Origin of the sequence: uncultured Tateyamaria sp. (assembly GCF_947494755.1) — a bacterium.
Lineage (GTDB): Bacteria > Pseudomonadota > Alphaproteobacteria > Rhodobacterales > Rhodobacteraceae > Tateyamaria.
This window is the reverse complement of the sequence record NZ_CANLVZ010000001.1, coordinates 395,491-507,386: the sequence shown is the minus strand read 5'-3', so window position 1 is coordinate 507,386 and position 111,896 is coordinate 395,491. Positions and strand designations below refer to the sequence as shown.

Sequence of the window (111,896 nt, the reverse complement as noted above, 5' to 3'; positions counted from 1 at the left end):
GCACCCACCATGCCGCCAGAATGGCCCCGAAGAAGCCCAGCCACAAAGTTGAGCGAACAAGATGCGGCATGCGTCCTCCCAAACCGTGCTGCGACTCAATGCTTGCCAGATTAAATGTCAGACATTAAAATGCCAGACAATTAAAAAGTGACCAAATGAAAATTGACCCTGATAGCAGCGCCGACTTTTCCGCCCAGATTGCGAAGGCGATCCGGGACGCGATTGTCGCTGGCGATCTGATGGTGGATCAGCGCCTGCCGAGCGAGGCGGAACTGGCAGAACAATTCGATGTCTCCCGCCCCACCGTGCGCGAGGCGCTCAAGCGGCTGGCGGCCCAATCCCTGATCCGCACGCAACGTGGGGCCACGGGTGGCGCCTTCGTGAACCGGCTGCGGTTCGAGGATGCCTATGCGCAGGCCGTGACCACCTCGACGCTGCTTTTGTCAATGAACGCGGTCAGCTTTGATGTGGCCTGTGAGGCGCGCTATGCGCTCGAACGGGCCTGTGCGCCCCTGTCGGCCGCGCGGCGCACGCCGGATCATCTGGCCACCATGCGCGCCGAAATCACCCGCCAGTCCGAACCCGGGCTGAGTGACGAGGCATTTTGCGCCTCTGACGTCACCTTTCACCGCGCGCTGGTAGATGCGGCAGGCAACCCGATGCTCAGCTATCAACTTGCCGGTGCGGTCGAGGCGATGCAGCCGCTGATGAACATGATCACCTTCACCGCCCGCTCGCGCGAGCGCATCGTGATGATGCATCAGAACATGGTCGCAACCCTTGAGGCGCGCGATGCCTTGGGCACCGAAGCGGCCCTTGCTGCGCTCGAAAGTTATACCCGCGATCTGGGCCACACCGTTGTGGCCGAACGCACAAACCGCAAAGACAGGACCAAGGAGAAGACCGCCTGACCCCTCTCACATAAGGTCAATTAAGACAGGCAGGGGCCGGGCACAGTGCAACATACGTCAGGGAGGACGCTATGAATTTGAGACCAGACCCCACATTTCACCCCTCGCCCAAAATGGCGATGGAAGCCCCGGTTGAGACGCTCGCATTTACGCTGATGCTCAGCCCTGATGGCACCAAGCCCGACGGGCTGGCCGTCGTCGATGTTGACCCGAAATCAGACAGTTATGGGCAGATCGTGCACGAGCTCTACGTGCCCAACCTTGGCGATGAGTTTCACCATTTCGGCTGGAACGCCTGTTCGTCGTCCCTCTCGCCCCTGACCGGCCATGCCTTTCTGGAACGCCGCTACCTGATCATTCCGGGCATTCGCTCGTCCCGCATCTACATCATCGACGTCAAAGACCCCCGCGACGCCAAGATCCACAAGATCATCGAACCCGAGGAGTTGATGGCCAAGACGGGCTATTCCCGCCCCCACACGATCCATTGCGGCCCCGAGGGCATCTATGTCTCGACCCTTGGCGGGGGCGGCGCGGATGGCACTGACGGCCCTCCGGGCATTTTCATCATGGATTGTCAGACATTTGAAATCCAGGGCCGCTACGAGATGGATCGCGGCATTCAGGACAAGCATTACGATTTCTGGTGGAACCTGCCGCGTGACTACATGGTGAGTTCGGAATGGGGTCTGCCCCCGCAGTTCGAGAATGGGGTCGTGCCCGAGGACTTGCTGTCCAACAAATACGGCCACACCATCCATTTCTGGGATCTGCGCGCGCGCAAGGTGGTGAAATCGCTGGATCTGGGCGAAAATCACCAGATGGCGCTGGAGATCCGCCCGGCCCACGATCCGGTGAAGGAATACGGCTTTTGCGGTGTGGTGGTGGACACCACCAACCTGCAGGGCGCGATCTTTACCTGGTGGCGCGATGAGGCTGGCGAATGGCAGGCCAAGAAAACCATCACCATCGACCCTGTCCCTGCGGATGCAGACGACCTGCCAGAGCTGCTGAAGGGATTTGGTGCGGTGCCGCCGCTTGTGACAGATATCGACCTCAGCTTGGACGACAAATACCTCTATGTCGCTTGTTGGGGTCTGGGCGAGATGCACCAGTATGACGTCAGCGACCCGATGAACCCTGTTCTGGCGGGTAAGGTCGAAATCGGCGGGATCGTGGCCAAGCACAAGCACCCCAATGGCGAGGATTTCGGCTATGGCCCGCAGATGGTCGAGATCAGCCGCGATGGTAAGCGCGTCTACTGGACCAACTCGCTTTATTCCACATGGGACGATCAGTTCTATCCTGGAGATCGGGGCGCGGCGATGGTCATGGCGCATGTGGGTGAAAATGGCGGGCTGACGCTGGACAAAAAGTTCTGGACAAAATTCCCTGAAGGCTACCGCAGTCACCAGATCCGGCTTGAGGGTGGGGACTGTTCGACTGACAGCTTCTGCTATCCGTCTGTTTAGATGGACATGACAACTGCGGCGGGCCTCTGGCTCGCCGTAATCCTTTCGGGGCTCTATCACGGGCTGAATCCCGGCATGGGCTGGCCGCTGGCTGTCTCCTCTGCGCTGTTCGAGCGGCGGCGCGCAGCCCTTTGGCCCGCGCTCGGCGCACTGTCCGCAGGGCATTTCGCGGCGATGCTGGGCATCCTGCTGCCCTTTTCGATGATGACCCTGCTGATCGACTACGAGCGGGAAATCCGTCTCGGGGCCGGGATCATCGTCATAGGTATGGGTGTCTTCCTCGCCATCACCCGCCGCCATCCAAGGTTTCTCGCGCGCATCCCGCCCCATCGCCTCGCGCTGTGGTCCTTCCTCGTCGCCCTCGCGCACGGTGCCGCCCTGATGCTGGTGCCTATCTATCTGGGCCTCTGCGCCATCGAGGAACTGGACGCAGGTCACCGCGCCGCCTCGGCCCTGATGGCCACCACGGCCCTCGCCCTTGGCGTGGCCGTGCTGCACACCGCCGCCATGATGGGATCAGGTGGGGCCATGGCCTATGCCACCCACCGCTGGTTGGGCCTGCAATTCCTCTCCCGCAGCTGGTTCGACCTTGAACTCGTCTGGACGCTCAGCCTGATCGTGGTCGGTGGGCTGGGCCTCTGGATGGCGCTATAGCGTTCAAATAGGCATTGACGCTGCGCAACCAGACCGAGAGGGTGGGCCAACCGACGCAACCCGAAATGAGGCTCATGCTCCGCCTGATCGACGCCACAGTTGGCAAATGGGTGCGCCACACGCTGTTCATCCTGATCCGCAGCTACTACGCGCTGTTTTACAACGTCAGTTGTTCGGGCAAGCACCTGCTGCAAACCGACCACGGCACGCTGATCCTTGCCACCCACGTGAGCCGCCATGACGGGCCCCTCATTTCGGCAATCCTGTATTCGACCAAGCGGATCCGCCCGACAGTCCATTACGACGAATATTACCACTGGATGCAGTGGCTGCCGATGTGGATCGGGTCTGCCATTCCAATGAGTTCGCCTAAATCCTGGCCCGATGAGCGGCGTGCGGCGCGAAAACAACAGACCTTGCGGGTGATCCACCGCGTGCTGGACAACGGCAACTGCGTGCTGCTGTTTCCTGCGGGCATGGCCCGGCGCCAACCGCAAGAAATCATCGCGCCGGGGCTGTCAGGGTTGCATGACATATTGCGCAGCAAGCCCGACACACCCGTCGTCCTGCTGCGGCTTGACGGGTTGGGGCAGTTCCAGCGCGCCACCCATGATCTGTTCTGGAGCTTTCTGGGGCGCACAAAGGGGCGCCGCCATGTCAGCGTCGCCATCACCCCGCTGACCGATCTGGACCCGGATCTCCCCCTGCCCGCCTTCAACGCGCGGCTCGAAGAGTTGCTGAACACGCCTATCACGGATGATCTGTGAGGCGCGCTTGTCAAAGAGCGGCGCGGGCTCTACCTGCGTGGCATGACTGACACGCTCAACATCATCGCCTGCCTGCTAACCATCGGCTTCGGGCTGTTCGGATTTCTCGCGCCGCGCTACACCGCCGGTGCGCTCGATCTGACCACAACCCACAGCACCATGGGGCTGAGCGAGCTGCGCGCAAGCGTCGGCGGCTTGTTCGTGGTGGCCGGGCTTGGGGCGCTGTGGCTTGATCATCCCTTGGGCTATGGCATGATCGGCTTTGCCTTTGCCGGAGCGGCTTTGGGTCGGGCTGTGTCGCTGGCGCTCGACAAGCCGCCATTTGCCAAAGTGATGCTGTTTGGTGGGATCGAGGCGGCGCTGGCCGCTTGGTTCATCGCCGCCAATCTTTGAACCAATTCCAAGGTTGCGCGTTGGGCGGTGAAATGCACCTCGCCCGGAGCGCCCGCCCATGGACTGGATCACTCTCATCAACTACGCGCTTGTGGTGCTCACTATCGGCTTTGGCGCACTGGGCTGGCTCGCGCCGCGCTACACGATGGACACGGTGGACCTCAAGGATGGCGGCTCGACCATGGGCCGATCCGAAGTGCGGGCAGCATCGGGGGCGCTGTTTGTGGTCGCCGGGATCGGGGCACTGATCCTGCACACACCGGCGGCGTTTGCCACGATCGGCTTCATCTGGGCTGGCGGAGGGCTGGGGCGGTTAACCTCGCTGATCCTGGACGGCCAAACCCGGCTCAAATGGATTTTCTTTGCCAGTGAAGTGGCTGTGGCCGCTGTTGCCCTTGCTATCAATATCGGTGGGCAGGTTGTGATGACTGCCGCCTACTCATCTCTTTAGGGCAGTATATCGTTTATATGCAGATGTTTATGCGCCAATTCTTATGTATAACATGAACTGAGAGCTGTCGCTCCGAAAAAGTCACCAGCAGATTGCAACCGGCACCCCATGCGCCTATATTGCGATTGTCCTTCGGGACTATGGACATAAACGCGCTCGTAATAAGCGGATCGGACCCGGGGGCGGTACCCGGCGACTCCACCAAACATCCCTTCATTTGGGGGACCATGGGGTCGAAATAGGATCGACGGACGTCTAAAGGGGTTTGCTTTGTCTCGGCTGTCTGCCACCGTTACCGGCGAAACTTGTACAATTGCAAATGACAATCGTGCTCCAATGGCAGTCGCAGCGTAAGCTGTTACTAACATTGAAACTTAAGTCCTTGCGCCTAGCAGCGTAAGGCGGGGTTCGCAGGCACCTGGCAACAGAAGCCTGCACTTTTCCACCCCCCTTCAGAGGTTGTTAAGACCGCCTTGCTACATCCGAAGTCCATTGGATGGTCGCGGAAGGGCGTCACATGCCGCAAAAGCTCGAAACGCTACAAACCTATTTTGAGGATATCTGGGTCAAGGGCGATCTGACAGCAATCCCGCGGGTGATGGCGCCGGATGCGCGCACGCGGGGGATTATGGGCGATATGCCCTTTGATGCGGATGACTTCACCGAATTGGTCAGCATGGTGCGGGAATTGCTGGGTCCGATTCAGGTGTCCTACCCGATTGTGGTGGAGCAGGATGACTGGCTGTCTGCGTTGGTCGAAATCAAGAGCCAGTCCGCCGAAACCGGCGCGCCCGTCCATGTGTTCAACCAGATCATAGCCCGGTTTGAGGGCGGGCAAATGGTGCAGATCAACAGCGGTGTGGATTCCCTGTCGCTGTTTGAACAACTTGGCCTCCTGCCTGAGGATGCGATGGCCATCATGCTCAGCGGAAATCGCCTCAATTGACCTTGTCCGAGCCATATCAACGCGGTGCAACACGGGCTAAGAAAACGTCCGAGATCCTGCGCGCCTTTTATACCGAGATATGGGAAAAGGCCCAATTTGATCGAATCGACGACTATTTTGCGCCCGCCTCGACGCAGTCCATACTTGTCGCGGACCGGGCCGTTGATGTGAGCGAGGTGCGCGAGTGGATGCTGATCCTCAACCGGCTCGTTCGCGATATCAAGGTGCGGTTCATCCACGCCATCGACAGCGGTGATTGGGCCTCGGCCTTTCTCGAGGTTTCATGCACATCGCGCACGGATGGCAAAGCTGTGGTCGTCTATCAACAGATCATGTCACGCCAAGCCGACGGCGTGCTGGTCGAAAGCTATCCCCAGTTCGATATGCTGCGCTTTTTCGAACAGCTTGGCCAATTGCCAGCCGATGTCTATCCCTTGCTGATGGGCGGCAATCGCCTCACCTGAAGGCTTGACGCCGCGCGGTCGCCACAATACCCATTGCCCATGGGGCCAATCGCGACTGCCCCATCAGGCCGCAGGAACGCCTTGGCCCAAATGTCGCATCTTTTGTTATGCTCAAAGGATGCTCCATTGGACCAGACCCTCACGATTTCCGCTGATGATGTGATGCGCACGCTTGCCACACCACAAGCCCCTACCCTGATTGACGTTTGTATTCCCGAAGATATCGCCGCCGATCCGTGGCGGGTGCCAGGCGCGCGCCATGTCTCGCATCTTGACATTCAGGACTGGGCCGGCTGCAGACCGGCACCGGGACCAGTGGTTGTGATCTGCCAAAAGGGGTTGAAACTCAGCCATGGGGCGGCGGCGCTGCTGCGCGCCCAAGGGATCGCGGCGCGCGCTCTTGAAGGTGGCAACCAGAATTGGGCGGCCCGCGACCTGCCCCGCATCGCGCTGAACGCGCACCCCGAAATTGACGCTCCATGGGTGTTGCCCGCCAACTCAAACGCCGCGACCGTGGCCGCTTGGGTCATCTACCGCTGGTTTGATGCTGCCGCCACCGTGATGTGGGTCCCGTCCGCCATGTGCGACGAGGTCGCGATGCGCTTTGGTGCAACCGCGCCCAGCCTTACCTCGCTGGCCGCGTTTTGCACGCGCTTCGGCCTTGATCATCCCTCGTTATCGGCATTCCTGACTGAAATAGATAAGGGAACGCCCGGTTGGTTGCCCTTGCTGAAAGCCGCAGGAGCGCAATGCGACCGGCCCGAAACCGCATGCGCCGCCGCCTTGCCCATTCTTGACACTGCATGGGCCGCGCACCTCACTGCGTTGCGCGAGGTGACATAATGCAGCCCGATTGGACCCACATGACCCGCGTGTTTGGCCGGATCGGCTTGCTGTCGTTTGGCGGCCCCGCTGCTCAGATCGCGTTGATGCACGACGCCCTTGTCAGCCGCGAAAAGTGGCTGACTGAGGCGGAGTATCTGCGCGCCCTGTCGCTGTGCATGTTGTTGCCTGGCCCCGAAGCGATGCAGCTGGCCACCTATGCGGGCTGGCGGCTGCGCGGCGTGGCGGGCGGACTGCTCGCCGGTTTGCTGTTTGTCATGCCCGGAGCCTGCGTGATATTTGGCCTTGCCATCGGATACGTCCATTTCGGCAATCTGCCTTTGGTGCAGGCCGCATTTCTGGGGGTCAAAGCTGCGGTGATCGTGGTGGTGCTGCAAGCACTGCTACGCCTTGGCACAAAGGCGTTGAAGGGGGCCGCTGCGTGGATGTTGGCCGGGCTTGCTTTCATTGCCCTCTTTGCCTTCGGGGTGCCGTTTCCCCTCATCGTGATTGCAGCCGGGCTGTTTGGATCTCTCTCAACCCCGCCTCAGACCCCGGCCGTGCCCGGTGCCCCCGCACGCACCAACACGCCCCGGATAATTGCGACTTGGGGGGCGATCTGGGCCAGCCCCGTGGCGCTGCTATGGATCGCGGATCAAGCCTTTCTGCTTGAGGTCGCGCTGTTCTTCTCCAAGCTGGCGGTGGTCACCTTTGGCGGGGCCTATGCGGTGCTCGCCTATATGACCCAAACGGTGGTGCAGGAGTTCGGCTGGATCAGCACCGGGCAGATGATCGACGCTCTGGGGCTCGCTGAAACCACGCCGGGCCCGCTGATCCTAGTGACGCAATTTGTGGCCCTGCTGGCAGGCTATGCGCAGGGCGGTCTTGGCATGGCGGTTATCGCGGGGGGCGTGGCGCTGTGGGTCACCTTCACGCCGTGTTTCTTGTGGATTTTCGCGGCGGGCCCATACCTCGACCAGATCGCGGCGCGCCCTCGGCTGGCGGCGGCCCTGGCGGCCATCACGGCGGCCGTGGTCGGCGTTATTTTGAACCTGTCGGTCTGGTTTGCGTTGCACGTGCTGTTTGGCGAGGTGGCGACCATGCCCGGGCTCGCGTTGCCGATCCCAGATATTGACACGCTCAACTTTTGGGCATTGATCCTGACGGGTCTCGCAGGCGTCCTGATGCTGGGCGCGAGGCTGCCTTTGCTGTTGGTTCTGGCGCTTATGGCGGTGCTTGGTTGCGCGATATCGCTGAACGGGCTCACTTAATCCGCCTCATTGCGCGCGCCCCTCTTTTCACGGCGATAAATTGGGATATGGTGGAGATGTAACCCATGAGGAGCGCCATGAGCCGGAGCATAGATTACGGCAACCTGATGCATGAGGCCATGCGCGGTCTCATTCGCAAGGTATTGCTCGACGTGGCAGACAATGGGCTGCCCGGCTCGCACCACTTTTTCATCACCTTTGACACCAGCCACCCGGATGCCGAACTGGCGGACTGGCTGAGTGATCGCTACCCCGGCGAAATGACGGTCGTGATGCAGCACTGGTATGATAAGCTGGACGTGGGTGTCGAAGGGTTTGCCGTGACGCTGAACTTCGGGGATGCGCCAGAGCCGCTTTATATCCCTTACGACGCGATCAAGACCTTTGTGGACCCATCGGTGGAATTCGGGCTGCGCTTTGAATCGCAGGACGAGGACGGCGACGATGCCGCTGTCACCACACCGCCCGAGATCATGCCAAGCCATGCGACATCCGCCCCAAAGGACGTGGATGCCGACACCAAGGACACGGAAACGGGCAAGGACGCCGAAGTCGTCTCTCTCGACAGTTTCCGCAAGTAACTTCTAGCTTTTGGTCAGAAACGTCTCGACCGCGCGTTGAATGGCCCCATCCCGAATGGTCTGAAAGCGCAATTGCAAGCCGCCCTCGGCCAGCGTCCGGTCATATTGTTGCAGGCTATAGCCCCCATCCGCGCCGACAAACAGCGAATACACCGTCAAGGTTTGCCCCGAAACGCGCGCCCAGACATAGGGTTCGCCTTTCATCGGATCAAGCTGCACCTCATGCCCGAACACGTTCTTCTTTTGCGCGGCGGCATAGACAGCTTCGCGGTCGCTCGGGACAAAATCGATGGTATAGGATTTTTCTTTGGTGCTTCCGTCAGGGCGATAGGTCACGGAGGTCCATTGCACCTGAAATCCGGCCTTTGTGCCCGAAATCACGACGCTCATGTCGCGCGGAATTTTACTGCCATCCAGCGCGGTCACTTCGGCCGAGCCTGCATAGCTGCCGTAAAACGCGTCCAACTCCGCCCTAGCCTGCCCTGCCAGCAAGAGCAGCGCGACGCTCAGCGCCATCAAGGCCCCGATCATCGGGCGCAAGACCGGCCATGTGGCGGTGCGGGTGGTGTTCATGGGCTGATTTCCTTGGTTGCGCGCATCTTTCTAGGCTCAATATAGGTACTCAATCGTTAACTTACACGTGTTTTGCATCACATCCATGTGCCCGCATTGCAGCAACCCCGCGCTGCGCTTGTTTACGCCGCGTAGCCTCGGTACATGCTAGAGGCGACAACATATACCAGCAAGGAGCCGCCCATGGCCGAGACCCGCACCGAATCCGACAGCTTTGGACCGCTTGAGGTTCCGGCCGACAAATACTGGGGCGCCCAAACCCAACGTTCGATCATGAACTTTCCGATTGGCTGGGAAAAACAGCCCCTGCCCATCGTGCGCGCCCTTGGGGTGATCAAGAAAGCCTGCGCGATGCAGAACAAGGCTCAGGGCACGCTGGAGGCGCGCCTTGCGGACGCCATCATCGAAGCGGCGGGCGAAGTGGTCGCAGGCAAGTTCGACGACAACTTTCCGCTTGTGGTATGGCAGACCGGGTCCGGCACCCAGTCGAATATGAACGCCAATGAAGTCATCGCAAACCGTGCCATCGAAATTCTGGGCGGCGTGATCGGATCGAAAGACCCCGTCCACCCCAACGATCACTGCAACATGGGCCAGTCCTCCAACGACACCTTCCCGACGGCCATGCACATATCGACCGCGATGACGGCACGCGATGTGCTGTTGCCGGGGCTCGAAAAGCTGCACGCCGCGCTGCAGTCCAAGGTCGAGGCCTTTGACGGCATCATCAAGATCGGCCGCACGCACACGCAGGACGCCACCCCCCTGACGCTCAGTCAGGAATTTTCCGGCTACACCCATCAGGTCGCAATGGGCATCCAGCGCGTGAAGGACGCGCTTGGCCGCATTTACGAGCTGGCCCAGGGTGGCACGGCTGTGGGCACGGGCCTCAACACCCAAGTGGGCTGGGCCGAGGCGGTTGCGGCCCATATGGCCGACATCACCGACCTGCCCTTTGTCACGGCACCCAACAAGTTCGAGGCGCTGGCCGCCCACGACGCTATGGTCGAAATATCAGGCGCACTGAAGACGGTTGCTGCGTCGCTGTTCAAGATCGCCAATGACATCCGCCTGCTTGGATCAGGCCCGCGCTGTGGTCTGGGCGAGTTGGTGTTGCCCGAGAACGAACCCGGCTCGTCCATCATGCCGGGCAAGGTCAACCCGACCCAATGCGAGGCGTTGACCCAGGTTTGCGCGCACGTGATGGGCAATGACGCGGCTGTCGGCTTTGCGGGTTCACAAGGGCATTTCGAGTTGAACGTCTACAAGCCCATGATGGCCTATAACGTGCTGCAATCCATGCAATTGTTAGGCGATGCGGCCTCGGCCTTTACCGACAATCTGGTGGACGGGCTGCAAGCGGACGAGGTGCGTATCGACAAGCTGATGCGTGAATCCCTGATGCTGGTCACGGCCCTTGCGCCCGAAATCGGCTATGACAACGCCACCAAGGTCGCCAAGACCGCGCACAAGAACGGCACCACCCTGCTGGAAGAGGCGATTGCCCTCGGCTTTGTGGATGAGGAAACGTTCAACCGCGTGGTGCGCCCCGAAAACATGATTGGACCCACGTGAGCCGCCCATGAGCGATCAGCCCGTCAACCTGAACAAAATCCGCAAGGCCCGCGCCCGCACGACCGCAAAGGCGCAGGCGGACGCGAATGCGGTGCGGTTCGGGCTGACCAAAGATCAGAAAATGCGCGCCAAAGGCGAAAACTCCCGCGTGACGCGCATTTTCGACGGTAAAGCCCTGCAAACGCCCCCGAACGGATCAGATGATGGCATTGAATAGCCATAATAGGCGGCCATGTTTGGCGCTGATTACGACGAGCAGGTGTCTTTATGGACCACGAGATTGATTATGCCGCACGACGTCGCGCCCGGGCATTGCGGCGCGCCCGGCGCTACATTCATGCCAATACAGGGGCTTTGGCGCGCCTGTTGAACACCTATGAACGGATTGGGGCGCTGGATCCGGCGCGTCGCTTCTGGGCTGAGCATTGAGCACACGGCCCCAAAAGCACTCATTGACCCTCAAAGGGCACCGCACCAGCGTATCACTGGAACCTGAATTCTGGACAGCGTTCCGCGACATTGCCGCCGCACAATCCATTCCAATCAACGTATTGGCCAGCGACATTGATGCATCACGTGAAGCTGATGTCGGCCTCGCCTCGGCGATCCGGGTCTATGTGCTTGCGTGGTACAAGGACCGTTCAGGCGATTGACGCCCGATAGATCTGGTCGATATTGCTGCCAAGGGCGGCGCGGAATCCGTCTTCGTCCATATCCCGCTGCAACCCTTCGGTCAGGGCACGGCTGAAACTTGCGATCATCTTGTGGTTCTGCGCGAGCCGTGCGCTGGCGTCCTGCGTGGAATAACCGCCCGACAGGGCGACCACGCGCATCACACGCGGATGATCCGCCAGCGCATCATATAGACCCGGTTGTTCAGGCAGCGTGAGTTTCAGCATGATGTTTTGCCCGTCGCCAAGCTGTTCCGTGTGGCGCATCAGGGCATCGGCCAGCAGCGCCTCGGCCTCGGCTTTGGTGGCGGACTTGATATTCACCTCGGGCTCGATGATCGGCACCATGCCCGCCTCAATCACCGCATGGGCCACCTCGAACTGGTTGGCGACGATGGCATCAACGCCCGCCGCATTGGCACCATGCACGACCGAGCGTTCCTTGGTCCCGTAGACCCCCATTTCCCTGGCAGCGGCCAGTGTGTCCGCCAGCCCCGGAATAGGTTTCAGCACCTGAACATCGTCGCGTTCTTCCATCAGTCCCTTGTCGATCTTGAGGAAGGGCACGACGCCGCGCTTGTCCCACAGATAGGATGGCACCGCCTGCCCCTCGATCTGTTCTCCAAGAGTCTTTTCAAACAGGATCGTGCCGATGACCTTTTGGCTGGTAAAGTCTGGGGCCGTCATGATCCGCGCCCGCATCCGCTGGATTTCAGCGAACATCGCCTCTTCGCTGTCGTACTCGGCCGCGTCCACCCCGTAGAGCGCCAGCGCCTTTGGCGTCGAGCCACCCGACTGGTCCAAAGCCGCGATAAAGCCAGCCCCGTTTTCCATCTGGTCGCGCATTTTCGCAAAATCGGGCATGGTCGTCTCCGGCGTCAAGTTTCTGATATATCAGAACTAACCCATTCGGACCGCGCGGGTAATCCCGCCGAACCCATGTTAGCGCTGCCGTTTGCGCAAATTCAGCCATATGCCGTCCTGCGCCCGCACCGTAAGGTGTGCCACAGGCACTGGAACACGCTCAGGCACCACCGTAACTTCGGTATCACGCAGCAATCTCGCGAGAATCAGCGGCCCCTCGACCATGGCAAAGCCCGCGCCCGTACACACCCGTGCCCCTGCGGAAAACGGGATGAAGGCGTCGCGCTGACAGGTCTTACCGTTCTCGGTATGCCAGCGGGCGGGGTCGAAATCGTCAGGCCTGTCCCAAAGTCGGGTGTGTCGGTGCAGGTGCCAGGGGCTGAGCACCAACTGACTGCCTTTGCGCACATCCCGGTCGCGGAACCGTTCCGGGCACGTCGCCTCGCGCACCATCATCGGCACGGGCGGGTAGAGGCGCAGAGTCTCGCGGAACACCTCGCGGGTGACCGGCAGTTTCGACATGACGCCGAAATCGCAGTCCTGGAGCGCCTGTGCCTCACTTGCAACCTTCGCCTGCCAATCGGGATAGAGCGCCAGCAGATAGAGCGCCCAGGCCAAGGCCGACGCGCTCGTCTCGTGCCCCGCGAGGAAGAAGATCGCGACCTGATCCACCATTTCCTCGGCCGAGAACGTGTCGCCGGTTTCGGGGTCCGCAGTCGTCATGATCTTGGTCGCCAGGTCATCCGGTGCTGTCCCTTGCGCGATCTCGTCTGCCCGCTGCGCAACCAGTTGCGTGATCAGCGCCCTGATCCGCGCCGCACTGGCCCGCGTGTCACGACGAAACAGGCGCGGCATCCATCTTGGCAGCGGCACGAAGGCCGCAAGGTTCAGGATCGGCTGGCTGCGCTGATAGGCCCGGAATTCGTGAAACACCGCACTGGCCAGCTCATTCTCGATCGGAATAGAAAACAGCGTGCGAAAGATCACATCGGCGGCGGCATGGCTGGTCTGTTCCTCGATCTCCGTGACCCCATCGGGCAATCGCGCGGCGGCGGCTTCTGAGGCGGCCCACATTGCCGGAAATGTCTCGCGCAGCCGCCCGCCCTCGAACGCCGGGTCGATGATGCGCCGCTGCCGCTTCCATGTTTCGCCATTGGTCAGGAACACCGAGTTACCGAGCAGCGGGCGCAACCCCTCGCCGATCCGGTCCGATTTCGGGAAATCGTCGGGACGATCCTTCAGCACGGTCTTCACAAGATCGGGCTGGTTCATCAGATAGCTGCGAAAGAACGGTGTGCGAAATTCGGCCATCCACGCGCGATAGAGCCGCGCGGGCTGCGCCGACAGGATGTCGCGGCGAAAGAGCTGCATATAGCGCCACAGCGACACGCGGTCCGGGCGGCTGGCGGGCTTGGGCGGGATCATGCGGCGACGGAGGTGTATTTGGACACGGCGTGGTCGATCCGCGACTTTGACGCCGGGCGATCCGCATAGCGCGCACCAAGCGTCAGCGGACCCGCCGTGATCTGGAAATAGTCATAGTCTTTGGGTCGATCGAAGGCGCACATGTATTGGAAATGCAACCGGAAGAACCGCCAGCGCAGCGCCTTCCACCGTTCAGGGCTGAGGGTCTGGGTAAAGGCGGCGGAAAAGACCAGCGGCCAGCGTTTGTCTGCCGGGGCCACGCCCGAGACTGCCACCGGATCGCATAGCGCGAAGGCGCAGCCATCGCCGGGTGCTGTCACGTCCACCCAAGTCAGCTCGTCCCGGCGCGACAGGTATTGCAGGTCGGCACGCAGCCGGTGCGCGGCGGGCAGGAAGGACACCATAGGCACCACCTGCCCAAGCGACAGGAACCCCAATGCGGGCCCGTCAGGCGCGACCTTTCTGGCGCGGATCAGATCGGCGAGGATCGACACCGCCAGATGCGCGCCCGAGGAGTGGCCAACCACCAGCACCTCGTCTGCGTCCGTGTTCAGGGCGGCGGCAATGCTGTTCTGAAACTCCGACATCCGCGCCTCGAGCGCGGGCGGGTTTGCCCCGCGCGAGGCGGCGGAATAGGCGTAGTCGTGCATCAGGTAGTAGGCGAAAAACTTGCCGTCCTTGGCCTTGAACCAGCGCAGCAGTGCCACGAATACGACCGCTCCCCCAGCCACACCAACCCATGCGCCCATGGTCCCTGTCAGGGCCCCAAGTCGCGCCACCAACGACCATATCACGACGGCCAACAGCAATTGCCCCAGCAACATCGCCACCGGATAAAGGGCTGCCAACACCGGCCCCTTGCGCAGGCGCATTAGCCGCCACAGCGCACCGGTGGTGATGTAAATCCATGCGGTGCGCAGCAGTTGCAGATACGTCCCGGGGATCGAGGCGTCCATGCTGTCGCGCACGATGTCTGACCAGACCAGCACTTCGATATCGGCATGGGTGTCGGTCCCGTCGATGCACGTATCCACCTGCCAGCCATAGTGACCGCTGCCCGCCCCCGGTTTCAGCGCAAGCTTGTAGCCAGAAACCTTGGCCTGCGCGGCCCCCTCGCGACGGTACAACTCACGGTAGCGGCGGGGATGAATCGGGTCATAACCGGGGATGTAGAACACCCGGCGACGGCTCACTTTGGGGGGATGCGAACTGCTCATGACTGCACCTGATTTTGGCGCACTCTAGCGGGTTTCTTGGGCCAAAGTAAGGCGTTGCACCTAGCCCAGAGTGGCCAATGCCGGGAATTGCTCGAGCAGCCAGAAGGAGAAGCGCGTGAACAGACCGAACAGCATCGCCGCCCCCACCAGCAACAACAGCCCGCCCATGACCCGCTCGATCAGCACCATGTGGCGCTTGAGGCGGTTCATCAGGCCCATCGCCCGGCTCATGAACATGGCCGCCAGCAGGAAGGGAATGCCAAGCCCAAGCGCGTAAATGCCCAGCAAAACCGTGCCGCGCGTGACGGATGCCTCAGAGGCGGCCAGCGTTAGGATCGCGCCCAATTGCGGGCCGATGCAGGGCGTCCAGCCAAAGGCAAAGGCCAGCCCGAGGATGTAGGCCCCAAAGGCCGATCCACCCCGGTCGCCTGCATCCATACGCGCCTCGCGGTCCAGAAACGGGATGCGAAAGACACCCAGAAAGTGCAGGCCAAAGATCATGATGACGGCCCCCGAAATCTGGGCGAAAAGCACCTGATTTTGCAGGAAATATTGCGCAAAGACCGACGCAGTGAACCCAAGGATCAGAAAAACGGTCGACAGGCCGAGCACAAAGAACAGGGCCGTAATGGTCACGCGATTGCGCTGCGTGCGGTCATCAGACATCTCACCCACGCTCAGGCCGGACATATAGGCCAGGTAGGGCGGCACAATCGGCAGCACACAGGGGCTGAGAAAGCTCAGTATGCCTGCAAGCAGCGCCACGCTCATCGCGGGGATCAGACTTGCGTCGATGATATCAATTCCGAACATAATCTCGCACCTAACCTGTGCAGGGTCGCAGGTCACGTGGTATTCGGTCACATGTCTGTGGACAGGCTGAAACATCGCGCCTATCTGAGAAGCATGGATGATCCACACACCCTTGATGCAACCGGGCTGCTGTGCCCCCTGCCCGTCCTCAAGGCGCGCAAGCGGCTGATGGCGCTGGCTTCGGGTGAGGCATTGACGATGCAGGCCGATGATCCGGCGGCTGTGGTGGACGTGCCGCATTTCTGTGCAGAGGCGGGGCACATATTGGTGTCCAGCGATCTTGAGGGCCCAGTACAGACCTACGTGATCCGAAAAAAGTAAGGGCGCGCCGGTCAGGCACGCCCTCTTATCTGCTTATCCGGTTGGCTTATTTGCCAAGCGACCACCAGCCGCGTTTCTTTGGCTTGGGTGGCTCTTCGGGGGCCGCGGGTTCGGCGGCCACGGGTTCGGGCGTGGGTGCCGGTGCTTGTGCAACCGGCTCTGCCGCAGCCACTTCCGGCTCTGGTGCGGGTTCGGCCTTGGTCTCCGCCTCTGCCTCGGGGGCTGCCGCTTTCTTGCGCGAGCGGCGGGGTTTCGGCTTGGGGGCCTCTTCCTCAGCCGTTTCTGGCGCGGCCTCGGGTGCCGCTTCAGGTTCAGCGGCAGGCGGGTCCTCTTTGGCGGTCTCAGGCGCTGCTGTCGTAGATTTGCGACGGGTGCGCTTGGGCGTCTTCCTTACCTCTGCATCGCCGTCGGTTGCTTCGACCGACTCAGCGGCAACTTCGGATGCGGACTCTGGCTCGGTGCCCTCATTGGCGTCACCTTCGGCGTTCTGATCCTCACCATTCTGCTCATCCCCGGAGGACTTGCCACGACCACGACGCCGCCGACGCCGACGGCGCTTGGGCTTGCCTTCGCCGTCTTCGCCATTGTGATGGGCACCGTTCGAGTCCGATTTGGTCGAGGACGCCTCGGGCGCTTCGCTGGCGTCCACATCTGTGTCCGCTTCATCCTCGTCAATCTGATCCATCAGCGAAGTGTCGACAGACACCACATGGGCCGCCGCAGGTTTCACAACCCGCGTTGCAGTCTTGAACTTTTCGACCGTGAAGTCGGGGCTGACCAGATGCGGTTCCCCCTCGATCCGGACCGACAGACCGTAGCGCGCTTCGATCTGGGCGATATGTTCGCGTTTCTGATTCATCAGGAAGTTGGCGATGCCGACAGGGCATTTGACCAGCACCTCGCGCGAGCGGCGGCGCGTCCCTTCTTCCTCGATCTGGCGCAGGATCGACAGGGCCAGATTGTCGTCCGAGCGGATCAGACCGGTGCCGTGACAGGCTGCGCAAGGCTGCGTTGTCGCCTCGATCATGCCCGGGCGCAGGCGCTGGCGCGACATCTCCATCAGACCAAAGCCCGAGATGCGGCCCACCTGAATACGCGCGCGGTCGGTTTTCAGCTTGTCCTTCATCCGCTTTTCAACGGCGGTGTTGTTGCGGCGTTCGTCCATGTCGATGAAGTCGATGACGATCAACCCTGCAAGGTCGCGCAGCCGCAACTGACGTGCGACTTCTTCGGCAGCCTCGAGGTTGGTCTTGAGGGCGGTTTCCTCAATCGAGCCTTCCTTGGTGGAGCGGCCGGAGTTCACGTCGATGGCCACAAGGGCCTCGGTGATGCCGATCACGATATAGCCGCCCGATTTCAACTGGACGGTCGGGTTGAACATACCACCCAAATACGTTTCGACCTGATAGCGCGCGAAAAGCGGCAGCGTTTCCTCATAGCGTTTCACGTTTTTGGCGTGAGACGGCATGATCATCTTCATGAAGTCCTTGGCGGTGCGATAGCCCCGCTCGCCTTCGACGAACACCTCGTCGATCTCGCGGTTATAAAGGTCGCGGATCGAGCGTTTGATCAGATCGCCCTCTTCGTAGATCTTGGCGGGCGCAATGGATTTCAGCGTCAGCTCGCGGATCTGTTCCCAGAGGCGTTGCAGGTATTCGTAGTCGCGCTTGATTTCTGCCTTGGTGCGTTGGGCCCCGGCGGTGCGCACGATCAGGCCCGCGCCTTGGGGCACGTCAATCTCGTTGGCGATTTCCTTGAGCTTTTTGCGATCCGCCGCATTGGTGATCTTGCGAGAAATGCCGCCCCCGCGTGCGGTGTTGGGCATCAGCACGCAGTAGCGCCCGGCCAGAGACAGATACGTGGTCAGGGCCGCACCCTTGTTGCCGCGTTCTTCTTTCACAACCTGCACGAGCAGGATCTGGCGGACCTTGACGACCTCCTGGATCTTGTAGCGTTTGGGGCGCGGTTTGCGCACCGGGCGGATGTCGTCGCTGTCGTCCTCGTCGGCGACCGACTCGATGCTGTCATCCTTTGATGTGGCATCGGACGCCTTGGGATCGTCATCATCGTCCGCGGCGTGATCATCATCGTCGGCCTCGTCCGCTGCGGGTGTTTCCACGGGCGTCTCGGCAACAGTTTCCATGGGCGATGCAGCCTCGTCCTCGGGCACGTCGTCCTCAAGGTCGATGGTCTCCATCCCCTCCACGTCCGTCGAGGTGGTGGGATCGTCGTTCTTCGCCTTAGACGCTTTGGAGCGGCGCGAGCGTTTGGGTTTGGGCTTTTCCTCGGCCTCGTCGCGGGCGCGCTGCGCTTCGACATAGGCGCGCTCTTCTTCCATCAGCGCCTCGCGGTCGGCGACAGGGATCTGATAGTAGTCGGGGTGAATTTCGGAAAACGCGAGGAAGCCGTGGCGGTTGCCACCATAGTCCACAAAGGCCGCCTGAAGCGAAGGTTCGACCCGTGTTACTTTTGCGAGATAGATGTTGCCGGCAAGCTGGCGTTTGTTTTCGGATTCAAAGTCAAACTCCTCGACCTTGTTTCCGTCCACCACCACGACGCGGGTCTCTTCCGCGTGGGTGGCATCGATAAGCATTTTCTTAGGCATAAAAGTCCATTGCACCCGCAACTTAGCCGGTCGCCCGGGGGCGCCAGCGTTGATTGGGGGTGTCTTGTTAAAGCGATCTGCGACACGCGGCAGGCCTGACCCAAGGGGCCTTCTGCTGGGGTTTTTAATGTCCTCACGCGCGTCATCGCGGTTCTTCTCCGACACGACTCGCCCCTTGGGGCGGCGTATCCGTTCATAAGCTGCGCCAGGCTTTCACCTGCGTCAGCATCTCGTGGCCTCTTGCGAGACCCAATCGGTCTGTCGAACATTTCGGGGGGTTATGCCGCCCTGCAGGTCCATACAGCGAAACTCAAACACTGGAGCGACGCGAATGCGCGTCGGTGCCCCATACCCCTAGATAAGAGGAATGGTGATACAAATACAATGACCAAATGCGAGAACAGGCACGCACCCCGTCGACCCGCCTCTCCTGCGTCTCAAGGAGGGACGAATGACACTGCAATCCTATCGCCAGACACGGAGGGCAGATCATGCTAGGTGGATGCTATTGCGGCGCGCTGCGCTATGAGGTGCCGGGCGCGCCGTTGATGTCAGCACAGTGCCATTGCCGCGCCTGCCAGTAGTTCAGTGGCGGGGGTCCGAACTATTACATGCTGCTGCCCGCAGACGGGCTGACCTACACGCGCGGCACCCTCAAACACTTCACCCGCCCGAACCTCGAAGGTGCGGTCACGCGCGGGTTTTGCGCCGATTGCGGCACGCATATCGAAACGCGCCGCCCCGACATGCCCTATATCATCCTGAAGGCGGGCACCTTGGATACGCCCGCAGATTTCGGTCAGCCCTCCATGGCGATCTACACCTGCGACACCCAACCCTTCCATCTGATCCCCGAAGGCCTGCCCACGCATCAAGGGTTGCCACCACGCCGGTGAGCAGGTGGGCCTTCACCTGCTGCGCGCAATCGTCAGGAGGCGACTGCGTTTGTCTGATCTTTTGGCAGGACGCCGAAAAGAGCAACCGCCTCCCACACTGTCGAGGCGACCTGCTGGCCAAGGTCGGGCAAGGGTGCATGTGCAGGGCGGACATCGGGCACCTGCACTGCGCGCCAGCCTGCCTGTGTTGCCGCCGTGATGCCCGGATCGCTGTCTTCAAAGGCGGCGCAGCGCGCCGGATCAAGCCCCAGAGCAGCAGCGGTTTCGCGATACGGTGCCGGGTCTGGCTTGTTTGCGGACACCTGATCCCCACCCGTCACCACCTCGAAATGGGCCAATAGACCGGCCTGCTGCAAGTGGCGACGCGCCGGTGCCTCGTGGGTTGAGGTAACGACAGCCATGCGATGCCCGGCTGACGCCAATGCTGCCAGTGTGGCACGCACAGTCCGTTTGAGGGCCACGCCGTCAGTGAGTGCTGCGGCGACATTGGCGTGCCACTTGCCGTTGAAAGCCGCCGCCAGATCGCCATCTCCGAGAAAGTCGGTCAGCAAGCCCAATGCCCGCGCCCCGCTGGTGCCTAGACATCGTTTCAAAGAACGCTTGCACCTCCTGCTCATCCAGACCCGTTGGTGTCAGCAGGGCGACGGCTTCGCGCAGGTACACCCGTTCAGTGTCGAGCAGCAGACCGTCCATATCGAACAGAAATGCGTCTGGAGGGGTCATGCCCGCGCCCCGATTTTCGTTGATCTCAGGGCGCGTTTTTGCACGAACGAGGTCCATGCGAAAGCTGTACTGCCATCACATCATCTAACGCATTCAAACAGAGATCAGAGGTAGTCCGACCGCTGCAACCCGTATTTCGCCATCTTCTCGTTTAGCGTCCGGCGCGGCAGGCACAACTCGTCCATGACCGAGGCGATAGAGCCCTTGTGGCGCCGCATTGTGTTGTCGATCAGCATCCGCTCGAACGCCTCGACGTACTCTTTCAGCGGCTTGCCCTCGGTCGTCATCACCGGCTGCATTTCTTCGTGATCGTTCATCAGCAGGGATGCAATGGACCCTGTGCCGCGCCGCGATTGCAGCACAGCCCGCTCCGCGATGTTGATCAACTGGCGCACGTTGCCCGGCCACGGGGCCTGCAACAGTTGAGCCGCCTCTTGGGCCGACACCTTGGGCGCGTCGCAGCCATATTCATCGGCAAACTGATCGCCAAGGCGCGTGAACAACGTCAGGATATCTTCGCCGCGCTGGCGCAAGGGCGGTACGGTGATCTTGAGCGCGGCCAAACGATAAAACAGATCGGGGCGCAGCGCGTCCTCGCAGGTCTTGCCCGCCTCCTGCATGTTGCAGATACCCACGATGCGGGTTTCGGCGGGGGTGCCCTGTTCGTTGATGACGGACAGCAGGCGCGCCTGCAGGCCCTCGCTCAGTGCTTCGATATCTTCAAGCACCAAGGTGCCCCCCCGCGCCTCTTCGATGGCGGGCAATTGGGCATCCTCGGGCAACATGGGGCCAAACAGGCGCTTGGCGAGCGCGTCCTCTTCCCAGGCCGAACAACTCACCAGCACGAATTTCTTGCCCGCGCGGCTGCCCACGGCGTGCAGCGCATGGGCCACGAGCGTTTTGCCTGTACCCGTCTCCCCATCGATCAGCACGTGCCCGTCGGCTTGGCCAAGATCAAGGATGTCCTCGCGCAGCCGCTCCATCACCGGGGACTGCCCGATCAGCTTTTTCATCAACTGCCCGCCATCGGACAACTCGCGGCGCAACACACGGTTGTCCATGGTCAGGCGGCGCGCGCTGGTCGCCTTTTTGGCCAGCTCGGACATCCGATCGGGGTTGAACGGCTTTTCAAGGAAATCGAACGCCCCCACCCGCATCGCCTCGACCGCCATGGGCACATCACCGTGGCCGGTGATCATGATGACCGGCAGGGCACTGTCATTGCCCATCAGCTTTTTCAGGAACTGCATCCCGTCCATGCCGGGCATCTTGATGTCGGAAATGACGATACCGGGATATTCAGGGCCAAGGACCTTGAGCGCATCTTCGGCACTGGCAAAGGTTTCGGTGTCATAACCAGACAACGCCAGCCACTGGCTGATGGATTGGCGCATGTCCTGCTCATCATCGACGATGGCGATTTTCATGGCTTGGGTCATTGTGATCTACTCCGCCGCTGCGATTTTATTGTCCCGATCCGCATCCTCATCAAGGATGGGCAACTGCATCTCAAAGACGGCCCCGCCAGCCTGTCCATTGCGCGCGGTCAACCGTCCGCCCAAATCGTTTACAATGCCGGACGAGATGGCAAGGCCCAAGCCGACCCCGTCCCCGGGCTGCTTGGTCGTATAAAACGGCTCGAACAGCGCATCCAGATCAACAATACCTGGGCCGTTGTCACGCACCGTGAGGGTCGCGGTTTCGCCCGCCGAAAGGATGATGTCCACCTTGGGTTCCATCTCTGATTTGGTGGCGTCGATGGCGTTGCGCAAGAGGTTGACCATCACCTGTTCGATGCGCATCCGGTCGCCCAACACTTCGATGGGTTCGGGCGGCACCATGCGGTTGATGAGCACCCGGCGCTGACGCAGTTGTGGTTCCATCATCGACAGGCTCGAGGCGAGCGCATCACCCATGTTTACAGGGCTGAACACGTCCTGCCCTTTGCGCGCATAGGACTTGAGCTGGCGGGTAATGGCCCCCATCCGCTCGATCAGATCGTCGATGCGTCCAAAGCTGACCAGCGCCTCGTCGGGGCGATTGCGGCGCAGCAACAAACGCGCGCCCGCCAGATAGGTTTTCATCGCCGCAAGGGGCTGGTTCAGCTCGTGACTGACCGCCGCTGACATCTCGCCCAAAGCCGCAAGTTTGGATGATTGTTCAAGGGTTTGTTCGGCCACGGCAAGGTCTTCCTGCACCCGTTTGCGTTCGGCAATTTCCCGCTGCAACTGCACGTTCAGATGGCGAAGCTCTGCCGACTCGCGCGCAAACAAAGCCATGCGCAAAGCCGAGCGGCGGCTGAGCGCATAGAAAGACAGCGCAAGCAAAATCGCGAATCCCATGATCTCGAGCGCGAGCACCCCATTCACCCGTTCCCGCACTGACGCGTAGGTGGTGAAGGACGTCATGCGCCAGCCGCGAAACGGAATACGGTTTTCCAGCCGCATCACGCCTTCGCCTTGCAAATAGGCGTCGGGGGGCAGCGCGGTCCAGTCGGCGGTGGCGCGAATGGCGCGCTCAATAGCGCTTTGCGGGGTCTGCCGCGCCAGCGCCTCTTCTTCTGAACGCCCCCGCCAGCGGGGTTCGGTGGCAAGGATGATCTGGCCCGTGCTGTCAGTGACCAGCACAGCCGCTGAAATGCCCGACCAGGCCCGCTCGAATTTTTGCAGATCGACCTCGACCGCGATCACCCCCAACACGTCATTGCCCGCCGTGATGCGCCGCGAATAGGTAAAGGCAAAGCCGCCCGATTCGCGCTCAGCTGCGGTAAAGATGGTGTCAGTGGCGCGGAAGGCGTCGATGAAATAGGCCTCCATCCGGTGATTGGAGCCAAGGCGATTACGGTCGGTCGCCGCCACAGCGCGCCCATCGCTGTCGAGCAGGATCAGGTTGGCCGCCCCAATCTCCTCGACAAAGGAAATCAGGCGCTGCGTGGATTGCTGATAGTCCTCCGAGTTCAACGCCCCGATAAGCGTCGGGTCGCGCGCCAGAAGTTGCGGCACAATCGCATTCTGGCGCAACTCGCTCAGCAGGTTGCCGGAATAGAGCGCCAGCCGCAATTCAGCGCGGTTGCGCGTCGTCTCGGTAAAGCGGTCGGTCAGAAGGCGGTTGGTGAAATAGACCGTGGCAACAGCAGCTACGGTCAACAGACCAAGTGCCAGGCGCACCCGCCAGCTTGTCGCGCGCGCGCGCGGGTCAGGATTGGGTGTGGGTGCTGCTCGGGTCACTGGCATTCGTCGACCCTACTGCCCATACGTCACCCTCATCAAGTCACGCAGCCGTTAACTGCCCTGCCAGTGCGCGAAACAACGCTTGCCCATCGGTGCCCCCATGGCCCAAATCCGCCGCCCGCTCGGGGTGCGGCATCATGCCAAGGACGCGTCTGTTTTCCGACAGGATACCGGCGATGTCGTGGCAGGACCCGTTTGGGTTGTCCACGTAAGTGAACGCGATCCGGTCCCCGCCGCGCAATCGCATCAGGGTCTCTTCATCGGCAAAGTAATTGCCGTCGTGATGGGCGATGGGGATGTCGATCTCGTCCCCTTTGCCGTAGCCGCTCAGGTAATCCGACATCTCCGTCTCGACCCGCAGGCGCACCGTCTTGCAGATGTATTTGAGGCCCGCATTGCGCAGCAGTGCGCCGGGCAGAACCCCGGTTTCGGTCAGCACCTGAAAGCCGTTGCATACTCCAAGGACATAGCCGCCACGATCTGCATGGGTCTTGACCGCGCGGCAGATGGGCGAGTTCGCCGCGATGGCCCCGCAGCGCAAATAGTCGCCAAAGGAAAAACCGCCCGGCACGCCCACGATATCAATGCCTGCGGGTAAGTCGGTGTCCTTGTGCCAGACCATCTCGACTTCGGCCCCTGCGGCCTTGAAGGCCACCGCCAAGTCGCGATCACAGTTCGAGCCGGGGAAAACGACGACCGCCGCCTTCATGGCATATCCACCCGGTAGCTTTCGATGACCGTGTTGGCCAGCAGACGCTCGCACATCGCCTCCACATCCGCCGCAGACGTCCCCTCGGCCAGATCCAGCTCGATCACCTTGCCCTGACGCACGCCGTTCACACCGTCAAAACCCAACGCGCCAAGCGCATGGCGCACCGCCTCGCCCTGTGGATCCAGCACACCGGTTTTCAGCATCACATGCACAGTCGCTTTCATGCCTTGCCTTTCATTGTTCCAAAAATATGCAAAAAACGCCGGCTCAGTTGATCAGCGTCGGTTTGGTGATCGGGGTCGATGTCTTGGGCAACACGCCCAATCGGCGGGCCACTTCGGTGTAGGCGTCGGCCAGATTGCCCAGATCGCGGCGGAACACGTCCTTGTCGAGCTTCTGGCCCGTCTCGATATCCCACAAACGGCAACTGTCCGGGCTGATCTCATCGGCGATGATCAGGCGCTGAAAGTCGCCATCATAGACGCGGCCCACCTCGATCTTGAAGTCCACCAGACGGATACCCACCGCCAGCATCACACCCGACAGGAAGTCGTTGACACGCAGCGCGAGGCTCAGGATATCGTCCATGTCCTGCTGGCTGGCCCAGCCAAAGGCGGCGATATGTTCCTCGGTTACGAGCGGATCGCCAAGGGAATCGTCCTTGTAGCAATATTCAACGATGGGCCGGGGCAGTTGCGTACCCTCCTCGATGCCCAAACGCTGGCTCATGGTGCCCGCCGCATAGTTGCGCACGATCACCTCAAGCGGCACGATCTCGCAGGACCGCACAAGCTGCTCGCGCATGTTCAGCCGCTTCATAAAGTGGGTCGGCACGCCAATCTGCGCCAAACCGGTCATGAAATACTCGCTCAGGCGGTTGTTGAGCACTCCTTTGCCTTCGATGACGTCCTTTTTCTGGGCGTTGAAGGCGGTCGCGTCATCCTTGAAATACTGCACAATTGTGCCTGGCTCGGGGCCTTCATACAGGATTTTGGCTTTGCCTTCGTAAATCTTCTTGCGTCGCGCCATGGGCGTCCTCTCGGCTCTGGCGTGTGCCTGGATGCGGCCCGCCGTTGCGCCCTCTTAAGCAATCGGGTGAATTGCCGCAAGCAAAGGGGTTGCGCACAGAGCCCTGCCTTCGCATATCTTGTTATAACTCTACATTAACACGAGGGCTTTGACAGATGAGCAGCTTTGACGACCGCGAGAACGCATTCGAATCGAAATATGCACATGACGCCGAAATGCAGTTCAAGGCGGACGCACGACGCAACAAGTTGCTGGGTCTGTGGGCTGCGGAGCTTTTGGGCAAGACCGGGGATGAGGCCGCAGAATACGCCCGCGACGTCGTGAAGTCCGATTTCGAGGAGGCTGGCCATGAAGACGTCTACCGCAAGGTGTCAGGCGATCTGGGTGACAAGGCGGACGAGGCCACGATCCGCGCCAAAATGGCCGAGCTGATGGGTCAGGCCAAGGCGCAAATCCTAAGTGAAATCGACTGATTTCAAGGATCTTTAAGCCAGTCTTAAAGTAAATTCGCACGCGCAGACCATCCCTTGGCCTGCGCGTTTTTATTTGGATTGTCTGCATTCGCGTCGTGCGCCTTAATCTTTGAGGCACCTTCATCCCCTACCCCTGATACCGGGATTTTCGGGATCGGGAGGGTGTGCGATGCGCGCTGTTTTACTGTCATCGTCACTCAAGGTCGCCCTGCGGGCGGGCCTGCCCGTCCTCATCCTGGCGGGCTGTCTGTTTGCGCTGTCCCAGAAAGTGTCATCCGACGTCGTGCTGGGCCTGCCGAACCAATTGGCTGGCATTGCAGGACTGCAATGGGCGGTGGCCGGGCTGCTGACGCTCGGCAGTTTCTGGGCCGTCGCCCAATATGACGCCGTGGCTCATACCGCGCTCAATACCGGAATCGCGCCCCGTGATGCGCGACGATCAGGGGCCGCGGGAATCGCACTCGGCCAGACGCTCGGCTTCGGCTTGCTGACAGGGGCCATCGCGCGCTGGCGGATGTTGCCAGACCTGTCATTCTCGACCGCGCTCAGCCTGTCGGCCTTTGTCTCTCTGACATTCGTGAGCGCATGGATGGTGATCACCGCATTGGCCTGCCTGATCCTGCCCGCCCCGGCGTGGGCATTCTGGCCCGCTGTCATGGTGACTGCTGCGGTGCCTGTCGTGGCTGCGTTGCTGTTCTGGTGGCCGCATATTCGCGTGTTCGGGCGCACCTTGCCCCTGCCCAACCTTTTGAAAGTGCGCGCTATTCTTGGATGGTCGCTGCTTGATACCGCTTTGGCGGCAGCCGCGCTGTTTGTGCTGTTGCCAACGGGGACGTTACCCTTTACCGCCTTCTTTCCGTTGTTCCTGATCGCCTTGGGCTGCGGGCTGATTTCGAATACACCGGGCGGTGTCGGGCCGTTCGAACTGGTCCTGGTCGCCGCCCTGCCCCTTGGTGATCCCGGCCCCGTCTTGGCTGCAATTCTAGGCTACCGTCTGATCTATTTTGCACTGCCCGCGGGCCTTGCGGCACTTGCGCTTCTGCGGCCTTGCCAAAGCTCTGATCGTCCCCCTGCGCCGCCGGTCACATGTCACAACGCTCCACGCAGCGAAGTCGGGGTGGTCCTGCAAAACGGCGGACAGATTGCGCGATCCGGGTCCAGCGAGCTTGCGCTATGGCTCACCGGGCAGACGCTGACGCTGTTCGGCGATCCCGTGGCCGGCCCCTGCGACGCCGCACTCTGCCACCTGCGCACAGCGGCGCGGCAGATGGGGCACCTGCCCATGATCTACAAATGCGGGCCACGATTGGCACAGAAAGCGCGGGCATCCGGTTGGCGCGTGCTTCATATGGCCGACGATGCGATGATCGACACAGCAAGCTACACCCCGTCCCTGCCGACACGGCGAACGCTGCGGCGCAAGTTGCGCGCGGCGGACAAGGCCGGGGTTTTGGTGCGCGGTGGCGCGCCGCTGCCCCTTGCTGCCATGACGCGGATCGATACCGCTTGGCAGCGCGCCCACGGGCCCGCGCGCGGTGGCAGCATGGGTCGGTTCGCAGAGGGTTATGTTCAAGATCAATGGGTTGGCTGCGCCTATGTCGCGGGCACCCTGATCGCGTTCGTAACGGCCCACCGGTCAGAGACGGAGTGGTGTCTCGACCTGATGCGCCACGATCAAACCGCACCGGATGGCACGATGCACGCGCTTGTGCACGCCGCCATCACCCACGCGCAACGCGCAGGTGCGACCCAATTCTGTCTGGCCGCAACCCCGGCCTGCCCCGATCCGGCAAGCGCCCTCTGGCGATGGGCGGCGCAACAGATTTCTTCACGTGCGGGCGGGCCCGGATTGCGTCAGTTCAAGTCCAGCTTTGCGCCGCAATGGGTCCCGCGCTACGGTGCCGCACGCAGTTGGCGCGCGCTTGCCTTCGGGTTGGCCGACCTCACCCGCGCCGTGCACAACCCCCTGCCTTTGCCACCCGCATCCTCAAGTGGACCTCATGTTAATGATGAGAATTATGAACTGGCCTCAAAAACCGCCACGTGAGACAGAAGATGGAACACGCGCGCGAGGAGACCGCCATGAGCAACGCACTGACCGAACTGCTCGCTGAAAAAGGGACTTTGCTGGCCGATGGTGCCACGGGAACGAACCTGTTTGCGATGGGCCTGATGTCGGGCGACGCGCCAGAGATGTGGAATGAGGACGAACCCGAAAAGATCACCGCGCTTTACAAAGGGGCGGTGGATGCCGGCAGCGACGTGTTCCTGACCAATTCTTTCGGGGCCAATGCATCGCGTCTGAAACTGCACGATGCAGGCCACCGCGCCTTCGAACTGAGCAAAATCTCCGCCGAACTGGCGCGCAATGTGGCCGATGCCGCCGGGCGCAAGGTGATCGTCGCAGGGTCCGTCGGGCCGACCGGCGAGATCATGGAACCTGTGGGCGAACTCACCCACGCCAACGCCGTAGAGATGTTTCACGAAACGGCTGCGGGTCTGAAAGCAGGCGGCGCGGATATCGGCTGGCTCGAGACGATTTCAGCCCCCGAGGAATACAGCGCCGCCGCCGAAGGCTTTGCGCTGGCGGGTCTGCCATGGGTCGGCACGATGAGCTTTGACACCGCCGGGCGCACCATGATGGGTGTGACAAGCACGAACATGGCCTCGCTTGTGGCGGGCCTCGACAATCCGCCAGCCGCCTTTGGGGCCAATTGCGGCACCGGCGCGTCTGACCTGTTGCGCACCTTGCTCGGCTTTGCTGCGACCGGCACCGAATTGCCCCTGATCGCCAAGGGCAACGCGGGCATCCCGAAATATCACGACGGGCACATCCACTATGATGGGACGCCCGAGTTGATGGCCGACTATGCCGTGCTGGCGCGCGACTGCGGGGCCAGCATCATCGGCGGGTGCTGTGGCACCACGCCCGATCATTTGCGCCACATGCGCGCTGCCCTCGACACCCGGCCACGCCAATCCGCACCTACCTTGGAGGCAATCGTCGCCGCGCTTGGTGCGTTTTCCTCGGCCAATGACGGCACGGGAGACGGCGAAACACCGATCCGCAAACGGCGCGGCCGGCGTGCGGCCTAAAACAGCTCCAACTGGTCACGGTCCGGGCGCGGTGGGCGGAACAGGTCACAGCGCATTGGCTGGCCTTTTTCCTTTAATCCCAAACGCTTGATGGCGACGGTAAAGCGATGCGCGATAATCTCGGCATATGGTCCCTCCCCGCGCATGCGCCGCCCCCAGGCCGCGTCATATTCTTTGCCCCCGTGCATCTCGCGCAGGCGCGCCATGATGCGTGCGGCCCGGTCGGGGTATGTGACCGCCAGCCATTCCTGCCAAAGCGGCGACACCTCGCGTGGCAGGCGCAGCATGATCCAACTGGCTGTGCGCGCGCCTGCGTCCTTGCCCGCCGCAAGGATCGCCTCAAGCTCGGGGTCGCTGAGCGCGGGCACCATGGGCGAGGCCATGATGCGCACCGGAATGCCCGCCTGCGCAAGGCACCGGATCATCGCCAAGCGCCGGGCCGGTGCAGGCGCGCGCGGCTCCATCGCGCGGGACAGGGCCGGATCGAGCGTGGTCACCGAAATACCCACACGTATCAGCCCCCGCCGAGCCATACGGGCGAGAATATCAATGTCGCGTTCAATCAACGCACCTTTGGTTACGATGGCAACGGGGTGGCCGCACCCCTCGAGCACCTCAAGGCAGCGGCGCATGATTTCGTGCTCTTTCTCGATAGGTTGATAAGGGTCGGTGTTGGTCCCGATGGCCAATGGCGCGACCTTGTAACCTTTGCGTCCCAACTCGGCCCGCAGCACATCCGGGGCATCCGGGCGGGCGATCAGTCGGGTTTCGAAATCAAGGCCCGGCGAAAGACCCAAATAGGCGTGGCTGGGCCGGGCAAAGCAATAGACACAGCCATGTTCGCAGCCCCTGTAGGGGTTGATCGACCGATCAAAGGGCAAATCGGGCGAGCGATTGTAGCTGATCAGGCTGCGGGGCCGCTCAATGCTGACTTCGGTGCGCAAGGTGGGCAGGTCCTCATCCCGGTCCCAGCCATCCGGCTCGCTGTGCCGGGTCAGCGCATCATAGCGGCTGACCGCGTTGGTCACCGCGCCGCGCCCTTTGGCTTGTGTTGTCTGCAAATCCGTCCGCATGCCGTCACAATAGAACACAACAAGAACGTGCGCCAGAAAAGAGTTCGAAAACAGCGGGCGCACCGCGACGATCAGCACAGAAAAGTGACCCTGCGCGTCGCGCACGACGTTGCCCATGTCGCAATCCGGACAGTGCCCCTGCGACATATTGGACGATAACCACCCCCATAGGCCCCAGGTGCGCGCACCTGACGATCAAGGAATGCCCATGTCAGACGAAGACGAAATCATCCTCGCGGACCTCGATGACGAGGAACTTGTGCAGCAGATGTTTGACGACCTTTACGACGGTCTCAAGGAAGAGATCGAGGAAGGGGTGAACATCCTGCTCGAACGCAATTGGCAGCCCTATGACATCCTGACCAAAGCGCTTGTGGGCGGCATGACGATCGTGGGCGCGGATTTCCGCGACGGGATCCTGTTCGTGCCCGAAGTGCTGCTGGCCGCCAACGCGATGAAGGGCGGCATGGCCATCCTAAAGCCGCTGCTCGCCGAAACCGGCGCGCCCCGCGTGGGCAAGATGGTCATTGGCACGGTCAAGGGCGACATCCACGACATCGGCAAGAACCTCGTCGGCATGATGATGGAAGGCGCTGGGTTCGAGGTGGTCGATCTTGGGATCAACAACCCGGTCGAGAATTATCTGGGCGCCATCGAATCCGAAGGCCCCGACATTCTGGGCATGTCCGCCCTGCTGACGACAACCATGCCCTATATGAAGGTCGTGATCGACACGATGGTCGAACAGGGCATTCGCGACGATTACATCGTGCTAGTGGGCGGTGCGCCCCTGAACGAGGAGTTCGGCAAGGCCATCGGTGCCGACGCCTATTGTCGGGATGCCGCGGTCGCGGTCGAGACGGCCAAGGAGTTTATGGCGCGCAAGCACAATCAGGTCTCGGCCTGACGGGCGCAGCACCATATGTTATGACGGGGCCTGCGCTGATCACAGCGCGGGCCTTTTTTCATTGGGATAAGGCATGCAGATCGACGACGCCACATTGACGCAAGACGGTCTGGCCCCGGCGGGCACGGGCCGCATCCTGCTGATCGCCTGTGGGGCCTTGGCGCGCGAGATCCTCGACCTCAAGCGCGCAAACGGATGGGATCACATGGATCTGACCTGCCTGCCTGCCAAGCTGCATCTCTATCCCGACCAGATTACCGATGCCGTGCGCGCATCCGTCGCGAAGCATCGGGGCGCATATGCCGACATCTTTGTCGTTTATGCGGATTGCGGCACGGGTGGGTTGTTGCAAGCGGCCTGTGCCGAGATGGGTGTCGAGATGGTCGCAGGGCCTCATTGCTATAGCTTTTTTGAGGGAAATGAGCGCTTTGCCCGACAGAGTGAAAGTGAAATTACCACCTTTTACTTGACGGATTTCCTGGTGCGGCAGTTCGATGCCTTCATCATGAAACCCATGGGCCTCGACCGGCACCCCGAACTGCGCGACATGTATTTCGGCAATTATGAAAAGCTGGTCTATCAGGCACAGACTGATGATCCCGCCCTGACCACCAAGGCAAAGGCGGCGGCGGAGACCCTCGGCCTCGCCTTCGAGCGGCGCCTGACCGGCTACGGCGATCTGGAAACGGCGCTCGCGCGGCTTTGATCCTATCAAGGCCCTTGGACCAGCGCGCGTATCCCCCTAGCGTGGAGCAGTTGCTCGGATCGGAGGTGCAAGGTGGATATCACAGATAAGATCGTCGTGGTGACGGGCGCGGCGAGCGGGATTGGGCGCGCACTGTGTACGGCCTTTGACAAGGCGGGGGCAGCGCGGGTCGTCTGCGCGGATCGAGACATCAGAGGCGCGCAGTCGATTGCGCATAACATCAAGGGGTTAGCGCGTGACGTTGATGTGTCTGACCCCGAACAGATCAAAGACCTGATTGCCTATGTCGAGACTGAGGTTGGCCCCATCGACATCTTCTGTTCGAACGCAGGTGTGCTGATCGAAGGCGGCGCGGAGGTTCCAGATGCCGAGTGGCAGCGCCTGTGGGAGATCAACGTGATGTCCCATGTCTGGGCGGCGCGCCATGTGGTGCCGTTGATGGCGGCGCGGGGTGGTGGCTATCTCCTCAACACCGCCTCTGCCGCCGGCCTGCTCAACCAGATCGGATCGGCCCCCTACGGTGTGACCAAACACGCCGCGGTGGGCCTGGCCGAATGGCTGGCCATCACCCACGGCGATGCGGGCATCAAAGTGTCCGTGCTGTGCCCTCAGGCCGTGCGCACGGCGATGACCGAAGGGTTTGAGGATCACGTGGCTGCCATTGATGGCATGATCGAGGCAGACGAGGCCGCTGCAGCCTGCATCACCGCCATTCGGGACGAGACGTTTCTGGTGCTGCCACACCCTGGCGTGCGGACCTATATGCAGCGCAAGACGTCGGATTATGATCGCTGGATCGCGGGAATGCGGAAGCTGAACCGGGCGTATGGTCGCGACTGATGGACTGGGGGCCGGCCCCCAGACCCCCGCGGTTTATTTGGCGAAATGAAGTTGGATCAGGGTTTGGGTGTGATCGGGCGGATCAGCCCTTCCTGGGCGACGGAGGCCACGAGTGTGCCTGCCCGGTCATAGATCATGCCGCGATTGAAGCCGCGCCCGCCGCCCGACCAAGGGCTGTCCATCGTGTAGAGGTGCCAATCGCAAAAGGCGGCGGGCGTGTGGAACCACATCGCGTGATCGAGGCTGGCTGCCATCACCCGGCCGGTGAACCATGTCTGCCCGTGCGGGCGCAGCGCGGTACCGAGCAGGTTCAGATCGGAGGCATAGGCCAGCAGACAATGTTGCAGCTGTGGGCTGATCCCCTTGGCCGCCTCCATCCGGAACCAAAGGTGGCTTTTGTCGTCCGCTGGTTCGGGCGTGAAGAAATCCCGCGGGGCCACTTCGCGGATGTCGATGGGGCGCGGACGTAGAAATTCCTCGTGGTACTTTTCGGGGATTTTGTCGATGACGGTCTTACGCAGCGCGTTGCGGTCGGCGAGGTCTTCGGGGCCTTCGACCTCGGGCATGGGGTGCTGGTGCGCCCAGCCTTCTTCGGCGACATGGAACGAGGCCGACATGTTCAGGATCTGCCGCCCGTTCTGGATCGCGACCACACGGCGGGTGGTGAAACTGCCCCCGTCACGCGCGCGATCCACCTGATAGACCACCGGCATTTCGGGATCGCCGGGCCGGATGAAGTAGGCGTGCAGAGAGTGACACAGCCGGTCCTCGACCGTCTTGTAGGCCGCCGCCAGCGCCTGTCCGATCACCTGCCCGCCGAAGATGCGCGTGGGTGTCTCGCCTCCCTGCCCGGTGCCGCGAAACAGGTCCACCTCAAGCCGTTCGACCGCCAGCAGGTTCAACAGGGTCTGGTGTGCGTCACTCATGTCAGGCTCCGTTTTTGGCGTGCCCCAATGCCTGTCACATCAGCGCGCCGTGTACCAGAGCCTTGAGTTCGGCGCGCGCAGGGTAGCTGGAGGACGGGCTGAGTTGCGTGAAGAGCACCACGCTGATCTCGTGCACCCGGTCGATCCAGAAGAAGGTCGAGGCCATTCCGCCCCAGCTGAAATCGCCGGCCGAGCCGGGCACACGGCTGCGCGCGGGGTCGAGTACCACCGCGCCGCCGATACCAAAGCCCATGCCGTCCATGGGTTGTTCGGCGAAGCTCGCGGGGCCGAGGCTCGCGATGTCGCCGGGCAGGTGGTTGGACAGCATGAATTTCAGGGTCGAGGGCGACACCAGCCCTTGCCCGCCCATGCGCAACGCCTCGGCAAAGCGCATGTAGTCGTCGATGGTGCCCACGAGGCCGCCACCGCCGCTGAAGCAGGTGGCGGCGAGGAAGGGCGAGGTTGTGGGCGCATCCACCAGGCGCAAGGGATTGCCGCCCGTATCCGCCGCGTTCAAATCCATCGCATCGCCCGCCAGCGGGGTGTAGAGGGCGGCAAGGCGGTTGGTCGCCTGTTGGGGCACCGAAAAAGCCGTATCCGTCATGCCGAGAGGGTTCAGCACACGCTCGGCGAAGACCTGATCGAGCGGTTGGCCCGCCATGACCTCGATGACCCGCCCGATCACGTCGATGCCGACCGAATATTCCCACCGTCCGCCCGGCGCAAAGGCCAGCGGCAGGTCTGCCAGCGCCTCACACTGTTCGGCCAGCGTGCCCGCATTGGATTTGAACAGCAGGTCCTGATCGGCCATCGCTTGCGGCAGCACACCGGGGTTGAACGGATAGCTGAGGCCCGAGCGGTGCGTGAGCAACTGGTGCAGAGTGGGCGTGGCGCGGGGCTCACTCTGATCAATAGTCGTCGCGCCGGGGACCAAGGCGCGGCAGCTTGCAAAGCCAGGGAGGAACCTCGACACGGGTGCATCAAGATGCACCTTACCCTCTTCCACCAGCATCATGAGGATCAGCGATGTGATGGGTTTGGTCATCGAATAGATGCGCGCGATGGTATCACGTGCGAACGGCGCGCCGGTTTCGATGTCGCGCACACCGTGACTGTCAAAGAAGGTCTCTTCGCCGTGCTGGTGGATCAGCACCGACAGGCCTGCGAACTTGCGCTGGTCGACGTAGGACGCCGCCCATGGTGTAATCCGCTCAAGGCGGCTTGGATCGAGGGTCAGCGTCACGGGCTCTAAACCTCAAGCCATTCCTTGCGCACATCCTCGCGGGCTTTCAACTCGGCCGGGGTGCCCTCGAACACCACCTGCCCGTGGCCCATCACATAGACCCGGTGCGCGATGTCGAGCGCGATGGAGAGTTTTTGTTCGACAAGAAGGGTTGCGATGCCGCGCCGCGCGATTTCCTGCAACAGTTGCGCGACGCGCTGCACCATCTGCGGGCTGAGGCCCTCGGTCGGCTCGTCGATCATCACAAGGTCCGGATCGCCCATGAGCGTGCGGCACATGGTCAGCATCTGTTGCTCGCCCCCCGACAGCACCGATGCCTCGACATCGGCGCGGCGGTCGAGGTTTTCGAACATCTCGAACATGTCCTGCATGGACCAGCGGCCTGCCCCGTCCTTTTGCCCCGGTTTGAGGCCCAGGATCAGGTTTTGCCGCGTCGTCAGGCCCGGAAAGATATCGCGGTTTTCGGGGACATAGCCGATGCCGAGGTTGGCGACCTCGAACGCTTTCTTGCCCGCGATCTCCTGCCCCTTGAACGTGACGGAACCATGCGGGGGCACCTCGCCCATCACCGCCTTGCAGGTGGTGGAGCGCCCCACCCCGTTGCGGCCCAACAACGCGACGATCTCGCCCTCGGCAATCGACAGGTTCACCCCCTGCAGAATATGGGATTTGCCGTAATAGGCATGCAGATCGCGCACATCCAGCATCAGTGATCCTCCAACGCGGTGCCGAGATAGGCCTCTTGCACGCGCGGGTTGGCGCGCACGGCCTCGGGGGTGCCGGTGGCGATGATCTCGCCGTAGACCAGCACCGAAATCTGATCGGCCAGACCAAAGACCACGCCCATGTCATGTTCGACCATCACCAGCGTCTTGCCCACCGTCACGGTGCGAATCAGGTCGACGATGTAATCGGTTTCGGAATGGCTCATCCCCGCGGTGGGTTCGTCCAGCATAATCACATCCGCCCCACCCGCGATGGTGATCCCGATTTCAAGCGCGCGTTGCTCGGCGTAGCTGAGCACGCCGGCAGGCAGGTCGCGTCGTGCGGTCAGGTTGATCTGTTCGAGGATCGCATCGGCCCCTTCGGTCAGCGCCCGGCTGCGCCCGACCATGGACCAGAAGTTATAGCGGTAGCCCATCGACCAGAGCAGCGAACAGCGCACGTTTTCGAACACGGTCATCTTGGGGAAGATGTTGGTGATCTGGAAACTGCGCGACAGCCCCATGCGATTGATCTCGAACGGGGCCTTGCCCGCAAGGTCCTGCCCATGCAGCCGGATCGTGCCCTCGGTCTGGGGAAAGCGGCCCGTGATCAGGTTGAACAGCGTGGATTTGCCCGCGCCGTTGGGGCCGATGATGGCGTGACGCTCCCCCTGCCCGATGGACAGACCGACGCCACGAATGATCTCCGTCTTGCCAAAGGATTTCTTGAGCGCTGCGAGTTCAAGGGCGGCAGTCATGTCGTCACCTTGGACGCTGCGTTGGCCTCGTTCCAGGCCTCGACCATCGCCGGCGCGGTGGCGCGGCAGATCGCAAAACCGATCACAGTGACCGCGCCCGCGATGATCCAGGGCAGCACGGTGTGGCTGTCGAAGGTGGTCCAGAACAGCGTCATCTCGTGATCGCCGATGGAGGCGTGACGCAGATGGAATATCATCTCGATCAGCGCCGCCGCGCCTAGGCAGCCGATCAGCCCACCGCCGAGCGTCTTGAGATAAGGCCAGGCCAGATGCCCCAGCTTGCCCAAGCGCCACGCAGGCACGTGCATCATGATCAGCCCGGCCAGCCCGCCGGGAAAGAACATGACCGTGGCGACAAAAATCATGCCCAGATAGAAGGCCCAGAGTTCGGTTTGCAGGCTCAGCACCGTCTGCACAAGGGTAAAGACGATGGCCCCGATGATCGGCCCGAAGAAGAAACCAACACCACCGAGGAACGTGACCAGCAGGATGATGCCGGATTGTGTGGTGTTGAGGTTTTCTTCGGTCAGGATTTCGTAGTTGATTGCGAAGAGCGCGCCCGCGATGCCCGCAAAAAAGCCCGAGGCGACGAAGGAATAGAACCGCACCCACCGCGCGGAGTAGCCCAGAAATTCGGCCCGTTCAGGGTTGTCGCGCACGGCGTTGGCCATCCGACCCATGGGCGTGCGGGAATAGAGGTACATGAGGACTGCCGAGATCATCAACCATGCGGCGATGAGGTAGTAGACCTCGATCTGTTGCAGGAATTCGACCCCGAAAAAGGGCAGACCATAGGTGCGGTCGCCCGAAATGCCTTCCTCGCCACCGAAAAAGGCGACGATGATGACGGAACAGGCGGCGATCAACTCACCCACGCCGAGGCTGATCATGGCGAACACCGTGCCTGCCTTGCGCGTGGAAAACGAACCGACGATGGTGGCGAGCCCCATGCCGAACAGCCCGCCGAAGATCGGCAGCAGCGGGAGAGGCAGATTGGCAAAGAAATCCGTGGCGTTGATGATGTGCATGCAGGCAAACCCGCCCACCCCGGCATAGACTGCGTGGCCAAAGGACAGCATGCCGCCTTGGCCCAGAAGCATGTTGTAGGCGAGCGCGAAGATGATCGTGATCGCCATCTGGTTCATGATCGTGATGGCGGAATTGTTGGTAAATATGAACGGCAGGATCAACAGCGCCACCGCCGCGATGAGCCATGGGGTCAGCGGCAGTACCATGCTGCCCGCGCGCATCCGTTGTGCGGGTTTGGTCGGGTCGGTGGTGATCTGATCGCTCATACGCCCCGCTTTCCGAACAGGCCGTAGGGGCGGAAGATCAGGATCAGCACCATGAGGATGTAAGGCAGGATGTCGGCGATCTGTGGGCTTGTGATGGACCAGAGGTCACGCCATGGGCTGTCAGCAATGGCCTCGGGTTTGGTGAAGCCGAGGGTGGTCAAAAGATCCTCCATCCGCAGGTTGTAGGCTTTGGAGAACGTGGTGATCCAGCCGATCATCAGCGAGGCGACGAGCGCGCCCCAAAGGCTGCCAAGACCGCCGATCACGATGGTGACAAAGACGATGGAGCCAAGGACGAAGGCCATGCCCGGGAAGGTGCCGAGGACCGGCCCCGCAATCACGCCCGCGACCCCGGCCAGCGCCGTGCCGACGCCGAAGACTCCCATGAAGATCAGCGGCACGTTGTGGCCCAGTGCCTCGACGGTTTTGGGATATGTGAGGGCGGCCTGGATGATCATGCCCACCCGCGTGCGCGTCAGCACCCAAAGAAGGCCGATAAAGATCGCAACTGAGATGAAGATCATGAAGATCTTGTAAGCCGGGATCGAATTGCCCGCGATGGAGAAGGCGGTGAATTGCAGGATTTCGGGGGCGGCATAGGGCATCTGATTCTTGCCCCAGATGAATTGCACCAGCTCCTCGATCAGCAGCGCAAGGCCGAAGGTGAAGATGAGTTCTGGCACGTGGCCGTATTGGTGGACGCGCCGCAGGCCGTAGCGTTCGACCCCTGCCCCGAGCACGCCGACGATCAAGGGGGCCAGCAGCAGCCCCATCCAGAAGCCGAGCGCGAGACTGATCTGAAAGGCGAAATAGGCACCGAGCATGTAGAAACTCGCATGCGCAAAATTCAGCACGCCCATCATCGAAAAGATCAGCGTGAGCCCGGCAGACAGCATGAAGAGCAGCAGGCCCGTGACAAGGCCGTCGATCAGGTTGACGAGGATGAGATCCATGCGGTTATCATGTCCTGACGTGATCCAGAGGAGGCTGCGCCACGCGATGTTTCAGGGGGTTTCACCCCCGTCGCTGGCGCGACTCCCCCAAGGTATTTTTGGCGAAAGGAAGGGGCAGCGGTGGTCGTGTCGCTGCCCCGTCAGCGGGTGTTCAGGGCCGGTCCATCTCGCAGGTGGTGGCGGAGTCTGCGGCCGCCATCGTCACGGTCTCCTCGACTTTGATCCCGAACCCGGAATTGTCATAGTCGAAGGTCACGTCATTGCCGGTATGGGCGTGGATGTGCACGTCCTGGATCAACTGATGGTCGATCTCGCGCATCATGACTTTGCCGCCCCACATGTTTTCATGCTCCATCCCTGCAAGGGCGTAGGCGACCGGGACCACATCCGTAGCGGTGCCTGCCTCGTTGATCGCTTTGGCCAGCATTTCGATCACGTTTGTGATGCGCGCCTGGCTGATGTTGCCATCTGGATATTTGGCCTTGAACGCCTCGTAATAGGCGGCGGCGCGGTCATTGGCGGGCGGGTTGATCTGCCCTTCGGCGACAAGGCGCAGGGACCCTTCGCCGGTTTCCCCGAAGGCAGCCGTGATCCCGTCTGCGGCGGCATAGTAGGTAAAGATCGGCCCCTCATATCCGTTTTCGAGCACGGATTTGCCAAGGCCGAGCATGTCCGCGCCCCAGTTCCCGGTGATGATCGCGTCCGCCTCGGCGGCCACGATCTTGCGACTGTAGGGCGTGAAATCCTTGACCTTGCCGATGGGGTGCAACTCATTCCCGACGATCTCGATATCGGGGCGTTTTTCGCCGAGGAAGCGGACGGCGGCGGATGACACCGCCTTGCCGAAGGAATAGTCCTGCCCGATGATGTAGACCTTCTGGATCGAGTCATCGCCCGCGATCACGTCCGTAAGTGCATCCATCTTGATGTCGGCATTGGCGTCGAAACGAAAGTGCCAGAAGTTGCACTTGTCATTGGTGAGCGCCGGGTCAACGGCGGAGTAGTTCAGAAACAGCACGCGATCATCGGGGTTACGCCGGTTGTGCTTTTCAATTGCCTCGGTCAGCGCACTGGCCACACCCGAGGAGTTGCCTTGGGCGATATAGCGGATGCCCTGATCGATGGCGACTTGCAGCTGGATCAGCGACTCCTTGGGGCTGATCTTGTTGTCGAAGGCGACGATTTCGAACATGTCGCCGTCCAGAACGCCGCCCTGCTTGTTCACCAACTCTTCGGCGGCGAATTCATACTGGTGCAGACCGTTGACACCGGTGCCCGCAAAGGGGCCGCTAAGTGGGTCGATGAAGGCGATCTTGATGGTGTCGGCGCTTGCCGCGAAGGCGCTGACCGTCAGTGTCAGGGCCGCAGCCAGCCCGAGCGTGGTGGATGTGCGCATGTGTTCCTCCCTAGAACATGGTCCCGACCGATTGCCTCTGGTGGGCCTGATTGGCTATCGGGATAGGCTTAGCGTTGCACAGATCGGGGATATGTCAAGCGTTGACATGGGGGCACATTCAATTGCTGCGGGTGCAATGTGGCGGCGGGCAAAAACATGAAGTTCCGCCCACATCCACTTGGTATCAAATGTCTTTCAGCGATTTCAGCCCATTCTCCGCAAAGACCGGCACAAAAGCGCCCACCTGCATCGCCCGCTCGGGGTTTGAGGCGTTTCCATCCAGTGCCCGTTTCAGAACGCCCTGAATGATCGCCGCCATCCGAAAGAAGCAAAACGCCAGATAATATCCGAACTGATCAATGCCGCGCAGCCCACGCCGTGCGCAATAGGCCGCGATGAATGCCTCATCCGAGGGTAAGCCAAGCGCGGCGCGGTCCACCCCCATCAGCCCGCGTCCCTGCGCACCGGCGGGAAGTTGCCACTGCATGATCACACTGGCGAGATCGGCATAGGGGTGGCCAATCGTACTGAGTTCCCAATCCAGAACAGCGCGGCATTTGGTGCCCGTTGCCTCGAAGATCATGTTGTCGATGCGGTAGTCCCCGTGCACCAACGTGCGTTGCCCGTCATTGGCTGGCATATCACTCACAAGACGGTCCATCAGGGTGTCCATCGCCGGAATGTTCTGGGTTTCAGAAGCGCGATATTGTTTGGACCACCGCCCCACCTGCCGCTCGAAGTAGTTGCCGGGGGGGCCGTAATCGGCAAGGCCGACAGCCTCAATATCAACGCTGTGCAAGGCGGCCAGAACCCGGTTCATGTCATCGATCACGTCAGCGCGTTCCGGTGGGGTGAGCCCCTCCATCGTCGGCTCATTGAAGTTGCGCCCTGCCACATGATCCATCACGTAGAAATCAGAGCCAATGATGGTCGGATCCTCACAGAGCACGTGGACCTTTGCGACCGGCACATCCGTGTCGCGCAAGGCGCGTTGCACGCGAAACTCCCGATCCACCGCATGGGCCGACTTCAGCAACTGGCCCGGCGGTTTGCGGCGCAGCACGTAGTTGCCCGCGCTGGTTTGCAACAAAAAGGTCGGGTTGGACTGGCCGCCTTCGAATTTCTTGGCCTCGATGGGGCGATCAAAGCCGGGCAAGTGGGGGGCCAGATAGGTCGCCACGGCCCCCAAATCCAATGTCTGCGCGTCGCTCATGCTGGCCTTCCGAACTCTGCGGCAAGGGCGCGACCCGCTTGGGCATATTCGCGCGCCATCCGATCCACGATTGCGCCCGCCGGGCCGACGGAGGTGATTGCCCCGATGCCCTGCCCGGCCCCCCAGATGGTTTTCCATGCCTTGGGTTTGGACGAGCCGCTTGCGAAATTCATGGTGCTGGCATCGGCTTGCGGCAAGTTATCGGGGTCCATGCCCGCATTCTCGACCGAGCCGCGCAGGTAGTTCCCCCAAACCCCGGTGAACAAAGAGGAATAGACGATGTCCTCGGCCCCGCTGTCCACAATCATCTGCTTATAGTCGGCTTGGGCATTGGCCTCGTCCGTGGCGATGAAGGGCGATCCGGTATAGCCGAAATCCGCCCCCATGGCGCGCGCTGCCAACAAAGCCTCACCCGTTGCGATGGCACCTGACAAGGCCACTGGTCCATCGAACCAGTCCCGAATTTCGCGGATCAGTGCAAAGGGTGATTGCTGGCCTGCATGCCCGCCCGCCCCTGCGGCGACGGCGACCAGCCCATCAGCGCCCTTGGCAATGGCCTTACGCGCAAAGGTGTTGTTGATCACGTCATGCAGCACCACGCCGCCACAGGAATGGGCGGCCTCGTTGACATCGACCCGCGCGCCGAGGGAGGTGATCCAAATCGGGACCTTGTGGCGGGCGCAAATCTCGAGGTCGCGGTCCAGCCGCGCGTTCGAGCGGTGCACGATCTGGTTCACCGCAAAGGGGGCCGCAGGCGTCTCCGGATGGGCCTGATTGTGCGCATCCAAGGCCTCGGAAATCTGGGTCAGCCATGTCTCAAGCAGAGGCGGCTCGCCCTCGGCCTCGCGCGCATTCAGCGCCGGAAACGACCCGACGATCCCCGCCTTGCATTGCGCGATCACCAGTTCGGGCACCGAAATGATGAACAAGGGGGCCGCAATCATCGGAATGCGCAAACCCTGCAACGCCTGCGGCAAGGGTGCTCGATCAATCATGCACAGATATCCCTGTTTCTTTTGACCAAAATTACTGCCGCCGGAGGCTCCGACGCTTGCGCCAATCGCAAAGGCTCACAAGACCTCGAACAGGCCAGCCGCCCCCATGCCGCCGCCGACGCACATGGTGCACACGACATGGCGCACGCCGCGCCGTTTGCCCTCGATCAGGGCGTGACCAACCATGCGGGCACCTGACATGCCATAAGGGTGCCCGATCGAAATCGCGCCGCCATTGACGTTCAGGATCTCGTCCGGGATGCCAAGCGTGTCGCGGCAATAGAGCACCTGCACCGCAAAGGCCTCGTTGAGTTCCCACAACCCGATGTCGTCCATGCCGAGACCATGTGCGGCCAGCAGTTTGGGCACCGCAAAGACCGGGCCAATGCCCATCTCGTCGGGCTCACACCCCGCCGCCATCACGCCAACGCAGCGCCCAAGCGGGGACAGGCCGCGCTTTTCGGCCAGAGACGCCTCCATCACCACCGCAGCCGACGCGCCATCGCTGAGCTGTGAGGCGTTGCCTGCGGTGATAAACTTACCCTCTTTGACGTGGATTCCATCGGCAAAGACCGGTTTGAGGCCTGCCACGTTTTCATAAGCTGTGCCGGGCCGGTTGCCTTCATCCTTGGCGACGGTGATTTCGTGATCCGAGATCTCTTTGGTCTCGCGGTCCTGCACTTTCATCACCGTGCTGAGCGGGACGATTTCGTCGTCAAACTTGCCCGCCTCTTGTGCGGCCGCGGTGCGTTCCTGAGATTGCACGGCATAGCGATCCTGCGCCTCGCGGCTGATCCCGTAGCGGGCCGCGACCGTCTCGGCGGTTTCCAGCATGGACATGTAAATCTCGGGCTTGTGCGCCTTGAGCCATGGATCGCTGTGCACGCGCATCTCGGGCGTCTGCACCATGGACACGCTTTCGACGCCGCCGCCGACAACCACGTCCATGCCGTCCTGCACCACCTGTTTGCTGGCTGCCGCAATGGCCATCATCCCACTGGCACATTGGCGATCGAGGCTCATCCCCGCCACGGTGACGGGCAGCCCTGCCCGGATTGCCGCTTGACGCGCGATGTTGCCCGCCTGGTGCCCTTGTTGCAGCGCGGCCCCGAAAACCACGTCCTGCACAGCACCACCCTCAATCCCGGCGCGTTTGACGGCGTGTTCAATCGCGTGTCCGGCCAGCGTTTGCGACGGCGTGGCGTTGAACCCACCGCGATAGGCCTTGCCAATCGGGGTGCGGGCGGTTGAGACGATGACGGCGTCGCGCATAAGATCAATTCCTTTGATGGATGGTGAGCATCGGACCGGGGCGCTGCCCCGGACCCCGCGGTTTATCTGGCGAAATGAAGAGGGAAGAGGCCCTACCAGTCAAGGGTGATCCCCTCGGCCTGTGCCGCGCGCAGGGCGTATTTGCGGGTCTGGGCAAAGGCGTTTTCGAGGTCTTGCGCCTCCGTGTTGTCGGTAATGTCGTTCCATGCGGCCTCGACGGCCTCGGGGGTGATCTCGCCTTTGATCAGGGTGCCTTGGGTTTCGCGGATTTGTGTCACGGCAAAGGTGCCGCCGCCTGCGGACAGAATGGTCCGGCTTGGGCCGTTTTCGCTTGCAAGGTACAGCACGCCCGGCGTGATCGTCTCTGGTGCCAGCAGCGCAAGGGCGGCTTGCGGCAACAGCCCCTCGGTCATGGCGGTTGCCGCTGTCGGGGCCAGTGTATTGATTCTTATATCGTCGCGCGCGCCTTCGAGATGCAGCACGTTCATGAGGCCGACCATCGCGGCCTTGGCCGCCCCATAATTGGCCTGCCCGAAATTGCCGTAGAGCCCCGAGCCCGATGCGGTCAGCACGATCCGCCCATAGCCCTGATTGCGCATGATCGGCCAGACCGCGTGGCAGCAATTGGCACTGCCGATCAGATGCACATCGACCACTTTGCGGAAATCGGCCATATCCATCTTTGCAAAGGTCTTGTCGCGCAAGATGCCTGCATTGTTGATCAGGATATCGATACGTCCCCATTTGGCATGGGCCTGGGCAATCATATCCGCGACGGCTTCGGTGTCCGAGACATCCGCGCGATGCGCCCATGCGCGCCCACCTGCGGCTTCGATCTCGGCTGCGACGTCGTCGGCACCAGCCCCCATGTCATTCACGACCACTCGCGCGCCGCGAGCGGCCAACCCGAGCGCGTGGCTGCGCCCAAGGCCCGCCCCGGCCCCTGTGACGATCGCGACGCGGTCCGTGAAATCAATCATTCTTCAGCCCTCAAGCGCGGCGCGAAACAGGTTCGGCCCGCTCATCACCTGTATCCCGCCCGAGACCGGCAGCACCGCGCCGGTGAGATACGACCCGCCCCGCCCGCACAGGAACTGCATGCAGCCCGCGATATCCTCGTCCCGGCCCACGCGCCCCAGAGGGACGTCCGCGCCGACCTTTTCGCGCATTCCCTCATCGGCGGTCGCAAAGGCGGTCATCTTGCTTACGAACGGTCCGGGGGCCAGCGCGTTGACGGTGACATGGTGACCTGCCAGCTCCTTGGCCATGATCTTGGTCATGTGCAGCACCGCCGCCTTGGAGGCCGCGTAGGAATAGGCCCCGTCGCCAAGCGCCACCTCGCCCATAACCGAGCCGACATTGACCACCCGCGCCGGATCGTCAGCGGTGGCGGATGCGATCAGCGTCGGCAGCAAGGCCTGGGTCAGGTGGAACAGGCCGGCTACGTTCACGTTCATAACCTTTTCCCATGCGGCGTGCGGAAACTGGCCCAAAGGCGCGCCCCACGCAATGCCCGCATTGTTCATCAGGATGTGGAGGTTATCAGTGCGCCCGCCAACCTCTTCGACAAGCGTGGCGATCCCGTCTTCGGAGCTGACATCGCCCGCAAACCCCTCGACCGAGCCGGGACTGTCCATCGCGTTCAAATCATGTGCGATCGCCTCGCATGCGTCCGCCTTGCGGCTGGCGATCAGCACATGGGCACCCGCCATCATCAGCCCTGTGGCGGCCATCCGCCCGATGCCCGTTGCGCCGCCTGTCACGAGGGCGACCCTGCCGTGCAATGAAAACAATGTGTTGGGGTCCATTCTTTACGTCCTTTGCATCAGGCTGTCGCAACGTCGCGCGGCGCGCCGCTTTACAGCGTGGCCCACGCCCTTGCAGGATGGGGCAAAGGCAGATGCATTGCATCCCTGCCGTAACGTCACGCCGAAAGGGCCACCATATGCACGCTTTGCTCAGCACCGCCGCCGGAGGTCCGGAGACACTTGAATGGACGGAGCTGCACGACGCCGCCCCCAAAAAGGGCGAAGTGCGCATCGCGGTCAAGGCGGCCGGCGTGAACTTTCCTGACACGCTGATCATCCGCGATCTGTACCAGATCAAACCGCCGCGGCCCTTTGCGCCAGGTGGTGAAGTGTCGGGCATTGTCGATGCCATCGGCGACGGTGTCAGCGGCTTTGCCGTCGGTGACAAGGTGATCGCCATGACCGGCTTCGGCGGCTTCACCACCCATATCTGCGCTCAGGCCGCCACCTGCCTCAAGATGCCGGAGGGGATGTCGTTCGAGGATGCGGCCTGCTTTGTATTCACATACGGAACCTCCCATTACGCCTTGAAAAACCGTGCAGAATTGAAGTCTGGTGAAACGCTTCTGATCCTTGGCGCGGCGGGCGGTGTGGGGGCAGCTGCAATCGAGTTGGGCAAGGCGGCAGGGGCGCGCGTCATTGCCGCTGTCAGCAGTCAGGATAAGGCGGAGTTTTGCACGTCACTTGGCGCGGACGAGGCAATCATCTATCCGCGCGATATGGACCGTGCCGCACAAAAAGAGTTGTCGGCACAAATCAAGGCGGCAGCCGGACCCGAGGGGGTTCACGTGGCCTATGATGCGGTCGGCGGCGATTATGCAGAACCTGTCATCCGGTCGATGGCCTGGGGCGGTCGGTTTCTGGTTGTGGGATTTCCGGCAGGGATTCCAGCCATCCCGCTCAACCTGACGCTGCTCAAGTCCTGTCAGATCGTAGGCGTGTTCTGGGGCGCTTCGATCTATCGCGATCCGGCGGGCCACATGCAGAACATGTCAGAAATCTTTGAGATGTATGCCAAAGGTCAGGTCCAACCACGCATCTCGGCCCGTTTTCCCATGCAGGACGGCGCGCAAGCGCTCGAGATGATTTCGGATCGCAAAGTGCTGGGCAAGGTTGTCCTGCTGGCCCCTTAAAGGTGGCACAAATGCGAAATATCGTTGAAGCCGCGCACCGACATATGGTCGCCCTGCACCACAAGGCGGCTGACCGATCCGTTGGCTGCGCCCAGAAAGGCGAACGGCTCGGACCCGGACGCCATGGCGAGTGCAGCACCAATAACGCCGCCATGCACGAACACGGCGACCCGTTGATCGGCATGCGCATCAGCTATGTCTCGCACCCCTTTGCGAACGCGACTGAAAAACGCCTCGCGCGTTTCGGCCCCCGGAATTGCCGACCAGTCCTGCGATGCAACCACCTCGCGGTAGATCGGATCGCCTTCGGCCGCCTTGATCCGATACAGCCCGCCGTCCCATTCCCCCAGATGAACTTCATGCAGGTCCGGGTTTTCAACCGGCACCATTCCCAGATGCGCGGCCAAGGGGGCCGCCGTCTGATGGGTTCGCGTCAGCTTCGTTACGTAAATCGCTGCAAACGTGTCATTTTGCAGTCGTTCGCCCACGGCACGCGCTTGCCGTTCCCCTTGTGGATGCAACGGCGGATCGCCATGCCCGTCCTTCACCGGAAAGCTCACATCCGCCCGCGCAGGCGCGCTTTCCCCGTGCCGGATCAGGATCAAGTCGGTCGCCCCTTTGGGCGGCGTATATACGGGCTGGCGATATTCTTGCGTCATGCCCCCTCATACATCGGAGCCTGCCAATGACCAACCGTCAGATCACAGTTGCCAGCCTGCCCACCGGCGCGCTTGAGGCCGGGCATTTCCAGCTTGGCGATGGGGCTATGCCGGACCCGCAGGACGGCGAGGTTCTGCTGCGCACCATTCTGATGAGCATTGATGCGGCCAACCGGTCGTGGATGCAGGGCGCGACGTACCGTGATGCGGTCAAACCGGGCGATGCGATGCCAACCTATGCGATCTGCGAGGTGGTCGAGAGCAAGTCACCGCGCCTGAGCCCCGGCGACATTGTCGCTGCCGAGACCGTGTGGGCGGATCATGTCACCCGACCGGCCCACAAGCTGCAAAAGCTGCCCAAGATCGCGCCCCTGTCCCATTTGCTGAGCGTTTACGGCATCGCGGGCAAGACCGCCTTTCACGGCCTGCTGAGCGTCGGTCAGCCGCTCGCGGGGGAAACCATCGTTGTCTCTGCTGCTGCGGGGTCCGTAGGCGGCTATGTGGGTCAGATCGGCAAGGCATTGGGGTGCCGTGTTGTGGGCATCGCGGGTGGGCCTGACAAATGCGCCTATGTCACCGATCACTTGGGCTTTGACGGTTGTGTTGATTACCGTGCGGGCGGGCTGTTCAAGGCGTTGAAGGCGGCATGCCCGGACGGTGTGGATGTCTATTTCGACAATGTGGGCGGCCAGGTCCTCGAAATCACTCTGGCATTGATGAACGAACGGGGCCGGATCGTGTGTTGCGGCGCGATCAGCCAGTATGACACCGACACACCCACTGGGCCACGCAACCTGCCCGGCCTTGTGGTGGTCAAGCGGCTGCGGATGGAGGGGTTCATTGTCATGGATTTCGCCCATAACGACGCCAAAGCCACGCGCGCGCTGCAAACATGGGTGGCCGAGGGCAAGATCAAAGTCAGTGAAGACATCGTGGACGGGCTTGAGAACGCGCCCGCCGCGTTGATCGGCCTGCTGAATGGCGACAACACCGGCAAGCGCATGGTGCGCGTCGGACCGGACCCGGCATGAGTATCGCGGACGCGCACGCGCAGCTGACACAGCAGATCGGCGAAGAGGTCGGCGTGTCCAACTGGATCACCGTCGATCAGGCGATGATGGACCAGTTTGCAGAGTTGACCCACGACACCCAATGGATCCACACCGACCCGGAACGCGCCGCGCGCGAGACACCCTTTGGCGGCACCATCGCGCACGGTTTCCTCACGCTCAGCCTTGCGTCGCGCTTTGCCTATGACTGTTTCCCACTGATGACCGGACAAACCATGGGCATCAATTACGGGTTCAACCGCATCCGATTTCTGACCCCTGTGCCGGCCCAGAGCCGCTTGCGCGGACGGTTCACGCTGACCGGCGTGACCTTGCGATCCGCGACCGAGTTGCTGCGCGAAACCCGGCTCAGCATCGAAATCGAAGGGCATGAGACGCCCGCACTTGTGGCAGAATGGCTTGGACTGGCGGTATTTGACGCCCTGCCCTGATCGCAACACTGGACAGGACCCTGACAAACTCGCTAACACCTCCGTATCTCAAGGGTAATTTTCGAAATGCTATCCGTTCTTATTCTCAACGGGCCCAACCTGAACCTGCTTGGCACACGCCAACCTCAGATCTATGGGCGGACCACGCTGGCCGATGTCGAAGCGATGTGCGCAGCACACGGACAGGCCAACGGATTTGAGGTGACCTGCGCCCAATCCAACCACGAAGGCGCGCTGGTCGATGCAATTCACGCCGCCAAGGGCACCCATGACGGAATCGTGCTGAATGCGGGTGCCTATACCCACACCTCGATTGCGCTGCATGACGCGATTGCAGGAACCGAACTACCTGTTGTTGAATTGCACCTCAGCAACATTCATGCACGTGAGGCGTTTCGCCATCACAGCTTTATAGCCCCTGTGGCCGTTGGCATGATCTGCGGCTTTGGGGCGGCGGGATACACGCTGGCGCTTGATGCGCTACTCGGACATCTGGAGGACACATCGTGAAAAGCTATCTGCACCGCCTGTCCAACTGCCAGACCATCGAAGAGCTGTGGGAGGCCCACAGCCGCAAGATGGAAGAGTATGGGTTTGACCGGCTGATCTATGGGTTCACGCGCTATCGCTCGGGCAATTCGCTTGGGGACCCCGAGGATTTCATCATCCTGACGAACCATGACAGCGCCTACACCAACGTCTTTATGGGCGAGCAGCATTATGTGCACGCCCCCATGGTCAACTGGGCGCTCAACAATGAAGGCGCTTGCAGTTGGGGCATCCTGGCCCAGATGCAAAGCACCAAGACCCTTACCCCCGCTGAACAGCGCGTGCTCGAGTTCAACTACTCCATGGGTGTGACGGCTGGCTATACGATCAGTTTCAAGTCCGTGTCGGCCCGGTCCAAGGGCGCGATTGCGCTGACGGCCAAAGCGGGCATGAGCCAGGACGATATCGATGCGGTCTGGGCTGAGCATGGGCGTGACATTCATCTGATGAACAATGTGGCCCACCTCAAAATCCTCACCCTGCCCTACACGGCACCCAACCGATCCCTGACCAAACGTCAGCGCGAGGCGTTGGAGTGGGTGGGCGATGGCAAGACGATGCAGGATATTGCCGTTATCATGGGTCTGACCTCGGCCACGATCGAAAAACACCTGCGTCTGGCGCGCGAAGCACTGGCGGTTGAGACCACTGCGCAGGCCGTGCTGAAGGCCGCATTTGCCAACCAGATGTTCATCCTCGAAGCCTGAATATTCGCATAGGTTGCAGAATCGGTTTGCTGTTTTCGATGGCACTGTGCCCACCCAAAGCGCTTGCGGTCTGGATTCCCGTTCTGTCAGGGCAGAAATACGGCCCTCGTGTCTGTTCCAACCTAAATTGCTGAATTCCGGAAATAATCTTGCGAAAAACCTCACGTCATTTGTGCTTTTTGACCAAAGGGTAAGGAATCCCCCACTTTCTTAACCCTAGGTAAATTTGCATTCTAGGGATGTTCCGTGAGTGGTGGCTTTGGCCAGGGAGCAGCAGAACAGACCCCGCGCGATTTCGTGGGCCCTCTGTTTTGACCGGTCTTACCGGACCCGGCTCGTTTGTGTATTTTTCCACAGGCGGGTCGGACTTTGAACGCACCTGCACGTCTCTTCCCCGTGGCATTGGGTGCTTCCAAAGGGGCGGAACCCAGTCCCAAATAAACGGTTCCGCCCGCCTTTGCCCCTCTGGATCAGATCGAAAATGCATCCGTCGCCGCGCGGATCGCACGTCGCATTTCGTTGTCGAGCGCGGAATGTGTAATGCCATCCAGAACCTGCAAGGTCGCGGCAGGCCAGACCTGTGCCAATTCCCATGGCCCGCGCAGGGGACAGGACGGATCAAACTGGCTGTGGATCATCGTGCAGGGGATGTGCGCCATCCGGTCGGCCTTGCGCAGCAGTTCCTCATCTTCGAACCAGGCACCATGTGCAAAATAATGCGTGACGATCCGGGCAAAGCCGCGCCGGAAGGCCTGATCGGCGTAGCGCGAGTTGGGGTCGTGGATGTCGCCACCGAAAATCCCCGTTTCCCACGCGCACCACGCATCCGCGGCGGCTTGCGCGCGGACCGGGTCGCGCAGGCGGTTGTAATAGGCTCTGATCCGCGCGGGCGTGTGTTCGGCCAGCCGCCCGACCTCGGGCACGTGATCGCAGAACGCGGCATAGGCCTCGGGAAAGAGGTTGCCCACGTCCCCGTAGAGCCATTGCAGATCGCGCGTCGCTGTCGTCGCGACCCCTGCCAGCACCATGGCCAGTACACGGGACGGGTGTGTCTGGGCGTAGGCCATCGCAAGGGTCGAGCCCCACGAGCCGCCGAACAGCACCCATTTTTCGATGCCGTAGTGGCGGCGCACCGCTTCGATATCTGCGATCAGATGCTCGGTGGTGTTGTGATCGAGGGCGGCGAGATCACTGGCCGCAGACGGAGTGCTGCGCCCTGCCCCGCGCTGATCCATCACGGTCACGCGATAGCGGGTGAGGTCGAACAGGTCGTAATGCCCGTCAGTGCAGCCCGATCCGGGACCGCCATGCAGCACGAGCGCGTCGGTGCCCCGCCCGGCCTGACGAATGTAGATTTCGTGCCCGTTTCCAACGTCCAACATCATGGCGCGACCCTCCAACGCAAAACGGCGCGCCTCATGGGCGCGCCGTTTCACAAACTTTGCAACAAGATCGCTTAGCTTTGGCCGACTTTGGCGACTTCAGCGGCGAAATCCTCTTTCTCGACTTCGATGCCTTCGCCCACTTCCAGACGGGCAAACCCTGTGATCGTCGCGCCCGCTTCCTCGGCGGCCTTGGCCACGGTCAGATCGGGGTTCACCACGAATTGCTGATTCAGCAGGGTCACTTCGGACATGTATTTCTTCATCCGGCCCACGATCATCTTTTCGATCACCGCTTCGGGCTTCCCGCTTTCGCGCGCGATGTCCATCTGGACCTGCTTTTCCTTCTCGACGACAGCGGCGTCCAGATCATCTTCGGACAGGGACGCAGGGTTCACAGCCGCGATGTGCATCGCGACCTGTTTGCCGAACGCTTCGTCGCCGCCGGTCATGGCAACCAGAACGCCGATCTTGCCCATGCCGGGCGCGGCAGCGTTGTGGACATAGGACACCACGGTTTCGCCGGTCAGCTTCGCCATGCGGCGCACGCTCATGTTCTCACCGATGGTGGCGATCTTGTCGGTCACGACGTCGGCGACAGTCTTGCCACCCATGTCGGCAGCCTTGAGGCCCTCGACATCATCCGCGCCAAGCGCGACCTTGGCGATGCCCGACACCATGTCCTGAAACTCGGCGTTTTTGCCGACGAAATCGGTTTCCGAGTTCACTTCGACCGCAACACCCGTGCCACCGTCCACGACGACGGCCACGAGGCCCTCGGCAGCGGTGCGCCCGGATTTCTTGGCGGCCTTGGCCAGACCCTTGGTGCGCAACCAATCGACTGCCGCTTCCATGTCGCCATCGGTTTCGGTCAGCGCTTTTTTCGCATCCATCATGCCTGCGCCCGTGCTGTCGCGCAGTTCTTTGACCATTGCTGCTGTGATTGCCATGATCGGCTCTCCTCACTGAAATAGGAATAGATGCGGCGGTGCGTAACACCGCCGCGTAAGGTCGGAAACGTGACGGCGCGGCTTAGCCTTCGGCTTTGGCCACGGTCTCTTGCTTGGACTCGAGGTCGAGCGGCGCATCTTTGGACATCACGTCATCGGACACGGTCTCTTCGGAGGCCGCGCCTACTTCGACGCCGGTGCTCGCAGGTTCGGCCACGGCCTCTTCGGCGGGGGCCTCTTCCATGGCACCCAGATCGACGCCTGCTGCACCAAGCTGTGCAGTCATGCCGTCAAGGGCGGCGCGGCTTGCCAGATCGCAGTACAGCGAGATGGCGCGGGCCGCGTCGTCATTGCCGGGAATGATGTAGTCCACACCGTCGGGCGAGCAGTTGGTGTCGACCACGGCAACAACCGGGATGCCCAGCTTGTTGGCTTCGGCGACGGCCAGTGCTTCTTTCTTGACGTCGATGACGAACAGCAGGTCAGGACGTCCGCCCATTTCGCGGATGCCGCCAAGCGAGGCCTGCAATTTGCCCTGATCGCGCTCCATGCCGAGACGCTCTTTCTTGGTCAGCCCCTCAAAGCCGATCTCGGATTGCTCGTCGATGTTTTTCAGCCGCTGGATGGATTTGGACACGGTCTGCCAGTTGGTCAGCGTGCCGCCGAGCCAGCGGTGGTTCATGTAATATTGCGCGCATTTTTCAGCCGCTTCGGCCACAGGCTGTGCCGCCTGACGCTTGGTGCCCACGAACAGGACGCGCCCGCCCTTGGCAACCGTGTCGCGGATTGCCTGCAACGCCTGGTCCAGCATGGGGACGGTTTGCGTCAGATCCATGATGTGGATGCCGTTGCGCGCGCCGTAGATGAACGGGCCCATACGGGGATTCCAGCGTTGTGTCTGGTGACCAAAGTGCACGCCTGCTTCGAGCAGTTGGCGCATGGAGAACTCGGGAAGAGCCATGTCGTATTTCCTTTTTCCGGTTTTCGCCTTGTCCGGGGGTGCAGCGCGGATGCGCCAACCGGTGGACGTTATGGGGATGTCTCCCCCATAGGCCCGCCCCGGACTGCGGATTGAGTGCGTGCGCTTTAGGAGGTTGCGCGCGCCTTGGCAAGGGGGAATGGCGCGGCTCCGGTGGAATTTGAGTATTTCGGGAACAATGAAAGAGGCAGGAGGGCTCAGCCCCGGTCTGAAGCAAGTGCGTGCCCTTCGCGGACCTGTTTTTCCGCTGCCGCTGCCAATGCTTTGCGATCGGGCATGTCGGACACTGCAATGGCCCGGTGATAGACCACCTCGACCCAACCCTGCCGGGCCAGCGCCAGCGTCGTCAGCAGGTGGTTGCCAAACTCCATGTCCCCCCACCAGCCATAGGTGCGGATGTCACCGCCTTTGGGCGCATGATACGTGACCGACACCGGCTGCACGGCCATCTGGTCCCGCAAAGACGGCGCGAAGAAGGCGGCAAACAGCGTGGATTTAAACGTCAACACCCGCAATCCGTCGGTGCTGGTCCCTTCGGGGAAGAACAGCAGTCGCTGCCCCGCGCTCAATCGTTCGCGAAACTGGTCCGTTTGTGCGCGCGCCTTGGCCCGATCGCGGGCGATGAACAGTGTTCCTGTGGCCCGCGCCAGCACGCCGATGCCGGGCCAATGCGCCACCTCGGATTTCGACACAAAGAACACACGGTCGCTGGCGTTCAGTACAAAGATGTCCAGCCAGCTTGAGTGGTTGGCAACGACCGCCCCCTGCCCTCGCATGGGTGCCCCGCGGCGCACCAGCCGCAAGCCCAACAGCAGCAAAGCGAGCCGACACACTGTCTGCGTTATCCACGGCGTCCAAGGGCGCGCCAGACCGAACAACGGCCGCTCGATCAACCGCAGCGGCAACAGCAGGCACAGCCCAACCACGATCACGGTGATGATGGTCGCCCCGCGCAGCAGCATCCGGACCCATCCAAGCGCTGTGATGTCCGACGCCTTGGGCGGTGGGCCGCCCTCCCATGTCACGTTCATGGGGTCGCTCCGTAGATCCGTCTTTGCCGTTCGGACATGGCGGCTGTGTCCATGATCAGACACACATCGGTGGTGTTAAAGGCATGATCCACGTAAGCCCCCTGCCCGACAACGCCGCCAAGGCGCAGGTAGGCCTTTATAAGCGAAGGGATCTGGACCATGGCCGCGCGCCGGTCGATCTGCGCCTCGGGCATCCGGTCCATCGCGACCGCATGGGGCGGTTTGGCCCGCACACGCAGCGGTGCGGGTGCAAGGTGGCGATGATGCAGCAGCGACAGCGGTGCCGCCAGCGCGTCCACATCCGTGCCGTGGAATGAAGCGACGCCGAACATGATCTCAATGCGATGCTGCGCGACATAGGCCGCCAACCCGTTCCACAGGTGGAACATCGCCTCTCCACCCCGGTAATCGGCATGCAGGCACGACCGACCCAATTCCAGCAGCCGACGCCCCGACGCGCGCAAGGGCGCAAGGTCATATTCATCGTCCGAATAGAACTGGCCCGCTTGCGCCGCACGCTCGGCAGGCAACATGCGGTAGACGCCCACGACCCGGTTTGCCACCTCATCCGTCAGGATCAGATGGTCTGAAAACGGATCGAACCTGTCCTGCTCGACACCGGCAGCGTGATCGACAAGAGGGCCGCCACCCCCCAATTCGCGCACGAATACCTCGTAGCGCAAGGCTTGCGCCGCCCGCAGATCCGCATCCCCCCGCGCAAGGGTCACACGAAATTCAGGCGCGTGGGTCAGTGTCATGCGCGCCGTTTACCAATCCTGTGGCGGCCACGTAAAGAGGGCATCACCACCTCGCCTTATAGTTGCATTCATGCGGTGAGATGTTAATGTTTCAGAAAGAATGTTCAGGCATCAAAGACGGGCACGAGGGCAATACGCGTGCCATCAATCACCACCTTGCCCGCATCGGGAAAGTTCACGGTGACGCGGGCGTCGATATTGCTTTGAACCTGACCGATCCCCCAGTCATCCTGAGTGGGGTGGCGGACCAACATGCCGGGAGCCAGAATGGCGTTCAAATCTTCCATGTCTCACCTTTTCTGTGGGCATCGTTCGGGGGCCCAGCATGGGCCAGTCTAATGTCAACCTCGCCGCCCTGATCGGCAGTCGCATCTGTCACGATCTCATATCCCCAATCGGGGCGATCAACAACGGTCTGGAACTGCTTGGCATGTCCGAGGGGCGGGATGGGCCCGAAATCGACCTGATTTCGGAAAGCGTGGACAATGCCAGTGCGCGGATCCGCTATTTCCGGATTGCCTACGGGGCCGCCAGCAACACTGAAATGGGCCGGGCCGAGGTCGTGTCGATCCTGAATGACACCTCGCGCGGCGGGCGGATGAAACTGGCCTATGGCCCGCTTGACGGTCAGCCCAGATGGGCCATCCGCATGGCGTTTCTGGCCATTCAGTGCCTTGAAAGCAGCATGCCCTATGGCGGCCGCGTCGAGGTCAATCGCGACGCACATGGCTGGTCCGTGACTGGGTTTTCGCAGAAAACCAATGCCGATCCGGCGTTGTGGGACTTGCTGAAGGGCGCGGAGGTGACGGATCTGGCACCGGCCCATGTACAGTTCGCCTTGCTGAGCGCGGTGGCCGGTGATGCGGGGCGCACGGTCGAGACCGAAATCACCCCGGACTTGCTGCGTATCCGCTTTTAGCTTCCCGCTGCGACGGCTTAGTCGCGCACCGTGCCTTCGCCACGCACCAGATATTTGAAGCTGGTCAATTGCGCCGCCCCAACGGGGCCGCGCGCATGCATCTTGCCCGTGGCGATCCCAATCTCGGCCCCCATCCCGAATTCACCTCCATCGGCAAATTGGGTGGAGGCGTTGTGCATCAGGATGGCGCTGTCGAGTTCCGTCAGGAACCGGGTAGCTGTCGCTGTGTCTTCGGTCAGAATGCAGTCGGTGTGGTTTGATCCATAAGTGCGGATATGGTGCATCGCCGCGTCCAGATCAGGGACAATGCGGGCTGCGATCTCCATATCGAGATATTCCTTGCCCCAGTCCTGATCCTGCGCAGCTACCACGCCGTCGATGGATTGCAGGCCAATGTCGGCGTGGACCATGACACCTGCGTCGATCAAGGCGCGCACGACGCCCTGCCCGATGGTCTGCGCAACGTCCTGATGGATCAGCAGACATTCCGCGGCACCGCAAATCCCGGTGCGCCGCGTCTTGGCGTTGAGCACGACCTTCAGCACCTTTTGCGGGTCTGCGTCCTTGTCCACATAGATGTGCACGATGCCTTCAAGGTGAGCAAATACCGGCACGCGCGCTTCGCGTTGCACAAGGCCCACCAACCCCTTGCCACCCCGCGGGACGATGACGTCGATGGTGTCCGTCATGGTTAACATCTCGCTGACCGCCGCGCGGTCGCGGGTTGGCACCAGCTGGATCGCGTCCTCGGGCAGGTTGGCATCGCACAAGCCTTGCACAAGGGCGGCGTGGATCGCGGCGGAGGAATGAAAGCTCTCGGACCCACCGCGCAGGATGACGGCGTTGCCCGCCTTGAGGCAGAGCGCGCCCGCATCGGCGGTGACATTGGGGCGGCTTTCGTAGATGACACCGACCACGCCAAGGGGCGTGCGTACCCGCTGGATATGTAGGCCACTGGCTTGGGTCCAATCGGCGAGCACTTCACCCACCGGGTCGGCCTGTTCAGCCACCGCGCGCAACCCGTCCACGATGCTGCGTACGCGATCTTCGTCCAGCCGGAGGCGGTCCATCATCGCATCCGACAGCCCCTTTTCGCGGCCATAGTCCATGTCGCGCGCGTTAGTGGCGATGATCTCTGCGCGTTGCGCCCAGACATGTTCGGAGGCCGCGATAAGGGCTGCGTGTTTGCGCTCGGCACTGGCAAAGGCGAGCGTTGCGGCAGCCGTTTTGGCACGGGCCCCGATCTCTCTCATCAGCGCGGGAATGTCGTCGAGGTCTTTCATGCCACATGTCCTTTGTCGCACTGCTTTGTGTCGGATTTTATGCCTCTGGCGGCGGTATTGCCAGTCAGAAGACGCAGGTCAAAGCGCCATATCATCCCGCTGGATCAATGCGGCGCGGCCCGGATAACCCAAAAGCGCCTCAATCTCGGCGCTGTGGTGGCCCTTGATCGTTTGGGCTTCGGCGGCGGTATAGCGGCTGAGGCCAAGGCCAAGCTGATTCCCGTCCGGCCCCATGATCGCGACCGGATCGCCACGCCCGAAGGCACCTGAGACTGCATGAACTCCGGCAGGCAAAAGACTGTTTCCTTTGGATAAAGCCCGCGCAGCACCTGCATCCAATGTGATGGTGCCCATGGGTTTCATGGCCGCAATCCAGCGCGTGCGCGCCGCCTGCGGATCCAGCGTCGCCGTAAACCAAGTCGCATTCGCTCCGGTATCGAGCGCCTGAAGCGGGCGCATATCGCCGCCCTGACAAATCGCCATGGCGCAGCCTGCGGCGGTTGCCGTCTTGGCCGCCATCAGCTTGGTTTTCATGCCCCCTTTTGACAGGCCCGAGCCCGCATCACCGGCCTGGGCCTCGATCTCGGGTGTGATTGTGTGGATCACATCGTATCGCGTGGCAGTCGGATCATCACCCGGGTTGGCCGAGTAAAACCCATCCACGTCCGAGAGCAAGACAAGCTGGTCTGCGCCGATCGTGGCCGCGATCTGCGCCGCCAATCGGTCATTGTCGCCAAAGCGGATTTCATCCGTGGCGACTGTGTCGTTTTCGTTCACAATCGGCAGTGCGCCAAGCGCGATCAGCTGCTCCAGCGTTGCGCGGGAATTGAGATATCGGCGGCGGTCGCGGCTGTCCTCAAGCGTCATGAGGACTTGCGCGGTGGTGATGCCGTGCGGGGCCATTGCCTCTTCATAGGCGCGCGCAAGGCGAATTTGGCCCACCGCCGCAGCAGCCTGGGACTGTTCGAGCGCGAGGTCATGTGCGGGCAGTCCCAATGCGCCCCGGCCCAAAGCAATGGAGCCGGACGAGACCAGCACCACCTGCACGCCATGAGATTTGAGCCAATGCACGTCCTGCGCCAGACCGTTAAGCCAATCCTGACGCAGAGCACCGGTCGTGCGATCCACCAACAGTGCTGATCCGATCTTGACGACCAGCCGTTTGGCCGATGTCAAGGACGCCATGGCTCGATCTCTTCCTGAGGGCGGTGGCGGATGCGGTCATCGTCGATTTCAGCGCGCAGCGCCCGCAGCACTTCAGTCACCCCTTCGCGCGCAACGCTGGACATGATCATCACAGGTCCATCAGACGCTTTTTCCAATTCTTTTCTTTGACTTGCGCGCTCTTTCTCATCCAAGGCGTCGACCTTGTTCAGCACTGTGATCCGCGGCTTGTCGGCCAGATCACCGCCATAGGCTTCGAGTTCGGTGATGATGGTCTGATAATCTCCGGCTACTGTGTCGGAGGTGCCGTCAATCAGGTGCAAAAGCACCGCGCAACGCTCCACATGGCCCAGAAACAGATCGCCAAGCCCGCGCCCTTCCGAGGCCCCTTCGATCAGGCCCGGGATGTCAGCCACCACAAATTCGACATTGTCGACGCCGACGACGCCCAGGTTCGGGTGCAGCGTGGTAAAAGGGTAGTCTGCAATTTTTGGCCGCGCATTCGATGTAGTCGCCAGAAAGGTCGATTTGCCTGCATTGGGCAGGCCGAGCAGGCCCACATCCGCGATCAGCTTGAGACGCAGCCAGAGTGTGCGTTCAACCCCCTCTTGCCCCGGATTGGCGCGACGGGGTGCCTGGTTGGTGGCCGATTTGAAATGCAGGTTGCCCCAGCCCCCATTACCGCCACGCGCAAGTTCGACCCGTTGGCCCAACTCGGTCATGTCAGCGATGACCGTTTCCTGATCCTCGTCGAGGATTTCGGTTCCAACGGGGACCCGCAGCACGATGTCATCGCCGTCCTTGCCGGTGCGTTGCCGCCCCATTCCGGGCACGCCGTTCTTGGCAAAGAAGTGCTGTTGATAGCGGAAATCAATCAGCGTGTTCAGCCCATCCACCGCCTCGGCCCACACGGAGCCGCCGGTGCCGCCATCGCCCCCGTCGGGGCCGCCATACTCGATGTATTTTTCGCGCCGGAATGAGATGCACCCATTCCCGCCTGCACCCGAACGGATGTAAACCTTGCAGAGATCAAGAAACTTCATGGCGGCGTCCTAGAGGAGTTTGGGCGTCATTGGAATGGGCACGTGAGGGTTTGCGAAGTGGCACCGCTATGGGGGCCCTGCCCCCGGCTGTGCCTCCCCCGCGGTATTTCCGGTCAAAAGAAGGCAGGCGTCAAAGTTTGCGGCTGTAGGTCCATGTGGGCACCGGGGCGTCGCGTGCCACCGAGAAGGATTCAGCGTCTCCCAGATATTCAAACCCGCAATGGGTCAGTACCCGCGCCGAGGCAGGGTTGTCCTGAAAGACCGACGCAAACATGTTGGCATTGTCCATCGGGTTGGCCTCGACCAGGGCTTGCACCGCATCCGAAGCCAGCCCTGTGTTCCAGAAGGGTGGCGCGACCCAATATCCGACTTCGGACTGGTTGCGGTCCATCCGCTCGAGCGAGATCAGGCCCATGACTTCGGCCCCGCCGCTTTTGTGGCCATCCATGGCCCAGACGTCTTCGTCGCGTTCATCCGCCATGGCGCGGGCCACAAAGCCTTCGGTCATGCCGGGTGGGACCGGGTGCGGGATCGAGGTGGTCATGCATGCCACGCGTTTGTCACTGGCATACATCTCGATCAGGCCCATATCGGACTTGCGCAAGGGCCGCAGCACAAAGCGCTCGGTCTCAATCGTGGGCTGGCTTACGATTTTCTTCATCTCCACTGTCATGTTCCTCCTCCGAACAGAACAAACAGGACGGACGTGACCGTCAGCCCTGCGAGTGTATACATTAGATAGGGTTCCCAAATGGTTCCTGCGAGGGTGCGCGCAATTGTGTTACCCGCCAGCGTCCAGAGCGGGTGCAACAGGACTTGTGTGCCGAGCAATATGGCCGCGATCCATACTGTCGCGATGAGTGGGTCTGTTCCCGGTGCAACGAAGCTGGTGAATCCAGCCACGATCATTGCCCATGCTTTGGGGTTGAGCGGATGCACGATCAGTCCGGCGGCAAACCCAGGGGCTTTCGGATTGACATCGCCAGTGCCAAGCCGCAGGTTCGCAACCTTCCAGGCCAACCAGATGATATAGGCTGCCGAGACCCATTTGAGCGTTTCAAAGACCCATGGCGCGCGATCGGCAAGCTCCATCAAGCCAAAACCAATCGGCCAGATGATCAACTGCTTGCCCAAGGCGACCCCAGCCACGAAGGGCAGCGCGGCGCGAAAACCGTAGCGTGCGCCGGTCGCGAGCAGTGCCATGTTCGCAGGCCCTGGCGTGCCGACCTGGCTCGCTGCGAAAACTACGAATGAGGCGACGGCGACACTCATCCGAGCCGCTCCAGATCGCGGTCGAGCAGACCCATGATCAGATCGTCATGCCACTGCGACCCGATGCAGGCGGATTCGCGTTCGCGACCCTCCTGCACAAACCCCACCTTGAGGTAGGCGGCTGCTGCGCGTTCATTGAAGGCCAGCACGCGGCACCCAAGCCGGTGCAGCCCCATCGTGTCAAAGGCGTGGGTGGCCAAGAGCCGCATCGCTTCGGTCCCGTAGCCCTTGCCCAAGGCGTTCGGGTCCAGAATACCGATGGAGAGTTGCGCGCGCCGATCCGCATGATTGATCGAATGCAGGCGCATGGCACCAATCAACGCCCCGCCCGCTTCGATGATCCAGGCGTGCGGCGTATCGATCTGGGACTGCACCCAGGCTTGGGCGGCTTCGGGCGTGATGTCGCGGACCTGAGACGGATCTGCGCCGAACATGGCGTGGATTTCAGGCGTGTTACCGAGTGCAAAGCGGGCATCCAAATCGCTTGGCACCGCCGGGCGCAGGGTGACCTGCGGGCCTTTCAAAATGGGTTTGTCGTGTTGGGCCATAATGCATGCCCTTTCGAACGCTGAAAAAGAAAAAGGGACCGGCGTGTCCGCCGATCCCTGATTTTGTCAAAACCTTATCGGGTGCGGCTTACTCTGCGGCCTCCGCCACTGGCAGAACCGAAATAAACGTGCGGTTTTTCAGCCCCTTGTGGAAGGTGACTGAACCGTCAACGGTTGCAAAGATCGTGTGATCCTTGCCCATGCCGACGCCTTCGGCCGGCCAGAACTTGGTGCCGCGCTGACGCACGATGATGTTGCCGGGAATGACCGCTTCGCCGCCATATTTCTTGACGCCAAGGCGACGCCCTGCGGAGTCGCGACCGTTACGGGATGAGCCGCCTGCTTTTTTATGTGCCATCTGTGCTCTCCTTTACGCTTTTGCTTTGGCCTGGTCGATCCAGCCTTCACGCTCGATCCGGCCTTTGAAAGACAGTTTCTCGTCCATAGCAGCAACGTCCTCGGGGGTCCATGCCGCGATTTGCGCGAACGTGGTCACACCGGCGGCGTGCAGCTTCTTCTCGAGGGCCGGGCCGACACCGGACAGCTCTTTGAGGTCGTCTGCGCCACCTGCGGGGGCTGCATCAGCCTTTGCGGGGGCAGCTTTTTTCGGAGCTGCCTTTTTGGCAGGCTTGGTTTCAGCGACTTTTTCTTTCGCTTCACCTTCGGCCACGCGGCGCGCCATCTCGGCTTGCTTGGTCTTGTTCTTGGCGTATTGACCATCGCTGATCACTGCCCCAAAGCCTGCACCGTTCACAGCCGCCATCACGCCGGACTTGTCCGCGCCCGAGGACAGGATGTCAGTGATGCGCAACAGTGTAAGTTGCTGACGGTGGCCCTTGGTGCGCTTGGACGAGTGCTTGCGGCGCCGCTTGACGAAGTTGATCGTCTTGGGGCCTTTGATCTGTTCGATGACTTCGGCCTGCACACCGGCATCTGCCACGGTGGGCGAACCGACCACGGGGCTGTCGCCACCGATCATCAGAACGTCATTGAATTGAACTTTGTCACCTGCGTTTGCGGCCAGTTTTTCAACGCGGAGCGTGTCGCCCGATTGAACTTTGTACTGTTTGCCGCCGGTTTTGAGAACCGCGAACATGGGTCGTATTCCTTTGTCTGCCGCGTTCTGTGGCCCCGGGGTTCCGGTGTTTGTGACCTTTGTCTTCAAAGGCCGCCTCGAACAGCGCGCCCCATGTGGGGCGTCATTAAAACGAAACGGGCCAGCAAGGGCGCTGGCACGATGGGCGGCTTATTGTTGGATCACGCGGCCAAGTCAAGAGCTATCGGGATCACAGCTCATTTTCAGGCATCAGCGCGCCCGCGGCCTGCCCAAGCCCGTAAGACAGCGTCGCATAGCTTTGGGCAAAGGCGTCAAACAGGGCGTTATCAAGCGCCTGTCCGACATCCGTGGCCCAGAACCCTGCATAGGTCTCGATCTCGTCCTCGGTCATGGGGGATTGGATCAGCGCGTAATAGCCGTACAACCACGCGCTTGTGTCTTCCATGATGGCGGGGCGTTGGGCCTCCACATCCGGTGGGGCGGTGTTGTTCAGTGACGTTTCGGCGATCCCAGCAAAGAACGCGGTCTGCGCCATGACAGCAGCGTCGGTGTTGCGGGTCACGAGATCGCGCAGGTCGAGAAATTGCGTGACGACGGGGCCTGCCTCGGCTCCTGCGGCGCGGGCAGCGGCCTCGACATCCGGGTTTTGCATCGCCTGACGGGCCTGCACTTCGAGGTCGATGATCTTGGTGCCGATATCGCTTTCAAAGAACAGCAGAGCTTGGGCCGTGGTACTTTCATCCAGTGTCGCAGCCATCGCGTCCTGCAATTCAGCCAGCAGGCGCGCAGGATCATACAGTTTGCGCACCGTCTCGACCCAGACTGTACCACCCTGCCCTTGCAACATCGTGTCGTTGATCGCGCCGCCCGCCTCGATCCCGTCCTCCGAAAACGCGGCGATCAGCGCAGGCACGCCCATCGCCTCGATCAGGCGGTCCACGTCCGGATTGGCAAGAGCCGCACTGGCGCTCAGGCACAGCGCGGCGATGGCTGTGCGCAGCGGCATCATAGCTCCTGACTCGGCTGGAGGCGTTGCATCGCGCTGGCCAGTGCCTCGAACCGGTTGGCCATGATCTCGTATTGGACCGCATTCATCAGGTCATAGACCCGGCGCATCTTGGGATGTTCGAGCGCCTTGGCATATTCCAGCACCTCGTCATCGGAGAACGCCTGATAGGTATAGGCCCCGCCGCTGATGGCCCCCTCTTGGATGCTTTCTTTCAGCGCCTCTTCGTCTGCTGACAGCAGCTCACGCAGGTCAGGTTCGTCCATCTGCAATTCGATCACACCGGCACCAGAGGCGGCGAGCAGAAAGCGCACCTGCACCTCCTGAATGGCGCGCACGGCTGTACCCGCACTGTCGGACGCCGCGTTCATCCTCTTGATGTAGTCAAGGCGCGGGCTGTCGAGCGCCTCAAGGCCCGCCACAATCGCCTCACCGCTTTCCTGCTTCAGCGCGTCATCTTCTTTCATGTGCGAGGCGTTTTCCGCCTCCACCAGACGCTGGCCCAGATCGGTGGCATAAAACTCGGCCGCATGGGTCAGCATATCGTCTTCAAGGGTCTGTTCTAGAATATCGAGGGCCATGTTGTGCATGGTCTCGGTGGCAAAGACTTCGGTTGTGAGCCGCGTCCACTCAGTGCCGAAATCCTCGGCCTCAAGGCCCAGCATCTGGGGCGCGGAACTGGCCGAAAGGCGGATACTTTCGAGCGCCACATCAAAGCCCGTCACCTCCAGAAAATCCTGCAACTTGGCCCGGTCCGCCGCCAGAACAGCACCCGGCAGGGTCAGGCAAAGGGTCAAAACGGTCAGGCCATAACGAAGTGCGCGCATATCTATCCTCTTACGTGATGTTGCGGGTTGTCACTAAGGTGGCGGTGAGGGGCGGCAATGTCACCCCCAGTAGCCGAAATTTCGCCTGTGCGCCGCGTGTTCATTGCCTGTCGTGCCACAGATGCGCGGGTGAGTGCAAAAAGCGTCTTGCCCTTGGCTCACAGAGGCTCTAGTTGGGCGCACCAGACCCCCGCGGAGAGGTGCCGGAGTGGTCGAACGGGGCGGTCTCGAAAACCGTTGAGCCTTCACGGGTTCCCAGGGTTCGAATCCCTGTCTCTCCGCCATTTACCCCAAGATCGCTGTTTCGTAACGCGCTGATAGTAGTGCGAATTTCGGCGTTTTCGCGCTTATGGCGATTCCCGGTCCGCTTGATTTGCTGCACATTTTGCTACACAGTTTGCTGCACAAACGCGGAGGTTTTCCGTCATTAGCATTGCAAAGAGAGGCCGTCTCTACCATCTCCGCCGCCGCGTTCCGCGCCGGTATGGAGGGGTTGAGCTACGCGAAACGGTCTGGATCAGCCTGCATACAGACTCCGAGATGGTTGCCAGGAGCAAGGCGGATCGCGCGTGGAGCCAGATGATTGAGGCATGGGAGGCGCGGTTGGCTGGGGATAGCCGCGACGCGGAGGCCCGCTATGAGGCCGCGCGGGACCTGGCCCGAGTTCGCGGCTTTCGGTATCTGGACGCAAGTTCTGTGGCGGAACTTCCGGTCGGCGACGTTTTGGAGCGCGTTGAGGCCATCCCTGCGCCTGCGAACCAACCGGATAGGGTCGAGGCTGCAGCCCTTCTCGGCACCATCCCCGAACCCCGCATAACGGTCACCAAGGCGCTCGAGCTCTACTGGACGCTTGCGCGTGAGAAGACCTTCGGCAAAAGCGAAGACCAATTGCGCCGTTGGGAAGCCCCCCGGAACAAAGCCATCAAGAATTTCGTTGCGGTCGTCGGTGACAAGGAGATCGCGAACATCACCCGCGATGACATGCTGGACTTCCGCCAGCACTGGCTCGACCGGATCGAAGCGGGCGAGGTCACTGCGAACTCCGCTAACAAGGACCTGATCCACCTGGGCGACGTGTTGAAGACCGTGAACACGATGAAGCGTCTTGGCTTGGCACTGCCGCTCGGCGAGTTGTCTTTCAAGGAGGGCGAGAAGAAGACGCGCCCGCCGTTCAGTGAAGACTGGATCAGGACGCGGCTGCTCGCCCTCGGCGCGCTCGACGGGTTGAACGGTCAGGCGCGCGCCTTACTCCTGGGCATGATCAACACCGGCTACCGACCGTCGCAAGGTGCTGCGCTGACGGCGGAGACGATCCGGTTGGACGGCGACGTGCCGCATATCTCCATCGAACCCGAGGGACGGCAGCTGAAGAGCCACTACGCCCGCCGGGTGATCCCGCTGACTGGTGTCTCGCTGACCGGTGTCTCGCTGGAAGCCCTTAAGCAGTACCCCGAGGGCTTTCCCCGCTACCGCAACCGAGCCACGTTGAGCGCGGTCGTGAACAAGTTCCTCCGGGCCAACGGCCTGCTCGAGACCCCGCGCCACTCGCTGTATTCCCTGCGCCATGCCTTCGAGGACCGGATGCTCGCCGCCGGGATCGATGATCGCATTCGCCGCGACCTTTTCGGTCACCGGCTTGATCGTGAGCGGTATGGCAAGGGCGCGTCACTGGAACATGTCGCCGAGCTTGTCGCCCGGATCGCCTTCTGACCCAGCAAGGCATGCGCCCGGCGCTGCACTTGTGTGAGCCGCGTCTCTTCCTTCACGGCTGCGGCCAGTTCCGCCTCAAGACGCTCGAAGATCGGTGTAAACGCTGCGTCCTGGACAACGAGCTTCGACACCTTCATGAGCGCCGCCTCGATCCGCGCGGCATCGACCGTCCGGGACGGACGGGGCTGCTGCTGGGAAGGGCCAGTCAAAGGTGTCATGCAAGATAGCATGGAGCCATGCGTTCGGCTTGTGCAGATCACGCAGACCGCCCGCGCAAAACGGCTTGCCACAGCGTACAAAACGGACAGTTGGATTGTCCGGCGCATCGGCGTCTCGCGATGAATTCGACCGGCGACCGCCATGCCTCAGAGCGATATTGCCGAGCTTCGAATCATCCCGGTCCGGTTGGCTGCGCAGGCACGTTGGCGGCATGATGAACGTCACGCATTGGGCTTTTTGGGAGGGCCGACGGGAGCTACGGAAGGGGATGGCAAGATAAAGCGAGTTCCTCGCTGCCCGGGCCTGTGGCCCTAAGCTGTTGTCTGCACATTGTTTTTCGGCGTGATATCCGATGGGCCGCACCGTGCCGTGCGGCAGGGTTTTCCGTTTTTCTCAATGATATCAATAGTCAGACGTGGCACGCCGCGCGGTGTGTTCGCGCTGGAACCCGCTACGGCGTCTCTTTGCACGCCAGGCTTCGACGCCCCTCAAACGCTGCTTGATTGGCCCAGAATGGGCGTCGATCGTGGTCCCATGACCCGAGATGAGAACGACCTCCGCATCCGTCCCGGTAAGGTCCGGGACCGCGCCCAGAGCGCCCACGCGTGCGGCGCCCGGCACGAGGCTTCCTGGCCGACGTGCATCGAGCAATCCGCCGGGCGGGCGGTGACCCGAACAGGCTGGCCGGGAAGAGGAAGGCAAGCGGACGGTTCAACGCCCGTGGCCGGGGTGCCAAGGTGGCGGCGCAGTTGAAAGGCCGGAGTCCTTGGTCCCGAAGCGCTGACGGGACCCGAACCCGCGCCCGTCGGGTGACCGTGAAAGCGCGGATCGTGAAGCTGAATCCGCAGCGCGGTGCGTCGCGCGGGCGGTCATTTGTCAGTGCAAAGGCGGTCGATGCGCATCTGCGGTATCTGGAGCGTGACGGTGTCACGCTGGACGGCGAAAAGGGTCAGGTCTATTCGGCGGATCAAGACACAGCCGACGGTCGGGACTTCCTCGACCGGGGCCGTGAGGACCGCCATCAGTTCCGATTCATCGTCTCCGCAGAAGGCGGTGTCGAGCTTGCCGACATGCGCCAGACGACCCGAGATATCATGGCGCAGATGGAAGCCGATCTTCAAACTCGGCTCGATTGGGTCGCGGTCGATCACTACAACACCGGGCATCCGCACGCCCACATTCTGGTCCGGGGGATCACCGATGACGGCAAGATTCTGAACATCGCAGGAGATTACATCGCGCATGGGGTCCGCGAACGGGCGACCGACATCGTGACACTGGAACTTGGACACCAGACCGATCTCGAGGTGACCGACCAGCTGCGCCGCGAAGTGCACGCCGAGCGCTTTACCCGGCTCGACCGGATGCTGATGGCCGAGCAGAGGGCGAACAACGAATTTGCTGATCTGCGACCGGACAAGGACATGCTGGAGACGAAGAAGCGGAATCGCGCGCTGTTGATCGGCAGGGCGCAGTATCTGGAAAAACTCGGTCTTGCTGAACAGAGCGCGCCGGGTGTCTGGCATCTGGACGACAGCACGGAACCTACGCTGCGTGCGATGGGGGAGCGCGGCGATATCATCAAATCGATGTATCGCGCGTTGGATTCCAACGATCTGGCGGCGCAGCGCGGGGCGGCACAGCTCACGATGCATCGAGACGGACTGCAGCAGCAGATCGCTGGCCGCGTTCTTGCCAAGGAACTCGCGGGCGACGGGTCTGGCGACCGGATGCAGCTGGTCATCGACGGGACCGATGGCCGCGTGCACCAGATCGAGCTGCGTGCCGATCATTGCGAGGGGATCGGACGCGGCATGATCGTGTCGGCAACACCGCCGCCAACGGAGCCAAGAGCGGCTGACCGGAACATACTCGCGGCCACAAAAAGCGACGGCACCTATAAACCGTCGCGGCACATCGAGATGGCCCGGGAACAAGAGATCAGCCCCGATCCGGCCCGATTTGTCGCGGCCCATGTGCGGCGGCTCGAAGCCCTGCGGCGAGCGGGGATCGTCGAGCGGAGAAGTGACGATCACTGGAAAGTGCCGACGGACCTGCCCAGACAGGGGCTTGCACATGATCGCAAACGCCACGGCCATGGCCCGCGTATGACCCTGCTCTCGCCAATCAGTCTGGACCGGCAAGTAACCCACGATGGCGCGACCTGGCTCGATAGGGAATTGACCGCGCAGAGGCGGGGCGCGGTCAGAGAAACGGGCTTCGGTGCAGAGGCAGGCCGGGCGATGGACCAACGCAAGCGCGTGCTGGTGACGCGCGGAGATGCAGTCGATCTCGGCAATGGTCGCATACGCGCGCCGCGAGACCTCATCCAGCGCCTCGAGGCGCGTGAGGTCGAACGCGTCGGGCGCGCGATGGCTGCGGAACAAGGGAGAAAATGGAAGCCCGTGACACCCGCCAGCCAGTTTGCAGGCCAACTCACCGGCAGCACGCAACTGGCCAGCGGACGCTTCGCGATGATCGACGACGGCTTAGGGTTCAGCCTCGTGCCGTGGAACACCACATTGGAGCGGCGCATCGGGCTGCAAGTGTCCGGGGTTGGCATGTCCGGCGGCGGGATAGACTGGACGTTCGGAAGGCAGCGAGGGCTGGGGTTGTAGGCAATACACGTGGCATCGGCCATTATGTCGCAAAGATCGCCTAAGTGGCCGATGGGTTGTAGCTCGATTTTCCGACCAGGTTTCGGGTGCCTTTGCAATGTGGATAGCCTGAACAACCCCAGAACTGATTCCCGGCGTTTTTGCCCCTCCGTGCCCTACGCAGGACCATGGACCTTCCGCAGTAGGGGCAATCAGGTGTGCCTCCGGCATTTGCTACGCGTGGTGCCGTCGGTGGAGTATTGGGCGTTGGCGCTCTTGGTGAATGTCGCACGGGCTGGGGTGGCGGCGTCACTGTCAGCGCCACTGTTGAAGTCGGAACGGAAGCCCCCAGGATCTTCAAGTCTTGTTCGGCCTGTGCACGGGTTCCCAGCGCCACCAAAAGCGCACTGTCACTACGTGCTTTTGCTGGCAACGCATCAAGCCGCGCCTTAGCATTGCGAAGTGTTCCCAGCCCATTGCGGATATTGGATTCCAATTTGAGTTTCTCAGCCGCGAAACGCCCACGCAATGCTCTTTCGTCAGTGACGTCCTGAGCGTTGGCTGTTCGGTCATACTTGAACCGGGATTCGTGCCTACGCCGCCACTCCACCAGCTTGCCAGTCATGACGTCACCAAAACCCGGTACTCTCAGCACGGATGATCGACTCACATCGGCAGCGGTTTCGATCCCGAACGAAATCAGCGTCGCTGTCTTGGAAGGCCCAATCCCGGAAATGTTGGCGCGACGGATTGAGAAACCGTCAAGGTAGGCCTGTCGCTGACGCGACTCCCGGTTGGATTTCAATATCATCAACTCGCGCGTCAGCGCCTCGTCATGCCCTTTGTAGGCGGCGATTGTGGCGTCCAGATCGCCGCGCACCTTCACAACCTCCGTCAGACCATTCCGGCGAACGAATGATTCCAACTCGCGCTGCACCTTTTCATCTGCGTCCTTGAAGGCTTTCTGGAAGGGGCCGGGTTCAACTTCACGGTCTGAGAACGTAACCCACCCCCAAATCGCCAGCCCGACCCATACAAACCATGCGGGAATAGCGACGATGAACCCGGCAACAGCGCCGCCCATCATGAGCAGACCCAAGAAAGCACGCCCGCGCTTGCCACTCTTGGCCTCACTGAGAGCGGCACTTGCCCCACGCGGGGCAGGTGCCTGCGGCAACAGGTCAGCAACCGTTGGGAACCGGAAGGCGAGTATTTCGCGGATTGCTTGTGCTGTCCCGCGTGTATCAGTTGGAATATTCGGCGTGACGGCTGACAGGTCCGGGAACATGTCAAAGCCGCTATTGGCCGTCAGTGCGCACCATACGCACCCCTTGGCATTGCTTGGGAAATAGTGCGTCTTGACCCTGCTACAGTGATTCAGTGAGCCTTCCAACTTCGTCAGGGCACCAACCCAATCCAACGCGCTAGGACGCACGCCAGCGTTCAATCCGAAAGCTTGTTCAAACGCAGTCACAGCGGCGTCGGGAAATAGATCGAGTGTCAGTGCGCCGGGGGGTGGTGTTGTCCGCGTAGCGGACTGGCGTGTCAGCGAAAACGCGAAGCGGTTTTGTACTATTGCATCGCCCATGGAAATATCTGGACCGCTATAACGCCCCGCATATGGGTGACGGCCCATGAACAACAGGTGAAAGATCGCAACGGCAAGCCCGAAGTTGTCGTGCTCAATCGTACGCTCTACAGATGCGAGGTTTTTTCCGTGAAGTTCGGGCGGCGTAAAATCCGGCACGCCGACGACGCAGGGATAGGACTTTCCATTCAAGCGAAACTGAAAGCTATCAGCGTCGATTAGGGCAACAGTCGCGTCTTGCGCCACCAGAACACCGGAATGGTTCAAGTCGCCAATGACACAGCCTGTTTGATGGACCTTCCCCACGGCGCGGGCCACATTCAGTGCAGTATGGACAATGAACCGGTAGTCGGCTTTCGGGAAGTAGCGTTGGCGGGATTTAGGACTGTAAAGCTCGTGCAGCGGGCGGTAGCCCGACACAAGTCGCATAACAAATCCAAGGAAGTTGCCCTGGTTGTCAGTGACGATTTCACCAGGATAGGCCACAAGGTCAGTCTTTATGGCAAGGCCTTCGCCAACCATCGCACGCACTTTGTCTTCACGCTTTGAACGCAAACCGGCGTTGTAGATTTTGACGGCCTGCCCAGACCGACCCTTGATCGCGTAGACCTCACCTTCGCCGCCCTTGCCAATCAACTCAGCAACTGAAAATCGACTATTCCCGATAACGATTTCCTGCACGATCAGCCCCCGGAAATGAGGACAAGCGTTTTGTCGTCGTCAGTGCGCTCACAGACGGCTGCGCCAGCAAGATAGCCCCTCAGCTTGGACGAAAGGTTGGGCAGGCGTCCGTCTTCCGTCGCTGCGTCAACCGGGCGCATCATCGGCACAAAGAACCTTTGATGTGCAGCCTGTTCTGAGTGTGACAACGCCAAATCGCCCACGCCGTCTGAAAACAATGCAAATGCATCGTGTTCCCTTGGCTGGCGGGCGATGTTCAAGCGCGGTTCCGGGTCGTCAGTAACAAAATAGGTGGTGGACGCATATTCGCCATTTTCGGGCCAACAAAGCACCTCCCAATCGGTGCCCCGTCTTCCAACAATGGCGCTATCGCCAACATGCAGAGTCAGCACTTCATCTGGCGTTATTAATACAGCCGCCAAAGTCGCCGCAAATTGTCGGGGTGTACTTTCGCGTTGATTTGCGATTGCTGCAATCCGATCCCGCAAATCATCAATCCAATCAACTAACAATTCGTCGTTTGGTAATTCCGAATTGTCCCTCAACCACTCGCGGAAACGCACCGTCAGAGTGCGACAAACAAGCCAAGCACCATGGACTCCAAATTTCGCGCTGCCCGCACCATCTGACACAACTGCGAAAATGCAGTCATTTGCCATGCACGAAACGGCGTAGGCATCTTCAAGTCTGCCGTCGTTTTGAATGTGCGAGGTGCCAATTTCGGACGCTGCCGCCCAACGCCATGCCACCCCGTTACCCTGCTACGGCCCAACCATCCGGGGCAGTGGGGTTCTCAAGGTTGATAGCATCACCGGGGTTGGACTGTGAGACCGCGCTAAGCGAGCTGGACAGCCATTGAAAAAGTTCCTTGAAGGCCAATCCCTTGAGTTTGAGCGGTTGCCGTGTGGAAATTTGCGACAACACGTTCATGTCAGCTTGGTCAACGCCAACAGCATAGAACATGAACTCCTTTTTCTCTTCGCCTTCATGCACGCGGGTTTTCGCTTCACTCCAACTGTCGGTGGGTCCACCGTCAGTAATCAGGAAGACCCAAGGGCGGTAATATTTCACCCCATTTTCACGGTACCGATCTTTGCGCTGGCGCAACATGTCTAGGCTGGTAACGATTGCTTCGCCCATCGGTGTCGCGTTGTTCGCCTCAAGAGTTTCAGGGTAGAAATGATCCACTGTGGCAAAGTCGGATTTTATCTCGACTGGTCCAAAGGTGACCATCGCCAATTCGACCCGTTTTGCAGCCATTGGGTCATTCATCAACTCTTGGCGAAGCGTTGCCAGTCCTTCATTTAATTGCGCAATCGGCGCGCCGCTCATTGAATACGACGTATCCAATAAAAGAACTACTGGGCAGCGCTGTTCTGGGTTTTCTGCAAACTCTGCATCGCTAAATGGCTGTTGTTCAAATTCGTCCATGTTTGTCACCCCGAAACGCATTTCTCATGTGGAAGTTTTTTTCGATAGTGCTGAGGCTTAGCCCAATGGTCCACAGTGGAACGTACAGAGACGAGACTACCGGAGGCTCTGGCTCGTGAAGAGGGTGGAGCGTTCGTCACTTGGCCTCACTCAACGCCGTCCTCGAGAACCCGCATTGGCCCGCAGAGCGCAAACATCGGGCGCGAGGTATTGGTCAACATCGGCGCATCTCAGGCATATCACCGAAGAGTTGACGCTGGGAAAGCCGTGCCCGGCACAACAAGACCCGCTCAGTCTGGTCACGGCTAACGAAATTTTTTCTGCACATTTTGCTGCACAAAGTGCAACGCAAAAAACCATCGAGTCTTGCAACTTCAAAGACTTAAGGCATTGTTAAACAACAGCTTTCGGACTGTCTCTCCGCCACTTTCTCATTGCGTGACCGCATGTAGCGACTTAAGCGCGACGGCTTGGGTTCAAACTTGGTCCGAACGACTGCGCCAGCTATCTTTGGCAAGACCCCCTCAGCTTCACCGCGTCATCCGATACACCGTGCCATTTCCGACCGAGATGAACAGGATGCTCCCGTCTGGCGCTTCCACGATGTCACGCACGCGCGCCGTTTCGTCCCCTTCGATCTGTTCGACTTCGCGTGCATTCGTGCCGGATAGCTCAAGCCGCGAGATATAGCTGAACTTGAGCGAGCCGACGAACATGTCGCCCTTCCATTCTGGGAACATGTCACCCTGATAGACCATCAACCCCGACGGGGCCATGGACGGATCCCAGTAGAAGGCGGGCTGCTCCATGCCTTCGGCAGCCACTCCTTCGCCGATACGGGCACCGGAATAGTGCACCCCATAGGAAATCACCGGCCAGCCGAAATTCGCGCCCTTTTGCACGCGGTTCACCTCGTCCCCGCCGCGGGCCCCGTGTTCGGCCGTCCAAAGCGTGCCGCGCGCGTCCAGTCCCGCGCCTTGGGGGTTGCGGTGGCCATAAGACCAGATTTCGGGCAGCACATCGGCCTGCCCGACAAACGGATTGTCGGCCGGCACCGTGCCGTCGCGGTTCACGCGCACAATCGAGCCGTTGTGCAAGGTCCGATCCTGCGCAGAGGGACGATCACCGCGATCCCCGATGGTGACGTAGAGCTTGCCATCCGTGCCTTCGACCACGCGGCTGCCGAAATGGCGCCCGCCGCTGCCGCCCGGCGCGCTTTCAAACAGGTCGCGCAGGTTTTCGAGGCGGCTGCCATCCGCGCTCAACTCCGCCGCCGCCAGCGCCGTACCGGCCCCACCGCCTTGTGGCTTGGAATAGGTCAGGAACAGGGTCCGGGTGGTCGCAAAGTCGCGGGCCAGCGTGATATCGAGCAGACCGCCCTGCCCGGCTGTTGCGACACGCGGCGCGCCGCGCACGCGGGTCGCGGCACCATCGGCAATGCGCACGATGTCCCCCGCCTTTTCGGTCACGAGCAGACTGCCATCGGGCAATTGCGCAACCGCCCATGGCTGATCCAGCCCGGTGGCCACGGGGCTCGTTGTGACCGCGCCCTGCTCCGTATCCAGCGCCAGTGCGATCCCGGGGATGATCATCGCAGCACATATCAACAGTGTTCGCATTTCGGCTCTCCTTTTACGGGTTTCCTCTCAAGGTAGAGAGATCGCCCCCCACATCCACCCACATTCCCGTGGGTCGCCGCCCATTATTCGACTTTTCATTTGGATTTTCGGCGCATAGGCTCCGCGCCAGGAAAAAATTCCACAGGGAGTAACGAAATGAAGAAATTGATGATGGCTTCGGCCGCAACGGCTCTGATCGCCGGCACGGCGTTCGCGGACGGTCACGCCAAAGAGGTCAAGATCGGCGTGATCCTCGGATTCACCGGGCCACTTGAATCGATCACACCTGCGATGGGCGCAGGTGCCGAAATGGCGATGGCCGAGGTCACCGCATCCGGCGCGCTGCTGGACTCCGCGACCGTCACATCGGTGCGCGGCGACAGCACATGCATCGACGCAGGTGCGGCAACGGCTGCGGCTGAGCGTCTGATCACCTCCGATGGCGTGCACGGCATCATGGGCGCGGACTGCTCGGGCGTGACCGGTGCGATCCTGCAAAACGTGGCGCGTGCCAACGGCGTTGTCATGATCTCGCCCTCGGCCACATCGCCGGGCCTGTCGACTGCCGAAGATGACGGTCTGTTCTTCCGCACGGCCCCTTCGGACGCGCGCCAGGGCGTCATCATCACCAACATCCTGCAGGATCGCGGTGTGAACGAAGTTGCGCTGACCTACACCAACAACGACTATGGCAAGGGTCTGGCAGATGCGTTTCAGGCTGAGTTCGAGAAAGCGGGCGGCACCGTCACCATCTCGGCAGCCCATGAAGATGGCAAGGCGGACTATTCTGCTGAAGTCGGCGCGCTGGCCTCGGCTGGTGGCGAGACGCTGGTTGTGGCCGGTTATGTCGACCAAGGCGGGTCGGGCATCGTGCGCGCCGCGCTCGACACAGGGGCGTTCGACACGTTCTACTTCCCCGACGGAATGGTGGGCACCAAGTTGAACGAGAACTTCGGTGAAGAACTGAACGGATCCTACGGTGCCTATCCCGGCACAGACAGCCCCGGCGCTGCAAGCTTTGTCGAACTGGCCGAAGCGGCTGGTTTTGACGGCACGGGCGCATTCGCCCCAGAAAGCTATGACGCCGCTGCGCTGCTGATGTTCGCGATGCAGGCTGCCAACTCGACCGACAGCGCGGACTACAAAGAGCACGTGTTTCACGTGGCCAACGCGCCCGGCGTGCAGATTTTCCCCGGTGAGTTGGCCAAGGGTCTTGAGCTGATCAAGGCGGGCGAAGATATCGATTATGTCGGTGCCTCGGCTGTGGAACTGATCGGCCCCGGTGAATCGGCGGGCAACTATCAGGAAATCGAATTCGCCGACGGCGTCTATTCGACCATCAAATTCCGCTGATTTCGGATCGGTGAACAAGCAGCCCGGGGCGAAATCCCCGGGCTGTTTCAATATCTTGAAGACCGCACTTAAAGCGGCGCAAGGCACAATCGGGGATAGACATGATCGTCGTTGACGACATCCACAAACATTTCGGCGGCTTTCACGCGGTGGACGGGGCAACCCTGACGATCCAGCCCGGCTCGATCACCGGATTGATTGGACCGAACGGCGCTGGAAAGACCACGCTTTTCAATGTGATCGCAGGCGTTCTTCAACCGACTTCAGGTCGTGTCACCATGGACGGTGAGGACATCACCGGTCTGCCGCCCCACACCCTGTTTCACAAGGGGTTGCTGCGCACCTTTCAGATTGCGCACGAGTTTTCGTCGATGAGCTGCCGCGAGAACCTGATGATGGTGCCGGGCAATCAAGTGGGCGAAACACTGTGGAATACCTGGTTCGGGCGCAGGCGCATCGCGGATGCCGAACGCGCACTGGCCGCCAAGGCCGACGAGGTACTCGAATTCCTCACCATCGAACATTTGGCCGATCACAAAGCGGGTCAGGTGTCGGGCGGGCAGAAGAAACTGCTGGAACTCGGGCGCACGATGATGGTCGATGCCAAGATCGTCTTTCTGGACGAGGTGGGTGCCGGCGTGAACCGCACCCTGCTCAACACGATCGGCGACGCCATCCTGCGGCTCAATCAGGAACGCAACTACACCTTTGTTGTGATCGAACACGACATGGATTTTATCGGTCGCATCTGCGATCCGGTTATCTGCATGGCCGAGGGCAAGGTGCTGGCCGAAGGCACCCTGGCCGAAATCAAGGCCAATGAGCAGGTGATCGAGGCCTATCTGGGCACGGGCCTGAAAAACAAAGACAAGGTGGGCGCATGATCCTGTTTCGAATTGGCTGCGCCAATCCGACCGAGGCGAGGGGAGCCGCCCTTGGCGCGCCCCGCGGTATTTTTGGTCAAAAGAAACACGGTCGGGTCTGCGGAGGTGACGCATGAGCGACGACCCTTATCAGGACACCCGTGGCAATCGCGAAGCGTCAATTGCCAACCCGAAAGGTGCCGGGACCTTGCGCCCGTCACCCGGCACAGGTCAGGCGATGGACACCGGGTCGGCCTTTCTGATTGGCGATACGATGACCGGCGGATATGGAGCCGGGCCCGATATTCTGCATGACTGTACGATTGCGGTGAACCCCGGTGAGATTGCCGTCATCGTCGGCCCCAATGGCGCCGGGAAATCCACAGCGATGAAGGCCGTGTTCGGGATGCTGAACGTGCGCCAGGGGTCGGTTCGGCTGGACGGTGAGGATATCACATCCCTGTCCCCCCAGGACCGGGTCAGCAAGGGCATGGGGTTTGTGCCCCAGACCTCGAATATCTTCACCTCCATGACGGTTGAGGAAAACCTTGAAATGGGGGCCTTTATCCGGCGCGATGATTTTCGCGGCACCATGGCGCAGGTCTATGATCTCTTCCCGATCCTCAAGGAAAAGCGCAATCAGGCGGCCGGCGAGTTGTCAGGCGGGCAGCGCCAGCAGGTCGCCGTGGGGCGCGCGCTGATGACCCAGCCCAAGGTGCTGATGCTGGACGAGCCGACCGCAGGCGTGTCGCCCATTGTCATGGACGAGCTGTTTGACCGGATCATCGAGGTGGCCCGCACCGGCATTCCGATCCTGATGGTGGAACAGAACGCCCGCCAGGCCCTTGAGATCGCGGACAAAGGATACGTGCTCGTTCAGGGGCGCAATGCGTTTACGGGGACGGGCAAGGAATTGCTGGCCGATCCCGAAGTGCGCAAAAGTTTTCTGGGGGGCTAGGCGTGCGATATTTGTGTCGAAAATCCAGCTTTGTTGTCGCATTTTTAGTCGCTTCAGCGTCGTCTGCTGAGACTATACGTTATGTCTGCAAATTTGATGTGTTCTGTCGACCATCGACGGGATGCGAAGTAACCGACTTTGCACTGGAGTTTGTTTCCGACACAATTGCAGGAAAATCTGTACTAATTGGTAATAATGTAGTTGCAGATGTTTCGTCATATCAAGGCGAGGGCGCTGTCACTTTTTTAGAGCCCCTGCGGTCAGGGGCCATCCAATCCACAACTGTTTCAAATTCTGGCACCGCAGTTCATAGCAGACACACCGTCGTAGGGAACCAACTTGCCCAGAGCCAGTACGCAGGACTATGTGAGGTAACTAAATAATGGACCTCCTCAACGCCATTGTGGCCCTGTCGAACTTCGTCCTGATCCCAGCCATTGCCTATGGCTCGCAGCTTGCCCTTGGCGCACTTGGCGTCACGCTGATCTACGGCATTTTGCGGTTTTCCAACTTCGCTCATGGCGACACGATGGCCTTTGGCACGATGTGCACGATCCTTGTCACATGGGCCTTTCAGAGCGTCGGGATTTCCGGCGGGCCACTGCCCACGGCCCTGCTCGCCCTGCCCTTCGGCATTGCGGGTTGTGCCGCGCTGATCCTTGCGACAGATCGAGGCATCTACAAATTCTACCGTACCCAAAAGGCCAAGCCGGTGATCTTCGTCATCGTCTCGCTTGGCGTGATGTTCATCATGAACGGCCTTGTGCGGTTCATCATTGGCCCCGATGATCAGCGGTTTTCGGATGGTGAGCGGTTCATCATTTCGGTGCGCGATTTCAAGGCGTTGACGGGCCTCAAGGAAGGGTTGGCGATCAAGACCACCCAAGGCATCACGGTCATCACCGCCGTGATTGTTGTCGCACTGCTGTTCTATTTCCTGAACCGCACGCGCACCGGCAAATCCATGCGCGCCTATTCCGATAACGAAGACCTCGCGCTGCTCTCGGGCATCAACCCCGAACGGGTCGTGATGGTCACCTGGCTGATCGTGGCGGCGCTGGCGACGATTGCGGGCGTGCTCTACGGGCTTGATAAGTCGTTCAAACCGTTCGTCTATTTCCAGCTTCTATTGCCGATCTTTGCGGCGGCCATCGTGGGCGGGCTTGGATCGCCCATCGGGGCCATCGCGGGGGGCTTCGTCATCGCGTTTTCCGAAGTCACCATCACCTATGCCTGGAAAAAGGTCGCCACCTACGCCCTGCCCGACGCCCTTGCGCCGGACGGGTTGGCGCAGCTTTTGTCCACCGACTATAAATTCGCCGTCAGCTTCGTGATCCTGCTGATCGTGCTGTTGTTCCGGCCTACGGGCCTGTTTGCGGGGAAATCGGTATGACGGACATGACGCGCAATATCGCCTATTTCGCCTTCATCGCCGTGCTGATCATCGGCACCGGCTTTATCCAAAGCTGGAACTCGGCGCTGTTCGTGCTGAATTTCGGGCTGATCTCGGCGATCATGGCCCTCGGCGTGAACCTGCAATGGGGTTTTGCCGGGCTGTTCAATGTCGGCATCATGGGCTTTGTCGCCCTTGGCGGTCTGGCCACAGTATTGATTTCGATGCCGCCCGAGCCGGAGGCCTGGGCCGCCGGTGGCGTGCGGGTCGTCACTGCGCTGATCCTCGGGGCCGCGACGATCGTGGGGGCCATCCTGGCCTATGGCGCGCTGCCCAAGGGGCGGTTGCGCGCGCTCGGTCTGATCGCAATCCTGATCGTCGGCTTTTTTGTCTATCGCGCGGTTTTCGATGGCGGGGTGCAGGCCGTCGAGGCGATCAATCCGGCCAATGCGGGTTATCTCGGCGGGCTCGGCCTGCCGGTGCTGATCGCGTGGCCGGTGGGCGGATTGCTCGCAGCAGGGGCCGCGTGGATCATCGGTAAGACGGCCCTTGGCCTGCGCTCGGATTATCTGGCCATCGCGACCCTCGGCATCGCCGAGATCATCATCGCCGTTCTCAAGAACGAAGACTGGCTGGCGCGCGGGGTCAAGAACGTGGTCGGCCTGCCCCGCCCTGCCCCTTACGAGATCGACCTGCAGAACGATCCGGCCTTTGTCGAACGCGTCGCGGGCTTCGGCCTCGATCCGGTCTTTGCCTCGACGATCTGGGTCAAGCTGATCTATGCGGGCCTGTTCGCAGCCGTGCTGATCGTCTTGTTTATGCTGGCCCAACGGGCGCTGCACTCGCCCTGGGGGCGGATGATGCGCGCGATCCGCGACAACGAGGTCGCCGCCGAAGCCATGGGCAAAGACGTGACCGCACGCCATTTGCAGGTCTTCGTGCTCGGCTCTGCGATCTGCGGGATCGCGGGGGCGATGATGACGACGCTGGACGGGCAGTTGACGCCCGGCACCTACCAGCCCCTGCGCTTTACCTTCCTTGTCTGGGTGATGGTGATCGTGGGCGGATCGGGCAACAATCTGGGCGCAGTTCTGGGTGGCTTCCTGATCTGGTGGCTCTGGGTGATGGTCGAGCCGATCGGTCTGGGCCTCATGCAATTCGTCACGTCCGGCATGACCGAGGGCTACTGGCTGCGCGATCACCTGCTCGAGTCAGCGGCGCATATGCGGTTGCTGACGATGGGATTGGTGTTGCTGCTGGTGCTGAGGTTCAGCCCGCGCGGGCTGATCCCTGAGAGGTAGGGGCGGAGTCGAGTACGGCCGAGTGGCTTGATGAGAGATCGGGGTCAGATCCCGCGACCAAAGCTGCCGTTGAGACTGTCGTTTTTGATGTCCGCTGTTATTAAACGTAAACCTATAGACCAGTGACCCTCACCAGATATACGCATTAAAAAGGTGCATGTTTTCGTGAGGTGCTGAAGATATGTATAAGTCATGACAAGTTCGCCACGACCAATTTTGTTTGTGCTTCTGATATCAACCTGACAGGGCGGGATGCTCGTTGCAACCACGTCAACTGACTACTATTTATGAGTCTCCGAAATAAAGTCACATTGTAAGCGAAACAATATTAGAAATTCTATGAAAAGTCAGTGTCATGCCTGTGGTGAAGATATTGCTGAGAATGCAAAGGTCTGTGGGCAATGCAACTCAAGTCAAAATAGATTTCTGCACCGGGTCAATTCTTTTGCCAACCTTGGCACACTTGCTGTTTCCTTATTAGCCTTGATTGTATCTTTTGCTGCATTGTATTTCAGTACAGTGAAGGAACCTGCCAGCCCGCGACTTATTGTTCAAGTGGATCGCTTCAACGAAAGTGAATTTTCGTTCTTCATCGCTAATTTAGGTGAACTTCCAACGTTGGTCAGAGACTTCGATCTAAGAATTAGTCTGAAGCAGGGCGACGGTACGCACGTCGTCGAAGCGGGTTTTACGGTCCCCCCAGCTCAGATATCTCCGGAAGGAAATCGGCTCTTTTCAGTCAAATATTCAAGTTTTGTGCCCCGTTTTACAAGCTGGACCGCAACCGAAAGTACGGCTGAGCCTTTCTCTCTCAACTTCCTCTACGGTGCTGCTAGCTTAGGTGGCAATCTGCACTGCGAAGTTGATGTGTATTTTACATCGCGGCGGTACTTCCCTAGCAATATTGACGGCGCCGAAGGCTCGGTAAATGGGACTTGCTCGGAGGCGATGAAATGGTTTGCCGAGAATATAGGCCCGCTTAGACTCGATACTAAAAGCGCAAAGTAGATACTAATGGCGTTCTCCACGGCAGGCCCAAAAACCTCTTTGGGGCGCGTTCTCAAAGTCCAAGTAACACAGGTCTTTGCACATGCAGCGTAGGCGCAACTTCCCGAAAACGGTCATTCGCGATCATGCAGTAACTTCATAGGTCTGACCTCTTTTCATACCTTCGCCGCAACCGCCGGCCAGCGCCTTCTCCCCCCACACCTCACCGCCCCTTGAACAATCCGCCCAATATTCCGCGCACCATACGCCTACCGGTCACGCCCGTCAGTTCCTTCACCACCATCTTGGTCATCGCCTCGCCAAAGGCCGGCGCGGATCGTGTCTTGCGCGAGGTGGAGCGTGTCACGCGGGTGCCTGCGTAGCGCCGGCCCGCGTTGAATTCGCGCAGCACCGGGCCAGCCTCTTCGGCCTTTTCCTCGGCCTTGGCGGCTTCGCTCGCGGCCTTGTCGGCGCGCTCTTTCAGCATCTCGAAGGCGGATTTGCGATCCAGCGGCGTGTCGTATTTCCCGGCCATATCGCCCGCCGACATGTGCGCGGCGCGTTCCGCCTTGGTGATGGGTCCAAGTTGCGAGGATGGCGGGCGGATCAGCGTGCGTTCGACAATCCCCGGCACGCCTTTCTTTTGCAGCATCGAGGTCACCGCCTCGCCCACGCCGACCTCGCGAATGGCCTCTTCGGTCGAAAAGCGCGGGTTCTCGCGGTAGGTTTCGGCCGCCATGCGCAATTCCTTGCGATCCTTGGCCGTGAAGGCGCGCAAGGCGTGCTGTATGCGGTTGCCGAGCTGGCCCAGAATATCCTCGGGCACGTCGGCCGGGTTCTGCGTGATGAAGTAGACCCCGACCCCCTTGGAGCGGATGAGACGCGCGACCTGTTCGACCTTGTCGACCAAAGCCTTGGGCGCGTCCTCGAACAGCAGATGCGCCTCGTCGAAGAAGAAGACGAGCTTGGGCTTGTCCGGATCGCCCACCTCGGGCAGTTCCTCGAAGAGTTCCGACAACAGCCACAGCAGGAAGGTCGCATAAAGGCCCGGCGCGCCCATCAGCTTGTCGGCGGCCAGAATGTTGATCATGCCGCGCCCGTCCGCATCGGTGCGCATCAGGTCCGCAAGTTCCAGCGCGGGTTCGCCGAACAGCCCCGCCCCGCCCTGATTTTCGAGCACGAGCAGGCGGCGCTGGATGGCCCCGATGGATTGCGTCGACACGTTGCCATAGCGCAGCGACAGTGATTTGGCATTCTCGCCGATCCACACCAGCAGTGCTTGCAAGTCCTTGAGGTCCAGCAGCGGCAGGCCCTCTTCGTCCGAGAGGCGGAAGGCGATGTTGAGGATGCCCTCTTGCGCCTCGGTCAGTTCCAGCAATCGGGCCAGCAACAGCGGGCCCATTTCGCTGATCGTGGTGCGCACGGGGTGGCCCTGATCTCCAAAAAGATCCCAGAACGTGACGGGGCACGCGTGGTAGCTGTAATCATCAAAGCCGATCTTGGCCGCGCGTTCGGTGAACGGGCCGTGCAGTTTGTGGTCCGAGGTGCCGGACTTGGCGAGGCCCGACAGGTCTCCTTTGACGTCCGACAGGAACACCGGAACACCAGCGTTCGAGAACCCTTCGGCGAGGATTTGCAAAGTCACCGTCTTGCCCGTCCCTGTCGCCCCGGCGATCAGGCCATGGCGGTTGGCGTATTTCAGGGTCAATCCTTGGGGCGTGCCGTATTCAAGGCCGCCGCCGCCGATAAAGATGTCGTCGCTCATGTGTATTAACCTTTTGTCCATGGGCACTGTCGCCCCGACCATACAAAGTTAACACTTGGGTGCCATAGTGTTCTTGTTCCCGCCTAAGAGTCCTCCTGGCGTGGAACATTTCCTCCCTGTCAGACTGGCCGCGCCTTGTGCGCGGCCTTTTTTTTGTTCAAACGCCCGTTGTCACAGATTGTGACCGCATTGGCACGTATTAGCTGTTGACCGTTATCGGGTCCTCTCGTAACGTCACCAGCAATAAGTCGGCCAGTCCGACGGGGAGAAAAAATACCTGAAAAAGGGGGCTTTGGGGCCCTCTTTTTTGCGTTTCAGCCTGCGCCCGCAACCCTTGCATCAAATCTTTACGCTTTGGCCCTGACAGCAGGTTCCGGGCGTGCTATCTCGCCTGCGAAGTGAAACAAGACGGATCTGATATGCGTATTTCTCTGATTGCCTTGTCGATGGCATTTTTGTTGCCTGCCGCACTGATGGCACAATCCACAGACACCGAAACCACAGATACAGACGCGCCCGCCGCAGAGGCGGAAACTGATGCCGAGACCGGCGGGCCCTCGATCGAAGATCAGCTGAGCCTTGGTGAAGACGCCAGCGGTCCGCAGGTTGGCCAGAACTATGTGGCCGAAAAGAATGGCGATTGGGAACTGCGCTGTATCAAGACCGAAGACGGCGAAGACCCCTGCCAGATGTATCAGCTGATGCAGGATGACGAAGGCACGCCGGTTGCCGAGATCTCGATCTTCCGCCTGCCCGATGGTGGCCGTGCCGTTGCCGGTGCCACGATCATCGTACCGCTGGAAACCTCGCTGCCCCAGCAATTGACCATTCAGGTCGATGGGGGCCAGGCGCGCCGCTATCCTTATGCGTTCTGCAACCCCATCGGGTGCTATTCGCGGGTCGGCATGGTGGCCGAGGAAGTTGCGGCCTTCCGCAATGGCAACGCGGCCACTGTCACGCTGGTGCCTGCACAGGCACCCGATCAGAAGGTTGAGTTGACCTTGTCGCTCACCGGCTTCACCGCGTCCTATAACAAGACGACAATCGCACAGAACTGAGCCCGCTCAGTCGCGTCCTTGAAGGGCCATCCCGCAAACCGGGGTGGCCTTTCGCGTTTCAGATCCGGCGTGTGGCGATGACCGCGTTCATGCCCCCGAATGCAAAGGCGTTGGACAGGGCCACGTCGATCTTGGCCTCACGCGCCTCGTTTGGCACCACGTCGAGCGCACATTCGGGGTCGGGTTCTTCATAGCCGATGGTGGGCGCGATGATGCCGTCCCGCAACGCCATGATACAGGCGAGCAATTCGACGGCCCCCGTCCCCCCGATCAGATGCCCGTGCATGGACTTGGTGGACGAGATCATCAGCTTGTCCGCATGCGGCCCGAACACATCCGCCACGGCGGCGCATTCGGTTTTGTCATTGGCGGCGGTGCCGGTGCCGTGGGCGTTGATATAGCCGACCTGATCGGCGTTGATGCGCGCATCGGCCAAGGCACCCTCCATCGCCCGCGCCGCCCCGTTCTTGGACGGCATCACGATGTCAGCGGCATCGGAGGACATGGCGAACCCGACGACTTCACACAGGATGTCCGCACCGCGCGCACGCGCGTGTTCGAACTCTTCGAAGACAAAGACGCCCGCACCCTCGCCCTGCACCATACCGTTTCGGTTAGCCGAGAATGGGCGGCACGCGTCCTTGGACATGACGCGCAAGCCTTCCCACGCCTTGACCCCGCCAAAGCACAGCATGGATTCAGACCCGCCCGTGACCATGGCCGGGGCCATGCCGCTGCGCACCATCTGAAAGGCCTGGGCCATGGCGTGATTGGAGGACGCGCAGGCCGTCGAGACCGTAAAGGACGGCCCCTTGAGATTGTATTCCATACTTACATGCGACGCGGCGGCGTTGTTCATCAGCTTGGGCACGACAAAGGGATGCACCCGGTTCTTGCCCTCTTCATAGACCGAGCGGTAATTGGCATCCCACGTGCTGACCCCACCCCCTGCGGTGCCCAGAACGACGCCGGATTTGGCTGCGCGTTCACCGGTGAAGGTCAGGCCGGATTGGGCGATCGCCTCTTTGGCGGCGGCAAGGGTGAATTGGGTGAAGCGGTCATAAAGGCTCATCTGCTGGCGATTGTACCGCCCCTCGGCCTCGAACCCGCGCACCTGCCCGCCAATCTTGATCGACAGCCGGTCCACATCCTGAAAGTCGAGCGCGCCGATCCCGCAGCGTCCTTCGCGCATCGCCTCAAGCGTGTCGGCAACATCATGGCCAAGGGCGTTGACCGTGCCGGCCCCCGTGATGACAACGCGGTGCATCAGGCCTTTTGATCCGCAATCAGTGTTTCGATCCCGGCGATGATCGAACGCACGGTCGAGATATCAAAGTCGCTCTTGGTCGGCTCATTGGCGTTGAAGGGCACGGATATGTCGAACTCTTCCTCGATTGCAAAGATGCTTTCGACGAGGCCCAGACTGTCGATCCCAAGGTCCTCAAGTGTGCTGTCCAAATGGACGTCCCCCGGTTCAAGCACCGCCTGTTCGGCGACGATTTCGATCACCTTGTCCTGCACGCTCATGGCAGCAATCCCTTTGCCCGTTCTGGCGTTGATTTAGTCACTGGGGTCCGCCTTGAAAACCGCTTTCTTGAGCTCGGTGATGTCGCGCAAATAGCGGGGCAGTCGGCGCAGCGCCTTGTAGGTGTCGATCTGCCCCTTCATTTCGGTGGCAGGATAGCCCATCATCACCTTGCCGCGGTGCACTGAACTCAGCACCTTGGACCCGGCCGTGATCACAACCCGGTCCCCGATTTTCAGGTTGTCCGCCACGCCGACCTGACCGGCGCAGACCACGAAATTGCCCATGGTGGTGGACCCTGCGATGCCGACAAGCGCGCAAAGTAGATTGTCTGTCCCTATGACCACGTTGTGCCCGATCTGAACCAGCGCGTCGATCTTCGTGCGCGCTCCGATGCGGGTTGCGCGGATGGTGCCATTGTCGACGGTGGTGTTTGCCCCGATCTCGACGTCATCAGCGATCTCGACACCGCCCAGACTCGCGATCCGCGCCCAAGGCTGGCCCGCACTCTCGCCTTGCTCGCCAAGGGTTTCGCGGACCGCCTCGACCGCGCCCTTCTCGGGCGTCACAAAGGAAAACCCGTCGCCGCCGATCCGCGCGCCGGGATGGGCCATGAAGCGCGCCCCGATCCTTACCCTGGCCCCGATGCTGACATGTTCGCGCAAGAAGGCCCCCGGCCCCAGTTGCGCCTGCCAGCCAACATATGACAGCGGCCCGATCACGGACCCGTCGCCAATCACCGCCTCCGGGCCAATCACGGCACCGGGGCCGATGCTCACATCCGCCCCGATCTGGGCTGAGGGATCGATGATTGCCGCGCTGTGGATACCGGGCGCAAAGCCCTGGCCCGGATCCATCATCGAGGTCAGCCGCGACATCGCAAAGCGCGGGCGCTTGGGAAGGATGGCCGCCTCGAGCCCAAGGGCCTGCCAATCCGCATCCGCCCAAAGCATCGCCGCCTCGGCCTGCCCTTCCTTTAGCGTCTCGGCATATTTCGGTGTGCCCGCAAGCGCGAGATCGCCGGGCCCTGCATCGCCCGGCTCGGCCAGCGCCGTTATGACCAGGCTGGTGTCCCCAACGGCCTGCGCCTCAAGGGCGGTGGCCAAAGCGTCAATTGTATATCGCATCAATGCCCCCTCGTGTTCAGGGGCATGACTTACCCCTGAACCGCGCGCAGAGCCACCCCTGCATTGGACAACTCACGCCAGACCTTGGCATCCCGGCCATAGATGTCGCGGCGATACTGGGTGTGCCCTTTGGCGGTGGTAAAGGCCGTGCGATAGATGATGTGCACCGGCACAGGCGATTTCAGATCAACCCGCGTCTCGCGGCCCGTGGCCAATACCGACTGAAAGTACTTTTCCGGGTTGGCTTCCTGCTTGGCAAGCAGCGCATAGGCAAAGTCGAACGGATCCGCCAGACGCACGCAGCCATGACTGTAGGCCCGCACCTCGCGGCCAAAGAGGTTCTTGGCCGGCGTGTCGTGCAGGTAGATGTTGTGCACGTTTGGGAACATGAACTTCACGAGGCCCAAGGCATTGCCTTTGCTGGGCGGCTGGCGCATCGCGAAGGGAAACGTCTTTTCGGTGTATTGCGAGAAATTCACCGCGCCCCGGTTCACCTTGCGTCCCTTGCTGTCGGTAATTTCAATGTGCTTGACCGCGTTGCGATTGCGCTTGAGTTCAGGCAGATATTCCTTGGTCACGATGGAGCGCGGCACATACCAGCTTGGGTTGATCACCATGAATTCCATCACATCCGAGAATTCAGGCGTGGGGCGATCATCTTTGTTGGCCCCGACCACAGATCGCGTCTGAAAGGTGACCTTGCCGTTGTCGATGACCTTGGCGGTAAAGTCGGGGATGTTCACCAGAATGTGGCGTTTGCCGCGCTCTTGATTGACCCACCGTTCCCGCTCCATCGCGACGATGATTGACTGCAGGCGGGCCTGCACGTCCTTGTTGATTTCGGCCATCGTGCCCGCCCCGGCGACACCGTCGGCAGCCAGGCCATGGGCGAGCTGGAATTGCTGCACAGCGGATTGCATCGCTGCGTCATATGTCTGGCTGTTGGTCCGCTTGAGGAAGCCCATCGCGATCAGCCGGTTGCGCATTGCAACGACTTCGCCACCCGACTGGCCCGGTTTCAACGCCTTGGCCGGAACCCGTGCGCCCCACCCGCCTTTGGACAGCAACCGCTCCATCCGCAGCTTTTCCTTCATCAGAGCGTTGTATTCCATAGTCTTGGGGGCCAGCGCCTTGAAGAAGCCGCCCGGCGAGGATTTGGAGAAGTTCACCAGATAGGACGTGCGATCCCGGTATGGCACCTGACGCACAATGGCGCTGTCCACACGGCTCGGGACCAGCACGCCGGTCTGCAGATCCCGCGCGTATTGCAGAAAGGTTCGGCTGAGTTCGACCTCGACCAGACCGCGATCACGCTCGGTCTTGGCGGCCTTCATCTTGGCTTGCAATCCGGCGGCATCGTAGCGTCCGGCCGGCAGGCCATGATTGCCCGCCCCGTCGAGCGCCTTGAACAATGCGACGCGACGCTGGCGTTCCTTGCCCGAGCGGCCTGTCCACAGGCTCGCGTAACCGTTTGCCTTGTAAAAGGCCGCGATGTCCGCATCGCGCGCGGCGGATTCTGCCACGGCTTGTTTGAATGCTGTGACCTGCGCCGTCGCCGCTTGAGGCAGCCCGGTCAGCACCAAGGCCAGCGTAACCGCGAGCAGCGTTGCCCAAATGCGGGGCGTCCAGAAATTCGAAACGGTCACAGTCATATCGCACCTCGTAAAATAAATCTCTTGCCAGTGCGTGAATATATCTCAAATCCGATTGTGGAGTGTCCATTCACAACCCCAACATTTAGCGAAGTTGGCCGGACCTGATGCGCATGTGCATCGTTGGCTGGGGGCTGCGCCACAAAAGATACAATTTGCGCAAGAATTTGCCAAAATCAGTTGCGATGAAATGTGTGACAGATTCAGCACTTGGTAAACGAATCGTGCTATGACATAGATATGGTACATCTGGGGACGAGATGAGAAGACCCGTGTAACATCATGGGCAGGCAGGCGTACGGGGCGCGCAGTAAAATGACACATGAAAACACTACGGGTATGACCCGCCGCGCACTTTTGGGCGCATTTGCGGCAACAGCGATCACAGCCGCACCAACCTACTCCAACGCAGCAGGGTTCCTGCGCGGATCAGGCGATATTCGCCGCCTCCGGATGTATTCCGGACGGACGGGCGAACGCATCGACATGATCTATTGGATCGAAGGTGACTACATCAAGGACGCAGTGCAGGAAGTGAACCACTTCATGCGGGACTGGCGTACGGATGACGTGAAAAACATGGACCTGCGCACTGTCGACATCATGGCCGCTGCACACAACCTTTTGGATGTCGACGAACCCTACATGTTGCTTTCGGGATATCGCAGCCCCAAGACCAACGCCATGTTGCGCTCGCGCAGCGGCGGTGTGGCCAAGAATTCCCTGCACATGAAAGGCCAAGCCGCTGACTTGCGCCTTTCCACACGCTCGGTCAGCCAGATGGCACGCGCTGCCGTGGCCTGTCGCGGCGGCGGGGTTGGCAAATATTCCGGTTCGAATTTTGTGCATATGGATTGCGGCGTCGTGCGCAGTTGGGGCGGCTGACTTTAGGCAGCCGCTTTTGAATTGAACTGAAAGGCGCGTCCCACATGGGTTCGCGCCTTTTTATGTATCGGGATCGGAACAACGCTTGGCGAACTCAGCGAGCAACACCAGTGCCGGCGTGAAACGCACAATGTCTCGACGATCCTCGCCGCGAAAGCGCAGGCAAGGCCCTCCCGTCATGAGCGACGGATCGGCGTCGGGCTGCTCTTTTTCTGCTCGACCCCACCGCGCGAGATGGATGTGGTGCGCACGGTCTCGACCCCCTCATGCCCCACTTCGAACTCGACCCGGTTCAATTCCCTATCCAGACCGCCAAAACATTGATGCATCGCGTCAAGAATACCGACATCCGACAACGCATTGACGCGCGGTTTGGGATTGTTGCGGGGGCTGGGGACGGTGCCGGGAAAGAGATAAATGCACGGCGGTGGCACACGATAGGGGCCAACTTCGGTCAGCCGAGTCTGATCCGTTGCCAGTTTCGGGCAGGGTCGGGCCAGCGTGCCACAAATCCAATCCCAGACGACCAGCCCGTCGATCCGCTGATTGCGGTCGATCATCTCGGCGCTCAAACGGGTGTGGATGCCGGACCAGACATTGTGGCGCGGATCAGCACCCGGGTTGCTGCACACGCTCCACACAATGAACTCATCTGCGTGCGGGGGACGTTCAAAGATGTTGGTGTTGTTCCCGTCCAGACACCCTTTCAACTCGATGATCGCGGTTCGTCCGGTGTTGAGCGTCACAACGTAGTCATGGCGGTTGGCCTCGCCCGCCGACCCCCAATCCGTGATGTAACCGCCCTCCTGCATATGGCTGAGGACCAGCGAGACAAAATCCCGCTTTTCCTTCATCGATGCGGAAAACTGGCCTCTGATACGCTCGATCGTGCCTCGGAACAGACCGGACTGATAGAAGTCCTGCTCGTCGAGGCCATGATCGCCAAGCGTATGCGCCTGGGTCTTGAGCACCTCGGCGAACTCAAGGATCTTTTTGCGCAGCTCGGCGTTCTTTTCGCAGGGTATTTCGCTCACGCGCCCACCCGGCCTTGGGCAGGTTCTGTTTTCGAGATCAGCTTTTCAAACAGATGCTCGGCGATGTAGCGCACGACCGGAACCGCAACGCCATCGCCGGTCAGGTGGTAGGCCTCGTTATAGCGGGCGGGCAGTGCATAGCTGTCAGGCAGCCCCATCAGGCGCGCGGTCTCGCGGGTGGAAATCAAGCGCGATCTGATCTTTTTGCCTTCGACCACCATAATCAACTGGCGAGATGACCCACCCGCAGGTGTGCGCAGACATCCGGCAATCTCGTCAAAGCGGATTTCGGCGCGCTGCACCTTGATGCCGTGTTCGTGGCGCGTGCGTTTGTAAATCGTTCCGACCATTTTCACGCCCGCCGCCTTGGCCGTCTCGACCTTGGCCAGGTTCACCTCGGACATCATCGACAGCAGCGTCGTCGTCTCGGACGCGCTGTGCCATTTGGTGGAGGTCGGCCTATCCTCCACAAAATCGGCGAACTTGGTCTGGCGTTGTGGCGGCGTCGGCATGGACCACCACAGCCAGTTGTCCTGCAACGCGCTTGGCAATCTGCCAAAAGCGTTTTTCAAACTGGTCGGGTGCCAAGGGGTTTTGGGCCCGTCAGAGATCGTGAGCGCGGGCGCCGTCACATCAGCGCGCACAGCGATGATGAAAAGGCGCGGTCGTGATTGCGGCACGAAATGCACCGCATCGGCAACGATCGCGCCATATCGATAACCAAGGCTGCTGAGCGCCTCGCAGATCGCGGTGAAATCCGCGCCCTTGTGCGAGGTCAGCGTGCCAAGCACATTTTCCAATGCGATGATACCCGGCGCGCGGCCCTCGTCGCGCAGCGCCTGAATATGGTGAATAAATGGCCAGAAGGTTCCGGAGCGGTCACCTCTCAGCCCCGCGCCCTCACCCGCCAACGACAAATCCTGACACGGGAAAGAGCCCCACACCATATCGGGTTTGCCGGGCATGTCTTCGGGTGCGATGTTGCGAATATCGTCGACGATCAGATGATCGCCGCCCCAGTTCGCGCGATATGTCTCGGCTTTCTTGTGGTCGAAATCATTGGCCAGCAGGCATTGCCACCCCTCACCAAGACCGGCCAGGGCCATGCCCCCACCCGCAAAGAATTCATAGAAACTACGCAAAGCCTGTGACCCCCGCTTTGCCCGAATAGATCAGACCGACGAGAACTAAGCAAGAACACATTGGGACATGTTTCCTGACCCGGTGCGGGAAAAAGTGGCGATCGCACCAGGATTCGAACCTGGGACCTCTGCCTTCGGAGGGCAGCGCTCTATCCAGCTGAGCTATGCGACCACGTTGTGCGCGTATTTGGTGCATTCGCACGTCATCCGCGATGGTTTTGCCCTCCGCCGTCCGTGCGCCACGCGCTGTCCAGCCAAAGGATCACTGCCCGGCGGTATAGCCGGGTGCCGAAGGTGCTGCAATTGCTAATCTCGGGTGATGTGGTGCCTCAGGCAAACAGATCGTGCGCCAGCTCCAACGCGTCGATCAGCGCGTCGACCTCATCCGTGGTGTTATACATCCCGAAGGACGCGCGGCAGGTCGCGGTCAGCCCCAGATGCTCCATCAACGGGCCGGTACAATGCTGGCCCGCGCGCACCGCGACCCCCTTCTTGTCGAGGATGGTCGAGATGTCATGCGCATGCCCAGCCCCGTCCAGCGTGAACGAAAAAATCGCGCCTTTGTCGGGGGTTGTGCCCTGTACTTGAAGCCAGTTCAGACCGTTCAGCCGATCCACCGCGTAGTCGCGCAACTGATCCTCGTGGGCCTGGATCGCGTCCATCCCGTGACCCATCATATAGTCAATCGCCACGCCAAGGCCGATCATCTGGACGATGCCGGGCGTACCCGCCTCAAAGCGCATTGGGCCATCATTATAGGTCACCGCGTCCTTGGCGACCTCCTTGATCATGTCACCACCCCCTATGAAGGGGCGCATTTCGGCCATCCGGTCCGCCTTGACGTAAATCGCGCCCGACCCGGAGGGGCCGTAGAGTTTGTGGCCGGTGATCGCGTAGAAATCCGCGCCGATATCCTGCACATCCACAGGCATATGCACCGCCGCCTGCGAGCCATCGACCAGCACAGGCACGCCCTTTTCATGTGCGCCCGCGCAGATCGTTTTCACATCGACCTTGGTGCCAAGCACGTTGGACATATGGGTCACGGCAATCAGCTTGGTCTTGGGCGTGATGGCATCCAGCACCTTTTGCGGATCAAGCGCGCCGGTCGCATCCACATCCACCCATTTCAGCATCACGCCCTGCCGTTCGCGCAGAAAATGCCATGGCACAATATTGGCGTGGTGTTCCATCACGCTGAGGATGATCTCGTCGCCCGCTTCAAGGCGCGGCATGGCCCAGCCATAAGCGACCATGTTGATTCCCTCGGTGGTGCCTGAGTTGAAGATGATCTCGTCTTCGGACCCGGCATTCAGGAACGCGGCGATCTTGGCGCGCACGGATTCGTAATTGTCCGTGGCGAGGTTCGACAGGAAATGCAGGCCACGGTGGACGTTGGCATATTCCTCGGAATAGGCGCGCGAAATGGCGTCGATCACCACCTGCGGTTTCTGTGCGGAGGCCCCGTTGTCAAGGTAAACCAGCGGCTTGCCATTCACTTCGCGCGACAGGATCGGGAAATCGGCACGGATGCGATTTACATCGTACATATCAAAGTCCTCCGGCTGACACGCCCATCAGGGTCAGGATCAGCATCAGTCCGATAAAGACACCCACCACGACCGCAATCAGCAGCCCAAGCGCGCGCAAAAGAGAGTCAAATCGCAAGGCCGCGCTGATGAAATGCAGCATCAGCCAAAAGGCCAGGATCATCACGCCCAAGGCGGCCAGCCCCGCAAGGGTCGGCACCGCAAAGCTGAGCACCAGGATGGCGGCCTGCGCCACTGCACGCAGCGCTTGCAACCAGACCAGCAAGGCCAGCAGGTCGCTCATGTCGCCCTGCCCGCCCATGGCCCGCCCGGCCCAGAACAGGCCCTGCACCATCACAACAAGCCCGCCCGCGATCAGGACGAACAGCAATATGGGCCGCTCCAGCAAGGCGAGGATCGGCAGCGCCTCGCGCGCCACATCGTCAACCGACTGGCCCGTCAGAATGACAGGCCCGCTGGCCAGGATCGCATTGATCGCCGCCACCGCACACAGCGCCATGTAAAGCGTGGCGCGATCGAGGTCCCAGCCCATGATGCGGTCGGCAGCACTTTTGGGGTCGCGCACCGTGTCGACGGCCAATTGAGTCCAATTCGTCATGGGCGCCGCTCCTGCGCGATGGTGCCGCCGATCCAGAACCACAAAAAAACGCAGCACCAGACCAATCCGACAATCTGCATCTCAAGGCCCGGACCGATGAAACCGGCGACCAACCCGTGCAGCAGGATCAACGGGGTCGAGGCAAACAGCGCCCAAAACAGCGCAAGGCGCGCGCCATACGCATCCCCTTGCCCGCCCAGCACACGGCCAATCCCGCGCACCAGAAATGCAATCGCGTAAAACAGCAGGGGCGCAATGAACAGCCAAGCCATTAGGGTCGCCCCCATCAGCATGTTCAGATCCTGCCCCGTCAGATGGGCCTCGCGCGACAGGCGCGGCAGCTGCGCCACAAAGATCAGCGCGCAGGCCCCCATCAGATAGGCCAGCGCCCGGTCCTCGCGTTGTCCAAGATCAAGCAAACGGCGGATCACCTGGCCCGGCCCTCGATAGGTCGCGGCAATGTTGTGGGTCAGCGCCATCAGCCTCGATGCCGCTCCAGCCAGCCCTCGAGGCGATCTACCATGACGTCACGCAGACCTTCGTCTTCGATCTCCTCAACCGCTTCGGCCAGAAACGCGAGGGTCAGAAGGTCAGTGGCCGGTGCCTCCGGCACGCCGCGCGAGCGCAGGTAGAACAACGCCTCTTCGTCAATCGCGCCCGAGGTCGAGCCGTGCGAACACACCACGTCATCGGCATAGATTTCCAGCTCGGGCTTGGCGAGGAATTCGCTGTCACCATCCAGCAAAAGCGATTGGCTGATCTGATAGCCATCGGTCTTCTGCGCGCCCGCCTTGACGAGGATTTTGCCCTGAAACACACCCACAGCCCCGTTGCGCAGCACTTTCTTAAAGACCTGACGGCTTTCGCACCGCTCCGCATCGTGGGTGATGAACACCGTGTCATCGTGGTGGAAATCACCATCGCCAACACAGGCCCCAGCCACGTGCGCAATCGCATCATCGCCGGTCAACTCAATCACGCATTCATTGCGCGTCAGTCGTCCGTTCACGGTCAACGTAAAGGATTTGAAGGTGGATTCGGTCCCCAAGCGCGCAAAAAGGTGCGTCGCGGCGCGCCGTTCATGGTCGCGCCCCTGCGCGCGCACATGGTGGAAGGTGGCTGTGTCGGCAATATCGACCTCCATCACCTTGTTGAACCGGGCGGCGGCCGGGCCGTTTTCAAGCACGGTCAGTTCGGCCCCGGCGTCCAGCTTGATCACATGGTGCAGGATCGCATCGGACGTCTCATCGCTGTGATTGTAGACAAGGCTGATCGGTTTGGGCACCTTGCCCGTCACATGGATCAACACGCCATCGGTGGCAAAGGCGGTGTTGAGCGCGGCCAAGGGGCGCGGCACAGGCGTCTGGCCGCGCGCCTCGAGGACGCCGTAGACGCCTTTGGCCCAGTGGATGTCCGCATCCGCCTCGGCCAGCCGTTCGATGCTGAGGTAATCCATGGCGAGCGCATCGGACGCATCAGGGTTGAACACCCCATCATCAAACACAATCGTCAACGTGTCCGTACTGGCGAAAAGCGCAGCCTCGCCTGCATGGAATACAGCCGCTTCGGGCGCATCAGCCTGGGTCAGCGCATCGGGGCGGGTGAACTTCCAATATTCATCGCGCCGTTCGGGCAAGCCCATCGCGCGCAGCCGGGTCACCGCATCCGCGCGTGCTGAGCCAGACCATCCCTCCGAGCGCAGGTTCAGGTTTGCGATCCGCGCTTCGGTCGCATTCGGCTGTTCTGCGGTCGCGCTCATCACGCCACCTCAGCCAGAATGTCGGCATACCCGTTGTTTTCAACTTCAAGCGCCAGCTCCGGCCCACCGGTTTTCACAATGCGCCCATCGGCCATGATGTGCACGACGTCGGGTTTGATGTGGTCCAGAAGGCGCTGATAGTGGGTGATCACGAGAAAGCCGCGGCCCTCGTTGCGCAGTGCATTCACGCCTTCGGCGACCAGCTTCATCGCGTCAACGTCCAGACCCGAATCCGTTTCGTCAAGAATACACATCTTGGGTTCAAGCATCGCCATCTGCAGGATTTCATTGCGCTTTTTCTCACCACCTGAGAAACCGACATTGACCGGGCGCTTGAGCATATCGGCGTCGATCTTCAGTTCCTTGGCGCGTGCGCGCACGACCTTGAGGAACTCTGCGGCGCTCATTTCCTCTTCGCCGCGCGCTTTGCGCTGTGCGTTCACAGCCGTGCGCAGAAAGGTCATGTTGCCGACGCCGGGAATTTCGACCGGGTATTGGAAGGCGAGGAACAGGCCGGCAGCCGCGCGCTCTTCGGGGTCGATATCGAGCAGATCAATGTCGCCCAGGTAGGCCGCCCCTTCGGTCACCTCATAGCCATCCTTGCCAGACAGCACATAGGACAACGTGGACTTGCCCGACCCGTTCGGGCCCATGATCGCATGCACCTTGCCCGCCTCGACACTCAGATCGACGCCTTTGAGGATCTGCTTGTCCTCTTCCTCGAGTTTCACGTGCAGGTTTTTGATATTCAGCATTTTTTCTTCTTCCCTTGGCGCATGACGCGCGTTTATCCGATGATCACGGCGGTGCCCGAAACGGACACCATCAGCATGCTGTCCCCGACCACTTCGTAGTCGAGGTCGATGCCGACAACCGCGTTGGCGCCGACCTGTGCGGCGCGCTCTTCCAATTCCTTCATGGCCGTATCGCGCGCATCCTGCAGCTTGGATTCATAAGCGCCCGAGCGCCCCCCGATGATGTCCGTGATGCCCGCAAAGAAGTCGCGCACCACGTTGGCACCCATGATCGCTTCGCCGACAACGATGCCGCGATAGTCTGTGATCTTGTAACCCTCGACGGTGTTTGTGGTGGTCAGGATCATGCCGCCCCCCCGCTGAGAAAGGTGTAAAGCATCATCGCCAGCAACGCGGCCCCCGCCGCAGCCGAGGCGATGATAAAGGGCGAACCGCCAAGCAATCCGGTCGAGGTCTTGCCCTTACGTTTGCGCATATAAAGCCCGATCAGCGTGCCGATAAACACGCCAACAGCGGCCCCTGCGGACTGTTGAACAAGCTCCTGGATCATCGCTCGTCATCCACTCCGGGCTTGGACGCAAACATGAACCGCGCCGCACGGGCGGCCCCGCCTGTCATCGCCCCCGCAACCGTGAAACCAACCGTCAGGGGTGGCGCAAAGATCGCTCCCAAGCCAGCCCCCAGCACCGCGCCAAGCGCGACCCATCCCAGCATCGTTGCTAGAATGTTGGGTCGTTTATGCTCAGACTCCGCCACGATCAGCCCACCGACCCTTCAAGCGAAATCGCCACAAGCTGTTGGGCTTCCATCGCAAATTCCATTGGTAGGGCCTGAAGTACATCCTTGCAGAACCCGTTGACAACGAGGGCCACGGCCTCCTCCTCGTCCATGCCCCGGCTGCGGCAGTAGAACAGCTGGTCGTCATCCACCTTCGAGGTGGTCGCCTCGTGTTCGACCCGGCTCGAGTTGTTCTTGACCTCGATATACGGCACGGTATGCGCCCCGCATTTGTCCCCGATCAACAGGCTGTCGCATTGGGTATAGTTGCGCGACTCCTTGGCCTTGGGGTGCATCGACACGAGCCCGCGATAGGTGTTTTGCGCCTTGCCCGCGCTGATGCCTTTGGACACGATGCGCGACTTGGTGTTCTTGCCCAGATGGATCATCTTGGTGCCGGTGTCGGCCTGCTGCATGTTGTTGGCGATGGCGATGGAGTAAAACTCGCCCTGGCTGTCATTGCCGCGCAGGATGCAGGACGGATATTTCCACGTCACAGCCGAGCCGGTTTCCACTTGCGTCCACATGACCTTGGCCCGGTCGCCACGGCAATCGGCGCGCTTGGTGACGAAGTTGTAGATCCCTCCCTTGCCGTTTTCATCGCCCGGATACCAGTTCTGAACGGTCGAATATTTCACCTCGGCATCTTCTTCGATGATGATTTCGACCACGGCGGCATGCAGTTGGGCGATGTCACGCTGCGGCGCGGTGCACCCTTCGAGGTAGGACACGTAAGAGCCCTTGTCGGCAATGATCAGCGTGCGTTCGAACTGGCCGGTGTTTTCCGCATTGATGCGGAAATAGGTGCTCAACTCCATCGGGCAGCGCACGCCGGGGGGCACGTAGACAAACGAGCCATCCGAGAACACAGCCGAATTCAGTGTCGCATAGTAATTGTCCGACACCGGCACGACCGAGCCGAGGTACTTTTTGACCAGTTCGGGATGATCCTTGATCGCTTCGGAGATCGAGCAGAAGATAACGCCCGCCTTGGCCAGCTCGTCCTTGAAGGTCGTGCCGACCGAGACGGAGTCAAAAACCGCGTCGACGGCGACCTTTCGTGGCTCGTCGCTTGCGTTTTCAGCGCCCTCTACCCCTGCAAGGATCATCTGCTCTTTCAGCGGAATACCGAGCTTTGCATATGTCTCCAGCAGCTTGGGGTCGACCTCGTCCAGCGACTTGGGCTTGACCTCCATGGATTTGGGCCGCGCGTAGTAATACTGATCCTGAAAATCGATCTCGGGATAGTCGACCATCGCCCATTTGGGCTCTTCCTTTTGCAGCCAGCGCTCGTAAGCTGCCAGACGCCATTCGAGCATCCACTCAGGTTCTTCGTTTTTCTCGGAAATCAACTTGACGATATCGGGGGACAGGCCCTTGGGGGCGTATTCCATTTCGATGTCGGTTTCCCAGCCATATTTGTACGCGCCGCCAACCTCGCGAACCGCATCAACCGTTTCCTGATCAACGCCATCCTTGACCACCACATCGTCTACAACATTGTCCATATCAGACATTTCCCCTCGTGCTTCAGGCCTTAGGCGGCCCGCGCCTCGTGTTTCTTCAACTTTTGCGCCCATATGTCGGCAAAGCGCATCACATCCTGTTCCGTCGTTTCCAGCCCAAGCGACACGCGGACCGCATTGCCCGCAACGTGCCCAAATCCCATGGCCGTCAGCACCTTGCTGGTTTTGACTTTGCCACTTGAACAAGCGGATCCGGCTGAAATGGCAAAGCCCGCCAGATCCATCTGCATCACCTGCGTCTCGCCCTTCCATTGAGGCGTCGCAAAGCAGGCGGTGTTGGGAAGCCGGCGCGCTTCTTTCCCGATAAAAATAGTCGTATTTGAGGCAGCCTCAAGAGCACTTTCTAGAATATTTCTAAGTTTCTCGATTTCCGCCCATTTGCCTGCCTCCACGTCAACCTGCGCCGCAGCGGCTGCGGCACCAAATCCAGCAATTCCGATGATGTTCTCGGTGCCTGACCGGCGCCCCATTTCCTGCCCCCCACCGCGCAGGGTCGGGGTCACATCAAGGCCCCGGCGCAACACCAGCGCGCCAACCCCTTTGGGCCCGCCAAGCTTGTGCGCAGAGATCAACGCCATATCGATACCAGAAGTGTCGAACTCAATTGCGACCTTGCCCAAGGCCTGGGTCATATCGCTGACTGCGGTGCCTGCTGGCACGTCCTGCATGACCCCCGTTTCCGAGTTGGCCAATTGGAGCGCGCTGTCACGGGGTTCATCCAAGTCTACGGTTCCGCGCCGATCCACGGCCAACCGATCCGCGACCCACGCGCCGACCGCATCATGTTCGATCGGTGCCGCCACAAGATCACGCCCCGCACAGGCCAAGGCCGCCGCCTCGGTCGCGCTGGACACAAACACGATGTCAGCGTCCGCAGCCCCCATGGCGCGCGCCACCTGCGCACGTGCCGTCTCGACCAAAGACTTGGCCGCGCGCCCTTCCGCATGCACAGAGGATGGATTGCCAACCACATCCATCGCCGCGACCATCGCCGCGCGCGCCTCTGCCCTCAATGGGGTCGTCGCATTATGATCGAGGTAGATACGGCTCACCTGATCCATCTTTCATCTTGCCACGGAAACTCTGGGGGTTTGGGGGCTGGCCCCCAATAAAAGGTATGTTTGGGGGCTGGCCCGCACACCACACTACGCTTCATCCACCACCGCCATAAGGTTGGGCACCGCCGGGCACGGCACAAGATCATTGCCGATCACATCCGACAGCCGCGTCTGGTGCAAAAACACATAGACATGGGCGCTCAACCCCTCCCAAAGGCGATTGGTCAGCGACTGCGCGCGCGACCCGGATGCAGCCCCCGAAGCCCCGGCTCCCTTGTGCATCGCATCGACCTTTTCATCGACGGCCTCAAGAATGTCCGCCACACGAATGTCCGACGCCGAGCGGGCAAGGCGATACCCGCCCCCCGGCCCCCGCACCGACTGCACAAGGTTGGCGCGGCGCAATTTCACGAACAACTGTTCAAGATAGGGCAGCGAAATGTCCTGACGGCTCGAAATGTCGCTCAGGCTCACCAGATCTTCGCCCGGCTGCAAGGCAATGTCCGCCAGTGCGACCATCGCATACCGCCCCTTTGTTGAAAGTTTCATCGCCCATCCACCCCCAATTGACGTCACAGCCCATAGGCCATACATCCCTTTTCACCGCAGGACCACGAGCCTGCCCAGCAATTTAGAAACGTTCTAAGGTGTCCGATCAATTTCGTCAAGAAATCGGACCCTCAAAAAACGCGCGAGGACAGACACGCATATGCCCGAGGTCATTTTTCCCGGACCCGAAGGCCGCCTCGAAGGCCGCTACCACCCCCAGAAAGAACGTGACGCGCCCATCGCGATTGTGTTGCACCCGCATCCCCAGTTTGGCGGAACCATGAACCACAAAGTGGTGCATTCGCTGCATTACGCGTTTTTCAACATGGGCTTCACAGTGCTGCGCTTTAACTTCCGCGGCGTGGGGCGTAGCCAGGGTGAATATGATCAGGGGATCGGAGAGCTGTCCGATGCAGCCTCGGCCCTCGACTACCTGCAATCCATGAACAACAACTCCAAGCATTGCTGGGTTGCCGGTTTCAGCTTTGGCGCGTGGATCGGGATGCAGCTGCTGATGCGCCGCCCCGAAATCACGGGATTCATCAGTGTCTCGCCGCCCGCGAACATGTACGACTTTTCGTTTCTGGCCCCCTGCCCGTCCTCGGGCCTGATCATCAACGGCACGGCCGACCGCGTGGCCCCGCCCGCCGACACCGAGGGCCTCGTGAACAAGCTGCACGAACAAAAGGGCATCACCATCACCCACACCCAGATCGACGGGGCCGGGCACTTCTTTGAAGAGCCGCACATGGATACGCTGATCGGACACACGACCGATTACGTCAAACGCCGCCTGACCGAGACGTCGCGCTGATGGCCGATCCCGTTGTCATCGAAATGGCCAACCGGCTGGCCGAGGAGTGCCTCGCCGTGCAGGGCGAGATTGGGGATGACCGGCTGTTCATGCAGGTGGGCGACGTGCTCGGCGCGTCCTCGCAAACCCTCGAAGAGGCGTTTTTGACGGCTGTGCGCACACGGATGGCCAACGATGCGGGCCGCCGGTTTCTGGCTCAAAAGCTGAAGGCACACCAAGCCGCCGCCAAATCCGAGTGAGCAGGCTGGATCAGCAGATCGCCTTTCTGAACGAGGCCGACAAGCTGAAGTCGATCACCCGCGCTACGACCCTCGCCGATGGCAGTCGCGCGGAGAACAGCGCCGAACATTCCTGGCATCTGACGCTTTATGCACTGGTGCTGGCGGATCAGGCCGGGCCGGGTGTCGACATCAACCGCGTGGTCAGAATGTTAATCCTACACGATCTGGTGGAGATCGACGCAGGCGACAACCCGATCTTTGAGGATGTGGATGCCGCTGCCGTGGCCGCGCAGGAACAGGCCGCAGCGGACCGCATTTATGGGCTGCTGCCCGCCGACATCGCCGCCGAGTTGCGCGCGATCTGGGAAGAGTTCGAAGCCGCCGAGACCCCGACTGCTCAATTCGCCAAGGCGCTGGACCGGTTCCAGCCGCCAATGCTGAACCTCGCCTCGGGCGGGGGCAGTTGGACGGATTACGATGTGTCCGAGGCCATGATTGCCGAACGTGTGGGCACAAAGATCGCACGCGGTGCGCCCGGTTTGTGGGACTATGCGCGCCAGCGGATCGCTGCATTTTTCGCCGCGCGGAGCATATAAACGCCGCAGGTTCTGCAAAAATGTGAAAAATGGAGCACGACTGCAAGACTGTGCTATGTCATCGGTATAGCTAAGATGCACAAGCCGTGGGACCGAGGCAAACTTGTGGGCAAATCGACATGACAGAACACACCTTGCGAAAAGACATGGTGAATTGGATGCAAAACGATGCATGCGCGCAAATTCAAGAACGCCCAAGCCTGAATTGGTCCCGGGTCGACACTTATGTCTGTGATCAGGGCGATGGTGACTTCCAAGGAGGACTTAAGGGATTCCACTTGTTTGAGGCTTTGTTGTCTGGCCGGCAACGGGCGGAACTGGACCTCAACCTCGAACCGGGTGCGCCAAAAGAATATCTGCTGACGCCGGGATCGGTGCAATGCACCACGTCTGGCTTCGTGGCGAGCGTCGCGATGGAAGGCAAGATGGTTTTGCAACAAATCCTGATAGACGACAGTTTTTTTCGAGATGCCTGGGGAGCAATGCACCACGGTGATCCCGAGAATTTCGAGACATGGTCGTTTGTCGGCGTCCACGACGACGCCATGCGCCGCTGCGCGACGGCCCTGCTGGATGAGGCGCGGATGCCCTCGGCGGGGGGTGAACTTTACGCCGAAACGCTGGCCCAGCAGATTGCCCTGCTTGTTTTGCGCCGTCAGAACGCCCGCGCATCCAAACCTATTTCGACCTTCGAACTGTCCGACACCGAGTTGAACCGCGTGGTCGAACACATGACCGAAACACTCGAAAACCCCGGCGGGCTCGACACATTGGCCAGCCTCGTCGATATGGACGTCTTTGCCTTCACCCGCGCCTTCAAGGCGACGACCGGGGTGCCGCCCCACAGCTACCTGATCGAGTTGCGCCTGATCGAACTCAAAGAGCAACTGATCAACTCCGATCAGTCATTGGCCGACCTGGCCTATGCGACCGGTTTCTCAAGCCAGTCGCACATGACCACGCTGTTTGGCAAACGGGTGGGTATGAGCCCGGGCAAATACCGCAAACAGGCGCGTCAGTAACTGCGCCGCCGCTGCGATGGCAGAAACCTGCCATGCGCGCGCAGATGGCAAGATTCAGCAAGCCCCGACTATACCGCAGCCCTCATACGGGTATGATGCCAGTCTATAATGCGTCACATAATCTCAGTATACAATCGCATACACGGCTTCCAATTCTGCCGCAGACGCGCTATGCGCTGCGCGAAATACTCGTAACCCAAAGGACCCGCCCATGACCAAGATCAAGGTAGAAAATCCCATCGTCGAGATGGACGGCGATGAAATGACCCGCATCATCTGGGACTTCATCAAGAAAAAGCTGATCACGCCCTACCTCGATCTGGACCTGCTTTATTACGATCTCGGGATCGAGTCGCGGGATGAAACCAACGACCAGATCACCATCGATTCCGCCGAAAAGACCAAAGAGGTCGGCGTGGCCGTCAAATGCGCGACCATCACGCCGGACGAGGCGCGGGTCGAGGAATTTGGCCTCAAGCAGATGTGGCGCAGCCCGAACGGCACCATCCGCAACATCCTTGGCGGTGTTGTGTTCCGCCAGCCCATCATTTGTTCGAACGTGCCGCGCCTTGTGCCCGGCTGGACCCAGCCCATCGTGATCGGGCGCCATGCCTTTGGCGATCAGTACCGCGCCACGGACATGAAATTCCCCGGCCCCGGCACGCTGACCATGAAATTTGTCGGCGAAGACGGCACCGTGGACGAACGCGAAGTGTTCAAGGCCCCCTCGTCGGGCGTCTATATGGGCATGTACAACCTTGATGACAGCATCCGCGACTTTGCGCGCGCCTCGCTGAATTACGGTCTGAACCTGGGCTGGCCTGTGTACCTGTCCACCAAGAATACGATCCTGAAACAGTATGACGGCCAGTTCATGCTGATCTTTCAAGAGGTGTTTGAACAGGAATTCGAAGCGAAATTCAAAGAGGCGGGTATCACCTATGAGCACCGTCTGATCGACGACATGGTCGCGGCCGCGATGAAGTGGTCCGGCGGGTTCGTCTGGGCTTGTAAGAACTACGACGGCGACGTGCAGTCCGACACCGTGGCGCAGGGCTTTGGCTCATTGGGCTTGATGACCTCGCAACTGATGACGCCCGATGGCAAGATCGTCGAGGCCGAAGCGGCGCACGGCACCGTCACACGCCACTATCGTCAGCACCAGAAGGGCGAGGAAACCTCGACCAACTCGATCGCGTCCATCTACGCCTGGACCGGCGGGCTCAAGCACCGCGCAAAGCTGGACGACAACGCGCCCCTGATGAACTTTGCCGAAACGCTGGAAAAGGTCATCGTGGACACGGTCGAAAGCGGACACATGACCAAGGACCTCGCGCTGCTGGTCGGCCCCGATCAGAAATGGCTCACCACGATGGGCTTCCTTGAAAAGATCGACGAGAACCTGAACGCCGCCCTCAAAGGCTAACGGTTCGACATCGCATTCCAAAAGGGCTCGGCCATTGCCGGGCCCTTTTCGCTTTGCGGAACCATATGGCGCGTCGCGGTGTTGAAGATTTAGCATTCATTGCGCGAGGTTCCGATGCAAGATTTTCTGACCAACCTGTGGTCCATCTTTCCTGCCCCCATGCAGGAAAAGCTGTCGGGCTATCTTGAGAGTTTTTGGAAAATCCTGCCCAATCTGATCTTTGCGACGCTGTTCCTGTTCGTGGTCTGGGCGGTCGTGTTTGCGGCCAAAATAGTGGCACGACGGCTGACGCGGCGCTTACGGTCGAACCTGCAGGATGTGGCGGTATTGCTGACCAAAGTGACACTGTGGACCCTCGGCTTACTGATCGCGGCAACCATCGCCTTTCCGACCTTGTCGATTGCCAACATGTTTGCTGCCGCCGGTGTGGGCGGTTTGGCGGTCGCGTTTGCAGCGCGTGACATGCTCGAAAACTTCTTTGCCGGTGTCAGCCTGCTGGTGCGCAAGACCTTTGATGACGGCGATTATGTCGAATGCGAAGGGATCGAAGGGCAGGTCGAGCGTATCGCCATGCGCGAGACGCTGATCCGTCAGACGGACGGACAATTGGTGGTCGCGCCCAACAAGTTGTTTTTCCAAAACCCGCTGACGATCCGCACCAACCGCGACGTGCGCCGCACAACCGTTATCTGCGGTGTCGCCTACAAAGAGGATGTAGACACCGCCCGCGATGTGATCGAACAGGCGGTTGCGGCCTGCGACACGGTGCTCAAGGACGATCTGCCGATCCAGATCTTTGCACAGGAATTTGCCGACAGCGCCATCAACTTCGAGGTGACGTGGTGGACGCGGCCCAAGCCCGTCGACATCCGCCGCTCGCGCGATCAGGTGGTCGCGTCGGTCAAACGCGCGCTGGATGATGCGGGTATCGAGATCCCCTTCCCCTATCGCACGCTCACATTTGACGAGCCGCTCAAGATGGGGCGGGACGATGATGACAGCGTGCGCGACGCCGCTTGACTTCACCCCGGCGCGTCCAGAGGTTTGGCCGATCAAGGGCTGAACACGAGGGCGCGCCATGCCGCTTCACTACATCTACCTGGTTTTGGCGGTGACGGCTGAAACCATCGGGACCACCGCGTTGCAGGCGAGCAATCAGTTCACCCGGTTCGGGCCAACCGTGGTTGTTGTCCTCGCCTACGGGGTGGCGTTCTACTTCCTCGGTATTGCGCTGAAATACATCCCCGTCGGGATCGCCTATGCGCTCTGGTCCGGCCTTGGGATCGTGTTGATTGCGCTGATCGGCTTTGCAGTGTTCGGGCAACGTCTGGACGGCGCCGCGCTCTTGGGGCTGGGGCTCATCATCGCGGGCATTGTGGTCATTCAGCTGTTCTCGAACACCGCGACACACTAGACCTTTCTTTCTGCGGCGCGGCGCGATATGGGCCGCACAACCGCCCGCATCCACGGGTTTTGTACGCATCAAAGAGGCCCGACATGGATCTGCGCAATATCGCCATCATCGCACACGTTGACCACGGCAAGACGACGCTTGTGGACGAGTTGCTGAAACAGTCCGGCACCTACCGCGAAAATCAGGCCACGACCGAGCGGGCCATGGACAGCAACGATCTGGAGCGCGAGCGCGGGATCACCATCTTTGCCAAGCCCACATCGGTCGAGTGGAAGGGCACGCGCATCAATATTGTCGACACCCCCGGCCACGCCGATTTCGGGGGCGAGGTCGAGCGGATCCTGTCGATGGTCGATGGCGTCGTGCTGCTGGTCGATGCCGCCGAAGGGCCGATGCCGCAGACAAAATTCGTGACCTCCAAGGCGCTGAAATTGGGCCTGCGCCCTATCGTCGTCGTCAACAAGGTCGACAAACCCGATGGTGAGCCTGACCGCGCGCTGGACGAATGTTTCGATCTCTTTGCCAATCTGGACGCGACCGACGAGCAGTTGGATTTCCCCTCCATGTACGCCTCGGGACGTGCCGGTTGGGCCGATCACGAGCTGGACGGACCGCGCAAGGGCCTTGATGCGCTGTTCGACCTGATCCTTGATCACGTCCCTGCCCCCGCTCAGTTGGCGGATGCGGACAAGCCGTTTACCATGCTTGCCACAACCCTTGGCGGTGATCCGTTTCTGGGTCGGCTGCTGACGGGCCGTGTCGAGTCCGGCACATTGAAAGCGGGCCAGACGATCAAGGCGATGTCGCGCGACGGCACGTTGATCGAAAACTTCCGCTGCACCAAGATCCTCGCCTTCCGTGGTCTGGATCAAACGGCGATTGATGTGGCCGAAGCGGGCGACATCGTGTCCATCGCGGGCATGACCAAGGCGACCGTGGCCGACACGCTGGCCGAACAATCCGTGGCCGACGCGATCCCGGCCCAACCGATTGACCCGCCCACCATCACCGTCACCTTCGGCATCAACGACTCCCCCCTTGCCGGACGGGACGGCAAAAAGGTGCAGTCGCGCGTCATACGGGACCGGCTGATGAAAGAGGCAGAATCCAACGTCGCCATCAAGATCAGCGACACGCCCGGTGGTGACGCGTTCGAAGTGGCAGGACGCGGCGAATTGCAGATGGGCGTGCTGATCGAAAACATGCGTCGCGAGGGGTTCGAGCTGTCGATTTCCCGCCCGCAGGTTCTGTTTCAGGAGATCGACGGGGTGCGCCACGAACCCATCGAAGAGGCGACCATCGACGTCGATGACGAATATTCCGGCGCCGTGATCGAGAAACTGACTGGCACCCGCAAAGGCGAGCTGGTCGAAATGAAGCCTGCCGGCGCGGGCAAGACCCGCATCGTCGCCCACGTGCCCTCGCGCGGGCTGATCGGCTATCACGGTGAATTTCTGACCGACACGCGCGGCACGGGCGTGCTGAACCGCGTCTTTCATGAATGGGCACCGCACAAAGGTGCCATCCCGGGCCGTCGCGCAGGTGTGCTGATCTCAATGGAAAATGGGCAGTCCGTCGCCTTTGCGCTCTGGAACCTCGAAGAGCGGGGCCGGATGTTCATCGGGGCGCAGGCAGACGTCTATACCGGCATGATCATTGGCGAGCACAGCCGGAACAACGATCTGGAAGTGAACCCATTGAAGGGTAAGAAGCTGACGAACGTGCGTGCCTCAGGTACAGACGAAGCGGTGCGTCTGACGACCCCTATCACCATGTCGCTGGAAGAGGCGATTGCCTATATCGACGACGACGAACTGGTCGAAGTGACGCCGAACGCGATCCGGCTGCGCAAGCGGTTTCTGGATCCGCATGAGCGCAAACGCATGGCGCGCGCGGGCTAACCGCCGGACTGGGGCTTTGCCCCAGACCCCACGGTATTTTCAGTCAAAAGAAGGTTATTCGGTCGTTTCCAGGATCATGAGTTCGCGCTCGGATGCGCCGCGGGCATGGGCCAGCGCGGCCTGATACGTCTCCGAATGATAGCAGCGCTCGGCGGTTTCGACATCTGGGAACCTCGCGACCACATTGCGGGGCCGGTCCGTGCCTTCAAGCTGCACATACCGCCCGCCGCGCGCGATGAAGGTGCCTCCGTGTTCAGCGATGGCCGCAGTGGCTCCTGCGGCGTATTTCTTATACGCCTCTTCGTCGGTGACGGTGACATGAGCGATCCAAAGTGCTGGCATCCTATCCTCCTATGATGGCTTGAGCGGCTGCAATGGCAGCATCGGCATTGCTGGCATCCTTGGCACCTCCTTGGGCAAGGTCGGCGCGTCCGCCGCCGCCTTTGCCGCCCAGTTCGGCGACAGCGGCCTTGACCAAATCGACCGCGCTGAGGCTGTCAGCCTTGTCCTGTGTGACCCCCGCGGCGACCGCAACCTTGCCGTCTGCATCCGCGATCAACAACACAGCACCACTGCCAAGGCGCTGCTTATGCTCGTCAATCAGTGCAGGCAGGTCCTTGCCCATGACACCGCTGACCACTTGCGCGATGAACGCTGTCCCGTTGATATCCTGCACGTCCGGCGCGGATTGACCGCCGCCAGACATCGCCAGATCACGGCGCAATTGAGCGACCTCGCTGGTGAGCGCCTTGCGTTCTTCGAGCAGCAGTTTGAGACGCGCAGGCACGTCCTGCGTCGGGGCTTTCAACTCTGCGGCAGCCTCGGCAAGCAGCTGGTCCTGCGCACGCAAATGGTCCATGGCGGCCTGCCCTGTCAGCGCCTCGATCCGGCGAACGCCCGCGCTTGATGCGCTGTCGCCAAGCGTCACAAAAGCTCCAATATCGCCGGTCTGTCGCACATGGGTGCCGCCGCACAATTCCAGCGAATATGTGTCGCCACCTACGCCCTTGCCGGAACCGGCGTGTTTGCCCATCGACACAACCCGCACCTCATCGCCGTACTTCTCCCCAAACAGCGCCTGAGCGCCCAAGGCGCGCGCATCGTCGGGCGTCATGATCCGGGTTTCGACGGTGCTGTTCTGGCGGATATAGGCGTTCACGTCCGCCTCGACCTGCCGCAACTCATCCGACGACAAGGCTTTGGTGTGGCTGAAATCGAAACGGAGCCGGTCCGGTGCGTTCAACGAACCGCGCTGTGCCACATGCTCGCCCAATGTCTCGCGCAGCGCCTCGTGCAGGAGGTGGGTCGCGGAGTGATTGGCCCGAATGGTCTGCCGACGCGTGTGATCTACTTCAAGGACAGCCGCTTCACCCTTGGAAAGGCTTCCTTTTGTGACTTCGGCAATATGAACGAAGACGCCAGCCGTCTTACGCGTATCAACGACGCGCGCCTCCCCATTTTCGGTGCGGATCAGGCCCGTGTCCCCGACCTGGCCGCCGCTTTCGGCATAAAACGGGGTTTGGTTCAACGCAATATGGACCGTCGTGCCTGCCTCGGCCGCTGTCGTCTCCGCGCCTTCTACCACCAGCGCGGTGATCTGCGCCTCAGCCGTTTCGGTGTCGTAGCCGAGGAAATCCGTGGCCCCATTGGCGTCCGCAACATCAAACCAGACCGTCGCATCCGCCGCCTCGCCGGACCCGGACCAGGCCGCGCGGGCCTTGGCCTTTTGCTCAGCCATGGCCGCGTCAAAGCCGTCGGTGTCGACCCCAAAACCCTTTTCGCGCAAGGCGTCCTGGGTCAAGTCCAGCGGAAAACCGTAGGTGTCATAGAGCTTGAATGCCGCCGCACCGGAGAGATCCGCACCGTCACGCAGGCCACCCACCTCTTCGTCGAGCAACTTCAGGCCACGCTCAAGGGTCTGTTTGAACCGTTTCTCTTCGGCTTCCAGCGTCTCTGTAATCATAGCCTGCGCCTGCCCAAGTTCAGGGTAAGCGGCCCCCATTTGACGGACAAGTGCGGGCACAAGCTGGTGCATGACCGGGTCTTTGGCACCCAACAAATGCGCGTGTCGCATCGCACGGCGCATGATCCGGCGCAGCACATAACCCCGCCCGTCGTTCGAAGGCATCACCCCGTCCGCGATCAAAAACGAGGTCGAACGCAAATGGTCCGCGATAACGCGGTGATGCACGTTTTCATCACCATAGGGATCGACGCCCGTGGCCTGCGCAGATGCCTCGATCAGCGACTTGAAAAGGTCGGTATCGTAGTTGTCATGGCTGCCCTGCAAAAGCGCGCCGATGCGTTCGAGGCCCATGCCCGTATCGATCGACTGCATATCGAGATCGACCATCGAGCCGTCTTCAAACTGCTCGTTTTGCATGAAGACGATGTTCCAAATCTCGATAAACCGGTCACCATCCTCTTCGGGGCTGCCCGGAGGACCGCCCCAGATGTGATCCCCATGGTCATAAAATATCTCGGTACAGGGACCGCACGGACCGGTCGGACCCATTTGCCAAAAATTGTCCGAGGTCGCGATCCGAATGATCCGCTCTTCGGGGACGCCAATTTTCTTCCAGATATCAAAAGCTTGGTCATCTGTATGATAGACCGTGACGTAAAGGCGATCTTTCGGAATGCCAAACTCGCCAGTGATCAGGTTCCACGCAAACGGGATCGCCTCTTCTTTGAAATAGTCCCCAAAGCTGAAGTTGCCGAGCATCTCGAAAAACGTGTGATGGCGCGCCGTATAGCCAACATTATCGAGATCGTTGTGTTTGCCCCCGGCCCGCACGCATTTTTGCGCACTCGTCGCGCGCGCATAGTCCCGCTTTTCCAAACCGGTGAACAGGTTCTTGAACTGCACCATGCCCGAGTTGACGAACATCAATGTTGGGTCATTGCGCGGCACAAGCGGACTGGATGGAACGGCCGCATGCCCTTGTTTTTCAAAGTAATTCAGAAAGGTCGAGCGGATATCGTTGAGCGATTGCATGTCGTCTGCTCCGAAACGTCTTGGGGTTGCACTGACATACCGCCGCCGCTACCGACTGTCCACAAACGAAACAGGCTGCCACCGTCGTGACAGCCTGTTCCGGATATTGTCCGTGTCCCGTCGAACACGTCAGGGATTTCTGGGCATCCCCTGACCCGACTGTTTATGCTTCCAGAATGTCGTCGTCTTCGGTTTTCTCTCCGGGCGACATGTCGAAATCGAGACCGTGCGCTGCGCGAATTTTGTCTTCGATTTCAACGGCCATATGCGCATTCTCTTTCAGGAAGGACTTTGCATTTTCACGGCCTTGGCCGATACGCTCATCCCCGTAGCTGAACCACGACCCCGACTTTTCGACGACACCGGCTTTGACACCAAGATCCAGCAACTCGCCCATTTTCGAGATGCCTTCGCCGTACATGATGTCGAATTCGACCTGCTTGAACGGGGGTGCCACCTTGTTTTTGACGACTTTCACGCGGGTTGCGTTGCCAACGACTTCGTCGCGGTCTTTCAATGCGCCGATGCGGCGGATATCCAGCCGAACAGACGAATAAAACTTCAGCGCGTTGCCCCCGGTCGTGGTTTCCGGCGAGCCAAACATGACGCCGATTTTCATCCGGATTTGGTTGATGAAAATAACCATACAATTCGAACGGCTGATCGATCCGGTCAGTTTCCGCATGGCCTGACTCATCAGACGTGCCTGCACGCCAACGCTGCTGTCGCCCATATCGCCTTCAAGTTCCGACTTGGGCGTGAGCGCGGCCACCGAATCGACCACAACCATATTGACCGCTCCAGAGCGCACCAGCGTGTCCGTGATCTCCAACGCCTGCTCGCCAGTATCGGGTTGCGAAATCAGCAGCTCATCAATGTCGACGCCCAGCTTTTTGGCGTATTGCGGATCAAGCGCATGTTCGGCATCCACAAAGGCGCAGACACCACCGGATTTCTGCTGTTCTGCCACACAGTGCAGCGTCAATGTCGTCTTACCCGATGATTCCGGGCCATAAATCTCGATAATGCGCCCCATCGGCAATCCACCGATGCCAAGCGCGATATCCAACCCAAGGCTGCCTGTCGAGCTGGCCTTGATGTCCTGCACCGCGCCTTCGGCCCCAAGCTTCATGATCGACCCTTTACCAAACTGGCGTTCGATCTGGGCCAAAGCGCTGTCCAGCGCCTTTTGTTTGTCTGCTGATTTCTTGTCTGTCATTGTCAAAAGGTCTGCCGTTGCCATGGTTTTTTCCTTTGTGTCATACCCGCTTCAAACCGGCAATCGCTACCGTGCCCTTGGCGATGTTCTCATTGTGTTCCTTATGAGATCAAAAGAAGAACATTTCAATTAAAATCTCTGCATCCATCTTTTGCCTGAAGATATTAAGGAGTAGTTTACAGACCAAAGAGACATGAAAAATGATGATCGGACAGGCACATGTTGGTATTTTACAAGGCAAAGCTGGCGTTCTTGTCCGTGCCCAAAACCGGCACCACCGCTTACGAAACCGCGCTGCGCCCGCATGCAGATCTGATCATTTCCGAACCCGCCATGCTGAAACACGCGCCGGTCTATCGGTATAACCGATTTGTGCGGCCAATGTTTTTGAGGGTGTGCGACGTCGAGCTTGAGGTAATGGCCGTGATGCGCGAGCCGATCAGTTGGCTGGGCAGTTGGTGGCGCTATCGCCAACGCCCTTTCATGGAAGGCAAGCCGAACGCGACCCATGGGATCAGCTTTGATGATTTCGTGCTGGCCTACATGAAAGGGCAAAAGCCCCCCTTTGCCGACGTTGGCAGCCAATTCAAATTTCTTGAAACGCAACCCAATGGGACAGGTGTGACGCATTTGTTTCGGTACGAAAATCCCGACCGCCTCACATCATTTCTGACCGATCGACTCGGTGTCACGTTCGAGCTGGCACGCGAGAATGTGTCGCCATCGATTCCACAAAAGCTGTCTAAAGATGTCGAACAACGCTTTCGACGCAAATGTGCAGAAGAGTTTGAGTTATATGACAGTATCCCAATCACCTGATGGCTGTCAGTGAAGTTGTTTATGCACCGTCTCGGCCAGATCATTTAACGAAAACGGTTTGGGCAGAAACACCGAATTTGGAATGCTGTCTTGCTGATCGCTCAGCCTGTCTTCGGCATATCCCGAAACGAACACGACGCGCACTTCGGGGCGCTCCACCAGCGCCTCTTTCACCCAACTGGGCCCATCCTTGC

Annotated in this window: 116 protein-coding genes, 2 tRNA genes, 1 other RNA gene and 1 pseudogene (2 of these 120 only partly in view); 50 read left to right on the top strand and 70 right to left on the bottom strand. The window is 60.8% G+C overall.

The window, feature by feature from the left end; genetic code table 11:
* Nucleotides 1-70, bottom strand: partial view of a DUF2182 domain-containing protein gene (locus Q0908_RS02540; protein WP_299280853.1) — the start only. The gene continues 719 nt to the left of window position 1, outside the view; only the first 70 of its 789 coding nucleotides appear in the window; the start codon lies at nt 68-70; its stop codon lies off the left edge, out of view.
* Nucleotides 71-155: 85 nt separating this feature from the next.
* Between Q0908_RS02540 and Q0908_RS02535 the strand changes: the two genes are divergently transcribed.
* From Q0908_RS02535 to Q0908_RS02480, 12 genes are all read left to right on the top strand, one after another.
* Nucleotides 156-911 (top strand): GntR family transcriptional regulator, encoded by a 756-nt coding sequence (locus Q0908_RS02535; RefSeq protein WP_299280852.1) that lies wholly within the window; start codon nt 156-158, stop codon nt 909-911.
* 71 nt (nt 912-982) lie between these two features.
* Nucleotides 983-2,383 (top strand): selenium-binding protein SBP56-related protein, encoded by a 1,401-nt coding sequence (locus Q0908_RS02530; protein ID WP_299280851.1) that lies wholly within the window; start codon nt 983-985, stop codon nt 2,381-2,383.
* Between the two features lie 6 nt (nt 2,384-2,389).
* The gene (locus tag Q0908_RS02525; protein ID WP_299280850.1) at nt 2,390-3,037 is read left to right on the top strand and encodes a hypothetical protein; all 648 of its coding nucleotides are present in this window, start codon (nt 2,390-2,392) and stop codon (nt 3,035-3,037) included.
* A gap of 74 nt (nt 3,038-3,111) precedes the next feature.
* A complete protein-coding gene (locus tag Q0908_RS02520) occupies nt 3,112-3,804 on the top strand; it encodes a 1-acyl-sn-glycerol-3-phosphate acyltransferase (protein WP_299280849.1) in 693 nt (230 codons plus the stop codon).
* A gap of 42 nt (nt 3,805-3,846) precedes the next feature.
* Nucleotides 3,847-4,197: a DUF4345 family protein gene (locus tag Q0908_RS02515; RefSeq protein ID WP_299280848.1), complete on the top strand. Its 351-nt coding sequence runs from the start codon at nt 3,847-3,849 to the stop codon at nt 4,195-4,197.
* A gap of 58 nt (nt 4,198-4,255) precedes the next feature.
* Complete coding sequence (locus tag Q0908_RS02510) at nt 4,256-4,648, top strand: DUF4345 family protein (RefSeq protein WP_299280847.1); 393 nt, start codon at nt 4,256-4,258, stop codon at nt 4,646-4,648.
* Nucleotides 4,649-4,736: 88 nt separating this feature from the next.
* Nucleotides 4,737-5,087: a transfer-messenger RNA gene (gene ssrA / locus Q0908_RS02505) on the top strand.
* 78 nt (nt 5,088-5,165) lie between these two features.
* Nucleotides 5,166-5,594: a nuclear transport factor 2 family protein gene (locus Q0908_RS02500; RefSeq protein ID WP_299280846.1), complete on the top strand. Its 429-nt coding sequence runs from the start codon at nt 5,166-5,168 to the stop codon at nt 5,592-5,594.
* Nucleotides 5,595-5,596: 2 nt separating this feature from the next.
* Nucleotides 5,597-6,058, top strand: coding sequence for an ester cyclase (locus Q0908_RS02495; RefSeq protein WP_299280845.1), 462 nt, complete (start codon nt 5,597-5,599; stop codon nt 6,056-6,058).
* A gap of 126 nt (nt 6,059-6,184) precedes the next feature.
* On the top strand, nt 6,185-6,901 hold the full coding sequence (locus tag Q0908_RS02490) for a rhodanese-like domain-containing protein (protein WP_299280844.1): 717 nt from the start codon (nt 6,185-6,187) through the stop codon (nt 6,899-6,901).
* On the top strand, nt 6,901-8,151 hold the full coding sequence (gene chrA / locus Q0908_RS02485; RefSeq protein ID WP_299280843.1) for a chromate efflux transporter: 1,251 nt from the start codon (nt 6,901-6,903) through the stop codon (nt 8,149-8,151). The genes Q0908_RS02490 and chrA overlap by 1 nt, the downstream gene beginning before the upstream one ends.
* Nucleotides 8,152-8,228: 77 nt before the next feature.
* Entirely contained in the window at nt 8,229-8,732 is a 504-nt protein-coding gene (locus Q0908_RS02480; protein WP_299280842.1) for a ClpXP protease specificity-enhancing factor SspB, read from the top strand.
* A gap of 3 nt (nt 8,733-8,735) precedes the next feature.
* Here Q0908_RS02480 and Q0908_RS02475 read toward each other — a convergent pair whose 3' ends face one another.
* Nucleotides 8,736-9,305: a hypothetical protein gene (locus tag Q0908_RS02475; protein WP_299280841.1), complete on the bottom strand. Its 570-nt coding sequence runs from the start codon at nt 9,303-9,305 to the stop codon at nt 8,736-8,738.
* A gap of 183 nt (nt 9,306-9,488) precedes the next feature.
* On the opposite strand from Q0908_RS02475, the gene fumC reads away from it, so the two are divergent.
* The 4 genes from fumC to Q0908_RS02455 are packed head-to-tail and all read left to right on the top strand — an operon-like array spanning nt 9,489 to nt 11,533.
* Nucleotides 9,489-10,880, top strand: a complete 1,392-nt coding sequence (fumC, locus tag Q0908_RS02470; RefSeq protein WP_299280840.1) for a class II fumarate hydratase — start codon at nt 9,489-9,491, stop codon at nt 10,878-10,880.
* A 7-nt stretch (nt 10,881-10,887) separates the two neighbouring features.
* A complete protein-coding gene (locus Q0908_RS02465; protein WP_299280839.1) occupies nt 10,888-11,097 on the top strand; it encodes a DUF4169 family protein in 210 nt (69 codons plus the stop codon).
* A 50-nt stretch (nt 11,098-11,147) separates the two neighbouring features.
* A complete protein-coding gene (locus Q0908_RS02460; protein ID WP_299147839.1) occupies nt 11,148-11,309 on the top strand; it encodes a hypothetical protein in 162 nt (53 codons plus the stop codon).
* Complete coding sequence (locus Q0908_RS02455; RefSeq protein WP_299280838.1) at nt 11,306-11,533, top strand: ribbon-helix-helix domain-containing protein; 228 nt, start codon at nt 11,306-11,308, stop codon at nt 11,531-11,533. The genes Q0908_RS02460 and Q0908_RS02455 overlap by 4 nt, the downstream gene beginning before the upstream one ends.
* Here Q0908_RS02455 and Q0908_RS02450 read toward each other — a convergent pair.
* The 4 genes from Q0908_RS02450 to Q0908_RS02435 form a co-directional block, all read right to left on the bottom strand.
* A complete protein-coding gene (locus Q0908_RS02450) occupies nt 11,522-12,415 on the bottom strand; it encodes a fructose bisphosphate aldolase (RefSeq protein WP_299280837.1) in 894 nt (297 codons plus the stop codon). The two genes, Q0908_RS02455 and Q0908_RS02450, sit on opposite strands and share 12 nt — an antisense overlap.
* A gap of 78 nt (nt 12,416-12,493) precedes the next feature.
* Complete coding sequence (locus Q0908_RS02445) at nt 12,494-13,840, bottom strand: cytochrome P450 (RefSeq protein WP_299280836.1); 1,347 nt, start codon at nt 13,838-13,840, stop codon at nt 12,494-12,496.
* Nucleotides 13,837-15,057, bottom strand: a complete 1,221-nt coding sequence (locus Q0908_RS02440) for a hypothetical protein (protein WP_299280835.1) — start codon at nt 15,055-15,057, stop codon at nt 13,837-13,839. Before Q0908_RS02440 ends, Q0908_RS02445 begins: the two co-directional genes overlap by 4 nt.
* A gap of 60 nt (nt 15,058-15,117) precedes the next feature.
* Nucleotides 15,118-15,870, bottom strand: coding sequence for a cytochrome c biogenesis protein CcdA (locus tag Q0908_RS02435; protein WP_299280834.1), 753 nt, complete (start codon nt 15,868-15,870; stop codon nt 15,118-15,120).
* A 93-nt stretch (nt 15,871-15,963) separates the two neighbouring features.
* On the opposite strand from Q0908_RS02435, the gene Q0908_RS02430 reads away from it, so the two are divergent.
* Nucleotides 15,964-16,191, top strand: coding sequence for a sulfurtransferase TusA family protein (locus tag Q0908_RS02430; protein ID WP_299280833.1), 228 nt, complete (start codon nt 15,964-15,966; stop codon nt 16,189-16,191).
* Nucleotides 16,192-16,237: 46 nt separating this feature from the next.
* On the opposite strand, the gene Q0908_RS02425 is transcribed toward Q0908_RS02430, so the two are convergent.
* Nucleotides 16,238-18,796, bottom strand: a complete 2,559-nt coding sequence (locus tag Q0908_RS02425; RefSeq protein WP_299280832.1) for a ribonuclease E/G — start codon at nt 18,794-18,796, stop codon at nt 16,238-16,240.
* A 599-nt stretch (nt 18,797-19,395) separates the two neighbouring features.
* On the opposite strand from Q0908_RS02425, the pseudogene Q0908_RS02420 reads away from it, so the two are divergent.
* Nucleotides 19,396-19,692 (top strand): annotated as a pseudogene (locus Q0908_RS02420) (GFA family protein); the annotation flags it as partial.
* A gap of 32 nt (nt 19,693-19,724) precedes the next feature.
* Here Q0908_RS02420 and Q0908_RS02415 read toward each other — a convergent pair.
* The 6 genes from Q0908_RS02415 to purC all read right to left on the bottom strand — a co-directional run bounded on the left by Q0908_RS02415 (nt 19,725) and on the right by purC (nt 25,386).
* Complete coding sequence (locus Q0908_RS02415) at nt 19,725-20,285, bottom strand: HAD family phosphatase (protein WP_299280831.1); 561 nt, start codon at nt 20,283-20,285, stop codon at nt 19,725-19,727.
* A gap of 234 nt (nt 20,286-20,519) precedes the next feature.
* On the bottom strand, nt 20,520-21,854 hold the full coding sequence (locus tag Q0908_RS02410) for a sigma-54 dependent transcriptional regulator (protein ID WP_299280830.1): 1,335 nt from the start codon (nt 21,852-21,854) through the stop codon (nt 20,520-20,522).
* Between the two features lie 6 nt (nt 21,855-21,860).
* A complete protein-coding gene (locus Q0908_RS02405) occupies nt 21,861-23,648 on the bottom strand; it encodes an ATP-binding protein (protein WP_299280829.1) in 1,788 nt (595 codons plus the stop codon).
* Between the two features lie 37 nt (nt 23,649-23,685).
* Nucleotides 23,686-24,354 carry a phosphoribosylformylglycinamidine synthase subunit PurQ gene (gene purQ, locus Q0908_RS02400; protein ID WP_299280828.1) on the bottom strand — a complete coding sequence of 223 codons (669 nt, stop codon included), beginning with the start codon at nt 24,352-24,354 and terminating at the stop codon, nt 23,686-23,688.
* The gene (gene purS / locus Q0908_RS02395) at nt 24,351-24,581 is read right to left on the bottom strand and encodes a phosphoribosylformylglycinamidine synthase subunit PurS (protein WP_299280827.1); all 231 of its coding nucleotides are present in this window, start codon (nt 24,579-24,581) and stop codon (nt 24,351-24,353) included. The genes purQ and purS overlap by 4 nt, the downstream gene beginning before the upstream one ends.
* A 43-nt stretch (nt 24,582-24,624) precedes the next feature.
* Nucleotides 24,625-25,386 (bottom strand): phosphoribosylaminoimidazolesuccinocarboxamide synthase, encoded by a 762-nt coding sequence (gene purC / locus Q0908_RS02390; protein ID WP_299280826.1) that lies wholly within the window; start codon nt 25,384-25,386, stop codon nt 24,625-24,627.
* 155 nt (nt 25,387-25,541) lie between these two features.
* On the opposite strand from purC, the gene Q0908_RS02385 reads away from it, so the two are divergent.
* From Q0908_RS02385 to bmt, 3 genes are all read left to right on the top strand, one after another.
* Nucleotides 25,542-25,859, top strand: a complete 318-nt coding sequence (locus Q0908_RS02385) for a DUF1476 domain-containing protein (RefSeq protein ID WP_299280825.1) — start codon at nt 25,542-25,544, stop codon at nt 25,857-25,859.
* A 169-nt stretch (nt 25,860-26,028) separates the two neighbouring features.
* Nucleotides 26,029-27,906, top strand: a complete 1,878-nt coding sequence (locus Q0908_RS02380; RefSeq protein ID WP_299280824.1) for a phosphatidylglycerol lysyltransferase domain-containing protein — start codon at nt 26,029-26,031, stop codon at nt 27,904-27,906.
* A 35-nt stretch (nt 27,907-27,941) separates the two neighbouring features.
* The gene (bmt, locus tag Q0908_RS02375; RefSeq protein WP_299280823.1) at nt 27,942-28,955 is read left to right on the top strand and encodes a betaine--homocysteine S-methyltransferase; all 1,014 of its coding nucleotides are present in this window, start codon (nt 27,942-27,944) and stop codon (nt 28,953-28,955) included.
* Here the strand turns inward: bmt and Q0908_RS02370 are convergent.
* Entirely contained in the window at nt 28,952-30,028 is a 1,077-nt protein-coding gene (locus Q0908_RS02370) for a PA0069 family radical SAM protein (RefSeq protein ID WP_299280886.1), read from the bottom strand. The genes bmt and Q0908_RS02370 overlap by 4 nt on opposite strands.
* A 208-nt stretch (nt 30,029-30,236) precedes the next feature.
* On the opposite strand from Q0908_RS02370, the gene Q0908_RS02365 reads away from it, so the two are divergent.
* From Q0908_RS02365 to Q0908_RS02355, 3 genes are all read left to right on the top strand, one after another.
* Nucleotides 30,237-30,935, top strand: a complete 699-nt coding sequence (locus tag Q0908_RS02365; RefSeq protein WP_299280822.1) for a B12-binding domain-containing protein — start codon at nt 30,237-30,239, stop codon at nt 30,933-30,935.
* A 73-nt stretch (nt 30,936-31,008) separates the two neighbouring features.
* Nucleotides 31,009-31,641, top strand: a complete 633-nt coding sequence (locus tag Q0908_RS02360; protein WP_299280821.1) for a DUF1638 domain-containing protein — start codon at nt 31,009-31,011, stop codon at nt 31,639-31,641.
* Nucleotides 31,642-31,713: 72 nt separating this feature from the next.
* Entirely contained in the window at nt 31,714-32,481 is a 768-nt protein-coding gene (locus tag Q0908_RS02355) for an SDR family oxidoreductase (protein WP_299280820.1), read from the top strand.
* A gap of 56 nt (nt 32,482-32,537) precedes the next feature.
* On the opposite strand, the gene Q0908_RS02350 is transcribed toward Q0908_RS02355, so the two are convergent.
* From Q0908_RS02350 to Q0908_RS02295, 12 genes are all read right to left on the bottom strand, one after another.
* Nucleotides 32,538-33,407, bottom strand: a complete 870-nt coding sequence (locus Q0908_RS02350; RefSeq protein ID WP_299280819.1) for an acyl-CoA thioesterase II — start codon at nt 33,405-33,407, stop codon at nt 32,538-32,540.
* A gap of 34 nt (nt 33,408-33,441) precedes the next feature.
* Nucleotides 33,442-34,644, bottom strand: a complete 1,203-nt coding sequence (locus Q0908_RS02345; protein WP_299280885.1) for a serine hydrolase domain-containing protein — start codon at nt 34,642-34,644, stop codon at nt 33,442-33,444.
* A gap of 11 nt (nt 34,645-34,655) precedes the next feature.
* Nucleotides 34,656-35,360, bottom strand: a complete 705-nt coding sequence (locus tag Q0908_RS02340) for an ABC transporter ATP-binding protein (RefSeq protein WP_366868610.1) — start codon at nt 35,358-35,360, stop codon at nt 34,656-34,658.
* Complete coding sequence (locus Q0908_RS02335; protein WP_299280817.1) at nt 35,357-36,112, bottom strand: ABC transporter ATP-binding protein; 756 nt, start codon at nt 36,110-36,112, stop codon at nt 35,357-35,359. The genes Q0908_RS02340 and Q0908_RS02335 overlap by 4 nt, the downstream gene beginning before the upstream one ends.
* Complete coding sequence (locus Q0908_RS02330; RefSeq protein WP_299280816.1) at nt 36,109-37,407, bottom strand: branched-chain amino acid ABC transporter permease; 1,299 nt, start codon at nt 37,405-37,407, stop codon at nt 36,109-36,111. The genes Q0908_RS02335 and Q0908_RS02330 overlap by 4 nt, the downstream gene beginning before the upstream one ends.
* Nucleotides 37,404-38,360 (bottom strand): branched-chain amino acid ABC transporter permease, encoded by a 957-nt coding sequence (locus Q0908_RS02325; RefSeq protein ID WP_299280815.1) that lies wholly within the window; start codon nt 38,358-38,360, stop codon nt 37,404-37,406. Before Q0908_RS02325 ends, Q0908_RS02330 begins: the two co-directional genes overlap by 4 nt.
* A gap of 151 nt (nt 38,361-38,511) precedes the next feature.
* Complete coding sequence (locus Q0908_RS02320) at nt 38,512-39,756, bottom strand: branched-chain amino acid ABC transporter substrate-binding protein (protein ID WP_299280814.1); 1,245 nt, start codon at nt 39,754-39,756, stop codon at nt 38,512-38,514.
* Nucleotides 39,757-39,940: 184 nt separating this feature from the next.
* On the bottom strand, nt 39,941-40,969 hold the full coding sequence (locus Q0908_RS02315; RefSeq protein ID WP_299280813.1) for a phosphotransferase family protein: 1,029 nt from the start codon (nt 40,967-40,969) through the stop codon (nt 39,941-39,943).
* Nucleotides 40,966-41,964 carry a nitronate monooxygenase family protein gene (locus Q0908_RS02310; protein WP_299280812.1) on the bottom strand — a complete coding sequence of 333 codons (999 nt, stop codon included), beginning with the start codon at nt 41,962-41,964 and terminating at the stop codon, nt 40,966-40,968. Before Q0908_RS02310 ends, Q0908_RS02315 begins: the two co-directional genes overlap by 4 nt.
* Before the next feature lie 75 nt (nt 41,965-42,039).
* Nucleotides 42,040-43,236 (bottom strand): acetyl-CoA C-acyltransferase, encoded by a 1,197-nt coding sequence (locus tag Q0908_RS02305; RefSeq protein WP_299280811.1) that lies wholly within the window; start codon nt 43,234-43,236, stop codon nt 42,040-42,042.
* Between the two features lie 92 nt (nt 43,237-43,328).
* Nucleotides 43,329-44,216 carry an SDR family NAD(P)-dependent oxidoreductase gene (locus Q0908_RS02300; RefSeq protein ID WP_299280810.1) on the bottom strand — a complete coding sequence of 296 codons (888 nt, stop codon included), beginning with the start codon at nt 44,214-44,216 and terminating at the stop codon, nt 43,329-43,331.
* Nucleotides 44,217-44,219: 3 nt separating this feature from the next.
* Complete coding sequence (locus Q0908_RS02295; RefSeq protein ID WP_299280809.1) at nt 44,220-45,044, bottom strand: SDR family NAD(P)-dependent oxidoreductase; 825 nt, start codon at nt 45,042-45,044, stop codon at nt 44,220-44,222.
* A gap of 137 nt (nt 45,045-45,181) precedes the next feature.
* Here Q0908_RS02295 and Q0908_RS02290 point away from each other — a divergent pair, with 137 nt between their 5' ends.
* Nucleotides 45,182-46,177: an NADPH:quinone oxidoreductase family protein gene (locus Q0908_RS02290; RefSeq protein ID WP_299280808.1), complete on the top strand. Its 996-nt coding sequence runs from the start codon at nt 45,182-45,184 to the stop codon at nt 46,175-46,177.
* On the opposite strand, the gene Q0908_RS02285 is transcribed toward Q0908_RS02290, so the two are convergent.
* Nucleotides 46,174-46,836, bottom strand: a complete 663-nt coding sequence (locus tag Q0908_RS02285) for a histidine phosphatase family protein (protein ID WP_299280807.1) — start codon at nt 46,834-46,836, stop codon at nt 46,174-46,176. The genes Q0908_RS02290 and Q0908_RS02285 overlap by 4 nt on opposite strands.
* A gap of 26 nt (nt 46,837-46,862) precedes the next feature.
* On the opposite strand from Q0908_RS02285, the gene Q0908_RS02280 reads away from it, so the two are divergent.
* The 4 genes from Q0908_RS02280 (at nt 46,863) to Q0908_RS02265 (ending at nt 49,593) form a co-directional block, all read left to right on the top strand.
* Entirely contained in the window at nt 46,863-47,867 is a 1,005-nt protein-coding gene (locus Q0908_RS02280) for an NADP-dependent oxidoreductase (protein ID WP_299280806.1), read from the top strand.
* Nucleotides 47,864-48,337, top strand: coding sequence for a MaoC family dehydratase (locus tag Q0908_RS02275; protein ID WP_299280805.1), 474 nt, complete (start codon nt 47,864-47,866; stop codon nt 48,335-48,337). The genes Q0908_RS02280 and Q0908_RS02275 overlap by 4 nt, the downstream gene beginning before the upstream one ends.
* Nucleotides 48,338-48,403: 66 nt before the next feature.
* Nucleotides 48,404-48,847, top strand: a complete 444-nt coding sequence (gene aroQ / locus Q0908_RS02270; RefSeq protein WP_299280804.1) for a type II 3-dehydroquinate dehydratase — start codon at nt 48,404-48,406, stop codon at nt 48,845-48,847.
* On the top strand, nt 48,844-49,593 hold the full coding sequence (locus Q0908_RS02265; protein ID WP_299280803.1) for a LuxR family transcriptional regulator: 750 nt from the start codon (nt 48,844-48,846) through the stop codon (nt 49,591-49,593). The genes aroQ and Q0908_RS02265 overlap by 4 nt, the downstream gene beginning before the upstream one ends.
* Before the next feature lie 470 nt (nt 49,594-50,063).
* Here the strand turns inward: Q0908_RS02265 and pip are convergent, their stop codons facing one another.
* From pip to Q0908_RS02235, 6 genes are all read right to left on the bottom strand, one after another.
* A complete protein-coding gene (gene pip / locus Q0908_RS02260; RefSeq protein ID WP_299280802.1) occupies nt 50,064-50,978 on the bottom strand; it encodes a prolyl aminopeptidase in 915 nt (304 codons plus the stop codon).
* A gap of 71 nt (nt 50,979-51,049) precedes the next feature.
* A complete protein-coding gene (gene tsf / locus Q0908_RS02255; RefSeq protein ID WP_299280801.1) occupies nt 51,050-51,925 on the bottom strand; it encodes a translation elongation factor Ts in 876 nt (291 codons plus the stop codon).
* Between the two features lie 82 nt (nt 51,926-52,007).
* The gene (gene rpsB, locus Q0908_RS02250) at nt 52,008-52,886 is read right to left on the bottom strand and encodes a 30S ribosomal protein S2 (protein WP_299280800.1); all 879 of its coding nucleotides are present in this window, start codon (nt 52,884-52,886) and stop codon (nt 52,008-52,010) included.
* A 215-nt stretch (nt 52,887-53,101) separates the two neighbouring features.
* On the bottom strand, nt 53,102-53,935 hold the full coding sequence (locus Q0908_RS02245; protein WP_299280799.1) for a lysophospholipid acyltransferase family protein: 834 nt from the start codon (nt 53,933-53,935) through the stop codon (nt 53,102-53,104).
* On the bottom strand, nt 53,932-54,693 hold the full coding sequence (locus Q0908_RS02240) for a GNAT family N-acyltransferase (protein ID WP_299280798.1): 762 nt from the start codon (nt 54,691-54,693) through the stop codon (nt 53,932-53,934). The genes Q0908_RS02245 and Q0908_RS02240 overlap by 4 nt, the downstream gene beginning before the upstream one ends.
* 104 nt (nt 54,694-54,797) lie before the next feature.
* Entirely contained in the window at nt 54,798-54,980 is a 183-nt protein-coding gene (locus Q0908_RS02235) for a DUF3553 domain-containing protein (RefSeq protein WP_299147939.1), read from the bottom strand.
* Nucleotides 54,981-55,018: 38 nt separating this feature from the next.
* Between Q0908_RS02235 and Q0908_RS02230 the strand changes: the two genes are divergently transcribed.
* Nucleotides 55,019-55,612 (top strand): histidine phosphotransferase family protein, encoded by a 594-nt coding sequence (locus Q0908_RS02230; protein WP_299280797.1) that lies wholly within the window; start codon nt 55,019-55,021, stop codon nt 55,610-55,612.
* Between the two features lie 17 nt (nt 55,613-55,629).
* Here the strand turns inward: Q0908_RS02230 and Q0908_RS02225 are convergent, their stop codons facing one another.
* The 10 genes from Q0908_RS02225 to Q0908_RS02180 form a co-directional block, all read right to left on the bottom strand.
* Nucleotides 55,630-56,895, bottom strand: a complete 1,266-nt coding sequence (locus Q0908_RS02225; protein WP_299280796.1) for a glutamate-5-semialdehyde dehydrogenase — start codon at nt 56,893-56,895, stop codon at nt 55,630-55,632.
* A 78-nt stretch (nt 56,896-56,973) separates the two neighbouring features.
* A complete protein-coding gene (gene proB, locus Q0908_RS02220) occupies nt 56,974-58,080 on the bottom strand; it encodes a glutamate 5-kinase (protein ID WP_299280795.1) in 1,107 nt (368 codons plus the stop codon).
* Nucleotides 58,068-59,102 carry a GTPase ObgE gene (gene obgE, locus Q0908_RS02215; RefSeq protein ID WP_299280794.1) on the bottom strand — a complete coding sequence of 345 codons (1,035 nt, stop codon included), beginning with the start codon at nt 59,100-59,102 and terminating at the stop codon, nt 58,068-58,070. The genes proB and obgE overlap by 13 nt, the downstream gene beginning before the upstream one ends.
* 130 nt (nt 59,103-59,232) lie before the next feature.
* A complete protein-coding gene (locus Q0908_RS02210) occupies nt 59,233-59,769 on the bottom strand; it encodes a GNAT family N-acetyltransferase (protein WP_299148905.1) in 537 nt (178 codons plus the stop codon).
* Between the two features lie 2 nt (nt 59,770-59,771).
* The gene (locus Q0908_RS02205) at nt 59,772-60,374 is read right to left on the bottom strand and encodes a LysE family translocator (protein WP_299280793.1); all 603 of its coding nucleotides are present in this window, start codon (nt 60,372-60,374) and stop codon (nt 59,772-59,774) included.
* Nucleotides 60,371-60,922, bottom strand: a complete 552-nt coding sequence (locus Q0908_RS02200) for a GNAT family protein (RefSeq protein WP_299280792.1) — start codon at nt 60,920-60,922, stop codon at nt 60,371-60,373. The genes Q0908_RS02205 and Q0908_RS02200 overlap by 4 nt, the downstream gene beginning before the upstream one ends.
* 88 nt (nt 60,923-61,010) lie before the next feature.
* Entirely contained in the window at nt 61,011-61,280 is a 270-nt protein-coding gene (gene rpmA / locus Q0908_RS02195; protein ID WP_025046312.1) for a 50S ribosomal protein L27, read from the bottom strand.
* 12 nt (nt 61,281-61,292) lie between these two features.
* Nucleotides 61,293-62,018: a 50S ribosomal protein L21 gene (locus tag Q0908_RS02190; RefSeq protein ID WP_299280791.1), complete on the bottom strand. Its 726-nt coding sequence runs from the start codon at nt 62,016-62,018 to the stop codon at nt 61,293-61,295.
* 190 nt (nt 62,019-62,208) lie between these two features.
* On the bottom strand, nt 62,209-62,985 hold the full coding sequence (locus Q0908_RS02185) for a DUF2059 domain-containing protein (protein WP_299280790.1): 777 nt from the start codon (nt 62,983-62,985) through the stop codon (nt 62,209-62,211).
* The gene (locus tag Q0908_RS02180; protein WP_299280789.1) at nt 62,985-63,812 is read right to left on the bottom strand and encodes a DUF2059 domain-containing protein; all 828 of its coding nucleotides are present in this window, start codon (nt 63,810-63,812) and stop codon (nt 62,985-62,987) included. The genes Q0908_RS02185 and Q0908_RS02180 overlap by 1 nt, the downstream gene beginning before the upstream one ends.
* A 194-nt stretch (nt 63,813-64,006) precedes the next feature.
* On the opposite strand from Q0908_RS02180, the gene Q0908_RS02175 reads away from it, so the two are divergent.
* The 3 genes from Q0908_RS02175 (at nt 64,007) to Q0908_RS02165 (ending at nt 68,359) form a co-directional block, all read left to right on the top strand.
* Nucleotides 64,007-64,096: transfer RNA gene (locus tag Q0908_RS02175), tRNA-Ser, on the top strand.
* A 142-nt stretch (nt 64,097-64,238) separates the two neighbouring features.
* Nucleotides 64,239-65,522, top strand: a complete 1,284-nt coding sequence (locus Q0908_RS02170; RefSeq protein WP_299280884.1) for a DUF6538 domain-containing protein — start codon at nt 64,239-64,241, stop codon at nt 65,520-65,522.
* A gap of 1,049 nt (nt 65,523-66,571) precedes the next feature.
* Entirely contained in the window at nt 66,572-68,359 is a 1,788-nt protein-coding gene (locus Q0908_RS02165) for a DUF3363 domain-containing protein (RefSeq protein ID WP_299280788.1), read from the top strand.
* A gap of 40 nt (nt 68,360-68,399) precedes the next feature.
* On the opposite strand, the gene Q0908_RS02160 is transcribed toward Q0908_RS02165, so the two are convergent.
* The 4 genes from Q0908_RS02160 to Q0908_RS02145 form a co-directional block, all read right to left on the bottom strand.
* On the bottom strand, nt 68,400-70,607 hold the full coding sequence (locus tag Q0908_RS02160; RefSeq protein ID WP_299280787.1) for a topoisomerase DNA-binding C4 zinc finger domain-containing protein: 2,208 nt from the start codon (nt 70,605-70,607) through the stop codon (nt 68,400-68,402).
* 2 nt (nt 70,608-70,609) lie between these two features.
* Nucleotides 70,610-71,356, bottom strand: a complete 747-nt coding sequence (locus Q0908_RS02155; protein ID WP_299280786.1) for a PP2C family serine/threonine-protein phosphatase — start codon at nt 71,354-71,356, stop codon at nt 70,610-70,612.
* Between the two features lie 4 nt (nt 71,357-71,360).
* A complete protein-coding gene (locus Q0908_RS02150; protein WP_248365025.1) occupies nt 71,361-72,038 on the bottom strand; it encodes a VWA domain-containing protein in 678 nt (225 codons plus the stop codon).
* A 530-nt stretch (nt 72,039-72,568) separates the two neighbouring features.
* On the bottom strand, nt 72,569-73,657 hold the full coding sequence (locus Q0908_RS02145; protein ID WP_299280785.1) for a PQQ-dependent sugar dehydrogenase: 1,089 nt from the start codon (nt 73,655-73,657) through the stop codon (nt 72,569-72,571).
* 156 nt (nt 73,658-73,813) lie between these two features.
* On the opposite strand from Q0908_RS02145, the gene Q0908_RS02140 reads away from it, so the two are divergent.
* The 6 genes from Q0908_RS02140 to Q0908_RS02115 all read left to right on the top strand — a co-directional run bounded on the left by Q0908_RS02140 (nt 73,814) and on the right by Q0908_RS02115 (nt 80,533).
* Nucleotides 73,814-75,010 (top strand): ABC transporter substrate-binding protein, encoded by a 1,197-nt coding sequence (locus Q0908_RS02140; RefSeq protein ID WP_299280784.1) that lies wholly within the window; start codon nt 73,814-73,816, stop codon nt 75,008-75,010.
* Nucleotides 75,011-75,111: 101 nt separating this feature from the next.
* Complete coding sequence (locus tag Q0908_RS02135; RefSeq protein ID WP_299280783.1) at nt 75,112-75,894, top strand: ABC transporter ATP-binding protein; 783 nt, start codon at nt 75,112-75,114, stop codon at nt 75,892-75,894.
* Between the two features lie 112 nt (nt 75,895-76,006).
* Nucleotides 76,007-76,831, top strand: coding sequence for an ABC transporter ATP-binding protein (locus Q0908_RS02130; protein WP_299280782.1), 825 nt, complete (start codon nt 76,007-76,009; stop codon nt 76,829-76,831).
* Between the two features lie 382 nt (nt 76,832-77,213).
* A complete protein-coding gene (locus Q0908_RS02125) occupies nt 77,214-78,224 on the top strand; it encodes a branched-chain amino acid ABC transporter permease (RefSeq protein WP_299280781.1) in 1,011 nt (336 codons plus the stop codon).
* Nucleotides 78,221-79,525, top strand: coding sequence for a branched-chain amino acid ABC transporter permease (locus tag Q0908_RS02120; RefSeq protein ID WP_299280780.1), 1,305 nt, complete (start codon nt 78,221-78,223; stop codon nt 79,523-79,525). The genes Q0908_RS02125 and Q0908_RS02120 overlap by 4 nt, the downstream gene beginning before the upstream one ends.
* Nucleotides 79,526-79,864: 339 nt before the next feature.
* Nucleotides 79,865-80,533 carry a hypothetical protein gene (locus Q0908_RS02115; protein ID WP_299280779.1) on the top strand — a complete coding sequence of 223 codons (669 nt, stop codon included), beginning with the start codon at nt 79,865-79,867 and terminating at the stop codon, nt 80,531-80,533.
* Between the two features lie 202 nt (nt 80,534-80,735).
* Here the strand turns inward: Q0908_RS02115 and Q0908_RS02110 are convergent, their stop codons facing one another.
* Nucleotides 80,736-82,277, bottom strand: a complete 1,542-nt coding sequence (locus Q0908_RS02110; protein WP_299280778.1) for a helicase HerA-like domain-containing protein — start codon at nt 82,275-82,277, stop codon at nt 80,736-80,738.
* Nucleotides 82,278-82,696: 419 nt separating this feature from the next.
* Between Q0908_RS02110 and Q0908_RS02105 the strand changes: the two genes are divergently transcribed.
* Nucleotides 82,697-83,335 (top strand): invasion associated locus B family protein, encoded by a 639-nt coding sequence (locus Q0908_RS02105; RefSeq protein WP_299280777.1) that lies wholly within the window; start codon nt 82,697-82,699, stop codon nt 83,333-83,335.
* 58 nt (nt 83,336-83,393) lie between these two features.
* Here the strand turns inward: Q0908_RS02105 and Q0908_RS02100 are convergent, their stop codons facing one another.
* From Q0908_RS02100 to Q0908_RS02085, 4 genes are read right to left on the bottom strand one after another with little or no spacing between them, the layout of a single operon-like run.
* On the bottom strand, nt 83,394-84,602 hold the full coding sequence (locus tag Q0908_RS02100) for a beta-ketoacyl-[acyl-carrier-protein] synthase family protein (RefSeq protein WP_299280776.1): 1,209 nt from the start codon (nt 84,600-84,602) through the stop codon (nt 83,394-83,396).
* On the bottom strand, nt 84,602-84,862 hold the full coding sequence (locus Q0908_RS02095; RefSeq protein WP_299280775.1) for a phosphopantetheine-binding protein: 261 nt from the start codon (nt 84,860-84,862) through the stop codon (nt 84,602-84,604). Before Q0908_RS02095 ends, Q0908_RS02100 begins: the two co-directional genes overlap by 1 nt.
* A 33-nt stretch (nt 84,863-84,895) precedes the next feature.
* On the bottom strand, nt 84,896-85,987 hold the full coding sequence (gene lpxD / locus Q0908_RS02090; protein WP_299280774.1) for a UDP-3-O-(3-hydroxymyristoyl)glucosamine N-acyltransferase: 1,092 nt from the start codon (nt 85,985-85,987) through the stop codon (nt 84,896-84,898).
* A 29-nt stretch (nt 85,988-86,016) separates the two neighbouring features.
* Nucleotides 86,017-87,639 (bottom strand): L,D-transpeptidase family protein, encoded by a 1,623-nt coding sequence (locus Q0908_RS02085; protein ID WP_299280773.1) that lies wholly within the window; start codon nt 87,637-87,639, stop codon nt 86,017-86,019.
* 315 nt (nt 87,640-87,954) lie between these two features.
* On the opposite strand from Q0908_RS02085, the gene Q0908_RS02080 reads away from it, so the two are divergent.
* Nucleotides 87,955-88,524 (top strand): DUF882 domain-containing protein, encoded by a 570-nt coding sequence (locus Q0908_RS02080; protein ID WP_299280772.1) that lies wholly within the window; start codon nt 87,955-87,957, stop codon nt 88,522-88,524.
* A 176-nt stretch (nt 88,525-88,700) separates the two neighbouring features.
* Here Q0908_RS02080 and Q0908_RS02075 read toward each other — a convergent pair whose 3' ends face one another.
* The 14 genes from Q0908_RS02075 to Q0908_RS02010 form a co-directional block, all read right to left on the bottom strand.
* On the bottom strand, nt 88,701-89,558 hold the full coding sequence (locus Q0908_RS02075) for a hypothetical protein (protein ID WP_299280771.1): 858 nt from the start codon (nt 89,556-89,558) through the stop codon (nt 88,701-88,703).
* Nucleotides 89,555-90,700: a DNA cytosine methyltransferase gene (locus Q0908_RS02070; protein ID WP_299280770.1), complete on the bottom strand. Its 1,146-nt coding sequence runs from the start codon at nt 90,698-90,700 to the stop codon at nt 89,555-89,557. The genes Q0908_RS02075 and Q0908_RS02070 overlap by 4 nt, the downstream gene beginning before the upstream one ends.
* Nucleotides 90,701-90,795: 95 nt before the next feature.
* Nucleotides 90,796-90,872, bottom strand: a tRNA-Arg gene (locus tag Q0908_RS02065).
* Between the two features lie 157 nt (nt 90,873-91,029).
* Nucleotides 91,030-92,250 carry a cysteine desulfurase gene (locus Q0908_RS02060; RefSeq protein ID WP_299280769.1) on the bottom strand — a complete coding sequence of 407 codons (1,221 nt, stop codon included), beginning with the start codon at nt 92,248-92,250 and terminating at the stop codon, nt 91,030-91,032.
* A 1-nt stretch (nt 92,251) separates the two neighbouring features.
* Entirely contained in the window at nt 92,252-92,848 is a 597-nt protein-coding gene (locus tag Q0908_RS02055; protein ID WP_299280768.1) for a Yip1 family protein, read from the bottom strand.
* Nucleotides 92,845-93,327 (bottom strand): YIP1 family protein, encoded by a 483-nt coding sequence (locus Q0908_RS02050; protein WP_299280767.1) that lies wholly within the window; start codon nt 93,325-93,327, stop codon nt 92,845-92,847. Before Q0908_RS02050 ends, Q0908_RS02055 begins: the two co-directional genes overlap by 4 nt.
* The gene (sufD, locus tag Q0908_RS02045) at nt 93,327-94,607 is read right to left on the bottom strand and encodes a Fe-S cluster assembly protein SufD (RefSeq protein WP_299280766.1); all 1,281 of its coding nucleotides are present in this window, start codon (nt 94,605-94,607) and stop codon (nt 93,327-93,329) included. Before sufD ends, Q0908_RS02050 begins: the two co-directional genes overlap by 1 nt.
* Nucleotides 94,607-95,362 (bottom strand): Fe-S cluster assembly ATPase SufC, encoded by a 756-nt coding sequence (sufC, locus tag Q0908_RS02040; protein WP_299280765.1) that lies wholly within the window; start codon nt 95,360-95,362, stop codon nt 94,607-94,609. Before sufC ends, sufD begins: the two co-directional genes overlap by 1 nt.
* A 32-nt stretch (nt 95,363-95,394) precedes the next feature.
* A complete protein-coding gene (locus Q0908_RS02035) occupies nt 95,395-95,709 on the bottom strand; it encodes a heavy metal-binding domain-containing protein (RefSeq protein WP_299280764.1) in 315 nt (104 codons plus the stop codon).
* On the bottom strand, nt 95,706-95,912 hold the full coding sequence (locus tag Q0908_RS02030) for a hypothetical protein (RefSeq protein WP_299280763.1): 207 nt from the start codon (nt 95,910-95,912) through the stop codon (nt 95,706-95,708). The genes Q0908_RS02035 and Q0908_RS02030 overlap by 4 nt, the downstream gene beginning before the upstream one ends.
* Nucleotides 95,909-96,118: a hypothetical protein gene (locus tag Q0908_RS02025; RefSeq protein ID WP_299280762.1), complete on the bottom strand. Its 210-nt coding sequence runs from the start codon at nt 96,116-96,118 to the stop codon at nt 95,909-95,911. The genes Q0908_RS02030 and Q0908_RS02025 overlap by 4 nt, the downstream gene beginning before the upstream one ends.
* A 2-nt stretch (nt 96,119-96,120) precedes the next feature.
* A complete protein-coding gene (sufB, locus tag Q0908_RS02020; protein ID WP_299280761.1) occupies nt 96,121-97,656 on the bottom strand; it encodes a Fe-S cluster assembly protein SufB in 1,536 nt (511 codons plus the stop codon).
* A gap of 20 nt (nt 97,657-97,676) precedes the next feature.
* The gene (locus Q0908_RS02015) at nt 97,677-98,717 is read right to left on the bottom strand and encodes an aminotransferase class V-fold PLP-dependent enzyme (RefSeq protein WP_299280760.1); all 1,041 of its coding nucleotides are present in this window, start codon (nt 98,715-98,717) and stop codon (nt 97,677-97,679) included.
* 93 nt (nt 98,718-98,810) lie between these two features.
* Nucleotides 98,811-99,272 carry an Rrf2 family transcriptional regulator gene (locus Q0908_RS02010; RefSeq protein ID WP_299280759.1) on the bottom strand — a complete coding sequence of 154 codons (462 nt, stop codon included), beginning with the start codon at nt 99,270-99,272 and terminating at the stop codon, nt 98,811-98,813.
* A 160-nt stretch (nt 99,273-99,432) separates the two neighbouring features.
* On the opposite strand from Q0908_RS02010, the gene Q0908_RS02005 reads away from it, so the two are divergent.
* The 8 genes from Q0908_RS02005 (at nt 99,433) to typA (ending at nt 106,666) form a co-directional block, all read left to right on the top strand.
* Nucleotides 99,433-100,086: an alpha/beta hydrolase gene (locus tag Q0908_RS02005; RefSeq protein ID WP_299280758.1), complete on the top strand. Its 654-nt coding sequence runs from the start codon at nt 99,433-99,435 to the stop codon at nt 100,084-100,086.
* Nucleotides 100,086-100,325: a hypothetical protein gene (locus tag Q0908_RS02000; RefSeq protein WP_299280757.1), complete on the top strand. Its 240-nt coding sequence runs from the start codon at nt 100,086-100,088 to the stop codon at nt 100,323-100,325. The genes Q0908_RS02005 and Q0908_RS02000 overlap by 1 nt, the downstream gene beginning before the upstream one ends.
* The gene (locus Q0908_RS01995; protein ID WP_299280756.1) at nt 100,322-100,903 is read left to right on the top strand and encodes an HD family hydrolase; all 582 of its coding nucleotides are present in this window, start codon (nt 100,322-100,324) and stop codon (nt 100,901-100,903) included. The genes Q0908_RS02000 and Q0908_RS01995 overlap by 4 nt, the downstream gene beginning before the upstream one ends.
* A gap of 278 nt (nt 100,904-101,181) precedes the next feature.
* Nucleotides 101,182-101,925 carry an AraC family transcriptional regulator gene (locus Q0908_RS01990; protein ID WP_299280755.1) on the top strand — a complete coding sequence of 248 codons (744 nt, stop codon included), beginning with the start codon at nt 101,182-101,184 and terminating at the stop codon, nt 101,923-101,925.
* A gap of 211 nt (nt 101,926-102,136) precedes the next feature.
* The gene (locus Q0908_RS01985) at nt 102,137-103,351 is read left to right on the top strand and encodes an NADP-dependent isocitrate dehydrogenase (RefSeq protein WP_299280754.1); all 1,215 of its coding nucleotides are present in this window, start codon (nt 102,137-102,139) and stop codon (nt 103,349-103,351) included.
* A 114-nt stretch (nt 103,352-103,465) separates the two neighbouring features.
* Entirely contained in the window at nt 103,466-104,371 is a 906-nt protein-coding gene (locus tag Q0908_RS01980; RefSeq protein WP_299280753.1) for a mechanosensitive ion channel family protein, read from the top strand.
* A 58-nt stretch (nt 104,372-104,429) separates the two neighbouring features.
* On the top strand, nt 104,430-104,765 hold the full coding sequence (locus Q0908_RS01975; protein ID WP_299280752.1) for an SMR family transporter: 336 nt from the start codon (nt 104,430-104,432) through the stop codon (nt 104,763-104,765).
* 83 nt (nt 104,766-104,848) lie between these two features.
* Entirely contained in the window at nt 104,849-106,666 is a 1,818-nt protein-coding gene (typA, locus tag Q0908_RS01970; protein WP_299280751.1) for a translational GTPase TypA, read from the top strand.
* Nucleotides 106,667-106,720: 54 nt separating this feature from the next.
* On the opposite strand, the gene Q0908_RS01965 is transcribed toward typA, so the two are convergent.
* The 3 genes from Q0908_RS01965 to recA all read right to left on the bottom strand — a co-directional run bounded on the left by Q0908_RS01965 (nt 106,721) and on the right by recA (nt 110,907).
* Nucleotides 106,721-107,008: a DUF1330 domain-containing protein gene (locus tag Q0908_RS01965; RefSeq protein ID WP_299280750.1), complete on the bottom strand. Its 288-nt coding sequence runs from the start codon at nt 107,006-107,008 to the stop codon at nt 106,721-106,723.
* 1 nt (nt 107,009) lies between these two features.
* A complete protein-coding gene (gene alaS, locus Q0908_RS01960) occupies nt 107,010-109,664 on the bottom strand; it encodes an alanine--tRNA ligase (protein WP_299280749.1) in 2,655 nt (884 codons plus the stop codon).
* Nucleotides 109,665-109,827: 163 nt separating this feature from the next.
* Complete coding sequence (gene recA, locus Q0908_RS01955; protein WP_299280748.1) at nt 109,828-110,907, bottom strand: recombinase RecA; 1,080 nt, start codon at nt 110,905-110,907, stop codon at nt 109,828-109,830.
* Nucleotides 110,908-111,102: 195 nt separating this feature from the next.
* On the opposite strand from recA, the gene Q0908_RS01950 reads away from it, so the two are divergent.
* Nucleotides 111,103-111,702 carry a gamma-glutamyl kinase gene (locus Q0908_RS01950; RefSeq protein ID WP_299280747.1) on the top strand — a complete coding sequence of 200 codons (600 nt, stop codon included), beginning with the start codon at nt 111,103-111,105 and terminating at the stop codon, nt 111,700-111,702.
* A 6-nt stretch (nt 111,703-111,708) separates the two neighbouring features.
* Here Q0908_RS01950 and Q0908_RS01945 read toward each other — a convergent pair whose 3' ends face one another.
* On the bottom strand, nt 111,709-111,896 hold the final stretch of the coding sequence (locus Q0908_RS01945) for an ATP-binding protein (protein ID WP_299280883.1). The gene runs 2,014 nt beyond the window's last position; the window shows 188 of its 2,202 coding nt (coding positions 2,015-2,202); its start codon lies beyond the right edge, outside the window; its stop codon occupies nt 111,709-111,711.

Coding starts and splice junctions, on each gene's coding strand:
- Q0908_RS02535 (WP_299280852.1), top strand. CDS start 156: ATGAAAATTGACCCTGATAGCAGCGCCGACTTTTCCGCCCAGATTGCG.
- Q0908_RS02530 (WP_299280851.1), top strand. CDS start 983: ATGAATTTGAGACCAGACCCCACATTTCACCCCTCGCCCAAAATGGCG.
- Q0908_RS02525 (WP_299280850.1), top strand. CDS start 2,390: ATGACAACTGCGGCGGGCCTCTGGCTCGCCGTAATCCTTTCGGGGCTC.
- Q0908_RS02520 (WP_299280849.1), top strand. CDS start 3,112: ATGCTCCGCCTGATCGACGCCACAGTTGGCAAATGGGTGCGCCACACG.
- Q0908_RS02515 (WP_299280848.1), top strand. CDS start 3,847: ATGACTGACACGCTCAACATCATCGCCTGCCTGCTAACCATCGGCTTC.
- Q0908_RS02510 (WP_299280847.1), top strand. CDS start 4,256: ATGGACTGGATCACTCTCATCAACTACGCGCTTGTGGTGCTCACTATC.
- Q0908_RS02500 (WP_299280846.1), top strand. CDS start 5,166: ATGCCGCAAAAGCTCGAAACGCTACAAACCTATTTTGAGGATATCTGG.
- chrA (WP_299280843.1), top strand. CDS start 6,901: ATGCAGCCCGATTGGACCCACATGACCCGCGTGTTTGGCCGGATCGGC.
- Q0908_RS02480 (WP_299280842.1), top strand. CDS start 8,229: ATGAGCCGGAGCATAGATTACGGCAACCTGATGCATGAGGCCATGCGC.
- Q0908_RS02475 (WP_299280841.1), bottom strand. CDS start 9,305: ATGAACACCACCCGCACCGCCACATGGCCGGTCTTGCGCCCGATGATC.
- fumC (WP_299280840.1), top strand. CDS start 9,489: ATGGCCGAGACCCGCACCGAATCCGACAGCTTTGGACCGCTTGAGGTT.
- Q0908_RS02465 (WP_299280839.1), top strand. CDS start 10,888: ATGAGCGATCAGCCCGTCAACCTGAACAAAATCCGCAAGGCCCGCGCC.
- Q0908_RS02460 (WP_299147839.1), top strand. CDS start 11,148: ATGGACCACGAGATTGATTATGCCGCACGACGTCGCGCCCGGGCATTG.
- Q0908_RS02450 (WP_299280837.1), bottom strand. CDS start 12,415: ATGCCCGATTTTGCGAAAATGCGCGACCAGATGGAAAACGGGGCTGGC.
- Q0908_RS02445 (WP_299280836.1), bottom strand. CDS start 13,840: ATGATCCCGCCCAAGCCCGCCAGCCGCCCGGACCGCGTGTCGCTGTGG.
- Q0908_RS02440 (WP_299280835.1), bottom strand. CDS start 15,057: ATGAGCAGTTCGCATCCCCCCAAAGTGAGCCGTCGCCGGGTGTTCTAC.
- Q0908_RS02435 (WP_299280834.1), bottom strand. CDS start 15,870: ATGTTCGGAATTGATATCATCGACGCAAGTCTGATCCCCGCGATGAGC.
- Q0908_RS02430 (WP_299280833.1), top strand. CDS start 15,964: ATGGATGATCCACACACCCTTGATGCAACCGGGCTGCTGTGCCCCCTG.
- Q0908_RS02425 (WP_299280832.1), bottom strand. CDS start 18,796: ATGCCTAAGAAAATGCTTATCGATGCCACCCACGCGGAAGAGACCCGC.
- Q0908_RS02410 (WP_299280830.1), bottom strand. CDS start 21,854: ATGACCCAAGCCATGAAAATCGCCATCGTCGATGATGAGCAGGACATG.
- Q0908_RS02405 (WP_299280829.1), bottom strand. CDS start 23,648: ATGCCAGTGACCCGAGCAGCACCCACACCCAATCCTGACCCGCGCGCG.
- purQ (WP_299280828.1), bottom strand. CDS start 24,354: ATGAAGGCGGCGGTCGTCGTTTTCCCCGGCTCGAACTGTGATCGCGAC.
- purS (WP_299280827.1), bottom strand. CDS start 24,581: ATGAAAGCGACTGTGCATGTGATGCTGAAAACCGGTGTGCTGGATCCA.
- purC (WP_299280826.1), bottom strand. CDS start 25,386: ATGGCGCGACGCAAGAAGATTTACGAAGGCAAAGCCAAAATCCTGTAT.
- Q0908_RS02385 (WP_299280825.1), top strand. CDS start 25,542: ATGAGCAGCTTTGACGACCGCGAGAACGCATTCGAATCGAAATATGCA.
- Q0908_RS02380 (WP_299280824.1), top strand. CDS start 26,029: ATGCGCGCTGTTTTACTGTCATCGTCACTCAAGGTCGCCCTGCGGGCG.
- bmt (WP_299280823.1), top strand. CDS start 27,942: ATGAGCAACGCACTGACCGAACTGCTCGCTGAAAAAGGGACTTTGCTG.
- Q0908_RS02370 (WP_299280886.1), bottom strand. CDS start 30,028: ATGCGGACGGATTTGCAGACAACACAAGCCAAAGGGCGCGGCGCGGTG.
- Q0908_RS02365 (WP_299280822.1), top strand. CDS start 30,237: ATGTCAGACGAAGACGAAATCATCCTCGCGGACCTCGATGACGAGGAA.
- Q0908_RS02360 (WP_299280821.1), top strand. CDS start 31,009: ATGCAGATCGACGACGCCACATTGACGCAAGACGGTCTGGCCCCGGCG.
- Q0908_RS02350 (WP_299280819.1), bottom strand. CDS start 33,407: ATGAGTGACGCACACCAGACCCTGTTGAACCTGCTGGCGGTCGAACGG.
- Q0908_RS02335 (WP_299280817.1), bottom strand. CDS start 36,112: ATGACTGCCGCCCTTGAACTCGCAGCGCTCAAGAAATCCTTTGGCAAG.
- Q0908_RS02330 (WP_299280816.1), bottom strand. CDS start 37,407: ATGAGCGATCAGATCACCACCGACCCGACCAAACCCGCACAACGGATG.
- Q0908_RS02325 (WP_299280815.1), bottom strand. CDS start 38,360: ATGGATCTCATCCTCGTCAACCTGATCGACGGCCTTGTCACGGGCCTG.
- Q0908_RS02320 (WP_299280814.1), bottom strand. CDS start 39,756: ATGCGCACATCCACCACGCTCGGGCTGGCTGCGGCCCTGACACTGACG.
- Q0908_RS02315 (WP_299280813.1), bottom strand. CDS start 40,969: ATGAGCGACGCGCAGACATTGGATTTGGGGGCCGTGGCGACCTATCTG.
- Q0908_RS02310 (WP_299280812.1), bottom strand. CDS start 41,964: ATGATTGATCGAGCACCCTTGCCGCAGGCGTTGCAGGGTTTGCGCATT.
- Q0908_RS02305 (WP_299280811.1), bottom strand. CDS start 43,236: ATGCGCGACGCCGTCATCGTCTCAACCGCCCGCACCCCGATTGGCAAG.
- Q0908_RS02300 (WP_299280810.1), bottom strand. CDS start 44,216: ATGATTGATTTCACGGACCGCGTCGCGATCGTCACAGGGGCCGGGGCG.
- Q0908_RS02295 (WP_299280809.1), bottom strand. CDS start 45,044: ATGGACCCCAACACATTGTTTTCATTGCACGGCAGGGTCGCCCTCGTG.
- Q0908_RS02290 (WP_299280808.1), top strand. CDS start 45,182: ATGCACGCTTTGCTCAGCACCGCCGCCGGAGGTCCGGAGACACTTGAA.
- Q0908_RS02285 (WP_299280807.1), bottom strand. CDS start 46,836: ATGACGCAAGAATATCGCCAGCCCGTATATACGCCGCCCAAAGGGGCG.
- Q0908_RS02280 (WP_299280806.1), top strand. CDS start 46,863: ATGACCAACCGTCAGATCACAGTTGCCAGCCTGCCCACCGGCGCGCTT.
- Q0908_RS02275 (WP_299280805.1), top strand. CDS start 47,864: ATGAGTATCGCGGACGCGCACGCGCAGCTGACACAGCAGATCGGCGAA.
- aroQ (WP_299280804.1), top strand. CDS start 48,404: ATGCTATCCGTTCTTATTCTCAACGGGCCCAACCTGAACCTGCTTGGC.
- pip (WP_299280802.1), bottom strand. CDS start 50,978: ATGATGTTGGACGTTGGAAACGGGCACGAAATCTACATTCGTCAGGCC.
- tsf (WP_299280801.1), bottom strand. CDS start 51,925: ATGGCAATCACAGCAGCAATGGTCAAAGAACTGCGCGACAGCACGGGC.
- rpsB (WP_299280800.1), bottom strand. CDS start 52,886: ATGGCTCTTCCCGAGTTCTCCATGCGCCAACTGCTCGAAGCAGGCGTG.
- Q0908_RS02245 (WP_299280799.1), bottom strand. CDS start 53,935: ATGAACGTGACATGGGAGGGCGGCCCACCGCCCAAGGCGTCGGACATC.
- Q0908_RS02240 (WP_299280798.1), bottom strand. CDS start 54,693: ATGACACTGACCCACGCGCCTGAATTTCGTGTGACCCTTGCGCGGGGG.
- Q0908_RS02235 (WP_299147939.1), bottom strand. CDS start 54,980: ATGGAAGATTTGAACGCCATTCTGGCTCCCGGCATGTTGGTCCGCCAC.
- Q0908_RS02230 (WP_299280797.1), top strand. CDS start 55,019: ATGGGCCAGTCTAATGTCAACCTCGCCGCCCTGATCGGCAGTCGCATC.
- Q0908_RS02225 (WP_299280796.1), bottom strand. CDS start 56,895: ATGAAAGACCTCGACGACATTCCCGCGCTGATGAGAGAGATCGGGGCC.
- proB (WP_299280795.1), bottom strand. CDS start 58,080: ATGGCGTCCTTGACATCGGCCAAACGGCTGGTCGTCAAGATCGGATCA.
- obgE (WP_299280794.1), bottom strand. CDS start 59,102: ATGAAGTTTCTTGATCTCTGCAAGGTTTACATCCGTTCGGGTGCAGGC.
- Q0908_RS02205 (WP_299280793.1), bottom strand. CDS start 60,374: ATGAGTGTCGCCGTCGCCTCATTCGTAGTTTTCGCAGCGAGCCAGGTC.
- Q0908_RS02200 (WP_299280792.1), bottom strand. CDS start 60,922: ATGGCCCAACACGACAAACCCATTTTGAAAGGCCCGCAGGTCACCCTG.
- rpmA (WP_025046312.1), bottom strand. CDS start 61,280: ATGGCACATAAAAAAGCAGGCGGCTCATCCCGTAACGGTCGCGACTCC.
- Q0908_RS02190 (WP_299280791.1), bottom strand. CDS start 62,018: ATGTTCGCGGTTCTCAAAACCGGCGGCAAACAGTACAAAGTTCAATCG.
- Q0908_RS02185 (WP_299280790.1), bottom strand. CDS start 62,985: ATGCCGCTGCGCACAGCCATCGCCGCGCTGTGCCTGAGCGCCAGTGCG.
- Q0908_RS02180 (WP_299280789.1), bottom strand. CDS start 63,812: ATGCGCGCACTTCGTTATGGCCTGACCGTTTTGACCCTTTGCCTGACC.
- Q0908_RS02150 (WP_248365025.1), bottom strand. CDS start 72,038: ATGGACGAATTTGAACAACAGCCATTTAGCGATGCAGAGTTTGCAGAA.
- Q0908_RS02145 (WP_299280785.1), bottom strand. CDS start 73,657: ATGCGAACACTGTTGATATGTGCTGCGATGATCATCCCCGGGATCGCA.
- Q0908_RS02140 (WP_299280784.1), top strand. CDS start 73,814: ATGAAGAAATTGATGATGGCTTCGGCCGCAACGGCTCTGATCGCCGGC.
- Q0908_RS02135 (WP_299280783.1), top strand. CDS start 75,112: ATGATCGTCGTTGACGACATCCACAAACATTTCGGCGGCTTTCACGCG.
- Q0908_RS02130 (WP_299280782.1), top strand. CDS start 76,007: ATGAGCGACGACCCTTATCAGGACACCCGTGGCAATCGCGAAGCGTCA.
- Q0908_RS02125 (WP_299280781.1), top strand. CDS start 77,214: ATGGACCTCCTCAACGCCATTGTGGCCCTGTCGAACTTCGTCCTGATC.
- Q0908_RS02120 (WP_299280780.1), top strand. CDS start 78,221: ATGACGGACATGACGCGCAATATCGCCTATTTCGCCTTCATCGCCGTG.
- Q0908_RS02115 (WP_299280779.1), top strand. CDS start 79,865: ATGAAAAGTCAGTGTCATGCCTGTGGTGAAGATATTGCTGAGAATGCA.
- Q0908_RS02110 (WP_299280778.1), bottom strand. CDS start 82,277: ATGAGCGACGACATCTTTATCGGCGGCGGCGGCCTTGAATACGGCACG.
- Q0908_RS02105 (WP_299280777.1), top strand. CDS start 82,697: ATGCGTATTTCTCTGATTGCCTTGTCGATGGCATTTTTGTTGCCTGCC.
- Q0908_RS02100 (WP_299280776.1), bottom strand. CDS start 84,602: ATGCACCGCGTTGTCATCACGGGGGCCGGCACGGTCAACGCCCTTGGC.
- Q0908_RS02095 (WP_299280775.1), bottom strand. CDS start 84,862: ATGAGCGTGCAGGACAAGGTGATCGAAATCGTCGCCGAACAGGCGGTG.
- lpxD (WP_299280774.1), bottom strand. CDS start 85,987: ATGCGATATACAATTGACGCTTTGGCCACCGCCCTTGAGGCGCAGGCC.
- Q0908_RS02085 (WP_299280773.1), bottom strand. CDS start 87,639: ATGACTGTGACCGTTTCGAATTTCTGGACGCCCCGCATTTGGGCAACG.
- Q0908_RS02080 (WP_299280772.1), top strand. CDS start 87,955: ATGACACATGAAAACACTACGGGTATGACCCGCCGCGCACTTTTGGGC.
- Q0908_RS02060 (WP_299280769.1), bottom strand. CDS start 92,250: ATGTACGATGTAAATCGCATCCGTGCCGATTTCCCGATCCTGTCGCGC.
- Q0908_RS02055 (WP_299280768.1), bottom strand. CDS start 92,848: ATGACGAATTGGACTCAATTGGCCGTCGACACGGTGCGCGACCCCAAA.
- Q0908_RS02050 (WP_299280767.1), bottom strand. CDS start 93,327: ATGGCGCTGACCCACAACATTGCCGCGACCTATCGAGGGCCGGGCCAG.
- sufD (WP_299280766.1), bottom strand. CDS start 94,607: ATGAGCGCGACCGCAGAACAGCCGAATGCGACCGAAGCGCGGATCGCA.
- sufC (WP_299280765.1), bottom strand. CDS start 95,362: ATGCTGAATATCAAAAACCTGCACGTGAAACTCGAGGAAGAGGACAAG.
- Q0908_RS02035 (WP_299280764.1), bottom strand. CDS start 95,709: ATGATCCTGACCACCACAAACACCGTCGAGGGTTACAAGATCACAGAC.
- Q0908_RS02030 (WP_299280763.1), bottom strand. CDS start 95,912: ATGATCCAGGAGCTTGTTCAACAGTCCGCAGGGGCCGCTGTTGGCGTG.
- sufB (WP_299280761.1), bottom strand. CDS start 97,656: ATGTCTGATATGGACAATGTTGTAGACGATGTGGTGGTCAAGGATGGC.
- Q0908_RS02010 (WP_299280759.1), bottom strand. CDS start 99,272: ATGAAACTTTCAACAAAGGGGCGGTATGCGATGGTCGCACTGGCGGAC.
- Q0908_RS02005 (WP_299280758.1), top strand. CDS start 99,433: ATGCCCGAGGTCATTTTTCCCGGACCCGAAGGCCGCCTCGAAGGCCGC.
- Q0908_RS02000 (WP_299280757.1), top strand. CDS start 100,086: ATGGCCGATCCCGTTGTCATCGAAATGGCCAACCGGCTGGCCGAGGAG.
- Q0908_RS01985 (WP_299280754.1), top strand. CDS start 102,137: ATGACCAAGATCAAGGTAGAAAATCCCATCGTCGAGATGGACGGCGAT.
- Q0908_RS01980 (WP_299280753.1), top strand. CDS start 103,466: ATGCAAGATTTTCTGACCAACCTGTGGTCCATCTTTCCTGCCCCCATG.
- Q0908_RS01975 (WP_299280752.1), top strand. CDS start 104,430: ATGCCGCTTCACTACATCTACCTGGTTTTGGCGGTGACGGCTGAAACC.
- typA (WP_299280751.1), top strand. CDS start 104,849: ATGGATCTGCGCAATATCGCCATCATCGCACACGTTGACCACGGCAAG.
- Q0908_RS01965 (WP_299280750.1), bottom strand. CDS start 107,008: ATGCCAGCACTTTGGATCGCTCATGTCACCGTCACCGACGAAGAGGCG.
- alaS (WP_299280749.1), bottom strand. CDS start 109,664: ATGCAATCGCTCAACGATATCCGCTCGACCTTTCTGAATTACTTTGAA.
- recA (WP_299280748.1), bottom strand. CDS start 110,907: ATGGCAACGGCAGACCTTTTGACAATGACAGACAAGAAATCAGCAGAC.
- Q0908_RS01950 (WP_299280747.1), top strand. CDS start 111,103: ATGTTGGTATTTTACAAGGCAAAGCTGGCGTTCTTGTCCGTGCCCAAA.